General features: G+C 53.1%; 112 protein-coding genes, 1 other RNA gene, 1 pseudogene and 3 other annotated features (2 of these 117 cut by a window edge). Of the genes and pseudogenes, 94 read left to right on the plus strand and 20 right to left on the minus strand.

Annotated features, from left to right (window positions below; translation table 11 throughout):
* The 4 genes in view from EVJ20_RS00565 to mnhG are tightly spaced (at most 7 nt apart) and all read left to right on the plus strand, a layout consistent with a single transcriptional unit that may run on beyond the window.
* Positions 1–117, plus strand: partial view of a Na+/H+ antiporter subunit D gene (locus tag EVJ20_RS00565; RefSeq protein WP_131506799.1) — the end only. The gene continues 1,365 nt to the left of window position 1, outside the view; only the last 117 of its 1,482 coding nucleotides appear in the window; its start codon lies beyond the left edge, outside the window; its stop codon occupies positions 115–117.
* Positions 118–124: 7 nt separating this feature from the next.
* Positions 125–610 carry a Na+/H+ antiporter subunit E gene (locus EVJ20_RS00570; RefSeq protein ID WP_131465514.1) on the plus strand — a complete coding sequence of 162 codons (486 nt, stop codon included), beginning with the start codon at positions 125–127 and terminating at the stop codon, positions 608–610.
* On the plus strand, positions 607–903 hold the full coding sequence (locus EVJ20_RS00575; RefSeq protein ID WP_201738989.1) for a Na(+)/H(+) antiporter subunit F1: 297 nt from the start codon (positions 607–609) through the stop codon (positions 901–903). Before EVJ20_RS00570 ends, EVJ20_RS00575 begins: the two co-directional genes overlap by 4 nt.
* Positions 881–1,240, plus strand: coding sequence for a monovalent cation/H(+) antiporter subunit G (gene mnhG / locus EVJ20_RS00580; RefSeq protein WP_016510023.1), 360 nt, complete (start codon positions 881–883; stop codon positions 1,238–1,240). The genes EVJ20_RS00575 and mnhG overlap by 23 nt, the downstream gene beginning before the upstream one ends.
* Positions 1,241–1,277: 37 nt before the next feature.
* Here mnhG and EVJ20_RS00585 read toward each other — a convergent pair whose 3' ends face one another.
* A complete protein-coding gene (locus tag EVJ20_RS00585) occupies positions 1,278–2,591 on the minus strand; it encodes a dihydrolipoyl dehydrogenase family protein (protein WP_131489909.1) in 1,314 nt (437 codons plus the stop codon).
* Between the two features lie 71 nt (positions 2,592–2,662).
* Between EVJ20_RS00585 and uvrC the strand changes: the two genes are divergently transcribed.
* A complete protein-coding gene (gene uvrC / locus EVJ20_RS00590) occupies positions 2,663–4,447 on the plus strand; it encodes an excinuclease ABC subunit UvrC (protein ID WP_131465512.1) in 1,785 nt (594 codons plus the stop codon).
* Positions 4,448–4,478: 31 nt separating this feature from the next.
* Here the strand turns inward: uvrC and EVJ20_RS00595 are convergent, their stop codons facing one another.
* Positions 4,479–4,871 (minus strand): YslB family protein, encoded by a 393-nt coding sequence (locus tag EVJ20_RS00595; RefSeq protein ID WP_236633419.1) that lies wholly within the window; start codon positions 4,869–4,871, stop codon positions 4,479–4,481.
* Positions 4,872–5,094: 223 nt separating this feature from the next.
* Here EVJ20_RS00595 and EVJ20_RS00600 point away from each other — a divergent pair, with 223 nt between their 5' ends.
* The 21 genes from EVJ20_RS00600 to EVJ20_RS00700 all read left to right on the plus strand — a co-directional run bounded on the left by EVJ20_RS00600 (position 5,095) and on the right by EVJ20_RS00700 (position 28,814).
* Complete coding sequence (locus tag EVJ20_RS00600; protein WP_071399350.1) at positions 5,095–5,712, plus strand: succinate dehydrogenase cytochrome b558 subunit; 618 nt, start codon at positions 5,095–5,097, stop codon at positions 5,710–5,712.
* Positions 5,713–5,727: 15 nt separating this feature from the next.
* On the plus strand, positions 5,728–7,485 hold the full coding sequence (gene sdhA / locus EVJ20_RS00605) for a succinate dehydrogenase flavoprotein subunit (protein WP_070327732.1): 1,758 nt from the start codon (positions 5,728–5,730) through the stop codon (positions 7,483–7,485).
* Between the two features lie 8 nt (positions 7,486–7,493).
* Positions 7,494–8,282 carry a succinate dehydrogenase iron-sulfur subunit gene (sdhB, locus tag EVJ20_RS00610; protein WP_199749316.1) on the plus strand — a complete coding sequence of 263 codons (789 nt, stop codon included), beginning with the start codon at positions 7,494–7,496 and terminating at the stop codon, positions 8,280–8,282.
* A 9-nt stretch (positions 8,283–8,291) separates the two neighbouring features.
* Positions 8,292–8,732, plus strand: a complete 441-nt coding sequence (locus tag EVJ20_RS00615; RefSeq protein ID WP_131465509.1) for an acyl-CoA thioesterase — start codon at positions 8,292–8,294, stop codon at positions 8,730–8,732.
* Between the two features lie 72 nt (positions 8,733–8,804).
* On the plus strand, positions 8,805–9,068 hold the full coding sequence (locus EVJ20_RS00620) for a phosphocarrier protein HPr (protein ID WP_021066838.1): 264 nt from the start codon (positions 8,805–8,807) through the stop codon (positions 9,066–9,068).
* Positions 9,069–9,185: 117 nt separating this feature from the next.
* Entirely contained in the window at positions 9,186–9,992 is an 807-nt protein-coding gene (gene racE / locus EVJ20_RS00625; protein ID WP_070327730.1) for a glutamate racemase, read from the plus strand.
* The gene (rph, locus tag EVJ20_RS00630) at positions 9,985–10,734 is read left to right on the plus strand and encodes a ribonuclease PH (protein WP_070327729.1); all 750 of its coding nucleotides are present in this window, start codon (positions 9,985–9,987) and stop codon (positions 10,732–10,734) included. Before racE ends, rph begins: the two co-directional genes overlap by 8 nt.
* A complete protein-coding gene (locus EVJ20_RS00635; protein ID WP_131506801.1) occupies positions 10,731–11,321 on the plus strand; it encodes an XTP/dITP diphosphatase in 591 nt (196 codons plus the stop codon). The genes rph and EVJ20_RS00635 overlap by 4 nt, the downstream gene beginning before the upstream one ends.
* Before the next feature lie 5 nt (positions 11,322–11,326).
* Positions 11,327–11,839, plus strand: a complete 513-nt coding sequence (locus tag EVJ20_RS00640) for a metallophosphoesterase family protein (protein ID WP_131506803.1) — start codon at positions 11,327–11,329, stop codon at positions 11,837–11,839.
* A 545-nt stretch (positions 11,840–12,384) separates the two neighbouring features.
* A complete protein-coding gene (locus EVJ20_RS00645; protein ID WP_131506805.1) occupies positions 12,385–13,290 on the plus strand; it encodes a hypothetical protein in 906 nt (301 codons plus the stop codon).
* A gap of 98 nt (positions 13,291–13,388) precedes the next feature.
* The gene (tig, locus tag EVJ20_RS00650; RefSeq protein ID WP_070327725.1) at positions 13,389–14,681 is read left to right on the plus strand and encodes a trigger factor; all 1,293 of its coding nucleotides are present in this window, start codon (positions 13,389–13,391) and stop codon (positions 14,679–14,681) included.
* Positions 14,682–14,891: 210 nt separating this feature from the next.
* Entirely contained in the window at positions 14,892–16,160 is a 1,269-nt protein-coding gene (gene clpX, locus EVJ20_RS00655) for an ATP-dependent protease ATP-binding subunit ClpX (RefSeq protein ID WP_016508522.1), read from the plus strand.
* A 72-nt stretch (positions 16,161–16,232) separates the two neighbouring features.
* Positions 16,233–18,536: an endopeptidase La gene (gene lon, locus EVJ20_RS00660; protein WP_070327724.1), complete on the plus strand. Its 2,304-nt coding sequence runs from the start codon at positions 16,233–16,235 to the stop codon at positions 18,534–18,536.
* On the plus strand, positions 18,533–19,129 hold the full coding sequence (gene yihA, locus EVJ20_RS00665; RefSeq protein WP_071399358.1) for a ribosome biogenesis GTP-binding protein YihA/YsxC: 597 nt from the start codon (positions 18,533–18,535) through the stop codon (positions 19,127–19,129). Before lon ends, yihA begins: the two co-directional genes overlap by 4 nt.
* Positions 19,130–19,224: 95 nt before the next feature.
* Positions 19,225–20,397 (plus strand): AI-2E family transporter, encoded by a 1,173-nt coding sequence (locus EVJ20_RS00670; RefSeq protein ID WP_236633418.1) that lies wholly within the window; start codon positions 19,225–19,227, stop codon positions 20,395–20,397.
* 186 nt (positions 20,398–20,583) lie between these two features.
* Positions 20,584–21,927, plus strand: a complete 1,344-nt coding sequence (hemA, locus tag EVJ20_RS00675) for a glutamyl-tRNA reductase (RefSeq protein ID WP_070327719.1) — start codon at positions 20,584–20,586, stop codon at positions 21,925–21,927.
* A 58-nt stretch (positions 21,928–21,985) separates the two neighbouring features.
* Positions 21,986–22,903 carry a hydroxymethylbilane synthase gene (gene hemC, locus EVJ20_RS00680; RefSeq protein WP_131440976.1) on the plus strand — a complete coding sequence of 306 codons (918 nt, stop codon included), beginning with the start codon at positions 21,986–21,988 and terminating at the stop codon, positions 22,901–22,903.
* Entirely contained in the window at positions 22,896–23,561 is a 666-nt protein-coding gene (locus EVJ20_RS00685) for a uroporphyrinogen-III synthase (protein WP_131506808.1), read from the plus strand. Before hemC ends, EVJ20_RS00685 begins: the two co-directional genes overlap by 8 nt.
* Positions 23,558–24,538: a porphobilinogen synthase gene (gene hemB / locus EVJ20_RS00690; protein ID WP_071399362.1), complete on the plus strand. Its 981-nt coding sequence runs from the start codon at positions 23,558–23,560 to the stop codon at positions 24,536–24,538. The genes EVJ20_RS00685 and hemB overlap by 4 nt, the downstream gene beginning before the upstream one ends.
* A complete protein-coding gene (hemL, locus tag EVJ20_RS00695; RefSeq protein WP_131469656.1) occupies positions 24,535–25,839 on the plus strand; it encodes a glutamate-1-semialdehyde 2,1-aminomutase in 1,305 nt (434 codons plus the stop codon). The genes hemB and hemL overlap by 4 nt, the downstream gene beginning before the upstream one ends.
* A gap of 47 nt (positions 25,840–25,886) precedes the next feature.
* Positions 25,887–26,107: a binding site (T-box leader), on the plus strand.
* 55 nt (positions 26,108–26,162) lie between these two features.
* Complete coding sequence (locus tag EVJ20_RS00700) at positions 26,163–28,814, plus strand: valine--tRNA ligase (RefSeq protein WP_131465501.1); 2,652 nt, start codon at positions 26,163–26,165, stop codon at positions 28,812–28,814.
* A gap of 267 nt (positions 28,815–29,081) precedes the next feature.
* On the opposite strand, the gene EVJ20_RS00705 is transcribed toward EVJ20_RS00700, so the two are convergent.
* From EVJ20_RS00705 to EVJ20_RS00710, 3 genes are all read right to left on the minus strand, one after another.
* Positions 29,082–29,276 (minus strand): hypothetical protein, encoded by a 195-nt coding sequence (locus EVJ20_RS00705; RefSeq protein WP_131506815.1) that lies wholly within the window; start codon positions 29,274–29,276, stop codon positions 29,082–29,084.
* Entirely contained in the window at positions 29,273–29,449 is a 177-nt protein-coding gene (locus tag EVJ20_RS15140) for a hypothetical protein (protein ID WP_161568081.1), read from the minus strand. The genes EVJ20_RS00705 and EVJ20_RS15140 overlap by 4 nt, the downstream gene beginning before the upstream one ends.
* Positions 29,450–29,538: 89 nt before the next feature.
* Complete coding sequence (locus EVJ20_RS00710) at positions 29,539–30,981, minus strand: protein adenylyltransferase SelO (protein WP_131506817.1); 1,443 nt, start codon at positions 30,979–30,981, stop codon at positions 29,539–29,541.
* A gap of 114 nt (positions 30,982–31,095) precedes the next feature.
* On the opposite strand from EVJ20_RS00710, the gene EVJ20_RS00715 reads away from it, so the two are divergent.
* The 3 genes from EVJ20_RS00715 to EVJ20_RS00725 all read left to right on the plus strand — a co-directional run bounded on the left by EVJ20_RS00715 (position 31,096) and on the right by EVJ20_RS00725 (position 36,930).
* A complete protein-coding gene (locus EVJ20_RS00715) occupies positions 31,096–32,310 on the plus strand; it encodes a bifunctional folylpolyglutamate synthase/dihydrofolate synthase (protein ID WP_131506819.1) in 1,215 nt (404 codons plus the stop codon).
* A gap of 85 nt (positions 32,311–32,395) precedes the next feature.
* Positions 32,396–36,265, plus strand: coding sequence for a hypothetical protein (locus tag EVJ20_RS00720; protein ID WP_131506821.1), 3,870 nt, complete (start codon positions 32,396–32,398; stop codon positions 36,263–36,265).
* Positions 36,265–36,930, plus strand: coding sequence for a hypothetical protein (locus EVJ20_RS00725; RefSeq protein ID WP_131506823.1), 666 nt, complete (start codon positions 36,265–36,267; stop codon positions 36,928–36,930). The genes EVJ20_RS00720 and EVJ20_RS00725 overlap by 1 nt, the downstream gene beginning before the upstream one ends.
* Positions 36,931–36,952: 22 nt before the next feature.
* On the opposite strand, the gene EVJ20_RS00730 is transcribed toward EVJ20_RS00725, so the two are convergent.
* The 3 genes from EVJ20_RS00730 to EVJ20_RS00740 are packed head-to-tail and all read right to left on the minus strand — an operon-like array spanning position 36,953 to position 39,703.
* Positions 36,953–38,716, minus strand: coding sequence for a hypothetical protein (locus EVJ20_RS00730; RefSeq protein WP_131506825.1), 1,764 nt, complete (start codon positions 38,714–38,716; stop codon positions 36,953–36,955).
* Between the two features lie 20 nt (positions 38,717–38,736).
* Positions 38,737–39,300: a prepilin-type N-terminal cleavage/methylation domain-containing protein gene (locus EVJ20_RS00735; protein ID WP_236635482.1), complete on the minus strand. Its 564-nt coding sequence runs from the start codon at positions 39,298–39,300 to the stop codon at positions 38,737–38,739.
* Positions 39,239–39,703 carry a type II secretion system protein gene (locus EVJ20_RS00740; protein ID WP_131506827.1) on the minus strand — a complete coding sequence of 155 codons (465 nt, stop codon included), beginning with the start codon at positions 39,701–39,703 and terminating at the stop codon, positions 39,239–39,241. Before EVJ20_RS00740 ends, EVJ20_RS00735 begins: the two co-directional genes overlap by 62 nt.
* Positions 39,704–39,860: 157 nt before the next feature.
* Here EVJ20_RS00740 and EVJ20_RS00745 point away from each other — a divergent pair, with 157 nt between their 5' ends.
* The 26 genes and pseudogenes from EVJ20_RS00745 (at position 39,861) to EVJ20_RS00875 (ending at position 63,493) form a co-directional block, all read left to right on the plus strand.
* Entirely contained in the window at positions 39,861–41,087 is a 1,227-nt protein-coding gene (locus tag EVJ20_RS00745) for a G5 domain-containing protein (protein WP_236636139.1), read from the plus strand.
* Positions 41,084–41,365 (plus strand): hypothetical protein, encoded by a 282-nt coding sequence (locus EVJ20_RS00750; RefSeq protein ID WP_070327705.1) that lies wholly within the window; start codon positions 41,084–41,086, stop codon positions 41,363–41,365. The genes EVJ20_RS00745 and EVJ20_RS00750 overlap by 4 nt, the downstream gene beginning before the upstream one ends.
* 1 nt (position 41,366) lies before the next feature.
* On the plus strand, positions 41,367–43,025 hold the full coding sequence (locus EVJ20_RS00755; protein ID WP_131506829.1) for a GspE/PulE family protein: 1,659 nt from the start codon (positions 41,367–41,369) through the stop codon (positions 43,023–43,025).
* A gap of 4 nt (positions 43,026–43,029) precedes the next feature.
* On the plus strand, positions 43,030–44,067 hold the full coding sequence (locus EVJ20_RS00760) for a type IV pilus twitching motility protein PilT (RefSeq protein WP_131506832.1): 1,038 nt from the start codon (positions 43,030–43,032) through the stop codon (positions 44,065–44,067).
* A gap of 4 nt (positions 44,068–44,071) precedes the next feature.
* Entirely contained in the window at positions 44,072–45,289 is a 1,218-nt protein-coding gene (locus EVJ20_RS00765; RefSeq protein ID WP_070327704.1) for a type II secretion system F family protein, read from the plus strand.
* 140 nt (positions 45,290–45,429) lie between these two features.
* The gene (locus EVJ20_RS00770; RefSeq protein WP_131506835.1) at positions 45,430–45,930 is read left to right on the plus strand and encodes a prepilin-type N-terminal cleavage/methylation domain-containing protein; all 501 of its coding nucleotides are present in this window, start codon (positions 45,430–45,432) and stop codon (positions 45,928–45,930) included.
* Positions 45,931–46,016: 86 nt separating this feature from the next.
* Entirely contained in the window at positions 46,017–46,769 is a 753-nt protein-coding gene (locus EVJ20_RS00775; protein ID WP_131489896.1) for a prepilin peptidase, read from the plus strand.
* Positions 46,770–46,781: 12 nt separating this feature from the next.
* Positions 46,782–48,383 (plus strand): pilus assembly protein PilM, encoded by a 1,602-nt coding sequence (gene pilM / locus EVJ20_RS00780; protein WP_131506836.1) that lies wholly within the window; start codon positions 46,782–46,784, stop codon positions 48,381–48,383.
* Positions 48,380–49,087 (plus strand): hypothetical protein, encoded by a 708-nt coding sequence (locus EVJ20_RS00785; RefSeq protein ID WP_131469518.1) that lies wholly within the window; start codon positions 48,380–48,382, stop codon positions 49,085–49,087. The genes pilM and EVJ20_RS00785 overlap by 4 nt, the downstream gene beginning before the upstream one ends.
* Positions 49,088–49,227: 140 nt before the next feature.
* Positions 49,228–49,815 carry a Maf family protein gene (locus tag EVJ20_RS00790; protein WP_236634128.1) on the plus strand — a complete coding sequence of 196 codons (588 nt, stop codon included), beginning with the start codon at positions 49,228–49,230 and terminating at the stop codon, positions 49,813–49,815.
* Between the two features lie 23 nt (positions 49,816–49,838).
* Positions 49,839–50,330 (plus strand): JAB domain-containing protein, encoded by a 492-nt coding sequence (locus EVJ20_RS00795; RefSeq protein WP_236636140.1) that lies wholly within the window; start codon positions 49,839–49,841, stop codon positions 50,328–50,330.
* A gap of 718 nt (positions 50,331–51,048) precedes the next feature.
* Positions 51,049–52,974 (plus strand): group II intron reverse transcriptase/maturase, encoded by a 1,926-nt coding sequence (gene ltrA / locus EVJ20_RS00805; protein WP_442899270.1) that lies wholly within the window; start codon positions 51,049–51,051, stop codon positions 52,972–52,974.
* 133 nt (positions 52,975–53,107) lie between these two features.
* A pseudogene (locus EVJ20_RS00810) lies at positions 53,108–53,260 on the plus strand (JAB domain-containing protein); the annotation flags it as partial.
* 62 nt (positions 53,261–53,322) lie between these two features.
* The gene (locus tag EVJ20_RS00815; protein ID WP_236636141.1) at positions 53,323–53,766 is read left to right on the plus strand and encodes a hypothetical protein; all 444 of its coding nucleotides are present in this window, start codon (positions 53,323–53,325) and stop codon (positions 53,764–53,766) included.
* A gap of 200 nt (positions 53,767–53,966) precedes the next feature.
* On the plus strand, positions 53,967–55,004 hold the full coding sequence (locus tag EVJ20_RS00820; protein ID WP_070327697.1) for a rod shape-determining protein: 1,038 nt from the start codon (positions 53,967–53,969) through the stop codon (positions 55,002–55,004).
* A gap of 13 nt (positions 55,005–55,017) precedes the next feature.
* A complete protein-coding gene (mreC, locus tag EVJ20_RS00825) occupies positions 55,018–55,908 on the plus strand; it encodes a rod shape-determining protein MreC (RefSeq protein ID WP_070327696.1) in 891 nt (296 codons plus the stop codon).
* Between the two features lies 1 nt (position 55,909).
* Positions 55,910–56,404 (plus strand): rod shape-determining protein MreD, encoded by a 495-nt coding sequence (gene mreD, locus EVJ20_RS00830; RefSeq protein ID WP_083274026.1) that lies wholly within the window; start codon positions 55,910–55,912, stop codon positions 56,402–56,404.
* A gap of 5 nt (positions 56,405–56,409) precedes the next feature.
* Positions 56,410–57,078, plus strand: a complete 669-nt coding sequence (locus EVJ20_RS00835) for a septum site-determining protein MinC (RefSeq protein WP_236636142.1) — start codon at positions 56,410–56,412, stop codon at positions 57,076–57,078.
* 5 nt (positions 57,079–57,083) lie between these two features.
* On the plus strand, positions 57,084–57,941 hold the full coding sequence (gene minD, locus EVJ20_RS00840) for a septum site-determining protein MinD (protein WP_131468622.1): 858 nt from the start codon (positions 57,084–57,086) through the stop codon (positions 57,939–57,941).
* Positions 57,942–57,982: 41 nt separating this feature from the next.
* Positions 57,983–59,308, plus strand: coding sequence for a ribonuclease E/G (locus tag EVJ20_RS00845; protein ID WP_131465473.1), 1,326 nt, complete (start codon positions 57,983–57,985; stop codon positions 59,306–59,308).
* 55 nt (positions 59,309–59,363) lie between these two features.
* Positions 59,364–59,435, plus strand: a sequence feature (ribosomal protein L21 leader region).
* 15 nt (positions 59,436–59,450) lie between these two features.
* Entirely contained in the window at positions 59,451–59,759 is a 309-nt protein-coding gene (rplU, locus tag EVJ20_RS00850; protein WP_070327691.1) for a 50S ribosomal protein L21, read from the plus strand.
* Positions 59,760–59,764: 5 nt separating this feature from the next.
* Positions 59,765–60,100: a ribosomal-processing cysteine protease Prp gene (locus tag EVJ20_RS00855; RefSeq protein WP_070327690.1), complete on the plus strand. Its 336-nt coding sequence runs from the start codon at positions 59,765–59,767 to the stop codon at positions 60,098–60,100.
* Positions 60,101–60,112: 12 nt separating this feature from the next.
* Entirely contained in the window at positions 60,113–60,394 is a 282-nt protein-coding gene (rpmA, locus tag EVJ20_RS00860) for a 50S ribosomal protein L27 (RefSeq protein WP_016508537.1), read from the plus strand.
* Positions 60,395–60,460: 66 nt separating this feature from the next.
* The gene (locus tag EVJ20_RS00865; protein WP_070327689.1) at positions 60,461–60,901 is read left to right on the plus strand and encodes a Spo0B domain-containing protein; all 441 of its coding nucleotides are present in this window, start codon (positions 60,461–60,463) and stop codon (positions 60,899–60,901) included.
* Positions 60,902–62,191, plus strand: coding sequence for a GTPase ObgE (obgE, locus tag EVJ20_RS00870; RefSeq protein ID WP_131506841.1), 1,290 nt, complete (start codon positions 60,902–60,904; stop codon positions 62,189–62,191).
* A 15-nt stretch (positions 62,192–62,206) separates the two neighbouring features.
* Positions 62,207–63,493: a hemolysin family protein gene (locus tag EVJ20_RS00875; protein WP_328590997.1), complete on the plus strand. Its 1,287-nt coding sequence runs from the start codon at positions 62,207–62,209 to the stop codon at positions 63,491–63,493.
* 36 nt (positions 63,494–63,529) lie between these two features.
* On the opposite strand, the gene EVJ20_RS00880 is transcribed toward EVJ20_RS00875, so the two are convergent.
* The 4 genes from EVJ20_RS00880 to EVJ20_RS00895 all read right to left on the minus strand — a co-directional run bounded on the left by EVJ20_RS00880 (position 63,530) and on the right by EVJ20_RS00895 (position 66,767).
* Positions 63,530–64,306: an NUDIX domain-containing protein gene (locus EVJ20_RS00880; RefSeq protein WP_070327686.1), complete on the minus strand. Its 777-nt coding sequence runs from the start codon at positions 64,304–64,306 to the stop codon at positions 63,530–63,532.
* Positions 64,307–64,431: 125 nt separating this feature from the next.
* The gene (locus EVJ20_RS00885; RefSeq protein ID WP_131443442.1) at positions 64,432–65,013 is read right to left on the minus strand and encodes a DedA family protein; all 582 of its coding nucleotides are present in this window, start codon (positions 65,011–65,013) and stop codon (positions 64,432–64,434) included.
* A gap of 106 nt (positions 65,014–65,119) precedes the next feature.
* Positions 65,120–65,659 carry a transcription repressor NadR gene (locus EVJ20_RS00890; RefSeq protein ID WP_131465469.1) on the minus strand — a complete coding sequence of 180 codons (540 nt, stop codon included), beginning with the start codon at positions 65,657–65,659 and terminating at the stop codon, positions 65,120–65,122.
* Positions 65,637–66,767 (minus strand): cysteine desulfurase family protein, encoded by a 1,131-nt coding sequence (locus EVJ20_RS00895; RefSeq protein WP_236633411.1) that lies wholly within the window; start codon positions 66,765–66,767, stop codon positions 65,637–65,639. The genes EVJ20_RS00890 and EVJ20_RS00895 overlap by 23 nt, the downstream gene beginning before the upstream one ends.
* A gap of 95 nt (positions 66,768–66,862) precedes the next feature.
* Between EVJ20_RS00895 and EVJ20_RS00900 the strand changes: the two genes are divergently transcribed.
* The 8 genes from EVJ20_RS00900 (at position 66,863) to yajC (ending at position 74,404) form a co-directional block, all read left to right on the plus strand.
* Positions 66,863–68,296: an L-aspartate oxidase gene (locus EVJ20_RS00900; RefSeq protein WP_236636143.1), complete on the plus strand. Its 1,434-nt coding sequence runs from the start codon at positions 66,863–66,865 to the stop codon at positions 68,294–68,296.
* Entirely contained in the window at positions 68,250–69,119 is an 870-nt protein-coding gene (nadC, locus tag EVJ20_RS00905) for a carboxylating nicotinate-nucleotide diphosphorylase (RefSeq protein WP_131465465.1), read from the plus strand. The genes EVJ20_RS00900 and nadC overlap by 47 nt, the downstream gene beginning before the upstream one ends.
* A complete protein-coding gene (gene nadA / locus EVJ20_RS00910; protein WP_131465463.1) occupies positions 69,082–70,161 on the plus strand; it encodes a quinolinate synthase NadA in 1,080 nt (359 codons plus the stop codon). The genes nadC and nadA overlap by 38 nt, the downstream gene beginning before the upstream one ends.
* A gap of 84 nt (positions 70,162–70,245) precedes the next feature.
* On the plus strand, positions 70,246–70,833 hold the full coding sequence (gene ruvA / locus EVJ20_RS00915) for a Holliday junction branch migration protein RuvA (protein ID WP_070327680.1): 588 nt from the start codon (positions 70,246–70,248) through the stop codon (positions 70,831–70,833).
* Between the two features lie 10 nt (positions 70,834–70,843).
* On the plus strand, positions 70,844–71,839 hold the full coding sequence (gene ruvB / locus EVJ20_RS00920; RefSeq protein ID WP_071399448.1) for a Holliday junction branch migration DNA helicase RuvB: 996 nt from the start codon (positions 70,844–70,846) through the stop codon (positions 71,837–71,839).
* Between the two features lie 18 nt (positions 71,840–71,857).
* Entirely contained in the window at positions 71,858–72,901 is a 1,044-nt protein-coding gene (queA, locus tag EVJ20_RS00925) for a tRNA preQ1(34) S-adenosylmethionine ribosyltransferase-isomerase QueA (RefSeq protein ID WP_083274023.1), read from the plus strand.
* Positions 72,898–74,043, plus strand: a complete 1,146-nt coding sequence (tgt, locus tag EVJ20_RS00930; protein ID WP_070327677.1) for a tRNA guanosine(34) transglycosylase Tgt — start codon at positions 72,898–72,900, stop codon at positions 74,041–74,043. Before queA ends, tgt begins: the two co-directional genes overlap by 4 nt.
* 82 nt (positions 74,044–74,125) lie before the next feature.
* Complete coding sequence (yajC, locus tag EVJ20_RS00935) at positions 74,126–74,404, plus strand: preprotein translocase subunit YajC (RefSeq protein ID WP_070327676.1); 279 nt, start codon at positions 74,126–74,128, stop codon at positions 74,402–74,404.
* A 26-nt stretch (positions 74,405–74,430) separates the two neighbouring features.
* Here yajC and EVJ20_RS00940 read toward each other — a convergent pair whose 3' ends face one another.
* Positions 74,431–75,585, minus strand: coding sequence for an FAD-dependent oxidoreductase (locus EVJ20_RS00940; protein WP_131506843.1), 1,155 nt, complete (start codon positions 75,583–75,585; stop codon positions 74,431–74,433).
* Positions 75,586–75,761: 176 nt separating this feature from the next.
* Here EVJ20_RS00940 and EVJ20_RS00945 point away from each other — a divergent pair, with 176 nt between their 5' ends.
* Positions 75,762–77,552, plus strand: coding sequence for a methyl-accepting chemotaxis protein (locus tag EVJ20_RS00945; RefSeq protein WP_131506845.1), 1,791 nt, complete (start codon positions 75,762–75,764; stop codon positions 77,550–77,552).
* A gap of 51 nt (positions 77,553–77,603) precedes the next feature.
* Here EVJ20_RS00945 and zupT read toward each other — a convergent pair whose 3' ends face one another.
* Complete coding sequence (zupT, locus tag EVJ20_RS00950) at positions 77,604–78,464, minus strand: zinc transporter ZupT (RefSeq protein ID WP_131506847.1); 861 nt, start codon at positions 78,462–78,464, stop codon at positions 77,604–77,606.
* 218 nt (positions 78,465–78,682) lie between these two features.
* On the opposite strand from zupT, the gene secD reads away from it, so the two are divergent.
* The 8 genes from secD to aspS all read left to right on the plus strand — a co-directional run bounded on the left by secD (position 78,683) and on the right by aspS (position 90,029).
* Positions 78,683–79,984: a protein translocase subunit SecD gene (secD, locus tag EVJ20_RS00955; RefSeq protein WP_131506849.1), complete on the plus strand. Its 1,302-nt coding sequence runs from the start codon at positions 78,683–78,685 to the stop codon at positions 79,982–79,984.
* Positions 79,974–80,903, plus strand: coding sequence for a protein translocase subunit SecF (gene secF, locus EVJ20_RS00960; protein WP_131465455.1), 930 nt, complete (start codon positions 79,974–79,976; stop codon positions 80,901–80,903). Before secD ends, secF begins: the two co-directional genes overlap by 11 nt.
* A 102-nt stretch (positions 80,904–81,005) precedes the next feature.
* Positions 81,006–83,303, plus strand: a complete 2,298-nt coding sequence (recJ, locus tag EVJ20_RS00965) for a single-stranded-DNA-specific exonuclease RecJ (RefSeq protein ID WP_131465453.1) — start codon at positions 81,006–81,008, stop codon at positions 83,301–83,303.
* Position 83,304: 1 nt separating this feature from the next.
* Positions 83,305–83,823, plus strand: a complete 519-nt coding sequence (locus EVJ20_RS00970) for an adenine phosphoribosyltransferase (protein ID WP_016508814.1) — start codon at positions 83,305–83,307, stop codon at positions 83,821–83,823.
* Between the two features lie 187 nt (positions 83,824–84,010).
* A complete protein-coding gene (locus EVJ20_RS00975) occupies positions 84,011–86,200 on the plus strand; it encodes a RelA/SpoT family protein (RefSeq protein ID WP_131506851.1) in 2,190 nt (729 codons plus the stop codon).
* 17 nt (positions 86,201–86,217) lie between these two features.
* Complete coding sequence (gene dtd, locus EVJ20_RS00980) at positions 86,218–86,661, plus strand: D-aminoacyl-tRNA deacylase (RefSeq protein ID WP_070327669.1); 444 nt, start codon at positions 86,218–86,220, stop codon at positions 86,659–86,661.
* A gap of 38 nt (positions 86,662–86,699) precedes the next feature.
* Positions 86,700–86,934 (plus strand) — a binding site (T-box leader).
* A 39-nt stretch (positions 86,935–86,973) separates the two neighbouring features.
* The gene (hisS, locus tag EVJ20_RS00985; protein ID WP_131506853.1) at positions 86,974–88,254 is read left to right on the plus strand and encodes a histidine--tRNA ligase; all 1,281 of its coding nucleotides are present in this window, start codon (positions 86,974–86,976) and stop codon (positions 88,252–88,254) included.
* The gene (gene aspS, locus EVJ20_RS00990; protein ID WP_131506855.1) at positions 88,251–90,029 is read left to right on the plus strand and encodes an aspartate--tRNA ligase; all 1,779 of its coding nucleotides are present in this window, start codon (positions 88,251–88,253) and stop codon (positions 90,027–90,029) included. Before hisS ends, aspS begins: the two co-directional genes overlap by 4 nt.
* 35 nt (positions 90,030–90,064) lie before the next feature.
* Here aspS and EVJ20_RS00995 read toward each other — a convergent pair whose 3' ends face one another.
* Both EVJ20_RS00995 and EVJ20_RS01000 read right to left on the minus strand, forming a co-directional pair.
* Positions 90,065–90,280 carry a hypothetical protein gene (locus tag EVJ20_RS00995; protein WP_131506857.1) on the minus strand — a complete coding sequence of 72 codons (216 nt, stop codon included), beginning with the start codon at positions 90,278–90,280 and terminating at the stop codon, positions 90,065–90,067.
* The gene (locus EVJ20_RS01000; protein ID WP_131465445.1) at positions 90,253–90,603 is read right to left on the minus strand and encodes an iron-sulfur cluster biosynthesis family protein; all 351 of its coding nucleotides are present in this window, start codon (positions 90,601–90,603) and stop codon (positions 90,253–90,255) included. Before EVJ20_RS01000 ends, EVJ20_RS00995 begins: the two co-directional genes overlap by 28 nt.
* A gap of 118 nt (positions 90,604–90,721) precedes the next feature.
* On the opposite strand from EVJ20_RS01000, the gene EVJ20_RS01005 reads away from it, so the two are divergent.
* Both EVJ20_RS01005 and EVJ20_RS01010 read left to right on the plus strand, forming a co-directional pair.
* Positions 90,722–92,434, plus strand: coding sequence for an ABC transporter ATP-binding protein (locus tag EVJ20_RS01005; RefSeq protein ID WP_131465443.1), 1,713 nt, complete (start codon positions 90,722–90,724; stop codon positions 92,432–92,434).
* A gap of 98 nt (positions 92,435–92,532) precedes the next feature.
* Positions 92,533–93,567 carry a zinc-binding dehydrogenase gene (locus EVJ20_RS01010; protein WP_131457346.1) on the plus strand — a complete coding sequence of 345 codons (1,035 nt, stop codon included), beginning with the start codon at positions 92,533–92,535 and terminating at the stop codon, positions 93,565–93,567.
* A gap of 50 nt (positions 93,568–93,617) precedes the next feature.
* Here EVJ20_RS01010 and EVJ20_RS01015 read toward each other — a convergent pair whose 3' ends face one another.
* The gene (locus tag EVJ20_RS01015; RefSeq protein ID WP_070327662.1) at positions 93,618–94,265 is read right to left on the minus strand and encodes a YczE/YyaS/YitT family protein; all 648 of its coding nucleotides are present in this window, start codon (positions 94,263–94,265) and stop codon (positions 93,618–93,620) included.
* 344 nt (positions 94,266–94,609) lie between these two features.
* Between EVJ20_RS01015 and EVJ20_RS01020 the strand changes: the two genes are divergently transcribed.
* The 3 genes from EVJ20_RS01020 (at position 94,610) to EVJ20_RS01030 (ending at position 96,949) form a co-directional block, all read left to right on the plus strand.
* Positions 94,610–95,824 (plus strand): DASH family cryptochrome, encoded by a 1,215-nt coding sequence (locus EVJ20_RS01020; protein ID WP_131504792.1) that lies wholly within the window; start codon positions 94,610–94,612, stop codon positions 95,822–95,824.
* Positions 95,825–95,899: 75 nt separating this feature from the next.
* Positions 95,900–96,086, plus strand: a non-coding RNA gene (ssrS, locus tag EVJ20_RS01025) — 6S RNA.
* 95 nt (positions 96,087–96,181) lie between these two features.
* Positions 96,182–96,949 (plus strand): tRNA threonylcarbamoyladenosine dehydratase, encoded by a 768-nt coding sequence (locus EVJ20_RS01030; protein ID WP_131465437.1) that lies wholly within the window; start codon positions 96,182–96,184, stop codon positions 96,947–96,949.
* Between the two features lie 25 nt (positions 96,950–96,974).
* On the opposite strand, the gene EVJ20_RS01035 is transcribed toward EVJ20_RS01030, so the two are convergent.
* Complete coding sequence (locus EVJ20_RS01035; RefSeq protein WP_131457337.1) at positions 96,975–98,282, minus strand: replication-associated recombination protein A; 1,308 nt, start codon at positions 98,280–98,282, stop codon at positions 96,975–96,977.
* A 60-nt stretch (positions 98,283–98,342) separates the two neighbouring features.
* Between EVJ20_RS01035 and cymR the strand changes: the two genes are divergently transcribed.
* The 4 genes from cymR to EVJ20_RS01055 are packed head-to-tail and all read left to right on the plus strand — an operon-like array spanning position 98,343 to position 101,696.
* Positions 98,343–98,750 (plus strand): cysteine metabolism transcriptional regulator CymR, encoded by a 408-nt coding sequence (cymR, locus tag EVJ20_RS01040; RefSeq protein WP_131465435.1) that lies wholly within the window; start codon positions 98,343–98,345, stop codon positions 98,748–98,750.
* A gap of 17 nt (positions 98,751–98,767) precedes the next feature.
* Positions 98,768–99,904, plus strand: a complete 1,137-nt coding sequence (locus tag EVJ20_RS01045) for a cysteine desulfurase family protein (protein WP_131506860.1) — start codon at positions 98,768–98,770, stop codon at positions 99,902–99,904.
* Positions 99,905–101,026, plus strand: a complete 1,122-nt coding sequence (mnmA, locus tag EVJ20_RS01050) for a tRNA 2-thiouridine(34) synthase MnmA (protein ID WP_131506862.1) — start codon at positions 99,905–99,907, stop codon at positions 101,024–101,026.
* A gap of 4 nt (positions 101,027–101,030) precedes the next feature.
* Positions 101,031–101,696 carry a tetratricopeptide repeat protein gene (locus tag EVJ20_RS01055; protein WP_201740002.1) on the plus strand — a complete coding sequence of 222 codons (666 nt, stop codon included), beginning with the start codon at positions 101,031–101,033 and terminating at the stop codon, positions 101,694–101,696.
* A gap of 54 nt (positions 101,697–101,750) precedes the next feature.
* Here EVJ20_RS01055 and EVJ20_RS01060 read toward each other — a convergent pair whose 3' ends face one another.
* Together EVJ20_RS01060 and EVJ20_RS01065 are read right to left on the minus strand one after the other, a co-directional pair.
* The gene (locus tag EVJ20_RS01060) at positions 101,751–102,026 is read right to left on the minus strand and encodes a hypothetical protein (RefSeq protein ID WP_071399470.1); all 276 of its coding nucleotides are present in this window, start codon (positions 102,024–102,026) and stop codon (positions 101,751–101,753) included.
* Between the two features lie 63 nt (positions 102,027–102,089).
* Positions 102,090–102,638, minus strand: a complete 549-nt coding sequence (locus EVJ20_RS01065) for a VOC family protein (RefSeq protein WP_236633721.1) — start codon at positions 102,636–102,638, stop codon at positions 102,090–102,092.
* Between the two features lie 118 nt (positions 102,639–102,756).
* Here EVJ20_RS01065 and EVJ20_RS01070 point away from each other — a divergent pair, with 118 nt between their 5' ends.
* From EVJ20_RS01070 to fabF, 13 genes are all read left to right on the plus strand, one after another.
* A complete protein-coding gene (locus tag EVJ20_RS01070) occupies positions 102,757–103,443 on the plus strand; it encodes a hypothetical protein (RefSeq protein ID WP_131465427.1) in 687 nt (228 codons plus the stop codon).
* Between the two features lie 67 nt (positions 103,444–103,510).
* On the plus strand, positions 103,511–105,721 hold the full coding sequence (gene recD2, locus EVJ20_RS01075; RefSeq protein WP_201740003.1) for an SF1B family DNA helicase RecD2: 2,211 nt from the start codon (positions 103,511–103,513) through the stop codon (positions 105,719–105,721).
* Between the two features lie 310 nt (positions 105,722–106,031).
* Positions 106,032–108,674 (plus strand): alanine--tRNA ligase, encoded by a 2,643-nt coding sequence (gene alaS, locus EVJ20_RS01080; RefSeq protein WP_131506868.1) that lies wholly within the window; start codon positions 106,032–106,034, stop codon positions 108,672–108,674.
* A gap of 37 nt (positions 108,675–108,711) precedes the next feature.
* Positions 108,712–108,978, plus strand: coding sequence for an IreB family regulatory phosphoprotein (locus tag EVJ20_RS01085; protein ID WP_035386073.1), 267 nt, complete (start codon positions 108,712–108,714; stop codon positions 108,976–108,978).
* Position 108,979: 1 nt separating this feature from the next.
* Complete coding sequence (gene ruvX / locus EVJ20_RS01090) at positions 108,980–109,402, plus strand: Holliday junction resolvase RuvX (RefSeq protein WP_070327649.1); 423 nt, start codon at positions 108,980–108,982, stop codon at positions 109,400–109,402.
* A gap of 13 nt (positions 109,403–109,415) precedes the next feature.
* Positions 109,416–109,712, plus strand: coding sequence for a DUF1292 domain-containing protein (locus tag EVJ20_RS01095; RefSeq protein WP_131506870.1), 297 nt, complete (start codon positions 109,416–109,418; stop codon positions 109,710–109,712).
* A 69-nt stretch (positions 109,713–109,781) separates the two neighbouring features.
* Positions 109,782–110,921, plus strand: a complete 1,140-nt coding sequence (gene mltG, locus EVJ20_RS01100; protein ID WP_131465423.1) for an endolytic transglycosylase MltG — start codon at positions 109,782–109,784, stop codon at positions 110,919–110,921.
* Between the two features lie 66 nt (positions 110,922–110,987).
* A complete protein-coding gene (locus tag EVJ20_RS01105; RefSeq protein WP_131465421.1) occupies positions 110,988–111,629 on the plus strand; it encodes an O-methyltransferase in 642 nt (213 codons plus the stop codon).
* 16 nt (positions 111,630–111,645) lie between these two features.
* Positions 111,646–112,284, plus strand: a complete 639-nt coding sequence (gene udk / locus EVJ20_RS01110; RefSeq protein WP_070327647.1) for a uridine kinase — start codon at positions 111,646–111,648, stop codon at positions 112,282–112,284.
* Positions 112,285–112,347: 63 nt separating this feature from the next.
* Positions 112,348–112,821 carry a transcription elongation factor GreA gene (gene greA / locus EVJ20_RS01115; RefSeq protein ID WP_070327646.1) on the plus strand — a complete coding sequence of 158 codons (474 nt, stop codon included), beginning with the start codon at positions 112,348–112,350 and terminating at the stop codon, positions 112,819–112,821.
* Between the two features lie 56 nt (positions 112,822–112,877).
* Positions 112,878–113,582 carry a 5'-methylthioadenosine/S-adenosylhomocysteine nucleosidase gene (gene mtnN, locus EVJ20_RS01120; protein WP_131465419.1) on the plus strand — a complete coding sequence of 235 codons (705 nt, stop codon included), beginning with the start codon at positions 112,878–112,880 and terminating at the stop codon, positions 113,580–113,582.
* A gap of 76 nt (positions 113,583–113,658) precedes the next feature.
* Entirely contained in the window at positions 113,659–114,618 is a 960-nt protein-coding gene (locus EVJ20_RS01125) for a beta-ketoacyl-ACP synthase III (RefSeq protein WP_131465417.1), read from the plus strand.
* Positions 114,615–115,343 carry the 5' portion of a beta-ketoacyl-ACP synthase II gene (gene fabF / locus EVJ20_RS01130; protein ID WP_071399481.1) on the plus strand. 504 nt of this gene lie beyond the right edge of the window, so only the first 729 of its 1,233 coding nucleotides appear in the window; its start codon is at positions 114,615–114,617; the stop codon falls past the right edge of the window. Before EVJ20_RS01125 ends, fabF begins: the two co-directional genes overlap by 4 nt.

Consider the following 115,343-nt stretch of genomic DNA (forward strand, 5'->3'; position numbering starts at 1 on the left):
GTCGCAGTGGCCGTCGCGTACGGATTCGGGGCCGAGGCGATGCATCCGTTCATTACCCAGGCAATCGAACCGCTCGTCGACCCGGAAATCTACATCGATGCCGTGATTAAGGAGTGATTTAGACATGGCTTACCAACTACTCATCAACTTTTTCTTGGCGTTCATCTGGATGTTCTTCTCCGGTACGTTCACGACGAGCGGGTTTCTCATCGGTTACTTGCTCGGACTGCTCGTCATCTTCATGATGCGGCGGTTCTTCAAATCTGAAGGTACGGGCTTTTACTTCACACGTGTGATCAAGCTGTTCAAGCTGTTCTTGATTTTTGCACGTGAGCTCGTCATGGCGAACTTCGAGGTGTTACGTCTCGTCTTGAGCCCGAAATTGAAGATTCAACCTGGTATCTTCCGATATGAAACGTCACTGCGCACGGGTTGGAAAATCAGCCTGTTGTCGATGCTGATCTCGCTCACACCAGGGACGCTCGTCGTCCAAGTCTCGAAAGATAATAAAATACTTTATATCCACGCACTCAACATGCCGGATAAAGAGGCGCTCAAACGCGACATCTACAATAACTTTGAATCAACGATTAAGGAGGCGACGGAATGAGCATATTAGATATTTTAATTTACATTGCGCTCGCCATTCTCTTGTTTGCCATGCTCGGCATGCTGTATCGGGTCATCAAAGGGCCGACGACCGCTGACCGTGTCATCGCGCTCGACTCGATCGGGATCGCGTTGATCTCGGTCGTCGCGCTATTGTCGATCTTGCTCGACACGACGATGTTCTTCGAGGTCATTCTTTTGCTCAGTATCCTCGCCTTCATCGGTACGGTGGCGTTCTCGAAATTCTTAGAGAGAGGGGAAATCATTCATCATGACCGCGACAACGATCTTTGATATATTGACCGGCGTTTTCACGATCATCGGGGTGTTCTTCACGGTCGTTGCGGCGATCGGCCTCATCCGTTTGCCAGACGTCTATTCACGGACGCACGCGGCATCGAAGTCGGCGACGCTCGGCGTCATGTTCGTCTTGTTCGCGGCGGTGCTCCACGTCTGGGTCGACCAACGTATCTTCGACGCACGTCTCTTGCTCGGCTTGTTCTTCGTCTTGTTGACCGCACCGGTCGGCGGACACTTGCTCGCTCGGGCGGCTCACGCTAAAGGCGTCCCGCTCTGGGAGAAGTCGTTACAGGACGCGCTCAAAGAAGATAAGGAAAAAGGGATCGAATGACGAAAGGCTCTTCCATACGACATGGAAGAGCCTTTTTTTACATCAAGTGTGTCAAATCAGAGGCGGACGTCGGATAGGCGAACTCTAAGTGCTTAACGTGTTGATGGCTGATATTGTTTTGTATAATAAACGAGAACAAGTTGATGAGCTCGGGCGCGTGTTGCCCGATCAAGTGAGCGCCGATGACGCGGCCGTCTTTGCTGAGTAAGACGCGCGAGAAGGCGGTCGCGTCATTGACCCGTTCATACGTAAGAAAGTGGGACATGTCATTGTCCCTGCATTCATAGTCGATCCCGAGCGATTTCGCCTCGTCGACCGTCAGACCGACTTTGGCGATTGGCGGCGTCGTGAACACGACCGTCGGGGCCGGACGCTCCGGCAATGGACGTGTGTTGTTCCGCAACAGGTTAAGGGCGGCGATCCGTCCTTCTTGCCCGGCAAACGGAGTGAGCGCCGGGTTCGGACTTTTGGCGACGTCGCCGGCCGCATAGACGTTCGCGTTCGTCGTCTGTAAATAGTCGTTGACGGTGATCCCGTCCTTGTCCGCCTCGATGCCGGCCGCATCCAACCGTAGCCGCTCGATGCTCGGGATACGACCCGTGGCGTTAAGGACGAGCCCTTCTAGGGTAGAGTCATCTGATAATGTCAAGATGTTCCCGTCGAGCTTGACGGGCTCAAGCCCGAACCGGACGTCGATGCCGATGTGGACCGTCTCATCGATGAGCCGTTTCACAATTTTTCGGTCGAACTGTTTAAGCGCCCGCGACCGGATGAGGAGTGTGACAGCGCTGCCGAACCGGCGGAGAATGTGCGCGAACTCGAACGCGATGTATCCGGCACCGACGATGGTGATCCGCTCGGGCACGTCCTCGAGGTCGAACACGTCGTCGCTCGTGATGGCGTCTTCACCGCCTGGGATGTCGAGCGGGCGCGGGAGTTGGCCGGTCGCGATCAAAAACTGATGCGCCGAGATCTCATGGCCTTCGATGACGATCGAGTCCTCATCGATAAAGTGGGGCTCGCCCTCGTATAAGTCGATGTCATCTTCTTTCCACTTGTGCATCTTCGTCGTCGGGATGGCGAAGCGGTATTCATCGACACGTCGCTTGAAGGCGTGCCAGTCGAGCGTGATGTCACCTTTGACGCCGAGCGGTTTCATGCGTTCGACTTTGGCGATGAGTTCCGCCCCTTCCGCGAGCATCTTTTTCGGATCGCACCCGCGTTGTGGGCACGTCCCGCCGAACGTCCAATTCTCGACGATGGCAATCCGTTTACCGGCGTCGCGTAAAACGCTCGCGGCTTGACTCGCTGCCGAACCGCTGCCGATGATGATTACGTCATATCGTTTCATCAAAAACCCTCCCTCTGAGACTACACCGATTTTTTCCCGTCTTGGAGGAAGCTAAACTGAGGTGATAAAATTTGAGTCAAACTGACCACATTAAACATAAATTGGCGCTGCTCCCGGACGAACCGGGCTGTTACTTGCATAAGAACGAGTATGGCGAGATCGTCTACGTTGGGAAAGCGAAAAACTTAAAGAATCGCGTCCGCTCTTATTTTACTGGGGCACACGATATTAAAACGATGCGTCTCGTCGCCGAGATCCGTGACTTCGAATATATCGTCACGGCGAGCGAGCTCGAGGCACTCTTGCTCGAGATGACGCTCATTAAAAAACACGACCCGAAATACAACATCCGGTTGAAAGACGACAAATCGTATCCGTATATTAAAGTCACGAACGAGCCGTACCCGCGGCTGCTCACGACACGTAAGTTGAAACGGGACGGCGGCCATTACTTCGGGCCATACCCGAACGCCTACGCCGCCAACGAGACGAAACGGTTGCTCGACAAGCTGTATCCGCTCCGGAAATGTCAGCCGATGCCACGGAAGCTCTGTCTGTACTACCACATCGGCCAATGTCTCGGTCCTTGTGAACTCGCTGTCGACACCGACGAGCAGAAGTCGATCGTCCAAGAGATCCGCCGTTTCTTGAACGGGGAGACGAGCGAGACGCTCGCCAAGCTTCAAGTCGATATGCACCAGGCGGCCGAGGATATGCAGTTCGAGCGGGCGGCCGAGCTCCGCGATCAAATCCGGGCCGTCGAATCGATCATGAACAAACAGAACATGATCACGGCCGACCCGACGGCGCGCGACGTCTTCGGCTATACGCTCGACCGGGGCTGGATGTGCGTCCAAGTGTTCTATATGCGCGGCGGCAAGATGATCGAACGCGACGTCTCGTTGTTCCCGCTCCACGGGGAACCGTCAGAAGAACTCGAGAGCTTCATCGTCCAGTTCTATGAGCAGAACGTGTTGCCGAAAGAAGTGCTCGTCCCAGAGATTGTCCGGATCGACTTGTTAGTCGAGGCGCTCGGGACGAAAGTGATGCAACCGAAACGCGGGGCGAAACGACAGTTGCTCGAGCTCGCGACGAAGAACGCGGGCATCGCCTTGAACGAGAAGTTCGAACTGCTCGCGCGTGATGAAGAGCGGACATTGCTCGCGATGCGTGAGCTCGGTGAGGCGATCGGTATCCCGAACTTGTCGCGCGTCGACATCATCGATAACGCCAACATCCAAGGGGCTGACGCCGTCTCGGCGCTCGTCGTCTTCGAGGACGGCAAGCCGCTCAAGAAAGAATATCGGAAGTACAAGATCCGGACCGTCCAAGGACCAGACGATTACGAGACGATGCGCGAAGTCGTCCGTCGCCGTTTCCGGCGATTGTTGACCGAGGAGAAACGTCTGCCGGATCTTCTATTGATCGATGGGGGACTCGGCCAGTTGAACGCCGCCCTTGACGTGTTGCAGAATGAGTTCGGCCTCGATTTGCCGGTCGGATCGCTGAAGAAGGATGACCGCCACCGGACGAGCCAGCTTCTGTTCGGTGAAGGCGGCGGTGTCGTCGAATTGAACTCGCGGTCAAGCGCGTTCTATCTGTTGCAACGGATGCAAGACGAGGTTCACCGTTTCGCCATCACGTTCCACCGCAGCTTGCGGACGAAGAAGATGACGCAGTCGGTGCTCGACGATATCCCGGGTGTCGGACCGAAGCGGCGTCAGCAACTGATCCGTCATTTCGGGTCGATGAAACAGATCCGTCTCGCCTCGCTCGAACAGTTGAAGGAAGCAGGCCTGCCGGAGAAGTTGGCTGAGACCGTAATCCAATACGTCCATGAGGAGACAGATGAATGAGAAAGAGCCGATGCGACCGCATCGGCTCTTCTTATTCGTACGTATCTTTTTGGTCTAATTGGACGGTGATGTGGACGGCCTGACGCCCCGGGTCGGCATAGCCTTCGGCGACGCATTGGAAACGACCGGCAATCTGTTCGGCCAAAAATCCAGCCTCAAGCTGGTAATACCCGTTCGCTTTCGCTTGGGTCGCAGGCGGAGGAGTGAGTTCGAACACGAACTTGCTCTCTTTTTCTTTCACGAGCGTCAACTCTCCCCAACCGGCTTCCGAAAAGAACGCAGTCAGTTCTTCATTCGGCATCGTCGGGAATTTGCGGGCGACCCGTTTTCCGGACCAATAGATGACTTGGGCGTAATCGTCCCCAAGCAAATCTGTCAACACATAGTCGCGAAGCAGTTCGATCGCGAAAGTGGGTTGGCTCATCGTTTCCATCTTATTCCATCACTCCAATCTTTCTATACTATTATAACGACAAATTTGGATTTGGTCACCGGGTATTTTCTAAAAGAATGTGGGACAAATCGGCTAGGTTATCTTGTCATACAAATTTCACAAGAGTAGAATAGGAGACAGAAAGCTATATTTACATTTGAAAACGCTTTTATTTACAAAACGAGCCAAGGGCTCGTGAAAAGGGGGAACTAGAATGGCAGCGCGTCGTGACTATTTCAGTCGTAAAGTCCATTCGCTACTTGGGGTCATTCCTATCGGCCTGTTTTTGATCGTCCATTTGTCGGTCAACTACTATATCGTCGATGGGGTGGAATCGTTCAACAAGGCAGCAAAATTTATGGAGAGCTTACCGTACTTGTACTTCCTTGAAGTGACAATCATCGCTTTGCCGATGATTTTCCACGGTGTGTACGGCGTGTATTACGCCTTCCTCGGTTCGATCAACACGAACCGATACTCATACGCGCGGAACTGGATGTACATGATCCAACGCTTCACGGGCGTATTCCTCGTCATCTTCATCGCGTGGCACGTTTGGGAAACGCGCTTGGCGAAGTTGCGTGGCGTCGAGGTCAATGCGGAGATGATGCAAAACATCGTCGACAATCCGCTCATGCTCATCTTCTACATAGTCGGGATCCTCTCGGCTACGTTCCACTTCGCGAACGGTCTCTGGTCGTTTGCCATCACGTGGGGAATCACACAGTCGCCGCGTTCACAACACTTCATGAGCTACGTCTCTGGAGCCGTGTTCTTGGCACTATCTTTTGTCGGCATCCGTTCAATCTTGACGTTCGCGGGCATCTTGTAATAGGGGGAAATGTATATGGCAAATCAAAGTTTGATCGTCATCGGTGGCGGTCTAGCTGGACTCATGGCGACAATCAAGTCGGCAGAGATGGGTGTTCCGGTTAAACTATTCTCGCTTGTACCGGTCAAGCGTTCACATTCAGTTTGTGCTCAAGGCGGCATCAACGGAGCCGTCAACACGAAAGGGGAAGGGGATTCTACTTGGCAACACTTCGATGACACGGTTTACGGCGGGGACTTCCTTGCCAACCAACAGCCAGTCCAAAAGATGGCAGAAGCGGCACCGAAGATCATCCACATGTTCGACCGGATGGGCGTCATGTTCAACCGGACGCCAGAAGGTCTGCTCGACTTCCGCCGCTTCGGCGGCACGCTCTATCATCGGACGGCTTACGCCGGCGCGACGACAGGGCAACAGCTCTTGTACGCGCTAGACGAACAAGTCCGTCGCTTCGAGGCACAAGGTCTTGTCGAGAAGTATGAGGGCTGGGAGTTTCTCCGTGCCATCGTCGACGAAACGGGTATTTGCCGCGGTGCGGTCTGTCAGGATTTACGCTCGATGGAAATTAAAGCGTTTCCATCGGATGCGGTCATCCTCGCGACAGGCGGTCCAGGTGTCATCTTCGGCAAATCGACGAACTCGGTCATCAACACAGGGCAAGCGGCTGGAGCGGTTTACCGCCAAGGTGCCGTCTACGCCAACGGGGAGTTCATCCAAATCCACCCGACGGCGATCCCAGGGGACGACAAGCTTCGGCTCATGAGTGAGTCGGCGCGTGGAGAAGGCGGACGTGTTTGGACATACAAAGACGGAAAACCTTGGTACTTCCTTGAAGAGAAGTATCCGGACTACGGAAACCTCGTACCGCGTGATATCGCGACACGTGAGATTTTCGAAGTCTGCGTCAACCAAAAGCTCGGCGTCAACGGCGAGAACATGGTCTATCTCGATTTGTCGCATAAAGATTCGAAAGAACTCGACATCAAGCTCGGCGGTATTCTTGAAATTTATGAGAAGTTCGTCGGCGACGATCCGCGTAAAGTACCGATGAAGATCTTCCCGGCCGTTCACTACTCGATGGGCGGACTATGGGTCGACTACGATCAAATGACGAACATCCCAGGGCTGTTCGCAGCCGGCGAGTGTGACTATTCGATGCACGGGGCGAACCGTCTCGGCGCGAACTCACTCTTGTCTGCCGTTTACGGCGGGATGGAGGCCGGTCCTGCGGCGGTCAACTATATGCGCGGTCTCGACCAAGCGACCGAGAGCGTGCCAGAAGCGCTCTTCAACTTCAACGAACGTGAAGAAATCGAGCGGTTCAATGACATTCTCGCGATGGAAGGTACGGAGAACGCCTACCAGATTCACCGGGAACTCGGCGAACTCATGACCGACAACGTCACGGTCGTTCGTTACAACGATAAGCTCGAAGCGACAGACTTGAAGCTACGCGAGCTACGCGAACGCTTCAACAACATCTCAGCGACCGATACGGCGCGCTGGAGCAACCAAGGTGCCTCGTTCATCCGTCAACTCGACCACATGCTCGACCTCGCGCGCGTCATCACGCTCGGCGCCCTTAAACGCGACGAGAGCCGTGGCGCTCATTACAAACCGGACTTCCCGGAACGGAATGACGAGTTGTTCATGAAGACGACGATGGCACGTTACAACGAAGGGGAAGTCGATATCTCGTTTGAAGAGATCGACGTTTCGTTAATCCCGCCACGTAAACGGGATTACTCGAAGAAAGGGGCGAAGACGAAATGACGACGCCGATGCAGTCTGAGCATAAAGATATTCGTTTTATCATCGAACGCCAGGACGGTCCGGATCAAGCGACCTATACGGAAGAGTTCTCGGTCCCATATCGTCCGAACATGAACGTCATCTCGGCGCTCATGGAGATCCGCCGCAACCCGGTCAACGCTGAAGGCAACAAGACGACACCGATCACCTGGGACATGAACTGTCTTGAGGAAGTGTGCGGCGCTTGTTCGATGATCATCAACGGCAAGCCGCGCCAGTCGTGTACGGCGCTCGTCGATAAACTCGAGCAGCCGATCCGCCTTGCTCCGATGAAGACGTTCCCGGTCATCCGTGATCTTCAAGTCGACCGTCAGCGCATGTTCGACGCTTTGAAAAAAGTGAAGGCGTGGGTACCGATCGATGGCACGTACGACCTCGGTCCAGGACCACGGATGCCAGAGAACAAACGTCAATGGGCGTATGAACTATCGAAATGTATGACGTGCGGTGTCTGCCTTGAGGCTTGCCCGAACGTCAACGACAAGTCGAACTTCATCGGCCCGGCCGCACTCTCACAAGTCCGTCTCTTCAACTCGCATCCGACCGGCGCTTTCCACGCGGAAGAACGTCTCGAAGCGCTAATGGAAGACGGAGGCATCATGCAGTGCGGAAACGCGCAAAACTGTGTCGAGGTTTGTCCGAAAGGCATTCCGCTCACGACGTCAATCGCCGCGATGAACCGTCAGACGACGCTTCACTCGTTCAAACAGTTCTTCGGCAGCGACAAAGGTCGTACCGGTTCTGCGGTCGAGGCGTAACGTTTGCCGATGTCAAAGTATTTTCGGGAACCCGGTTGGGAAACGCGTGTCAGGTCAGGAATCGAGCTCGACGTCAAAGTCCGCTTTTCGGAGTGCGACCCGTACGGCCATATGAATAACACGATCCCGTTCATCTATTTTGAGGATGCGCGGATCGAGCTACTCGAAACGACAGGATTTTCCTTGAAAGACGGTTTCGTCGTCGTGGCGGACGCCCAGTGCGATTACGTCCGACAAGTGATGCCGCGGCAACAGTTGAAGGTATATGCCAATGTCTTGACGGTCGGAAACACTTCATGTGATATTCATTACGGCGCATATGATGGAGATCAACTCATGTTCGCGGGCCGTACGAGCCTCGTGCATTTGTCAAAAACCGGTCGCCCGGCCGAATGGACTCCAGAATATAAAAATCGCTTGCAGAATTTTTGCGAATCCGCTATCATTTGATAATGAGTTCACAAACAAAAATTTCTGCCGGTTCGCCTGCAGAATTCAGATTTGAAGGGAGACTATCACGTCATGGAAAAAACATTCACAGTCGTTGCTGATTCAGGAATCCACGCTCGTCCAGCTACTCAGTTGGTCAACACAGCTTCTAAGTTCCAATCAGATATCAACCTTGAGTACAATGGTAAGACAGTTAACTTGAAGTCGATCATGGGTGTACTTTCACTCGGAATCGCTAAAGATTCAACAATCAAGATCACTGCAGCAGGTGACGATGCAGAAGAAGCGGTTAACACGCTCTCTGACATGCTCACTAGCGAAGGTCTTGCTCAGTAATTCGAGCAACGGACGAGGCGGCCAATCGGCTACCTCGTCTTTTTTGTTTGTCATGACACCGTTTCTTTTTTGGATACGGCTTTTTTGGTAAGATAGATGGGAATGGAAGTGATATTTATGAAACGAGCGATTGGAGTACTCGATTCAGGTGTTGGCGGCTTGACCGTGGTCAAAGAACTGATCCGCCAGCTGCCGAAAGAAGAAATCATCTATATCGGCGACACGGAGCGCTGTCCGTATGGGCCGCGCCCGCACGATGAGATTGAAGCATATACGTGGGAATTGATTGAATTCCTATTAGAAAAAGACGTTAAGATGATCGTCATCGCCTGCAACACGGCGACGGCCGTCGTCTTGAAAGAAGCGCGCAAACGCCTCAACATCCCGGTCATCGGTGTCATCGACCCGGGCGCCCGGGCCGCCGTCAAAGGCACGCGCAACAAACATATCGGTGTCATCGGCACGAAGATGACGGTCGAAAGCAATTCGTACGAGACGGCGCTCCGTCACGTCGCGGGCGAGATTGATGTCTATTCGCTCGCTTGCCCGCCGTTCGTTCCGCTCGTCGAAGCCGGCGAACTGAGCGGCGAACGCGTCCGGTCGATTGTCGCCGAGACGATCCTGCCGCTCCAAGCTTCGGAGATGGACACGCTCATCCTCGGGTGCACCCATTATCCGTTGCTAGCGCCGGTCATCCAAGATGTCGTCGGACCCGATGTCCATTTAATTTCGTCAGGTGATGAGACGGCGCTCGAAGTGGCAGCGATCCTTGATTTTAAAGAACTTGAGAACGATTTGGATACCATCCCGACGCATCAGTTTTATGCGACCGGGGATGTCGCCATCTTCAACCGATTGGCGACAGAATGGCTTGGCCAACCCGTGAAAGCGGAGAAAGTAGAGGTGTCTGGTGTCGATGCGTAACGAAAGACAACATGATGAACTGCGGACCGTTGAGATCATTCCGCACGTGAACAAACATGCCGAAGGCTCGGTCTTGATCTCGATCGGGGACACGAAAGTAATCTGTACGGCGACGGTCGAAGAACGCGTCCCGAACTTCCTGCGCGGGAAGAAGCAAGGCTGGATCAACGCCGAGTATGCGATGCTGCCACGGGCGACGGGCAACCGGACCGTCCGGGAATCCGTTCGCGGTAAGCAGACAGGACGGACGATGGAGATTCAACGGTTGATTTCGCGCTCGCTCCGTTCGGTCGTCGACTTGGAACGGCTCGGTGAACGGACGATCTGGATCGATTGTGACGTCATCCAAGCGGATGGTGGCACACGGACAGCGTCGATCACAGGCGGTTTTTGTGCGCTCGTGCTCGCGGTCGACGCGCTCATCCGTCAAGGCAAACTCGGCGACACGCCAATCAAAGAAGGCGTCGCCGCCATCTCGGTCGGTCGGACGAACGAGCTGTTGCTCGACTTGAACTATGAAGAAGACGCGGCGGCCGAAGTTGACATGAACGTCGTCATGACGGCGAGCGGACGCTTCGTCGAAGTGCAAGGCACGGGTGAAGAAGCGACGTTCACGCTGCAAGAAATGAATGAGATGCTACAGATGGCCCAAGGCGGGATCGAGACGCTGTTCAAAGCAGCAGAAGACGCGCTCGGTGCCTCATGGTGGTACGTCGGGGAACAAATGGAGGAAACGATATGAAACTGATTGTCGCGACACGCAACAAAGGGAAAGTGGTTGAAATCGAAGGGATGCTCACGCCGCTCGGATTTGAAGTCGAGTCGCTCTTGGACTATCCGGATGCACCGGAAACGGATGAGACGGGCACGACGTTCGAAGCGAACGCCGAACTGAAAGCGACCGAGGCGGCCCGTTACTTCGGACACGCCGTCCTCGCCGACGACTCGGGGCTTGAAGTCGATGCGCTCGACGGTGCCCCAGGCGTCCACTCGGCCCGCTTCGCCGGTCCTGAGAAGTCGGACGCGGCGAACAACGCGCTCCTGCTCGAGAAGTTGAACGGGGCGAACGACCGCTCGGCTCGCTTCGTCTGCGCGCTCTGCCTCGCCAAATCGACAGGCGAGACGTTGACCGTGCGCGGGACGATCGAAGGCACGATCGGCTATGCGCCTCACGGGGAAAATGGATTCGGGTACGACCCGCTCTTTATCGTCCCGTCGCTCCATAAGACGGCAGCAGAGCTCGAGCGTGACGAAAAGGCGGCGGTCAGTCACCGCGGTCAGGCGTTAAGAAAACTAGAGGCAGAAATCATTCCATTTATGAAAGGTTGAGGTGTATGCGTTTTCTCGTAGTCAGTGACAGTCACGGATTGACAGACGAACTATCGACTATCTTTACGCGGCATGAAACCGAGATTGAGGACGCGTTTCATTGCGGCGACTCCCAGCTCGCGCTCGTCGACGAGCACTTGCTGCCGTACCGGACCGTCCGCGGCAATTGCGATTTTGGGGGCGACTTGCCGCTCGAACGGATCGAAGAGACACCTGAAGGCACGGTTTTAATCGTCCACGGCCATCACCATGACGTGAAGTTCGATTTGAACCGGTTGCGTTATCGGGCCGAGGAAATCGGGGCGAACGTTGTCTTGTACGGTCACTCGCACGTGGCCGGGGCCGTCATCGAAGACGGGGTGCTCTACGTGAACCCGGGCTCGATCCGGATGCCGCGCGGACGCTCGGACAAGACGTACGCGTTGATCGACCTTGACGCCGGTCAGGCAGCGGTCCGGTTTTACCGGTCTGAGGACGGGACGCCCGTCGAAGATTTGGACTTGTCAGGACAACTTTGAACAAAACAGAAAGAACCAATTGACAGCAAAGCATTTTTCTATTATAGTTTTCTTGTCAATGTCCCAATAGCTCAGCTGGATAGAGCAACGCCCTTCAAGACAAATAGGAGCCTTTATAGGGAAACAGAAACCTATAGAGTGGACGACACTATATCGGTGAAGCCTTAACAGATCATGCTGATGGTAATACCGAGGAAACTTGTATCCTTTCGAGGTCAAGGTGGTTCAAAGGACTAAAGGGTCAGCCTTTAGAGGTAGAACCATTGAAGGAACAATTTGTTCGTGAGGTTCCGTAGAGACTACACGTGTCGCACCTGAAATGGTGAAGATATAGTCCAGACTACAAACAACATGCGTTGGTGGCGAAAGCCATGGTGGTAAGCTAAGGCGTCGGTCGGGGGTTCGAATCCCTCTTGGGACACTTCCATTTAAAATAGAGATAGCCTCCACGGAGGTTGTCTCTTTTTTCGTTTTCCGGGGTATTGATTGACAACGCAGCAATTCCTAAGGAAGATGGAGATGGATGGAAGAAAGGGTGTGTGAAGATGGAAAAAGAGCGGGAGTACCCGTTTCCAGGGAACTGGTCGCGGCTGCAGAAGATGATTCAAGAAGCGGACGCGGCCGGGGAGCGGCAACGGGTCGAGCCGATCCTATGGGATTGGTACGCAGCCGTCAAAGGCGATCAGTTTATTTTCATGGAAATTTTTCAATGTTTGATGGAGCGTCCGGAAGAGCCGGAAACGCTTGAAAAACTCGAAGAACTCGTCACGACGCAGATTCATGAGGCAGAAGAACCGGCAGCCGGCGGGCTTCAAATTGCCCAGTACTACATCATGCGTGACCAACCTTTCGAGGCGGCACACTGGATCCATCAATATTTAGAGTGGCAAGACAAGGCCGATCAAGTGAACACCCAAGCTTACCAAGTGCTCCAAGTACTTAAGATGACCGAGTTTCCGGCGGCCATCGCCAAACTGAAACGGACGGTTCATCGTGGCAGTGTCGGGGAACAGATTGAACTGCTCGAGCACGTCCATTTCAATATCGATGACGTACTCGACAACGTATTGAAGGGACTGCTCCTTGAAGATCGCCCGAAATTGATGAAGCTGATCGTGCTCGAAAAAGCGTTCGAAGAACTGTCCGTCATCGAATGGGTCGACCTCGAAACGCATCATCGGCTGACGCAGGCAGAGGCACAAGTGAAGATGGACGAATGGGAGCATGTGGTCCACGATTTGCAGAAAGCCGTCAAAGGCGACGAAATCGCGACGCAACTGCTCATGAACTACATGTATACGCACTATCCGTTCACACCGGGTGAGGCATCTGAAATCGAAACAGCCGTCGTGAAAGCGAAAGCAGCGATCTTGAACGATGAAGAAACAGACGGGCTCGCGGCTGAAATTTTAGAGGCGGATATCCGGTTCACGCAAGCGTTTCTAGACTAAATCCTTGTGTGCAGTCACCGGATTTATGCTATAATACTGATTGTTGTACATTTTTGTACGGTATAGAAGAATAAACGAATTTGTTGGAGGGACTTAGCATGACAGCAAAATGGGAAAAAACATCAGGTAGCCAAGGCGTACTCACGTACGAAGCACCTGCAGAAGCATTCAATAAAGCAGTCGACGCAGCATTTAAAGATGTCGTCAAAAACTTGAACGTACCTGGCTTCCGTAAAGGGAAATTGCCACGTCCAATGTTCAACAAAATGTACGGAGAAGAAGCACTCTTCCAAGATGCGCTTGATATCCTCTACCGTGACACAATCCAATCTGCAGTCGAAGAAGCTGGTTTCGAACCAATGGCTCTCGAAAACATCGACGTTGATGGCACACTCGAAAAAGGTCAACCGGTTACTTTCAAAGTAACATTCGTGGTTGAACCAGAAGCTGAGCTCGGCGACTACAAAGGTCTCGAGTACGATGCTGTAGAAACGAACGTCACAGACGAAGAAGTCGCAGCAGAACTTGACGCCCTCAAAGAGCAAGGCGCAGAACTTGCTGTTAAAGAAGGCGCAGTCGAAAACGGCGATACAGCTGTCTTTGATTTCGCAGGTTTCGCTGAAGGCGAGCAATTCGAAGGTGGCACGGCTGAAAACTACACACTTGAAATCGGTTCAGGTCAATTCATTCCTGGATTCGAAGAGCAAATGGTAGGCATGACTGCTGGTGAAGAAAAAGACATCGAAGTAACATTCCCTGAAGAGTACCACGCTGACAACTTGGCGGGTAAACCAGCGACGTTCAAAGTCAAACTTCACGAAGTAAAAGCGAAGCAAGTTCCTGAGCTCGACGACGAGTTCGCAAAAGACATCGACGAGTCAGTAGCATCACTCGACGAGTTGAAAGCGAAAATTCGTGAGCGCTTAGAAGCTGCGAAGCAACAAGAAGCTGATGGCACGATGCGCGACCAACTCGTTGAGCAAGCAACTGCTAACGCGACAATCGACGTACCTGCAATCCTCATCGACCAAGAAGTAGACCGCATGGTTCAAGAGTTCGGTACTCGTGTATCTTCACAAGGCATCGACCTCAACATGTACTTCGAACTCACTGGCACAACAGAAGAAGCTATGCGTGAAGAGATGAAAGAGCAAGCTGAAGAGCGCGTTAAAGCTCGTCTCGTCTTGAAAGCAATCGCTGAAAAAGAAGCGATCGAAGTAACTGATGAAGATGCTGAGAAAGAACTCGAAGAAATGTCTAAACTCTACAACATCGCACCGGACCAACTCCGTACGATGCTCGCACCGCAAGGCGGAATCGAGACACTTAAAGGTGACCTCAAATTCCGTAAGGCGATCGACATCCTCGTTGAAACTGGTAAAGCGAAGTAATTAGATGAGATGAGGGCGACTGCCACGCAGTCGTCCTTTTTTCTGTAATGACACTTTGTATGTGTTAATCTTTGATGTCGCTATATGTTCATGCTACAATTATTGCAACGCAGAGATGTAAATGTTTTTTCGTGAGTGCTTTGCACCTGAAAATACAAATAGGCGATTTATCGCACTTACATCCATTTTCATTCAGAAGGGGTGTACCGAATGTTCAAATTTAACGAGGAAAAGGGACAACTTAAATGCTCGTTTTGCGGGAAATCGCAAGAACAAGTCCGTAAACTAGTCGCCGGTCCTGGCGTATACATTTGTGACGAATGTATTGAACTTTGCAATGAAATCGTTGAGGAAGAGCTCGGTGTCGAAGAAGAAGTCGAATTCAAAGACATTCCAAAACCACAAGAGATCCGTAACGTCCTTGACGAGTATGTCATCGGCCAAGACCGGGCGAAACGTGCGCTTTCGGTAGCTGTCTATAACCACTATAAACGCATCAACGCCGGTGGCCGTTCTGATGATGTCGAACTTTCGAAGTCGAACATCGTCATGATCGGACCAACTGGTAGCGGTAAAACGCTTCTCGCTCAGACGATGGCTCGCGTCTTGAACGTCCCGTTCGCAATCGCGGATGCGACGAGCTTGACGGAAGCCGGTTACGTCGGGGAAGACGTCGAGAACATCTTGCTCAAGCTGATCCAATCGGCTGACTACGATGTCGAGAAGGCTGAAAAAGGGATTATCTATATCGATGAAATCGATAAGATTGCCCGCAAGTCGGAAAACCCATCGATCACGCGTGACGTGTCTGGTGAAGGGGTCCAACAAGCCTTGCTCAAGATTCTTGAAGGGACGACTGCAAGCGTACCGCCACAAGGTGGACGGAAGCATCCGCATCAAGAGTTCATCCAAATCGATACGACGAACATTCTCTTCATCGTCGGCGGCGCATTCGCCGGCATCGAAGCGGTCGTCAAACGCCGCATCGGGAAGAAAGTCATCGGTTTCGGGAACGAACAAGAAAATCGCGAGATGACGCAAGAAGACTTGCTCGCCCGCGCATTGCCGGAAGACCTTCAAAAATTCGGCTTGATCCCTGAATTTATCGGACGTCTACCGGTCATGGCGACGCTCATGACACTCGACGAGTCAGCGCTCGTCGAAATCTTGACGAAGCCGAAAAACGCGCTCGTCCGTCAGTACGTGAAGATGCTCGAACTCGACGACGTCGAACTCACGTTCACAGACGAGTCGTTGATTGAAATTGCCAAACTTGCGATCAAACGTAAGACAGGTGCACGTGGTCTCCGCTCGATTATCGAAGAAATGATGCTCGATGTGATGTTCACCGTCCCATCGCGTGACGATATCGAGAAAGTCATCATTACAGACGAAACGATTACGGGTCTTGCCGGTCCGAAATATGTTCTCCGTGATGGTACTGTCGAACAGACAGGGGACAACCAAGAAACAGCTTAAAGTTCTTAACGAAAAAGGCTCAAACACTCGGCACAACCGAGTTTTGGGCCTTTTTGCACAGGAGGCGTTGTAATGGAACAATTACCAATTCTTCCTTTGCGTGGAGTTGTCGTTTATCCGCTGATCGGAGTGACGATCGACGTCGGGCGACCGCTCTCATTACGAGCACTCCTTGCCGCAAAGGAACACGAGACAGATTTGATTGTCGTCACACAAAAAGAGACAGGCAAAGAATCACCTGAACCGGAAGACCTTTACGCGATCGGGACGCGGGTCCACATCGCCAAGATGAGCGAACTGTCGAACGATACGGTACGGGTCCGCCTCGTCGGGAAAGAACGCGTCAAAATCAACGCCGTCGAAGCGACGAAAGACGGCTGGTTTGCTGACGTCGACTCGCTCGAACTCGTTGAAGGGGAAGAAGTCGAGCGGACGGCACTCGTGCGGCTCTTGAAAGAACAGTTCGGCAAACTCGTCGGGACGATCAAAGGCTTGTCACCGGACGAGCGTCGTCGGTTTGAGATGTATGAGCGGCTCGAATCGCTCACTGACTACATCTCATCGAAACTCGATGTCGATGTCGACATTCGCCAAGCGATGCTTGAAGAACCAGACGCGGTCAAACGCGGGCTCGAACTTCTCGAGATCATGACGCACGAAGTCGAGATCATCGAGCTCGAACAAGAGTTGCGTGAACGGACGAAGAAGACGATTGAACAAGCGCAAAAAGAGTACTACTTACGTGAACAGATGAAGACGATTCAACAAGAACTCGGAGACCAGTCGCAAGAGTCGGAACCGAACCGTCTTCTCGAGAAGCTCGAGGCGCTCGACTTGCCGGAAACGACACGGAAGAACGTCATGCGGGAAGCGGAACGGTTGAACGTCGTCCCGGCGACGTCACCTGAGTACGCCGTCATCCGCAACTACCTCGATTGGATTGTCTCGCTGCCGTGGGGAATTGAAACCGAAGATAAATTGGACGTCAAACATGCGGCCGGTGTCCTCGACGATGACCATTACGGGCTCGAATCGGTCAAAGACCGGATCCTCGAATACTTGGCGGTCCGTCAATTGACGAACTCGCTGCGGGGACCGATCCTTTGTCTCGCCGGACCTCCTGGGGTCGGGAAGACGTCGCTCGCCCGCTCGATCGCTTCGGCGCTCGAACGTAACTTCGTCCGCGTCTCGCTCGGTGGGGTGCGTGACGAGGCTGAGATTCGCGGTCACCGCCGGACGTATATCGGCGCGATGCCAGGCCGGATCATCCGTGGCTTGAAGCAAGCTGAAAGTAAGAACCCGGTGTTCTTGCTCGATGAGATCGACAAGATGGCGTCGGACTTCCGGGGCGACCCGGCTTCGGCCATGCTCGAAGTGCTCGACCCGGAACAGAACGTCTCGTTCTCGGACCATTACATCGAGGAGCCGTTCGACTTGTCGAACGTGCTGTTCATCGCGACGGCGAACGACGTCTCGCAAATTCCGGCCCCGCTCCTCGACCGGATGGAACTCATTCAAATCGGCGGCTACACGGAGCTCGAAAAAGTCGAGATCGCGAAACGTCACTTGATTCCAAAACAATATAAAGAACACGGCTTGAAAAAGAGCCAGCTCACGATTAAAGAAGACGCGCTCTATGAAGTCGTCCGCCGCTACACACGCGAGGCCGGCGTCCGCAACCTTGAGCGTGTCATCGGATCGCTTTGCCGGAAAGCGGCGAAACAGATCGCGATCGGCGAGAAGAAACGTGTCACCGTGTCGCTCAAAGTCCTAAGCGACTACCTCGGGAAACCGAAGTATCGTTACGGCAAAGGCGAGACGGAAGACTCGATCGGAGCGGTCACAGGCCTCGCTTACACGGCGTTCGGCGGCGATACGCTCACGATCGAAGTCGCGCTCGCACCGGGCAAAGGCAAGCTGCAGTTGACGGGGAAACTCGGCGACGTCATGCAGGAGTCGGCGCAGACGGCGTACAGTTACGTCCGCTCGAACGCGGAACGGTTCGGGATCGACCCGACGTTCTACGAGCGGCAAGACGTGCACATCCACGTCCCGGAAGGTGCCGTCCCGAAAGACGGGCCATCCGCCGGGATCACGATCGCGACGGCGCTTATCTCGGCCTTGACCGGGAAGAAAGTCCGACGTGACATCGGGATGACCGGAGAGATCACGCTCCGTGGCCGTGTCCTGCCGATCGGCGGCTTGAAAGAAAAAGCGCTCGCCGCGCATCGGGCCGGACTCACGACCATCATCATCCCGAAAGACAATGAACGTGACATCGATGACATTCAAGACACCGTCCGTGAAAAACTGACGTTCGTCCCGGTCACGATGCTCGATCAAGTATTAGAAGTAGCATTTGGAGGAAAACAATGAAAATCAATAAAGCAGAATTTATTACGAGTGCCGTGGCGCCGGACCATTATCCGGTCCACGAGTTGCCAGAAGTCGCACTCGCCGGCCGTTCGAACGTCGGGAAATCGTCATTCATCAACAAGATCTGTCAGCGTAAAGCACTCGCCCGGACATCATCAAAACCGGGGAAGACGCAGACGCTGAACTTCTTCAACATCAATGACGAGATCATGTTCGTCGACGTCCCGGGCTACGGGTATGCCAAAGTTTCGAAGACCGAGCGTGAGAAGTGGGGCGTCATGATGGAGCAATACTTGACGTCGCAAAGCGCGCTCAAAGGTGTCGTCCTCTTGGTCGATATCCGACACGAGCCGTCGGGTGATGACGTGACGATGTACAATTTCTTGAAACATTATGAGATTCCGGTCATCGTCGTCGCGACGAAACTCGATAAGATCAAGAAAGCGCAGCGCCAGAAACATGAGGCGGCCGTGAAGCGGAAGCTTCAATTCGAATCGACTGACCGATTCGTCTCTTTCTCGGCCGAAACGGCAGAAGGAAAAGACGAAGCGTGGAAAGCCATCTACGATTTGTTGACGGACGACGAGGGATAACCCCCTCGTCTTTTTGTTTTTAGGGTTACGTGAACGGGTAAGTATCGTATAATTGTCATATTGTATAGCAATACATTAATAAACGAGGTGGAAAGATGCAGAGAATGTTTGAAAGCAAATGGTATCGCTTCTTATTTTGGACGTTGACGATTTTCTTAGTGATCTTGGTCGGGACAGAGATTTCATTCGTGTTCGAACCGATCCAAGTCATATTGGCGCTCGTCACGGTACCGCTTATTATTTCAGGACTTTTCTTTTATTTTCTCGTTGGAGTCGTCGATTATTTAGAACGACGGTCCGGGAAACGTGGCATGTCAGTCGCAATCACGCTAACATCGCTTATCCTGATCATCACGCTCGTTTTCAGTATTCTCGGGCCCGTGCTCGTCGAACAAGTGACCGATCTCGTCAACGCGATGCCGAGCATCGCCAAAGAGTTGCAGCAACAAGCGTTCTCAGTGCGTGACTCGCTTATGCAAAACGAGTTCCTGTCGCGCTTCATGGCGGAAAACGATGACATGTTCACCGACTTGACCAATAATGTCACCACATACCTCGGTGATATTTTTGGCAATATTGCTTCTTCATTCGGCCAAGTCATCGGATTCATTACATCAGCTGTCATCACGATCGTCGTCATTCCGTTCATGTTGCTCTATATGCTGCTTGACGGGAAGCATTTGCCGGACTCGATCGTCAAGCTGTTGCCATCGAGCTATGAGAAAGAGACACGTAAAATTTTGAACGACATGCACACGACCGTTAAGAACTACGTGCACGCCCAACTGATCGTCGCGTTCTTCGTCGGGATCACGTCGCTCATCGGTCTTTGGATCGTCGGTGTCGACTACGCCATCTTGCTCGCACTCTTCATGATGGTGACGAACATCATCCCGTACGTCGGACCGTTCCTCGGGGCGGCACCGGCCGTCGTCGTCGCCTTCATCCAAGATCCGATCAAAGTGCTCTGGGTCATCCTCGTCATCATCATCGTCCAACAGATCGAGGCGAACGTCATCTCCCCGCTCATTCAAGGGAAAACGCTCAAAGTGCATCCGCTCACGATCATCATCGTCTTGCTCGTGGCCGGTAACCTGGCTGGGATCATCGGGATGTTGGTTGCGGTTCCGACGTATGCAGTGGCGAAAGTCGTCGTCAAAAACATCGTCCGCATCTATAAATTGAAAGAGCGACAACATTACCTCGAGTCGGAGGAAGAAGACAAGCCGGAAAGTACGATTATCACAGATTCATCGTCACTTAAATGACAAAACAAGTAGAAATGGCCAATTTGACCGTTTCTACTTTTTTTTGTCACAAAAAGTTCTTAAATTATTTCACGAAAATCGAACAGAAGATTATAGTTCCTAAATAAAAATTGTTATACTGTACGGTAGAGACGTAAAAAAGAAATGACAACCGCCACTGTGATTTTAGATGAGGGGAAGAGGTACATGCATATTGTCGTCGTTGGACTAAATAACAAGACAGCCCCTGTCGCGATTCGGGAGCAGTTCTCGTTTGGGGAGCAAGAAATCGTGGATGCGATGATTGCGCTCCGCGAAGAGAAAAGCATTTTTGAATCGGTTATTTTGTCGACCTGTAACCGTACCGAGCTATACGTCGTCACAGACCAGCTCCATACGGGTCGTTATTATACAAAACGTTTTTTAGCGAACTGGTTCGATCTTGAGATGGATCAGTTCACACCATACTTGTCGATCCGTGAAGGGGAGGAAGCGATTCGTCACTTGTTCCGTGTCACGTCGGGTCTCGACTCGATGATCATCGGGGAAACGCAGATTTTAGGACAAGTGAAGTCAAGCTTCTTCCGCGCCCAAGAGAACGGGACGACGGGGACAGTGTTTAATAAATTGTTCAAAGAAGCCGTGACGCTCGCCAAACGGGCCCATACTGACACGCAAATTGGGGAAATGTCTGTATCGGTCAGCTCGGCTGCGGTCGCGCTCGCCCAAGAGATGTACACGCGCCTCGATGACAAACAAGTTGTCGTCGTCGGTGCAGGTGAGACGGGTGAGCTGACAACGCTCAACTTGTTCGAAGCCGGCGCCAAACAAATTGCCGTCTTCAACCGGACTGAAAGTAAAGCGAAAGCGGTCGCTGCCAAGTTCAAAGGCCGAGCCCACTCGATCCGCGAGATCGCCTGTGGACTGCTCGATGCCGATATTTTGATCAGCTCGACCGGGGCCAAAGAAGCCGTTATCGCGTATGACGACGTCGCCGCAGCGCAATTGTTGCGTCGGGAACGTCCACTTCTTCTCATTGACATTGCCGTGCCGCGAGATATCGATCCAGCGGTCCGGTCGCTTCCGGGCGTCCGTTTGTTTGATGTCGATGACTTGAACGGGATCGTCAATAAAAACTTGGCAGCCCGTCTCGTCGAGGCAGAAAAGATTGAAGTGAAGATTGATGAGGCGATTCAAGAGTTCCAAGCATGGCTCGTCACGCTCGGTGTCGTGCCGATCATGAACGAGTTGCGCGAACGAGCGCTCCGCGTCCAAGAAGAGACGATGGAAAGTCTTGAGCGCAAGCTCGACCATCTGTCGGACCGGGACAAGAAAGTCATCGGCAAGCACATGAAGTCGATCATCAACCACATGCTGCGTGAACCGATCGACTACATTAAAGACGCGGCCGCTCAACCGGACGCGAACACGCGCATCGCCCAGTTCGTCGAAGCGTTCGCGCTAGACGTCGACGTTCCGACTGCGGACACAGAACCGGAAGAGCTAGAAGCGATGGCGGCTAAAGCACCACTTCGCGCGTTGATGCGCTAATACAAACCAAAAAGGCGGCGGATCTCGTCGCCTTTTTCTATGAAGGGGACTAAACATTATGCGTAAAATTATCGTCGGCTCACGCCGCTCACAACTCGCGATGACACAAACGAAATGGGTCATCGAACAATTGAAGCAAGCCGGGGCCCAGAACGAGTTCGAGATCAAAGAAATCGTGACGAAAGGTGACCAAATCGTCGACGTCCAACTGTCGAAAGTCGGCGGGAAAGGCTTGTTCGTCAAAGAGATCCAACAACAGATGCTCGCCGGTGACATCGATTTTGCCGTCCACAGCATGAAAGACGTCCCGGCCGAACTGCCGGAAGACCTCTTTATCAGCTGTATGCCAAAACGTGTCGACGCGCGTGACGTACTAATTTGCGAGAACGGCTACACGCTCGAGACGTTGCCGCAAGGCGCGGTCATCGGGACGAGCTCGCTCCGTCGCGGTGCACAGATGCTCGCAGCCCGTCCGGACTTCGAGATCCAATGGATTCGCGGCAACATCGACACGCGCTTGAAAAAACTCGATACCGAGAACTTCAACGCCATCTTGCTCGCGAAAGCGGGACTTGAGCGCATGGGTTGGACCGACCGCGTCAAGTTCGAAGCGCTCGACGCCGACATGATGGTACCGGCCGTCGGACAAGGTGTACTCGCGATCGAGAGCCGGAAAGACGACGCCGAAGTGACGCAGATTTTACAGCTCCTTCACGATGACGTGACGGCGAAAGCTGCGACGGCGGAGCGGACGTTCTTGAAGGCGATCGAAGGCAGCTGCCACGTACCGGTCGGCGGCTACGCGACGGTTGACGGGGACACGGTCACGCTCACCGGCTTGATCGCCTCGGTCGACGGCAAAGACGTGCTCCGTGTGACGAAAACGTCAACGGACGAAGTCGCGCTCGGTCAAGACGTCGCTGACGACTTGCTCGGACGTGGCGGACGCGAGATCCTCGCCTCGGTCAATGTGTGACGTCTGGTACACAGGGACAAAACGACTGACCGCTTCGCAACGGGCCTTGCTCGACGCGAGCGGTCTTTCCGTTCATCACGTCCCGATGATCGAGACACGGCTGACCGGGAAACCAACGCCAACTGATTCGTTCGACTGGCTCGTCGTCACGAGTCAAACCGCTGTCCCAGCGCTTCAAGACGTTCCTCGGGACGTTCAAGTCGCTGCCGTCGGCGAGAAGACGCGGGACGCGCTCGAGGCAGAAGGGTTCACCGTTTCGCTCATGCCGGAGACGTATACGGGCGAGGCGTTGTTCCGCGAGTTGGCGAACGTCGTCGGTGAGGATGACGTCGTCTTGTTCGCCCGTGGGGATTTGGCGAACACCGAGCACATGCAGCAATTGCCGCATGTGTACGATTGGGTCGTCTATGAGACGGTCGAGAAAGCACTCACGGCCGATCAAGCGGCCGCGCTCGAACACGTCGAGGCGCTACTCGTGCTCAGCCCATCCGCCGTCCACGCGCTCACGCCTTACCTCGAACGGTTCCACGGCACGTGGTATGCCATCGGCGAAGTGACCGAGCGGGCCGTCCGAGAAGTGTCGACGTTACCGGTCCGAGTGCCTGAGTGTTATACTATGGATGCATTAATACAGTGTGTAGGGGGAGATTTTTCATGAACCAATTCGATCGTCACCGTCGTCTGCGCTCGTCGAAGTCGATGCGTGCACTCGTACGTGAAAACCATGTTCGGAAAGAAGATTTGATTTATCCGCTCTTCGTCGTCGAAGGGACAAATATTAAACGCGAAGTCAGCTCGATGCCTGGCGTCTTCAACTTCTCGCTCGATCGTCTCGAAGACGAGATCCGTGAGCTCGTCGACCTCGGGCTCGAGTCCGTTCTCTTGTTCGGTGTACCTGAGCATAAAGACCCGGAAGGCACGGAAGCGTACCACGACCACGGCATCGTCCAAGAAGCGATCCGCAAAGTGAAAGAGTGGGCACCACAGCTCACGGTCATCGCCGACACGTGCCTCTGTGAATATACGTCGACGGGCCACTGTGGCATCGTGAAGAACGGTGACGTCGATAACGACGCGTCACTGCCGCTTCACGTCCAGACGGCGATCACGCAAGCGCAAGCGGGCGCAGACATCATCGCGCCGAGCTCGATGATGGACGGCTTCGTCGCCGCCATCCGCGAAGGGCTCGACCAAAACGGCTTCAGCCACATCCCGATCATGAGCTACGGCGTCAAATACGCATCGGCGTACTACGGACCGTTCCGTGACGCGGCGCAGTCGGCGCCTGGTGAAGGCGACCGCAAAGGCTATCAGATGGACCCGGCTAACCGCCGCGAGGCGTTCCGGGAATCACAGTCGGACGTCGAGCAAGGTGCCGACTTCATGATCGTCAAACCGGCGCTCGCGTTCATGGACATCATCCGCGACATGCGCGACTCGCTCGATATGCCGATCGTGGCGTATAACGTGAGCGGGGAGTATGCGATGATTAAAGCGGCGTCGATGAACGACTGGATCGATGAACAACGTATCGTCATGGAGACGATGGTCGGTTTCAAACGAGCCGGTGCCGATTTGATCGTCACGTATTTCGCAAAAGACGTCTGTCGCTATTTGGAAGGAGAATTCGCATGACATACAAACAAACTCGCTCAGAAGCAGCGTTCAAACAAGCACTCCCACTCATGCCGGGCGGGGTCAACAGCCCGGTCCGTGCCTATAAATCGGTCGGGATGACGCCGATCTTCGCCGAACGCGGTGAAGGTTCACGCGTCTACGACATCGACGGCAACGAGTACATCGACTACGTCCTCTCATGGGGACCACTCATTCTCGGTCACCGCGACCCGGTCGTCATGAAAGCGATTCAAGATCAGGCTGAAAAAGGCTGGACGTTCGGGACACCGACGGAGCTCGAGACGAAGATGGCCGAGCTCGTCATCGACCGCGTCCCATCGATCGAGATGGTCCGCATGGTCAACTCCGGTACGGAAGCGACGATGGCGGCTCTCCGCCTCGCACGCGGCTATACGGGCAAGACGAAGATCTTGAAGTTTGAAGGCTGCTACCACGGCCACGGGGACTCGCTCCTCATCAAGGCCGGATCAGGTGTCGCGACACTCGGTCTCCCGGACTCACCAGGCGTCCCGAAAGACTTGGCGAGCCACACGCTCACCGTCCCATACAACGACCTCGACGCGCTTCGCATCGCGTTCGAGAAGCACGGCGACGACATCGCCGGCGTCATCGTCGAGCCGGCTGCCGGCAACATGGGCTTCGTCCCGCCGCAGCCAGGATTCCTCGAAGGACTGCGTGAGATCACGGAACAAAACGGCGCACTCCTCATCTTTGACGAGGTCATGACCGGCTTCCGCGTCGGCTACAATTGCGCCCAAGGTTACTTTGGCGTGACGCCTGATCTTACGTGCCTCGGCAAAGTCATCGGCGGCGGCCTTCCGGTCGGCGCTTACGGCGGCAAACGGGAGATCATGGAACACATCGCACCGCAAGGGCCAATCTACCAAGCAGGGACGCTTTCAGGCAACCCGCTCGCGATGATCGCCGGCTACACGACGCTGTCGCAACTCAAGCCTGAGCACTACGAGGAGTTCGAGCGCAAAGCCGACCGCCTCGCGGCAGGTTTCACGGCAGCGGCCGAGAAATATAACATCCCGCACGACACGAACCGGGCCGGCTCGATGTTCGGCTTCTTCTTCACGAACGAGAAAGTGACGAACTTCGAGAAGGCGAAAACGTCGAACCTCGACATGTTCCGCTCGTACTATCAGAAGATGGCGGCGCGTGGCGTGTTCTTGCCACCGTCACAGTTCGAAGGCTTGTTCTTGTCGACTGTGCATACAGACGAAGATATCGATCAGACGCTCGCGGCGGTCGAAGCGACGTTCAAAGAGCTACAACAAGAGTTTTCACTGTAATCTTGACTGAAACGTCTTCAATCGCTACAATTGTTTAACAGATACGTTTAAAAGCTATGATGAGGAATAGTACGCAACAACACTCCTTTCTAGAGACGCGGCCGCTTGGTGCAAGGTCGCGAGGGAAGTGTGCGGAAGTCGCCTCGGAGCTGACCTTGTGAATCAAGTAGGAAGGTCCGGTCCATCGACCGTTATTCGATTTTGAGGGCGCCACGTGTTGGCGAACTAAGGTGGTACCGCGGAAGATACGGCTTCTTTCGTCCTTAGCGTTAAGGACGAGAGTAGCCGTTTTTTGTGTAGACAGATAGAGGAGGATTGGCACAATGACCAACGAAACAAACGAAATCAGCATGCCGACGAAGTACGACCCAAGTGCGACGGAAGCGAAATGGTACGACTATTGGATGGAGAACAACGTGTTCAAGGCGGACGAGGACGACTCGAAACAGCCGTACACGATCGTCATCCCGCCACCGAACGTCACAGGGAAACTTCACCTCGGACACGCGTGGGATACGACGCTCCAAGATCTACTCACGCGCTTGAAGCGCATGCAAGGCTATGACGTCCTCTGGCTCCCAGGGATGGACCACGCGGGTATCGCGACACAGGCAAAAGTTGAACAGAAGCTCCGTGAGGACGGCATCATGCGTTACGACCTCGGACGCGAGAAGTTCCTCGAGAAGACGTGGGAATGGAAAGACGAGTACGCCGACACGATCCGTGCCCAGTGGTCAAAACTCGGCCTCGGCCTCGACTACTCGCGTGAACGTTTCACACTCGACGCGGGACTCTCTAAAGCGGTCCAGGAAGTCTTCGTCCGCTTGTATGAAAAAGGTTTGATCTACCGTGGCGAGTACATCGTCAACTGGGACCCGGCACAAAAGACGGCCGTCTCCGACATCGAAGTCATCTATCAAGAAGTCGAAGGCGCGTTCTACCATATGAAATATCCGCTCGCTGACGGCTCAGGCCACATCGAGATCGCAACGACACGCCCAGAGACGATGCTCGGCGATACGGCCGTCGCCGTCAACCCGAAAGACGAGCGCTACGCGCACCTCGTCGGTAAGACGATCATGCTCCCGGTCATGAACCGTGAGATCCCGATCGTCGCGGACGATTACGTCGACGTCGAGTTCGGTACCGGTTGCGTGAAGATCACGCCGGCGCACGACCCTAACGACTTTGAGATCGGTAACCGTCACGAGCTTCCGCGTATCCTCGTCATGGACGAGTCGGGGACGATGAACGAGAATGCTGGCAAGTACGAAGGACTCGACCGCTTCGACTGCCGCAAGCAGCTCGTCAAAGACTTAGAAGCAGATGGCACGCTCGTCAAAATCGAGCCGCATACGCACTCGGTCGGTCACTCGGAACGTTCAGGCGCGGTCATCGAGCCGTACTTGTCGAAGCAATGGTTCGTCGATATGGAGCCACTCGCCAAAGCGGCGCTCGCAGCGCAAGGCAACGACGAGACGAAAGTCAACTTCGTCCCAGAGCGGTTCGAAGGCACGTACCTCCGCTGGATGGAAAACATCCGTGACTGGTGCATCAGCCGTCAACTTTGGTGGGGCCACCGCATCCCGGCTTGGTACCATAACGAGACAGGCGAAGTGTATGTAGGCAAAGAAGCGCCGGCTGACATTGAGAACTGGCATCAAGACGAAGACGTGCTCGACACGTGGTTCTCGTCAGCGCTCTGGCCGTTCTCGACGATGGGCTGGCCGGACACGGATTCAGCAGACTTCAAACGCTACTTCCCGACGAGCGCGCTCGTCACGGGTTACGACATCATCTTCTTCTGGGTATCGCGGATGATCTTCCAATCGCTCGAATTCACGGGCAAGCAGCCGTTCAACGACGTGCTCATCCACGGTCTGATCCGTGACTCGGAAGGCCGCAAGATGTCGAAGTCGCTCGGTAACGGCGTCGACCCGATGGAAGTCATCGACCAGTACGGTGCCGACTCGCTCCGCTGGTTCCTGCTCACGGGCTCGACACCAGGGAACGACCTGCGCTTCTACTGGGAGAAGATCGAATCGACATGGAACTTCGCGAACAAGATTTGGAACGCGAGCCGCTTCGCCCTCATGAACATGGACGGGATGAAGTTTGAAGACATCGACCTCTCAGGTGAGAAGACGCTCGCCGACAAGTGGATCTTGACGCGCTTGAACGACACGGTCGACCAAGTGACACGCCTCGTCGACAAGTACGAGTTCGGTGAAGCCGGTCGTTACTTGTACAACTTCATCTGGGAAGAGTTCTGTAACTGGTACATCGAGATGGCGAAACTCACGCTCTACGGTGAGGACGAAGCGGCGAAAGCGACGACACGTTCGGTGCTCGCGCATACACTCGACTCGATCATGCGTCTCATGCATCCGTTCATGCCGTTCTTGACAGAGGAAATTTGGCAGCACTTGCCGCACGAAGGCGACTCGATCGTCCGTGCGAGCTATCCAACGCGTCGTGACGACCTCCACTATGCGGAGTCGGTACCGGCGTTCGAAGCGGTCATGAACGTCATCCGTTCAGTCCGTAACATCCGTTCGGAAGTGAACGCACCGATGTCGAAACCGATCCAACTGTTCATCGCGACGAGTGACGACACGACACAAGGATACTTGAGCGAGAACGAAGCGACGATCGGCAAGTTCACGAACGCGACCGAGCTCGAAATCGGTCGTGGCTTGACGGCCCCTGACAAGTCGATGTCAGCGATCATGACGGGCGCGGAGCTGTTCATCCCGCTCGCCGACTTGATCAACTTCGAAGAAGAGATCGCCCGTCTTGAAAAAGAAGTGGCGAAGTACGAGAAAGAAGTCGAACGCGTGCAGAAGAAACTCGGTAACCCAGGTTTCACCGGCAAAGCACCGGCTCACGTCATCGACGAAGAGAAAGCGAAAGAAAAAGACTACCTCGACAAGCGTGACGCCGTGCGTGCGCGTCTTGAAGAGTTACGCAAGTAAGGCATCAACCTTCTTTGGAGACTTTGTTCTCCGGAGAAGGTTTTTTTTGTCGTTTGGGAGAATTCTGGCATCTAAACGAGAAGAACCCCCGACGTCACGAACGACGTTTGGGGGTTCTTCGACGTAGCCATAAAACATAAAGTCCGATTCCCGTGATCCACAGGAAGTGCATGTAGAGCGAATCAGTCAGCCCGACTCGATATAAATGGACGAGATACACGGCATATAGGAATCCGGCGATGAGCATGATAGTGAAGTAGACGAGCCTCATTCGTGATCGCCTTCGTTCCATCTAGGCAGTTGCTTCGTCACTAAAAAATAAGACGATGTGAACAAGGCGCCAATCGCAAGTCCGGTCCATTGCGGGTGAAGCGGTTGTCCAATGAGGGATAGGTAGAGACTATACACCATATAAGCAGCCGAAAGGATGAGGCAGACAAGTACGGTAAGCATGACCTTCATTTCGTCTCGCTCCATTCAAGCTCATTCAAATGTTTCATGAACTGGAAAAACGAGACGATTAAGAAAAAGGCAGGCATAGACCAAATCCAACCACCATAAAACGGACCTTGCCATAGCTCGAGCGAGATCAGGCAAGCGAAACCTAGCGAGATGAGTGAAGCAAGTAGTCGCATAGTAAACCTCCAGAGTGTCGTTTGTCTATAGTACGCATCCAAACGATAAAAGGTTCCCAAAAAAATCCATCCCGCGAAAGCGAGATGGTTCATGTGCCACAAAACGTCTGATACGGATACGTCCGCTCTGGTCCCGGCGAGACGTAACGCCCGTAATCGGCTTCATAGTCATACGGTTTCCGCAACACGTCGAGCAAGGCGGTTGTTGGACCGAAGTCACCTCGTTCAGCTGACGTGATCGCTGATTCGACGTGATGGTTGCGCGGGATGACGGCCGGGTTGTGTTGGCGCATGAGTCGCGTCACATCTTCGTCTGGGAGAGCTTGTTCAGCGAGACGTTTGCGCCATGCCGAAAGCCAGGCCTTTCCATCGTCACGCGACGCGAACGGAAGTGACTCCGTTTCTCCTAGCGTGAGCGCGCGGAACGTGTTCGTGAAGTCGGCCTCGGTCTCCATCATGAGTCGGAGCAGTTCGTCCGTCAGCGCGTCATCGTCGTCTTTTCGGACGTAGAGACCGATCTTATGGGCGAGTCCGGTGAAGTACGCTTGTTTATAAATCTCCGTATAATCGTTCAACAAACGATTGGCGATGTCGACGGCAGCTTCTTGCGTGTCGGCGAGCAGCGGCAACAGCGTCTCGGCGAGTCGGGCCAAGTTCCAAGATCCGATATACGGCTGGTTCGCGTAGGCGTAACGGCCCTCGCGGTCGATCGAGCTGAAGACGGTGTGCGGATGGTACGAGTCCATGAAGGCGCACGGACCGTAGTCGAGCCCTTCGCCGCTGATGAACGTGTTATCCGTGTTCATGACACCGTGGATGAAGCCGACGAGTTGCCAGTCGGCGATCAGTTTCGCCTGACGTTCGATGACGCGTCCGAGGAACGCCTCGTAGCGGTCGGGACGACCTTCAAGGTCCGGGTCGTGACGATGGATCGCATAGTCGGCGAGGGCGATAACGTCATCGATCGACCCGGCAGCAGCCGCATATTGGAACGTGCCGACGCGAAGATGGCTCGAGGCGACACGCGTCAGGACGGCACCGTGCTTCGGTCCTTGACGCATGACCGGCTCGTTTGTCGCAACGACGGCGAGGGCGCGGTTTGTCGGGATGCCGAGCGCGTGCATCGCTTCGCTGATGAGGTATTCACGTACCATCGGCCCGATGGCGGCCCGTCCGTCACCGCCACGCGAATACTCCGTCGGTCCTGAGCCTTTCAATTGCACGTCGACCCGTTTACCGTTCGCTGTGACGTGTTCCCCTAAGAAGAGGGCGCGTCCGTCACCGAGCATCGTGAAGTTGCCGAACTGATGCCCGGCGTACGCTTGCGAGAACGACGTGTCGGTCTGCCGGTTTCCGGACAGGAGTGCCACGTCTTCTTTCAATGCATCAATATCGAGTCCGAGTGTCTCGGCGAGGGGTTCATTCAATAAGACGAGTTCTGGTTTGTCGACCGGGTTGATCGGCCCACGGTCGTAAAACATGTCACGAAGTTCGACGTATGTCGCTTCAAAGTTCCAACCTGTGTCTTTCATCTGAATTCCTCCTATCTCTGTTCGCTTCGAGTATAGCACAGCCGATTCTCTGCGTAGGCCTTCGTGAATTTTGGTAAGATGGGAGTGAAGTGTTAGAACAGGGGTGGGTTAAAGATGGAGACAAGACAAGACGTATTTGAATGGCTGAACGGACAACTGCGGTTCGGGATCAAGCCTGGATTGAATCGAGTCGAGTGGATGCTCGAGACGTTACAAATTGACGAATTGCCGTCGATTCACGTGGCCGGGACGAACGGGAAGGGATCGACCGTCGCGTTTTTGCGGGCGATGGCGATCGCTGAAGGGTTGAACATCGGGACTTTCATCTCGCCGTACATCATCCAGTTCGAGGAGCGGATCATGTTGAACGGCGAACCGATTCACGAGATTGATCTCGTCCGCATCGCGAACCGTGTCCGTGACCGTGCCGATGAGTCACCGGAGACGTTGACCGAGTTTGAACTGCTGACGGTCATGGCGTGGCTGTACTTCCATGAACAGCAACCGGACCTCGTCATTTGGGAAGTCGGTCTCGGGGGACGGCTCGATTCGACGAACGTGTTGAAGCGACCGCTCGCGACGGTCGTGACGTCGATCGGGCACGACCATCAAGGTATACTCGGCGATACGCTCGCAGAGATCGCCATGGAGAAGTTCGGCATCATGAAACGAGGTGTCCCGATGTTCCATAGTTTGGACGATGCGCAGTTGATCACGTTGCTCGAAGAACAAGGTCGGACGATGGAAGCACCGGTGCATGCGGTCACGCCGCTCATCGAGTCGATCGAAGACGGGACCGACACAACTGTTACATATGAAGGACTGCCTGCTGCGGCTCTCGGCTTGACGGGTCATCATCAAGCCTACAACGGAGCGTGCGCCGTCGCGGTCGCCCGTCATCTCGGATGGAAGACCGAGGCGATATTGATAGGGCTTGAGACAGCACAACATCCGGGGCGCTATGAGCTCATCTCAAAAGAGCCGCGGATCATTTTAGACGGGGCGCATAACGCGGAAGGCGTAGCGGCACTCTGTGAGCAACTTCGTCTAGAAGAAGATGTCACCGTGCTTGTCGCGACTCTTGCCGACAAGGACCGTGAAGCGATAATCAAATCGTTAGGGACGATCGCGACCGTTTATGAGACGACGTTCGACTTTCCGCGGGCACGGACGCAAGCGAGTCTAGTTGAAGCCGGAGCGAACTATGTGGAGTGGACAGGCTGGTTGGCGGAATGGATGCGTTCGCCACAAACGAAAACACTCGTCGTGACGGGATCGCTTTACTTTATTAGTGAAGTGAGAACGTATTTCCAAAGTTTTCAAAAATGACCTTGCGTTATGGATAAATACGGGGTATGAATGAGTATGAGAACGTATGTCATCATCACTTCATCATCCAAGGAGGAAATGCAGCATGGTCAGTCAACAAAGATTGAAACGACCCGTATCAGCGCTTGTCGCGATCGTCTTTTTAACATCACTCCTTACTACAACTTTTTTTGAAATTTATTCGACCGTATCGGCAAGTACGCCGATTAAACCGGTGATTTTAGAAGTGACGGATATTCCGAAACAAGTGAACGGGAAAGTCGATGGAATTAGTGTGGGAGATGATTTCGACGTTCAAAAAATGTCGATAAAGCAATTCAATGCATTACGTTATGATCTACTTGGGCGTTATGACGCGATCGTATTTTCTCCTTCAGGTGCTGAAAATGGGAAAAAATATAATCCTGAGCAAGTCATATATAACTATCAGAAACCTGTAGGGGATAAGGGTACGCCTTATAATGAAGCGGATAATAAATACAAAGCATATATTGAGTCTTTATATGCTACAAAGGAAAAAGATAACGACTTAACTACTTTACGTGTAATTGATTTATCGAGAATGATGAAAGCAGGAATTTCGGTATGGGTACACGAGGATGCTTTCTCAACTCTAACTAATCAGTCTATCGTGAGAAACTTTGAGTCACTCAAAAATGAATCGGATTTAAAAATATTCAACCGAACAGCGGACGCTTCTAACGAAATCAAGCAAGTGTTCCAACAAAGAAAAATGACAAAACTTGAGGAAGTCACAGTCAAACAGAATGGGGAACTTTTAACGAATCAGGTGTCAATCGCCAACGCTGGTAATTTTGCAGTTCGCGGAAAAGCGATTGATTTTTCATATTCGTTGAATTCAACCCCATCTAACGGAGCAACGGTCGAGCTCTATATTGATTTCGACAGTAACGACCGATTCTCTTTAGAAGAAAAAGTTATGACTGTGCCGGCGAAGTTGAGCGATACACTTTCCTATACGATTGATGCACCAAGTTACACAAGCCCACGTTATTGGAAAGTCGTCGTAAAGGATGAATCCAATCAAACATATCATTATCGAACGGGACGGTTTTTATTAAAAGATGAGTTTGCAAAAGCGAAGATTTTACAAGTAACAGTCTCTAAAAATGATGGCAGTAGTTTGTTTCAAACGTTTAATGACAGCTTAGACGAAAATGTAGGTGAAACTAGCAAAAATATGCTGAATGAAAGTGGACTCTATGATTTTGATTTGGAAATCACAGACCTAGAGAGCTTTGAAAACAAAATAAAAAAAGCCGATAAAAATTCTCCGGACTATGATCCTGCTATTGAAAAATGGTTTTATGAGAAAGACTTAATCATTTTTGGATTCAAAGATTCGTTTGGTCGTTTAGATTATAATGGAAAGTTACAGAATTATTCGGAGTATGCTGCTGCAATTCCAAATACAACGAAAGCCCTCCAGGAATTTATTAAACGTGGACAAGGTGTGATGTTCTCACATGACATGCTTTATCGTTTGCCAGGTAAAAACGGCTATAAAGAGGATTCAACTAGCCAGCGTGAATGGGAAACAGCATTTGGGCAAGACTTTGCCATTAAAAATTTAATCAACTTCGGTAAACGAGGCGTATATACAACTACAAAAGTCGAGCAGGTTGCAACTGGGTTATTCACGGAATACCCTTACGCTTTGCCAACTAAGCCGACAAATAATATGGTTTCAGAAACGCATAGTCAATATTTCTCGCTTAACATGGCCAACGAGGATTTGACGGTTTGGTATAACCTTTCGAGTGACAAGCATACGCCCGGAGATGCGGCGCATCATTATTACATGTATACCGTCAATAATCTGACGTATACTGGAGCCGGTCATAAGATGACTTTCCCTCAAACACCAGAAAAACAGATTTTTGTAAACACGATGTTCCGCGCATTCATCGGATCCAACCATGCACCTAAAATTGAGGTGCTTTCTCCACCACTCGAGAATAACGTACGGTCCATCTATGATGTAGAACCTCTTTATTTAGCCTGGAACTCAATCGATTACGATTTTAAAGACCAAAGCTTACAAACCCGGGTCGTCATTGACGGCAAACAGATTTTCCCTAAACCAACTTCATCTAAACCAACCTATCAAAATGTGAAAAATAATGAAGTGCAAAGTCTCTTCCATCAACATGATATCAAGGGAGACGGAACACTTCGTGTAGAGATTGAAACGAAAGATAGCGGTGGGGCTGTGGCCACGGAAAAATTTGATGTGAAGGTGAAACCTTCTAAAGAAGCAGTTCACGTATCGCGAACAGTCTCTCCTACGATTGTGGAGGTTGATCAAAGGGCTACACTGACATACGACGTATCGACAAAAATGCCTGATATTTCTCGACCGAACGAAAACTCATATAAGAAAGAGACTTGGGAAATTCAAGTGAATGAAGTCGTCCCTAAAGGTTATTCTCTATCAGAAACTCAACCAAAAGGATGGTCGATTGATGCTGAGAAGAATATAGTTTCAGCGAAACTTCGTAAAATTGACAATAACCCGATTGAAATTTATGATGCACTCCAAAAGGCTTGGATTCCATTCAAAGGGAATGAAGAGATTCAACTAATAGCCAAAACGATTGGAGACTATGAGTTTACACAAGGGACCTACACGTATAAATTTGTCGGAGACCATGCCTCGAACAATAACGCCAACGGTAAAGATATTGTTCAAGAAGGGGATGGGAAGTTAACTGAACTACGTACCTCGATCACAGAAAAACAAATCAGTTCTATCCAATTGAATGGACCGATTGAACTCGAAGTGGGCGATACTTTTCAGCTTGTCCCAAACATTCAACCGGATTCAGGTAAAAAGTTGAACTTGATTTGGAATAGTTCAGTAAAAGATGTAGCAACCGTCGCGTCAAGTTATGTAGACAACAGCGGGATTTTGACGGGGATTACACCGGGAAGTACGAAAGTGAAAGTAAGTTATACAAAAGGGAATCAAACCATTGTTTCAAATGAAATTGACGTAATCGTTATTGATCCCGTGAAGAACTTTAAAGTGAATTCTCTTGAGCTATTAGTCGGACAAAGTGGTACATTAAAACCGACTGTTGAATCAAAAACGGAAAAATATCAAAACTATGTCTTTGAATTTGTGGAAGGCAACGACTTAGTGACACAACAGTCGGATTCAAAACAAGTTAATGTAGTTGCCAAAAAACCTGGGACGGCAAAAGTGAAAGTATCACTCGTCAATCAACCGATTGGTCGAACGATTGCACCGATTTTGGCAACTGTGAAGATTTCACTTCCAACGATGACGTTGACTCCAAAAACGGACGACCTTTGGGTTTACCAAAAAACGAAGGAAGTGGATGGAGAACTCATCTCAGAAATGGTCAGGGAAAGTGTGACCTTGAATTTGAATCAAAATACGGACAAGCCGCTTCCGATTGTTTGGTCGATTGCAAATCGAGACCCAGCGCTTCAAATCGTTGGCAGTTCAACCTCGGAGCGAGTCGAAGTGCAAGCTATTCAAGGCACATATCCGATTGTAGGACCGATTATCGTCACCGGTGCCTTCCGTGATTTTAGTGATCAATTCGTCAGTTCACAGATTACTGTGAAAGAATATCCACAACGTATTGTCTCTCCGAATATAGAGCTATATGTTGAAAATTCGCCGTTCGTCTACGCACCACAGTTTTACCCTGCGACTTCAACCGTACGTGGCTATGGTATGCGAGTCGTGCAAGGGAATGATGTTGTAGAAGTGATTGACAATACGAAGTTAAAGTTAAAAAGACCAGGACTTGCAAAAGTTCAAGTAGCGACAGAGGATGTTAGTCGTTACTTTGGATCTGGTGAAGGCCCGGAAGTTGTTTACTCTGAATTCTATGTGCGAGTAAAAGAAGGTTCAGATCCTAATCCAGAATCTCCAAATGATGCAGGTGACTATTACTGATGACTTCGAAGAAACAGAAATGGATTGGTGTAGGAGTTACAGTGATGCTTTTAAGCATCACTGTAACGTTCGTTTATATTCATCTTCAAAAACAAGCGTTAGAAGAAGCGATTGTATCATTTGATCAGCAGCAAGTAGAACAGATTCTCGACAGACCATTCATCGAAGCGGAAGAGCAGTGGATGGATCTTGCTTACTATTACCACAATACCGCTTCTGTCATTTCCTTGTATGAAGCAGGTCTACCATTAGAATCTGAAGAATGGATTAAAATAGCTGACACGTCTTCTGTAGATGAGTTTCAAAAGATGATTGAGTTAGGTGCGCCTCTCGATGTGAAACAGAACGATCGTTTATTGATCGAGGGTTTATATGGAATGAATGATGACCCCGAAAAGTGGCTAATTGCACACGAACAATTGCCTTATTCTTATTGGGTCAAATATCCACAGTTGCTACAGATAATGGTGACAGAAGGAAATACGAACGCATTTGAAGACATGATTCGTCGGATGAAGCCAGAAGACATTCCATATGACGAAGTTGTTCCATTGATTCTGCGTGCGTATCAACCTCAAATGTTAACGGTTCTGCGTGAAAAGGGCTATACTTTAACCACTCAAGACATCGCATATGCAAAAGAATTGAACGTACAAATTAAATAAGCGAGAGGCCGCGGCCTCTCGCTTATTTAATTTGTACAGGATGACTGACAAAGAACTGGAGTTGGTTCGTGACCGGTAACGTTTCGAGCTGATTGAATACGGCATCGTTATACGTCAATTTCAATCGAGATTGACTGGCCGCATGCGCCGGTACTTGGCGGTCGAAATATTCGAGAGGGGTCAAACCGTCACCTTGTTCAAAAGAACCGCGGAAAACGTTCACGACAAGCGGTCCTCTGCTATAAAGTCCTCCATTCACTTCGAGGATGGAACCTACCGCATATACTTTCGTTTCTTCTCCGGAGTCGCTATACATGAACGCCTGAAGTGTTGTCGGCGTGTCATCGAACTCGTTAATCCGGTTCAACAAAATCTTGCCTTTTGACAAGAGGATAAGGGAGTTCCCACTCTCTGCATCGATTGGAAGGATATTGGCACGATCGATGAACGTGTCCTTGAGTGTATATACGGTCGAATTAAAGGATACGTTCCCCCTAATCGTCAAGTTTCCTCGTACGATCAATGGTCGAGCAATCGTTAGTTTGTCGAGCGATTCAATCACGACGTCCCCATCTAATAAAAGAGGAGCACTTGACTCGGTGATGGACTCGGTGACATACATGGCGCGATCTGACAGGGTTGAAGGTAGTGTCAAAATGGTCGGAGCGTTTAAAGCGTTATAAGCATCCGCCCGTAAGTATGAAGTCGGTCGCTCGATAATTGATGAACCATCTTCCGATAAAACCCGTTCGAGCTCGAAGACTTGATCGGTCGAAGCAACCAATCCCTCTTCAAAAATTTTAGAGTCGACGTTGCTCGTGTAAGCGAGCGGGGTATCGAGACGACGATTCAAAAATTCGATGATTGAATAGTCATATTGGAATGGGGAAAAGCTACTTGGTGAGACTCCCGCATCTGCCATTTCGCCAGCCCGTTCTGTTCCAGCAGTGAAATAGTTTTTTTGTTGGCAACTCGCGCATGTTCCTTGATCCGACAAATCGATTCGGCCATCCAAATGCAACAGACTTGAATCAACGTTTTTAATAGTGAATCGATCGGGACCAAGTTGATAATTGGCATCTCTCATGAATGTAAGCGGCCCATTTGAATACATATTTCCTTTAACGGTCGGCATTCCGTTCACCGTCAACTGCTCGTCCGACCCGAGTACGTAATACAAAAACGCGGGCAGAGCCGTCAAATAAAGGTCTTGTGTGTATTCGACCGACAGGAGCGGTTGCTCAGGATTCGTCTGTCGGCTCGCGACGACGTTTACTTGTAAAATCTTCGTGAACGGTGCAGTATCGAGCAGGTTCGCGTCCGCATTCTCTTTTAATTGAATTGAATAGCTGATCTCGCTGTCGCTCTCGCTGTCGCTCTCGCTGTCGCTCTCGCTGTCGCTCTCGCTGTCGCTCTCGCTGTCGCTCTCGCTGTCGCTCTCGCTGTCGCTCTCGCTGTCGCTCTCGCTGTCGCTCTCGCTCGGGAGATTAAGGAACGGTTCGTTTGAGACGAGTGCGCCTTGAATCGCGTCATTAAAAGCGGACTCCGATTCCATATGAGCCGGTACATCATTTGCGTCATGAAGTGGGAAACGATTTCGAACATCCGCCGCAATCAGATTGAGCGCACTTTTTGCGTCTTCGTTCAGCTGCGTATCTTCCGTGCGGATGACCGTCAGCTTATTCGTGACCAAGTTCACTTGCATGGCAGCGAGCGATAAGACGGCGAGCGCGGCCATCGTCACGAGTACGAGTACGAGCACATAGCCTTCTTCTCGTTTATGCATAAGTGGTGCCTCCTTTCTTCTCAAAATGGGATCGAGCTTTTAAACGTTTTAATGGAATCGGGATTTGCCTTCAACGATAGGTTCATCTCGATTTCAATCAAGCCGCTCGTTATATAGTCCGGACGCCGTGGATCATAGACGGGCTCGATCAGTTGAATTGAAATATCATCTAACAAGACGTTCGGGTTGCTCGGCACGTATGAATCTGCTGATAAGTTCAAGCTGATCGGTTCGTATCCGGCTTCCCGATAAATCATCCCAGTCGATGAGATGCGAGGTTCGGATAGTTGGTGGAATTGGTAGGTGTCATTTATTTCGGTGACGGCATCAAATTCACTCCGGTTGACTTCGGATAGGATGGACGTGACCAAATAATCGGCCTCACTGCGCAGTTCGCTCGTTTCGTTCGTCAATTGAAAACCGAGCGTACCTGAAATGAAGGCAGTGATGATGACACCGCTTAAAATCGCGGCGACAACGACAGTCACGAGAAGCTCGACGAGCGTAAAACCTTCGGATGCTTTACTGAATGAGTTCACTTTCTGGGACAGCCGTTTCAGGGAACGGCTCGCGTAACGTTGCATTCGAAATCACTCCTTTCAACGTGACAGGTGTTCGGAGTCGATCGGTCGTCACGGAAATCTCGACTTCGATTGTATTTGGCGGCAGCGTTGACAATTGGGAGATGGTAGCGACGTACGTCTCACCATGAATCCGATAATCAGAACAAAAATCACATTCTGAACTCACGCCGTTTCGATTCAACAGTTTATTCAAGTCAAGCGTTTCTTGAACAGCTGAGGCTCGTCGATCTAATGTATGCAGTGCGTTTTGAGCGACTTGGTTGGCGATGGTCGTACTAAGACTATCATTCGTCGTCTTCAGACTTTGGCTGAATATGTTTAATAAGGAGAACGAAACAATCGATAAAATGACGATTGACACGAGTACTTCGACGAGCGTAAAACCTTTTTCGGAACGGGCCAACGCATTGACCTCCTTTTCAAATATAATAAAATACTAGGAAAAAAGCGTATGATTACCTAAATAAATGTTAATTTATGTCCAATGCATATTATACTAAAGTTAGAGTACGAACGGATAGTAAATCGAAAGTCTCAGTTTTTACATAGGGGGAATTGGAATGAAGCAATATGGGATGCACTTTTTCATCCTGACATGTCTTGTGTTGCTCGTGTCGTTACCGACGATCGGGCTCGTCAACTATCTCGACGCGTCAGCGAAGACAAGCGCTACATATAAAGACACACGTGTCGCCGGAATCGACATATCGGGGATGACGAAAGAAGAGGCGGTCGTCCGTCTCGACAATGCCGTCAAAGACTTCGCAAACGCACCGTTCACGGTCACGCTCGTCGACGGGACGGCGCTCGAAGTCGGTAAAGACGTCGTGACATTTAACGTGAATGATACGCTTGAAGCCATATCCGAACCAGGGGACTATCCGCTCATCACAACAATCGATGAAGAGCGGATCGCTCCGTATTTAGAGAATCAACCCGTCACGATGACGATGGTGACCCCACCGCTCGTCGCCTCAGCGTCTAAGCTCGATTCGAACGTCGCCCTTGAGATGGTCGCAGAAGAGAACGAGGTCGTCGCGTCGATGACGATTAGTCCGACGCCGGCAATGCGCTCGGTGTTAGAGCGGATGAACGGATTTGAAATGGATGCAGGCGACATGTTCAGCTTGAAGTCGTTCGGGGAAGATTTTGAAGCACTCACGCCGCTCGGTTCGTCTCTCTATAAATTGTTTGCGGCGACTCCGTTCAAAGTGCTCGAGCGCGTCCCGCATGAAGTGCTTCCGAGCGGTATCGAGCTCGGCTACGACGTCAAAATCGATGCCGGCTCGAACTTCGCCGTCCAAAATACGGAACAATCGCCTTACGCCATCATCGTCCTAGATGAAGGGAACGTGATGACGGTGCAACTGCTCGGGAAAGCGTTCGTCGGCGCGTACGAATCGCGGGTCGAAGAAGTCGTAAGCGTGCCGTACCAGAACGTGATCCGCTTCTCCCCATCACTCCCGGCCGGAAGTTCTTCGGTGACGCAATCCGGTCAAACTGGAGAGTCAGGGAAGTTGTATCGCATCCGTGTCACCGAGGCAGGCGAGACGCGTGAACTGTTAGGCCATGACTTTTATGAGCCGGTACCGGAGATCGTGACGAAAAGTTCAGTCCCGCTACCGCCGCCTGAACCGGTTGAACCGATCATTCCGACGTTCCCGGATGAAACACTGGACGACGATCCGTTTAATGACGATATAGAAGATGATGGATTGAATGAATTTGAAGAGCAACCGCCGGTGGACGAGGATGTCCCGGCGTCTAGCGAGGAGGCAGTCGGATGATCGGATATGTAATACTGCTCGCCTTTTGGGTGCTGGCCACGTTGACGCTGTTTGCCTTGTCGATCCCATACGTACGGAAGCGCGAGACGAAACTCGTCGTGTCGGTACTTGTGGCCGTGTTATCGCTCGGTATGTATATGCTGTATGCGGAATCGCTTGAACGGACGTGGTGGGCTTGGCTCCTCATCGTCATCGGTTTAGCGGGCGGCGCAGCGTTGAGCGTCTTCATTGAACAGCGAGACGTCGAGCAGGAGGTACCTCAGAGGATGGTGAAGTAAGGTGAGACGAACGAAAAAACGATTGGGCGAGATGTTGATCGAGGCTGGATTGATTACGAACGAGCAACTCGACGAGGCGCTCGCCCAAAAGCGGCGAGGCGAAAAACTCGGCGATGCACTCATGCGGTTGCACTATTTGACCGAGACACAATTGATTCAAGTACTTCATGAACAACTGGACGTACCAATCATCGCATTATATTCGCAAGACATTAACGTGACCGTCACAAAACTCGTGCCAAAAGCGATTGCCCAAAAGCACGACATCATGCCGATTGAATTACAGGGGAACACGCTATTCGTTGCGACGGCGGATCCCCTTGATTTGATTGCGATCGATGACGTCCGGTTACAGACCGGGATGAATATTGAGGTTGGCATTGCGACGCGGGAACAAATTCGGAAGACGATCAGCCGGTATTACGAAATGGACGCCTCGCTCATCGAGATTTTAAAAGATGAGGCGCCGGAATTCGAACGGCAAGAGACGGCGTCACGTGACGACGCCCCGGTCATTCGGCTCGTCAACCAGTTGTTTTTGAGCGCGATCGATCAACGAGCATCGGATATCCATTTCGATCCACATGAGAAGCAACTACACGTCCGCTTTCGTGTCGACGGTGATTTACGGACAGAAGCGGTTTATCCAAAGAAAATTCAAAGCGTCATGCTGACGCGACTAAAAGTGATGAGTAATCTAGACATCACGGAAAGCCGGCTGCCCCAAGATGGACGGATCAAGTATACGCTGCGCGACCGCCCGTACGATTTCCGCGTCTCGACGCTCCCGACGATGTACGGCGAAAAGATCGTCATCCGGGTGCTCGATTCCTCACAAGGGTTGACCGACTTGACGAAACTCGGGTTCGGCGACCATAACGAGATGTTGTATCGCGACATGTTGAAGCGGCCGAACGGCATTATTTTGATCACAGGGCCGACCGGTTCGGGTAAATCGTCGACACTGTACGCATCGCTCAAAGAACTGAATGACGAGTCGAAGAACATCATCACGGTCGAAGATCCGGTCGAGTATCAACTTGACGGCATCAACCAAGTCCAAGTCAATGCGAAAGTGGGCCTCACGTTCGCCTCCGGTCTTCGCTCGATCCTCCGCCAAGACCCGAACATCGTCATGGTCGGGGAGATCCGGGATACCGAGACGGCCGAGATTGCGATCCGGGCCTCACTCACCGGACACTTGGTCTTATCGACGCTCCATACGAACTCGGCGATCAGCTCGATCACCCGCCTCGTCGATATGGGGGTCGAACCGTTCCTCGTCGCGGCTTCAACGTCCGGCCTCGTCGCCCAGCGCCTCGTCCGCCGCGTCTGTCGCGACTGTGGTCATGAGCAACCGGTCTCGAAACGGGAGCAAGAACTGTTCGATGCTGAACGTGTGGCGATCACGCGCGTCATTCGCGGAAACGGGTGCGCGTCGTGTAACTTTACAGGCTATCGTGGGCGACTCGCCATCCATGAAGTCGTACCGATTGATGAAGAGTTGCGGCGTTTGATCATGAACCAAGCGACCGAGGCCGAGATGGTCGAGCAAGCGAAACGAGCCGGTGCCCGGTTCTTGCTCGCCGACGGTCTCGAGAAAGTCGCGCAAGGTTTGACGACGACCGAGGAAATACTGAGAACAGTCATAACGGAGTGAACCTATGATCCATCAATCAATCGAAGCGATTTTAACGAAAGCGGTCGAACAACGTGCCTCAGACATTCATCTGACCGCCGGTTCGCCGCCGATTTTCCGGATTGACGGCAGTCTGATTACGATGGGCGAGGAGAAAGTGCTCCCCATCCATATCGAAGGCTACTTAAAAGAGATCATGACCGACGAGATGCGAGGCCGCCTCGAGATTCAGCGCGACCTTGACTTTTCGTTCGGTGTGCCCCGCGTGTCGCGCTTCCGTGTCAACGCTTACTATCAACGTGGCACAATCGCCATCGCGTTTCGTTCTATTTCCGGGGAAATCCCGACGTTGAACGAACTCAATTTACCGCCGGTGCTCAAGCGCCTCATCGAGAAACCACACGGGTTGATCCTTGTGACCGGGCCGACGGGGTCTGGGAAATCGACGACGCTCGCGGCGATGATTCATGAGATCAACCGGACGCAGCGAAAGCGCATCATCACGCTCGAAGACCCGATCGAATATTTACACTCGCACGATCAGAGCATCGTCGACCAGCGGGAGATCGGATCGGACGTCATGAAGTTCGTGAACGGTCTCCGGGCGGCGCTCCGTCAAGATCCGGACGTCATCTTGCTCGGGGAGATGCGCGACTTAGAGACGATCTCGACGGCGATGACCGCCGCTGAGACCGGTCATCTCGTTATGGCGACGCTCCATACGTCGAGTGCGATGTCGACCGTCAGCAGGATCATCGACGCTTTTCCGGCCGAACAACAAGACCAAATCCGGACCCAACTCGCCAACGTATTGCTTGGGGTCGTCAGTCAGCGCCTGTTCCCGCGTGTCGACGTGCCGAAGGGTCGGGTCGCGGCGATGGAGATCATGATCGGGAACGCAGCCGTCGCCAACTTGATCCGGAACGAGAAGGAGTTTCAGCTCCCGACCGTCATCCAGACGAACCGGCAGAACGGGATGCAATCGATGGAAATGTCGATCGAACAGCTGATTCGTCAAGGGGTCATCAATCCAAGCGCCGTGCCAAGCGAAGAAATGAGGTGAGACTATGGCCATCTTTCAATACGAAGGAAAATTGCTGAACGGGAAGCGCAAGAAAGGGCGGATCACCGCCGTGTCGCTCCGGGAAGCCAAAGATAAACTTCGGCAAGAGTCGATTCTCGTCACTGACTTGTCCGAACTCGAGTCGACCGGACTGAACACGGAAGTCAACTTATTGCCGGAACGCGTCAAGATCGAACATTTGATCATGTACGTCCGTCAGTTCGCCACGCTCATCCGGGCCGGCGTCCCGATCGTCCGGGCGACGTCGATTTTGCGCGTCCAGACGGAGTCGAAGCTGTTGAAGAAGACGCTCAGCCAAGTCGAGGACGACCTTCGAGAAGGGATCGCCTTCTCGGAAGCGATCAAAAAACATCCGCGTGTGTTCTCGAACTTCTTTAGCTCGATGGCGCTCGCGGGTGAGGCGAGCGGTAACTTAGAAGAAGCACTCGACCAAATCGGGCTGCAACTTCAGAAACAGTACGATATTAAACGTAAAGTCATCTCGGCACTCACGTATCCGCTCGTCGTCTCGATTGTCGCGATCGGCGTCGTCGCTTTCCTGATGGTGAACGTCGTCCCGACTTTCGCGAGCATTTTCGGACAGCTCGGCGGTGAGCTCCCGCTCATCACCCGGATCGTCGTCGCCGTCTCGGACTTCGTCGCCGCCTATTGGTGGTTGCTGTTCGGTGGCGCGCTGCTCGGCGTTCTCCTGTTCTCGTGGATGTTAAAGCGCGACAAAGAACGGTTCTTGATCGACGGGTTGTTGCTGAAGATGCCAATTTTCGGTCCGATCGTCCTCAAGTCCCAGATCGCGCTCTTGACGCGAAGTTTGGCCGTCTTACTGCAAGCGGCCGTGCCGATTTTGTCAGCGATTGAGATCACGGAGAAGATCGTCTCGAACCGGGTCATCCGAAAAGGGCTCGGGCAGGCGCGCAATATGATGGCGCAAGGGATCCCGCTCCATGAACCGCTCGAACGGAACCCAAACTTCCCGCCGCTCATGACACAAATGATTGCCGTCGGCGAGGAGAGCGGGGATTTAGATTCGATGTTGAACGAAGTCGCCGAGTTTTATGAGACCGAGGTCGAGACGACGACAGACCGGTTGAAGTCGATCATCGAACCGCTGTTGATCGTCGTATTGGCCAGTATCGTCGGAGTCATCGTCATCGCCATCGTCGTCCCGATGTTCCAAATTTACGGCGACATCCAAAATCAGTAGGAAATTTTTAGTTTATGCATATAAACTACTTTTCAACTCCATATTTTGAATGTATAGTAAAATTGTTCTACTAGTTCTAGTACTTATGTAATGAATCCAGCACAAAATACAGCAAAACACACAAAAGGGGAGAATCAATCATGTTAGAAAAAATGAAAATGATTTGGCAAGACGCGAAACAATTGAAAGATGAGCGCGGACTCACACTCGTCGAGTTGCTCGTCGTCGTCGTTATTTTAGGAATTATCGCAGCCATCGCCGTTGTAGCGATCGGTGGGATTATCGAGAACTCGAAGAAGGATGCGATGGTTGCTGATGCGAAGCAGATGGTGAGTGCGGCTAAACTTCATACGGCGTCAAACCCTGAAGCTACGAGCTTAACTTTTATTACTACAACTGTTAGTGGTGAAGATACAGATACAACACAAGGGGACGGATATGACTACATCTCTAGTCTTAAAGATCCGTTCGGTGACAATGAATATACGAATGCAATTGTTAAAATTACACCGGAATCCGGGAAATATTCTTATTCAGTAACTTTAAAAGGAGCAGCAGTATCTGAAAAACTCTATTTTGAAAACACTCCAGAAGATAAAATCACAAAAGCAACTCTTGAAAATCAAACTAGCAAGAATTAATTTCTTCCGGCTGGCGCTGGGCTCTCGCTCAGCCTAGCCGGTTTTCTATTTTTGGCATATACTTACAAGTAAGGAAGTGACCAGTTTTGGTTGACCTCATTGGACTCATTTACAGCATCGTGCTCGGGATGATCATCACCTCGTTCACAAACGTCGTCGGGCTCCGCGTGCCACGCAAGCAGTCGATCGTGACGCCGCGGTCGCATTGTCCGTCGTGTGGACACGTCTTGTCCGCTTGGGAACTCATCCCGGTGTTCGGTTACATATTGTTACGCGGCAAGTGCCGCGGCTGTGGCGGACGGATCGCGCCGACGTATCCGCTGTTCGAACTGCTCGGGGCGGTCGGTTACGGCTATAGCTTTTGGCTGTACGGATTCTCCGGGACGACATTGCTTGCGTTCGTCTTCTTATCGACGCTACTCGCACTGGCGATGTCTGATTTGTCGACGATGCTCGTGCCGAACGTGATTCTTATGTTTGCGGCACCACTGCTGCTCGTCCTCGCTTATGCGTCCGGAGCCACGTGGTGGAGCCCGCTCGTCGGGGCCGCGCTCGGATTTTCTGTCCTCGCCACCGTTTTTTTCGTCTCAAAAGGGGGACTTGGGGCCGGCGATGTCAAACTGTTTACAGTGATCGGGCTCGTGCTCGGACCACGTGACGTATTGGTCGCCTTATTTTTAGCGAGCTTGATCGGAGCAGTCGTTGGACTGTTGCTCATCGGACTGAAACGGATCGGCCGCAAGCAACCGATCCCGTTCGTCCCGTCAATCGCACTCGGTACGATGCTGACGTTTTGGTTCAGCGAACGTTTTTTTGATTGGTATTTTGATTTGATGTAGGGGGAAACAAGCATGAGCCGGGCTATAGAGAAAGGAACGGTCGCGTACTTCTCGTTCGATGCGCTCAGCATCCACGGGGCCGTGATTAAACAAGGCGTCTTTAAACGAAGCGCTTCCGTCCAATTGGCGAAAGGTGCCTATGCGGAAGGATTGATTCAAGACGAGAACGCGTTCGGACTCGCCTTTGACGAGTTGTGCCGTAAAATAAAAGTAAGAAAAGGGATGGTGTGCGCCGTCGATATGGCGGAGACGGAAGTCCTGTCCCGCAAAGTCGAGATTCCATCGAACATCCCGAAAGATGAGATCCGTGGCTATTTGTTCATGGAAATCGGCAGCTCGATTATACTGCCGTTCGACGACGTCGCCTTCGACTACGAAGTGCTCGGCGAGACGGACATGAAGACCGAGGTCATGTTGCATGCCGTCTCGGTCGATTTGACGAAAGCAATCCGCGCCTACATGAAGAAACGCGGCTTCGCCTTGAAAAAAATCGTCCCGCGTCCGATCGCGATCGCGAACGGGGTGTCTCGACTCGAGACGCTCGACCCGCTCAAGTCGACGCTATTGTGGCACGTGACACCGTTCGCGCACCAACTGCTCGTCCTCGAGGAAGGACAGGTCCGCTTCATCCGTGCCATCGAGAATGACTTATCGTATCGTGCCGACACGACAGACGGCATCGTTACATATACGTTCAACGGCTCAAACGAGGCGTTAGCGAATCGGACCGATGAATGGTTGAACGAACTCGCCCGTTTCCTCGATTTCTACCGTTACTCGCTCCGTACGGACGGACGGCCAATCGACGAACTGATCATCTCCGGGACGGTCCCTGAACTCGATGACCTCGTCCGGACGATCGAACTGGAATCGATGGTCCCGATCAAACGCATCGATGACCCGTTGCCATTGTCGCACGCGACGCCGCTAACCCATCAGATGTTGCCGCTTCTCGGGATGGCGACGCTCGACCGCGACCATGACGCCAACTTCATCAATGCGACCGACGTGACGCTGCGTTGGCCGATCGTCGCGAGTCTGGCCGCTTTATTGATCGGCGGCGGACTGACCGGCTATCTTTATTACGAAGTGAACGGGATCGAACAGGACAAAGCACAAGTCAACGAACAGTTACAGCTCGTCCGCATCTACCAGACCGAACAAGTGAACTCGAAAGGGCAGCAAGTCATCTCGCTCGAGCAGACGGTGACCGCGCTGACGACTGAAGAGAAGCAGGCGGTCCCGGCGCTCCGTGCGCTGACCGAACAGCTGCCGCCGACAGGTTACGTCTTGACGTACAACTACGCCGACGGTTCGCTCATGAGCGTCCGGACCCAGTTTGAGACGTTACCTGACTTGAACGCGTTCCAACGAGCGTTGTTGAACGATCCACGGTTCGATAACGTCAAACTGCTCGGCGTGACGACCGAGACGAAAGCAGAAGCGGACCAAGACGCGGAAACGGATACGGGAACACCGGTTCTCAATGCGTCAGATGAGCCGCTCCCACGCTATATCGGAGAGTTTACGTTCACGTTCATCGATGCCGAACCTGAGACGCCTGAAAGCGAGACGGAACAACCCGAGGAAGATGAGGAGGTGGTGAGCGAATGAAACGTTCAACGATTTATTTGATCTTTACAATTTGTTTGTTCGCAGCCATCGCCGTCCCGTCATACTTCGGCTACCAGTACTTTATCAACCAAGGTGAATTGAAGGCGCTCGAGCGCGAGCTGTCACTCGAACAGACGAAGCTCGAACTGTTGCGCCAAGAAGGCGAAGTCGTCGACGTCGCCGACTCGCAGCGCTTGCAGACACGCGTCCCGACGGAGCCGGCGCTCGATACGGTCGTCGAGACGTTATCGCAAGCGAGCCAGCTGTCTGACGTGCGCGTGACGAGCATCGCTTTCGCGGACGGGCTCATCGCCGAATCGGAAGTGCCGGAACCGATCGCCGAACCGGAACCGAACGATGTGAGCGCGACGGCCGAACCGGCTGAACCGGTCGAAATCACACCGGTCAACGCCTCGTCCGTCCGCTCGACGGTTTCGCTCCAAGCGGAGACGTATGAGGCGCTCGTCCTCTTCCTCGAGTCGGTCGAGTCGATGAACCGGATCCACATTTTGCGGACCGTCCAGTTCACGGGACCTGCCGAAACGGGTCCGAACACGACCGAACCGGCCGCACCGCTCGACTTCACGGTCGAACTCGATGCGTTTTACCGGCCCGACCTCGATCAACTCGTCCCGGACCGCTACGTGCCGACGCAGACGTTCCCACGAAAAGATATCCCGGTGTACGATTACACGACACCGTAAACGAGCGTCCCTTCGAAAAAGAAGGGGCGTTTTTTTTTTGGCGGCTTGGATTGTGTTCGGGTGACGCTTTGCCTACAATCAACAGAGAAGCGTGAAACGGCAAGGAAGCCCGTTTCGAAAGTATGGAAGGAGTCGATACAATGAACACAACACAGAAACGTGTCATCCTCGCCTCGATGTCACCGCGGCGGACCGAGTTGTTGAAACAAGCCGGCATTTTGCACGAGGTGATCCCGTCAAACGTCATCGAAGGAACTGACGGACGTGAGCATCCGGATGAGTACGTCGGACGTCTCGCCCGTGAGAAAGCGATGGACGTCGCCCGGGACAACCGCGACGCGATTGTGATCGGGTCGGACACGGTCGTCGTCCTAGACGGAACGATTTTAGAGAAACCGAACGATCGCGATGATGCACGCCGGATGCTCGAGCACTTGTCAGGGGCGACCCATGAAGTGCTCACTGGCGTCAGCATCATCGGACCAGACCGGCATGACTTGTTCGTCACGACGACGCACGTCACGTTCATCGACATCCCGGAGTCTTGGCTCGACGGCTACCTCGATTCGTCGGAGCCGTATGACAAGGCCGGTGCCTACGGGATCCAAGGGTCGGGCGGTTTGTTCGTCGAACGGCTCGAAGGGGATTACTATAACGTCGTCGGCCTCCCGCTCCGGCCGCTCGTCGAGACGCTCGAGCGTCACGGGGTATCGCCGCGCTTTCTGTGAATGATGCGAGAGTAGGTGAAGGAATGACTATGGTGCTCGACCGAAGTGTTGAATCCGCTATTGCCAGACTGCTTCAAATCGGTGGACGGGGCGGGGACCCGCAGGCGACGGCCCGGCGGTTGTCAGATGTGTATCCGACGCTTCGGGCGCTGTCACAGGCGTCCGTGCACGACCTCTGTCAAATTGAAGGGATGACGAAGAAGAAAGCCGAGCAGTTGCTCGCGGCGTTCACGATCGGCATCCGTTACGTCGAGGAGCCGAAAGTGGAGTCGCCGACGATCCGGTCGCCGCAGGACGCGTACGAGCTGCTGCGTGATGAGCTCCGGCTACTTAATCAAGAACATTTCGTCTGTTTGTACTTAAACACGAAAAATCAATTGATCGCGCGCAAGACGTTGTTCGTCGGCGGGTTGAATTCGTCGATTGTTCATCCGCGCGACGTCTTCCGCGAAGCGCTCAAGCTGTCGGCAGCGTGTTTTATTGCTGTGCATAACCATCGTGCGACACGTTCGTAACTGAAAAGGTTACGCACGCTGTCTGAAAGTCAAAAGACTGGAAGAGAGTCGTGAACTCTTCACTCGATAGGTAAAATGATAGGGTAACGCCTTGAAGTGCCTACTCTAATACTCCGACATGCAATATTCAAATGTGTATACGGATATTGTGTGAAGCTCGGTAAAGTCGGCTGAAAGTTGTCGTAGTGCTAATTTTAGTAACCGAAAGCTAACCAGAGGTGGTTGGTACAACTGATAGGTCGGGAGTCGTAAAAAGCTTAATATGGTGAGAATGTGGTAAAACACTGACGAACTAGCGAATGAAATGTCTGTAAGTGGAGAACTCAGAAATGAGTGGGCTTGATGAAAGAATCAAGTACGTTCCGTGGGCGAGTACCTATGGTGGTTTCGAAAGCTCCATGCACCGTTATAGGCGGTGGAGAGGACGTCAGGCAAGAGCTAGCACCTAAGTTAAGATATGGATAGAGTGAAGGGAACGTGGAAAGCTACCGACATGGAGAGTACACACTCGATGAAGTGGTAGGAAGGAAAGGATTCGTCCATAACTTCCTTTAACGGTAGTGAGAGTAGTGGCATGAGCGTTGAAGTTCTTGTAATGAGAGCCGAGCAATAGCCACTAGTCGAATGTATATTAATATTTATTTATTTCAACTCAATCACCTCAAGGATTCTCGTATGACTAAAAAGGTCACGAGTCCAGTTTGGAGCGTGATAAACCTTGAAAGAAAATTATAAGAAAATCCCAAGAATGAAGAACACACGGTTACGCCATGCTGAATATTATGGAATGACCGAAACGTTAGATAAGCTTTTTGCAGAAAGTAAAGAAAGCAAACAATTTACGAATCTAATGTCGATTATTACTTCAGACGATAACATTCTACTCGCTTACCGTAATATTAAGCGAAATAACGGAAGTGCTACGGCAGGTGAAGACAAAGTTACAATCAATGATATCGAAAAACTGAGTACTAACGAGTTCATTGCCATTGTAAAGAAACGATTCGTACATTATAATCCTCGAAAAGTTAAACGGGTGGAAATTCCAAAACCTAATGGAAAAATCAGACCGTTAGGAATACCTTCTATGTGGGATAGAATAGCACAACAATGTATCTTACAAGTTTTAGAACCGATATGTGAAGCTAAATTCTATAAATACAGTTTCGGTTTCCGACCAACCAAATCTGCCGAGAATGCAATTTCTGCTTGTGCAGGACGGATTAACAATAACAAAATGCAATATGTTGTGGATGTTGATCTTCAAGGTTTCTTTGATGAAGTAAAACATTCAAAACTAATGCAACAAATATGGACTATGGGCATCCGAGATAAGCAGTTACTAGTTATTATTCGGAAGATGCTTAAAGCTCCAGTTGTCCTACCAGACGGTAAAATTGTTTATCCGAAAAAGGGAACCCTGCAAGGTGGCATACTTTCTCCGTTATTAGCTAATATCAACCTAAATGAATTTGACTGGTGGATTGCGAATCAATGGGAAAGTAAGAAATGTCGAAACATTAATGACCACCTTGTAAAGAAAACGGGACTGTATAGTCATCAATATAGATATGAGCAATTGCGTAAAACTTCTAAACTGAAAGAAATGTACATTGTACGCTATGCTGACGACTTTAAAATTTTTACGACAACACGCTCCAACGCCAATAAAATATTTATGGCTAGTAGAATGTGGTTGGAAGAACGGCTAAATCTTCCGATTTCCGAAGAGAAATCTCAAATCACAAACCTGAAAAAGAAAAGCAGTGAATTTCTTGGGTTTGAATTGAAGATGGAACGTAAAGGAACCGACCGTTTTGGACGTAAAAAGTTTGTCTGTCAGTCCCATATAGCAGAAAAAGCACGAACGAGGATTAAAAAGCAACTCAAAGACCAAATCAAACTTATGCAAAAAGCTCCAAGTGGAACTGACCTAATCAAAAACGCTCAGATCTACAATAGTATGGTTATTGGCATTCATAACTATTACCAAATCGCAACACAGGTAAATGAAAGTCTGATGCCAATACAATACCAACTGACGTTAGTTGAACGTAATAGGTTGAAACAATTTTCGCTTAAGAAAACATCTAACTATCCAATCAAAGACAAAGGAATTAAGCCTTATTTAAAATCAAAAATGACCAGATATATTAATGGGTATCCCATCATACCAATTGGATTTGTCAAAACAAAAAATGCGTTAATGCCTAAAAATGGTGTAAATAAATTCACCAAAGAAGGACGGGAATTGATGCATCAGGAACAAAAAGCTGTCCCGGACTGGAAAGTGCAATGGATTAGGAAACACCCAGTCGCAAACGGACGAGCATCAGTAGAGTTTAATGACAATCGAATTTCACTTTTCATTGCTCAAAATGGTATGTGTGCGGTAACTGGGGAAGAATTAATTCTGACTGAAATGGACTGCCATCATAAGACGTTATGGAATGTCACAAAAGACGACAGCTACTCCAACCTAGTGCTAATAACTAGGGATGTCCATCGGCTAGTACATTCAACAGAAAGCGAAATTATCCAGAAATATATCAGGCCACTCAACTTAAATAAGGAACAGTTGGTTAAGATAAACAAACTGCGTCTACTGATTGGGAACAAAGCAATTACAAATGGGGATTACTAATAATTGAAACAAGATTGAGGAAAATGAAATAAATAGACATTCGATGGAACGCCGTGTGCGATGAAAGTTGCACGCACGGTGTGAAGCGGGGGAAAAGGCGGAGGTAACTTCAAAGCCCTACCTATCGCTATCGAGCGGGGACGCGACGCCGAGCCGGGAAGACATCGAAGTGTCGGAGCGCTTGGTCGAAGCGGGCAACATCGTCGGGATCGCTTGCCTCGACCACGTCATTATCGGTGAGGATCATTATGTCAGTATGAAGCAACGTGGGTATATGAACGGGTGAAATTAGGAGACGTTTCCCATATCCCTCTTGAAGTTTGGTATACTAACGGACGAGGTGTTCGTATGGAGAAACTAGTTTGGATTGTTATGATTGGAATCGCGCTAGCCGCGAGTTTTGTTCCGCTCGAGCCGTTCGCGTTGTCGCTCGTCGTTTTCGCGTTGTTCGTCTTTGTGAGTATGGCGCTATTTCAACAGTTTTCAAAAGACGGGCATTGGCTTGACCGCTACCCGCCGCTCGTCGGCGTCGGTGTCGGAATTGTGTCGCTCATCGTCTACATCGGTCTGTTCATCGCCTGGGTAAATGCGTCAGGAGACAGTCAAGTGTGGCGTGTCATCCCGCAACTCATCTTCGTTTACGTCGGGATTTATTTGTTCACCGCGACGATGGCGAGCTTTTTGGCGGGTGCGACGCGCGAGCGACCGTCCCGTTTCTTTCGGCCGATCCTCATCTTTTCGGTCGTCTTTTACGCGGCAATGCTGTTGCTGCCGCTCCAACCCGGTCTTTAAATGATCGGTTCATCTAAGCAGACGCCTTCAGACGTCTGCTTTTTGATTTGCGTTTTTTTTGAAAAGCAGGCACACTAATATACGGTGGAACAGGACTGAGATGAAGGGGATTGTAAATAACCTGTAATCGATTGAACGTTTTCAAACATGATTTTTCCGTTATAATAATAATTAGTGTAATCAGGAGAGGGGCAGTACGTATGTTTCGTAGTTTTAACCGAGAAATCGGAATCGACCTTGGAACGGCAAATACGCTCGTTTATGTAAAAGGTCAAGGAATCGTTGTTCGTGAACCGTCCGTAGTGGCGTTCCGTACAGATACAGGTAGAATTGAGGCCGTAGGTAATCAGGCCAAAGATATGATTGGACGTACGCCGGGGAACGTCACGGCACGCCGTCCGATGAAAGATGGGGTTATCGCTGACTTCGAAACGACTGCAACGATGATCAAATATTTCATGGAGCAAGCACAAAAATCGAAGAGCGGGTTGTTCTCATCGAAGACGAACGTCATGATCTGTGTGCCAAGTGGCATCACGTCAGTTGAAAAACGTGCGGTTGAAGATGCGGCCAAGCAAGCAGGCGCTCGCGAAGCGTACACGATTGAAGAACCGTTCGCGGCAGCAATCGGCGCCGGTCTCCCAGTTTGGGAACCAACAGGCTCGATGGTCGTCGATATCGGTGGCGGTACGACCGAAGTCGCAGTGATCTCACTCGGCGGCATCGTGACAAGCCAGTCGATCCGTGTCGGTGGTGACGAAATGGACGACGCCATTATTCGTTACATTAAAAACAAATACAACCTCATGATCGGGGAACGTACGTCAGAAGCGCTCAAGATGGAAATCGGTTCGGCCCGCATCGACGAGTCGAACGAAAACGAAACGATGGAGATCCGCGGACGCGACCTCGTGACCGGTCTTCCGAAACAGATCGAAGTAGGGGCAGTTGAAGTGTGCGAGGCGCTTTCAGACACGGTAGACGCGATTCTAGCCGGTGTGAAACAAACGCTCGAACAAACACCTCCAGAACTCGCAGCCGACGTCATGGACCGCGGCATCGTCCTGACAGGCGGCGGCGCGCTCCTTAAAAACTTGGACGGTGTTATCTCTGATGAGACGCACATCCCGACACTCATTGCGGATGAACCGCTCGATTGCGTTGCGATCGGGACTGGAAAATCTCTTGAAATGATGGACGTCCTCCGTTCAAAATCAGGCATCTCGTCACGCCGATGAAAGGTGTTAAACGATGAGCCGGTTTGTACGCAATAAAAAGCTCATCATCACGCTGATCGGTATCATCTTATTTCTCGTCATTTTAGGGGTTTCGATTCGAGGACGGTCGGAATCTGCCTGGTACCAAGACGTCACGCGTGATGTGGTCGGAACGTTCCAACGGGTGTTCACGGTGCCGATCGGCTGGATGGATAGTACCGTGTCCTCGATTTCGAACGTCCGTGAAATTTATGAAGAGAACCGTGAATTGAAGCAACATTTGACGAAATACGCCGAAGTGTCCGTCGAAGCTGACGACCTGCGCCGTGAGAACGAGGAGTTGCGTCAAATGGTCGAGGCGGGCGAAAGCTCGCTCCGTGACTTTGATTTGATTCCGGCCGAGGTCATCGGGCGCACGCCGAACGACTGGCAGCGCTATGTGACGATCAACGTCGGGCAAGAACGCGGCGTTGAAAAAGGCATGGCCGTGACGGCCGCTGGCGGCATGGTCGGACGCGTCATTCAAACGAGCGCCTATACGTCACAAGTTCAGCTCCTGAGCGACAACAACCGGACGAACAACGTCTCGGCGGTCGTCAAAGATGCGGACGGTAAGGCGGCGTACGGAACGATCGACGGCTTCGACAGCGAGACGAACGAACTCTTTTTCACAAAGGTTTCGAACAGCGTCAAGTTGAAAGAAGGCGAGATCGTCTCGACGTCAGGGCTCGGCGGACGTTATCCGGCCGGTCTCGTCATCGGTAAGGTGAAGTCGATCGAGACCGATGAATATGGTGTGTCTCAAGTTGCCCGCATCACGCCAGAGGCGGACTTCAACGAGTTCTCGCAAATGTTTGTCATCGATCGAACGCTAGACGAACCGTTTTTGACGGGTCCCGAGGAAGGAGGAGCAGCGGGTGAGTAACATGAAAGTGTTCATCGCCCTGTTCCTCCTCTTTCTTATTGAAGGGACATGGGCTGCCATCTTTTCATGGCACTACGCGACGCCGTTCGTGTATTTGACGTTGATTGGGTTAATGTACGTCGGTTTGTATGGCCGGTTTGAGTCGGCACTCGGATTCGGTCTCGTATTCGGGTTGTTGTATGACATCGTCTACACCGACTTGCTCGGAATTTACTTATTTACTTTTTCACTCATTCCTCTCTTAGTCAGCTTCGTGTTAAAATATATAGGTGAGAACTTCTTCTCGGTCGTCATCACGTTCACGTTCATGATCCTCGTCTTCTCCTTCGGGATATACGGTATCATGGCAGCGGTCGGTGGGACGACCATGACCATACAAACACTATTAGTTGAACAGATTCCAGGGACGCTCGTCGTCAATGTGATCGCCATCGCGATTCTTTATTATCCGATGACGCGATACGTGGCGGTGCGCCCTGTAGCGAAAAGAGGGTAGCCATGATGGAGCGTAAACGACACATTACGATAAAAGGACATCGCAACGGTATTGCAATCCACTTCAATCCACGGAGTGGCGTCGATGAGGTGCTCGGAGAGCTTGAGGCCACGTTACAAGAAATGGAGCCGCCCTCTGGGGAGATTGCACTCAAGTTGCACGCGGGTACTCGTTATTTGGACGAGGAGCTGTCACGTCAAATTCGTGAAGTCGTTGCTCGTCATGGCGTTTTTTATATCGAGGAGCTGTCGAGCGAGGTCATGTTGACCGAAGAGGCGAAAGCGACTTACGGGAAAAAGACGTTCCATTATCATAGCGGGACGATCCGCAGCGGGCAAGTGCTCTCATTTGAGGGTTCGGTGCTCATTATCGGCGACGTCAATCCGGGGTCTGAAGTTCGGGCGACAGGAAGTATCTATTGTTTAGGCACGATACGAGGAAATGTCCGGGCCGGTGTCGAAGGATGGGAGGACGCAGTCATTACCGCAAGTCTGTTGCATCCGCTGTTTCTAGCGATCGGTGAGCACGTGCTCACGCCAGACGACGATACCGAGATGCCAGAGATCGAGATGGGCTGCGCGTATCAGACGAATCATGGCATTGAAATGACGCGTCTCCGCCAAGTCATGTCAGGGCTTAAAGACGCATATGCAATGGAATTACAGAGAGGGTGAGTTTGATGGAGCAAGTAGTAGAGCCTGTACATACAGCAAAAGAAGTGAAGAAAGGTCGGGCCATCGTCGTGACGTCGGGGAAAGGTGGCGTCGGCAAGACGACGACGACCGCTAACCTCGGGACGGGTCTCGCATTGTCCGGACACTCGGTCTGTCTCGTCGATACGGACATCGGTCTACGGAACTTGGATATCATCCTAGGACTCGACAACCGGAGCATCTATAACCTCGTCGACGTCATCAACGGGCAGTGCAAGTTGCCCCAAGCGCTCGTCCGTGACAAACGGTTTGAAGAGATGTATCTGCTGCCGGCGGCCCAGTCAAAAGACAAGACGTCGGTCCAACCGGAGCAAGTCAAAGAGATCATCGACCAGTTGAAGACGGAATATGATTTCGTCTTGATCGACTGCCCGGCCGGTATCGAGCAAGGGTTCATGAACGCCATCGCCGGCGCCGACGAGGCTATCGTCGTGACGACGCCTGAGAAGGCGGCCGTCCAAGACGCGGACCGCATCATCGGTATGCTCGAACAAGCGGAACACGTCGCGCCGCCTAAACTCATCGTCAACCGCGTGAAGAATCATCTCGTCGCATCGGGCGACATGCTCGACATCGATGACATCATGCGCATCCTGTCGATCGACCTGCTCGGCGTCGTCGTCGATGATGAAGAAGTCATCGCCGCGGCAAACCGAGGTGTCCCGGTGACGATGAACCCGGACAATAACGCCGGACAAGCGTATCGCAACATCACGCGCCGTATTCTCGGTGAGTCGGTGCCGCTCATGTCCATCCAGACGGACCAACAACCGACCGGATTTTGGGCACGATTGCTATTGAAGTTTGGAATGAAAAAAGCCTAAGGCAACGAAAGTTGCCTTTTTGTGTCGAAAGGAGTGCTCGTATGAAACTCATCTATGAACGGACCCCGTCGATCGAGCGGGCCATGCTCGTCGACGGCGAGCGTCTGCTTGAAGTCGAGGAGCGCTTTGTCGACCAGCTCTCGGTCGGGACGATCCTTGAAGCTGCGATCGAGCGGATCCATCCGTCACTCGGCGCCGCCTTCCTCGTCAACGGCGAGACGACGTTTTTCTTGCCGATCGCCGAGACGCTCCGGGCGCTCGCTGTCTACCCGGAAGTACTGGGCATCGGTCAGGCGGCCGTCGTCGGGGAGAAACGTCTCGTCCAAGTGACGAAAGAGGGCATCGGGGGCAAGCACCACAAAGTGACCGAGAACATTCGGTTCGGAGGGCGCTATCTCGTCTACTTCCCGTATGGACGGCGCCAGTTGTTCAGCCGTAAGCTCGACCTCGCTACGCAGGACCGGTTATCGAAAGTGTTCACGCTCAATGAGGCGGAAGGTGTGTTGTTCCGGACCGAATCAGGACAAGCCAGTCCCGAGGCGCTTCGCGAGGAGCTGGCCTTGTTGCGGGCCCGGGCTACTGACGTCGAGACGGCGCGCCGCGGTCAAGACGAACTGCTCTGTGAGCAGTTCGTCCGGCGCCATTCGGTCGAGTCGGTACTGTTGAACGATAAAGAGGCGCAAGAACGTTTGAAGCGGCTCGACGTCCCGGTCGAACGCCACGTCGGCAAAGGCCGGATGAAAGAAGCCGCGCGTTTAGACACAGCGATCGAGAAGCTCGAGAACCGTGTCGTCTGGCTCGAAGGCGGGTCTTACGTCTTGGTCGAACAAGTCGAGACGATGACCGTCATCGACGTCAACAGCGGCAAGAACGTCGCCGTCAAAGATAAAGGGCGCGCCGCCGACACGATCAATGAGGCGGCACTGTATGCGGTTATGGAACAGCTCCGCCTACGCAATATCGGCGGCATGGTCGTCATCGACTTTTTACGCGGGTCAAAAGATGGACAAGACCGACTTTTGAAACGAATGAAAGAACTCGGGGCCCGTGACCCACGTCGTGTCGAAGTGTACGGCTTCACACGGATGGGACTGTTCGAACTATCGCGCGAGCGGACCGGACGTTCGATTCAAGACCGGATGACGTATAACGGTGCACCGTCGAAGCTGGCCGTGTTCTCACGGCTTGAGCGCACGCTCATGGAGCTAGACGGAAAACAGGAGGCGGTCGTACTGTCGCTTCCTTCGAAGTGGCAAGACGGGGCCTGGGACGCGTCAGGTCTTCATGTGTTCTTTATAGAAGGAGAGCCCGACGTCGCTTTTCATGGTACACTCGAGGAATGTGAGAACTTCGTATCTCGTCATTGACAAGCTTCGCGCGAGAGTGGTAATATCTATAACGTTAGTTCGTTTGGAAGCACCCAAATGGCTACAACCGCACAGAACGGGTTGAAACGGTTTCGCCCTGCCCTGGATGGCGAGTCTGAGTTTAATAAGGAGGTGCACGTATATGTACGCAATCATCAAAACTGGTGGTAAGCAAATCAAAGTTGAAGCAGGTCAAGAGATCTACATCGAAAAACTCGATGCTGATGTCGAGGGTACTGTAGAATTCGGTGAAGTTCTTTTCGTTGGTGGTGACGATGTTAAAGTCGGAGCTCCATTCGTAGAGGGCGCTAAAGTAGTAGCAACTGTCGTTAAACACGGTCGCGCGAAAAAGATCACTGTCTTCAAAATGAAAGCTAAGAAAAACTACCGTCGTAAGCAAGGTCACCGTCAGCCTTACACGAAAGTTCGCATCGAGAAAATCGAAGCGTAATTTCTATGATTCAAGTAACGGTCAGACGAGACGAGACGAAGTCGATTCGTTCCGTCGAAGTGACAGGTCACGCCAACTTTGCTGAACCCGGTTCTGACTTAGTGTGTGCCGGCGTTTCCGCTATCATTTTTGGGGCGTATAACGCTGTTGAGGTACTCGCAGGCCAGTCGCTTCTTGTAGAAATGGCAGACAAAACAGAGGGTGGTTACTTTTATGTCGAGACATATCCTGAACTATCACCGCAGGATATGACTCGCACCCAGCTGTTATTAGAAGGGATGCTCGTGCAACTAGACACGATCGCCCAAAGTTACGGTGATTATATCCAAATTGAACAATAGGAGGTGGACCTCATGTTACAATTGAACCTTCAGTTCTTCGCATCGAAAAAAGGAGTTGGATCGACTAAAAACGGTCGTGACTCGATTTCGAAACGCCTCGGCGCTAAACGCGCTGACGGACAGACAGTTTCAGCTGGATCGATTCTCTACCGTCAACGCGGTACGAAAATTCACCCAGGTGAAAACGTCGGCCGTGGTGGCGACGACACATTGTTTGCTAAAGTTGACGGCGTAGTACGCTTCGAGCGTCTTGGTCGCGACAAGAAACAAGTGAGCGTTTACCCAGTTGCGTAAGTAGAACCACGCAAAAGACTCTAGCCACTTATTTGGTTAGAGTCTTTTTTACTAGGAGAGGATCAAATGGACTCACAGGCAACGCTGAAATTATTATCGACCGTCCGTCACGAATGGATGAATCGGCTTCAGATGATCTCCTTGTATGCGGCGCTCGAGCCTGATAGACTCGAGGAGCTGTACGAACGTTATCGTCAGCACGCCGACGAGGAGAGTGCGCTCGTTCGCTTAAATATGCCGGCGACTAGTCTCGTCATCATACAGGCGAATTGGGAAGGGCGGTTGACCTATAAGGTATCGACCGACCGTGCGTCGTTGGACGACGCACGCGTGGCGGATAAACTTGTCCGTCTTCTGTCAGGAACGGATGGACCGATTCATGTGACGTTCACGGACGGACTGGCGGTTCGCGTCTTCGGCAACGTGCCGGGAGATGTGTTCACGTCAGACGAAGTGCACGAACAGACTGTAGAATGTTCTACGTTTCGTTTAAAAGGAGGGAATTAAATGTTTGTCGATCAGGTGAATATTTTTGTAAAAGCTGGAGACGGTGGTAAAGGAATGGTCGCGTTCCGTCGCGAGAAGTATGTTCCAGACGGTGGACCAGCAGGTGGTGACGGTGGTCACGGTGGCGACGTCGTCTTTGAAGTAGAAGAAGGATTACGGACGCTCGTTGATTTCCGCTTCTCGAAGAAGTTCATCGCCTATAACGGTGAAAAAGGAATGTCGAAAGGGATGCACGGACGTAAAGCGAAGCCGCTCGTCGTCAAAGTCCCGCCAGGCACAATCGTCTTCGATTCAGTGACGGATACTGTCATTGCCGACCTTACCGAGCACGGCCAACGGGCCACGATCGCTAAAGGCGGCCGCGGTGGACGCGGAAACTGTCGATTTGCGACACCGTCGAACCCGGCACCAGAAATCGCTGAAAACGGGGAACCGGGCCAAGAGCGCGAGTTGCGTCTTGAACTGAAACTCCTCGCCGACGTCGGTCTCGTCGGATTCCCGTCAGTCGGGAAATCGACGCTCTTGTCGGTCGTCTCATCGGCACGTCCGAAAATCGGAGCGTACCACTTCACGACGATCACACCGAACCTCGGTGTCGTTAAAACAGCTGACGACCGTGACTTCGTCATGGCCGACCTTCCTGGACTTATCGAAGGTGCGAGCCAAGGCATCGGTCTCGGTCACCAGTTCTTGCGTCATATCGAACGGACGAAAGTCATCGTCCATATGATCGATATGAGTGGGATCGAAGGACGTGACCCGTTTGAAGACTACACGACGATCAACCGTGAGCTCGAGTCGTACAATTTACGTCTCCTCGAGCGTCCACAGATTGTCGTCGCCAACAAGATGGATATGCCGGATGCGCCAGAACTTCTTAAAGAGTTCCAACAGAAAGTCGGCGATGACGTCAAAGTCTTCCCGATCTCGGCACTCGCGAAAGAAGGACTTCGCAACTTGCTCATCGAAGTAGCTAATCTCGTCGACGCGACACCTGAATTCCCACTCGAAGAGCTCGAAGCGAAAACAGCCACACCACGTGTCGTCTATCGTTACGAGAAGGAAGAGAAAGGGTATCAGATTCATGTCGATGAGTACCAACGCTTCGTGATCACGGGGCCACGCATCGAGAAGCTATTCAAGATGACGAACTTCGATCACGATGACTCGATCAAACGATTCGCCCGTCAGATGCGTCAAATGGGCGTCGATGAGGACCTTCGTAAGCTAGGTGCTCAAGATGGCGACGTCGTTGCGATCTCTGACTTTGAATTCGAATTTGTCGAATAATCTTTTAAATAGGAAATGGAGTGTGAAGTAAACGTGGACCCTGTGCCCTCGTCTAGTTTAATTCTTTATGCAGTTCTAGTATTTTTGTCAGCTTTCTTCTCTTCAGCAGAGACCGCGCTCTCGAGCGTGAACCGCGTCCGGATGATCCGGATGAGTGAAGACGGGGACAAGGGCGCCAAACGCGTCCTCCACCTCGTCGACCGGTTTGACGATACGCTCTCGACGATCCTCGTCGGGAACAACATCGTCAACATTGGTGCCGCGACCGTTTCGACGGCGATCGCCACGAGTATCTTCTCGGGTGGAACCGGCTTGATTGTCTCGACGTTCGCGACGACCGTTGTCATCTTGATCTTCGGTGAGATCTTGCCGAAATCACTCGCCAAAGAATTCGCTGAAAAGTATTCACTTTTGATCAGCGGAATCTTGTTGTTCCTTGTTAAAATCCTGAAGCCGGTCACGATGATCTTTACAGGTCTCAAGCGCTTGACGCTTCGCATGATCGGGATGGCCGACAAAGAACCGTCGGTGACGGAAGAAGAGTTGAAAGTGCTCGTCGATATGGGTGAAGAAGAAGGAGTCCTCGGTGAGAAAGAAGCCGAACTGGTGCATAGCGCCTTCTCTTTCAACGACATCACCGTCGATGACGTGTTGACGCCGCGGATCGACATCCTCGCCGTCGATATCGACGATACGCTCGAAGAGGTCAAAGACACGATCTTTAGCGGGGGGCATTCTCGTCTCCCGGTGTATAAAGACTCGATCGACAACGTCATCGGGGTGTTGTCGGAACGTGACTTCCTTCGCTCGATGATGCGAGATGAAGTGACGGATATCCGTTCACTCATCCGTCCGCTCACGTACGTGTCACCACAGACAAAATTGATCGAACTGCTTCCAATTCTGCAGCAAAAACAATCACACATGGCTGTCGTCCTCGATGAGTTTGGTGGGACGGCTGGTCTCATCACGCTCGAGGATATGCTTGAAGAGCTCGTCGGCGATATTTGGGACGAGCACGACGAATCGATCGTCTACTTGAGACGGCTTCGAGACGGCGTATACGAGTGTATGGCCGACATGGACGTCGATCAGTTCGCTGACGAGATGGGGATTAAAGAACCTGAAGTAGATGCCAACACAATGGGTGGTTGGATCGTCGAGCTGCTCGGCGACATCCCAGAGAAAGGTGCGCGTGTCACGTATGACGACATGACGTTCACCGTTCTCCACGTCGAAAAACGACGCATTCGCAAACTGTTAGTCGAAACGAGTCAATCCGAATCGGCTGAACAGGCATAAGAAAAGGAGATCGCCACGTGGCGATCTCCTTTTTGTTTAGACGGTATGGTGGCGCTCGACGCGCTCGAGCAACTCGTAAGGACGAACCTTATAGATTGCGTGCGGGATGTACGTCGGGTCGATCGCATCAATGAGACGCATCTGGAAGTGGTCACGTTTGATGTAGTCCGACACGTTCGACGCATCGATCGGGAAGAAGCCTACCTCGTGTGTCTCGCCTGCTTGCGGACGAAGGTCGCCCGAGACGTAACGCCCATGGAACGAGACGCAGAGGACGCGTGACGACACGTTTTGATAGATCCCGATGATGCCGTCGATCTCGATGTCGGCCCCGGTCTCTTCTTTCACTTCACGATGGATCGCATCGATGATCGATTCGTGTTCTTCGACCTGTCCGCCCGGCATCTCGTACGTGTCGCTCCGGTGCGTGTTTTTGACGAGCAGCACCTCGCCGTCATCGTTCGTGATGTAGGCGGTCACGGAGACGATCGTGCGCGGCGGGGTGTAGTGCCCGGTCGGCATCATGAACTCTTCGCTCGACTTGATGTACAAGTCTTTCCCGAGACGGGCCCGCTTCTTCATCGCCTCGCGACGGAGTGCGCTCGAGCGGTAATCGCGTTCGACTTGTTCATAGTGCTCACGGTCGCGGTATTCCCAAAGTGCCATGACCTCGGTTTGGTCCTCGGTCACCCAACGGCCGACGAGCCGTGCGCCGTGCGATACCTGAATCGGATACAGGTATGTATGGAAAAACTCAGTGAATTCTTGCAAGCGTTCGGGACGGATCGTATACGTTTTTCGACGATGGAACATGAAAATTCCTCCTTTGACGGTTGCTGTCTCTGTGCTTTAGAAATAGATTGATTTCCTCACTATGACGTATTCGCCATACGTATCAGTTTACCCTCTATTTAAAAAAAGTCAGCCCGAACTTTTGTTCAGGCTGACTTTTTCATGAAGTTCGGATGTGAGCGGATATAGCGGGCGACAAAGAAGATGCCGATGCCGAGCCCGATATAAGGAAACAGGCCGTGTGTGTATTCGCCGATATATCGCCAATTACTGCCGAGCATCATGCCGACTTTGACGAAGACGAACGACCAGATCGCGAAGACGATCGTTGTCATCGTCAGGAATTTACGGAACGACAACCGCATCACGCCGGCGCTGATGGCGAACAATTGACGCCAAATCACGCTGAGGCAGACGATCCACGCCCCGTACTTCTCAAACCACGACTCGGCTTGAAGCTGTTTCTCCTGCTTGATCCGAAACGAGCGATACAATCGCAGGGCGACCGGTCGTCCGCCGTAGCGGCCAATCCCATACAATGCGACCTGGGTCACGACGAAAGCCGACCAAGCGAGCAAAAAGATGAACAGGAATGACGCGTCAAGGGAACCGACGAGATAACCGCCGTATGCGAGGACGAGCTCGTTTGGGATGACTTGGATGAAGATGCCGAGCGGGATACTGAAGACGCCGCATCCGGCCAAGAGTTGCTCGAGGAAGTGCCACATGACAGATCACTCCTTTCAATACGTAGTAGGGAATTTGTTCCATCCATCAGTATAACGGACAAACTAGGAAAGCAAAAGAAAAGATGTCACAAAGGCGTGACATCTTTTAGTCGAGTTCGGAAACGAGCACGCCGAGGCGCTCAAGTTCAGAGACGGCGGCATCGATCGCTTCCGCACTGTCGGCTTCGAGCGTGTGAATGTGCAGCCCACCCGTCAAATGGGACAGTGGGGCAGCCTGGTTGGCCTCGACGCGTTCGAGGAAGGCCCGGACGTCGCGCCGGCTCTTCACCATCAACTGACCAGTCAGCGACCCGTAGACGGGGTGATCGATGATGACGTCACGAATCGTGACACCTTCGTCGACGATGGCGTTCATCTCGGCTTCCATGTCCTCGGCTTCGTGCCGACAGACGATTTTTCGTGTGTAGGCGGACGGTGATGCCTCGCCGGGTAGATAGACATAGCCGCGGGCGGTCGCGACGATTTGGTGGCCTTTCGCCTTCAAGAGCGACAAGTCTTGGACGATGACTTGGCGGCTGACCGCGACGCGGCGGGCGAGCTCGGAACCGGTGATCGGTTCCGTACTCGCTTCAATCAATTCCAATAAAGTGCGCCGGCGTTCTTCACCGGCTAAACGTTTGTTCATGGTGTTCAACTCTCCTTGCTAAAGTGACGATGGCATCGGCGAGTGCCGCCGTGGCTTCGGCGGTTGTCTGTTCGCCGAAGGAAATCCGGACGAGCCCGTGGCAGGCGCTCGTCTCATAGCCGAGTGATTCGAGCATGCGGTTCGGTCCGTTTTGACCGGCCCGGCAAGCCGAGCCGGCCGACACTTGGAAGCCGAGTGCGTCGAGTTCGGTCATCCACCATTGGCCGTCCCGTTTGTCCGAGACGAATGAGAGGATGGCCGGACTTTGGTCGTCGAACTCGAGCCAGTCAACATGTGACGATGTCTTCTCTTTCAAGATAGCACGAAACGCTAAGAAATTTCTTTCGTGACGTGTCCGATTCTCGTGCCGATTGGTGAACGCCTTGACGAACGCAGAGATGCCGGGCACGTCAATCGTCCCGGGACGGATGCCGTACTGATGGTGACCCGGGTAGTAGGGTGGAGGCAATAGACGTTCCATATAGAGACCGCCGACTCCTTTCGGCCCGCCGACTTTATGGGCGCTGAACGAGTAAGCGTCGATCCCGTCGACCGAGACCGGTATTTTTCCGAGCGCTTGTACTCCGTCGATATGGAGCAGTACTTTCTTATATTTAAGTTTACAGAGGATGTTATGGAGCGGCAAAATCCAGCCGGTGTCCGAGTTGACGTGCTGAAACGTGACGAGTCCGATATCACGATCGAGCAAGTGGAGGAACTTGTCGTGGTCGAACTGGCCGTCTTTCAGCTTGAGGCGATGGACGATCACACCTTCAGCTTCCCACTCGTCGAGGAGGAGCGAGACCGAGTCGTGCTCTTGCCAGGACGTGATGACCTCGCTGCCTTTCATGCGTTTGCGCAGACTCGTCAGCGCGATGTAATTGCTTTCCGAGCCGCTCCCGGTAAACAACAGCTTCCCTCTCAGCATATCGAGACCGAGCGCCTGCTTGACGAGCCGGCGCGCCTCTGTCAAATAGTCCTCGGCTATGAACCCATGCGTATGAAGCGACGAGGGATTGCCGGGGACGCCTTTGGCCATGGCGACGTAATGGTCAAGGGCGGCTTGGGTCATCGGGTGTGTCGCCGCGTAGTCAAAGTAACCGTTCATCGAAGTATCCCCTTTTCTCATGTTGTCTTCTTCACAAAATTATGCGAAACTAGTTTACAAGTCAACATTACATATGAAATACAGGTGATATACAGATGTCTTTACAGTTAAAACAAGTCGATGTTTTGATTATCGGGGCGGGGTTGGCCGGGGTCACGGTGGCACTCCATTTGCCGGAGACGTACCGCATCCTCCTCGTCTCAAAACGTGACGTGACCGCCTCGAACTCTGACCTCGCCCAAGGCGGGATTGCGAGTTCATATTTGGAGCCGTCGAGTCTCGATCACGCACACGATACGCTCGTCGCTTCCAAGATGACGGCGCAAGCGGACCGGGTCATCACGCTCGTCGAGGACGGCCGTGGTGTCGTTTCAGAGATGGAGCGGTTCGGTGTCGTGTTCGACCGGGACGAGTCCGGGTATAAGATCGGCCGAGAAGGTGCCCACGGGAAACATCGGATCTACCACGTCGGTGGTGACGAGACGGGACGTCATGTGATGACCGCGTTACGAGAACGGCTCCCGCAAAACGTTGAAGTGATGGAACACGTCTTGATCGACGGACTGACAAAAACGGGCGGCCGAGTCGTCGGTGCGACCGGTTTCCAAGGTGACGAACGAATCCATATTCAAGCGGGCGCGGTCGTCTTGGCGACAGGTGGCATCGGCGGGCTCGTCGATTGGACGTCGAACTGTCGGGCCGTGACGGGGGATGGACTCGTCTTGGCGAGCGCTGCCGGTGCCGAACTTTCCAACTTGACCGAGATCCAGTTTCATCCGACACTGCTAGCGGTCGAGACGCCGCACCTCGTGACCGAGGCGCTGCGAGGTGAGGGCGCGGAACTCGTCGATGAGGACGGGTGTCACGTGATGCGGCACCATCCGCTAGGCAGTCTGGCGCCCCGTGATGAAGTGGCGGCCGTGCTCACGCGTCACTGCGGCCCGGTCTATCTCGATACGAGTCGCGTCAAAGACATTGCGGCAAGGTTCCCGAAATTGTGGGCGACGTGTCAGGCCGAACGGATCGACGTCGCTCGCATCCCGGTCCGGCCGGGTCTGCATTTTCATATGGGCGGGGTGCGGGTCGATGAAACCGGGTCGACGGGTGTGGCCGGGCTTTACGCGGTCGGTGAAGTCGCCGACACGGGTGTTCACGGGATGAACCGGTTGGCTTCTAATTCACTACTTGAATGCTGGGTGTTCGGAAAACGGGTCGCCGCATCGGTGCGACTTGAAGAAGGGCCGTTCACGGTGACTGAAGTGACCGCTTATGAGTTATCGAAGGAGGCGTTTCAAGCGTATCGTCGGCGATTAGGCAACTGGCTGACAATCTCGCCTGAGTTTGGAGAAATGAGAAGTTTCTTAGAAAATACCCAACAACTGGCACGGACGAAACACGTGACAAGACAATTGGCAGAACGAACATTACAACTTGAGGCGGGCCGGATTTTAGCACGCGCCTTTATGAGAACGGAGGAGTTCCATGAACAGAACGTTACTGCGCGAACAGCTCACACAATTTCTAAATGAGGATATCGGATTTGGAGACGCCTCGAGCGCGCTCATCGACCCGATCGACGTGGCGACAGCCGTCGTCACCGCCAAGGCGGACGGGGTCTTCTCCGGTGTTGACGTCGTGATGGAACTCGCGGCGATGCAACGGCTTGTCGTCGAACAGTGCCGTGACGATGGGACGGATTTGAAAAAAGGGGACGTCATGTTCGCTTTGCGCGGCAAGACGCGGACGATCCTCGAGACGGAACGGATACTGCTCAACCTTGTGCAACATATGTGCGGCATCGCCACGCTGACAAGGCGCTGTGTCGAGGCGCTCGCCGACCCATCGATCCGGGTCACCGACACACGGAAGACGACGCCGGGACTGCGGATGCTTGAAAAATACGCCGTCCGATGTGGTGGGGGATACAACCATCGGCTGCGTCTCGACGACGCCGTCATGATCAAAGACAACCATATTGCGGCACTCGGGGGCATCACGCGGGCCATCGAAACGGCGAGAACTCAAAACGGGCATACGACACCGATCGAAGTCGAGGTCGAGACGATCGAGCAGTTGCGTGAGGCGATCGCGGCAAGTCCTGACATCATCATGCTCGATAACCGGTCACCGGAAGAGTTGAAGGCGTGGGTTGCGCTCGTGCCGTCCCACATCACGACGGAAGCGTCGGGTGGGATCACTGTCGACACAATCGCCGCCTACCGCGGTACGGGCGTCGACGTCATCTCGGTCGGACAGTTGACGAATTCGGTGACGGCTCTCGATTGCAGCTTAAATCTTAAAGGAGGGGTCAAATATGCAGTTACTCGGAACGATGCCAGCACAATACGCTAATATGACGATCGAACAGATGGAAGCGCGGATCGAAGCCATTAAAGCACGGCTCGGCAGCCGGCTGTTTCTACCGGCACATCACTATCAAAAGGATGAGGTCGTCCAGTTCGCGGACGCGACCGGAGATTCGCTCCAGCTCGCACGACTCGCCGAACAAATGAATGGGGCCGAGTTTATTGTCTTTTGCGGCGTCCATTTCATGGCCGAGACGGCCGACATGCTGACACGCGACGACCAACTCGTCATCTTGCCGGACATGCGGGCCGGTTGTTCGATGGCGGATATGGCCGATATCGACCAGACCGAGATTGCTTGGGAGGAATTGACCGACTTGTTCGGTGACGACATCATCCCGATCACGTATGTCAATTCGACGGCAGCCATCAAGGCGTTCGTCGGAAAGAACGGCGGTGCGACCGTCACGTCGTCAAACGCACACGACATCGTCCGTTGGGCACTCGAGACTGGCGAACGGATTATGTTCTTGCCAGATCAACACCTAGGGCGCAACACGGCGTTTGATCTCGGTGTGCCGCTGGCGGCGATGGCCGTCTGGGACCCGCTTCGTGAGCGTCTCGACTACAAGGGCGACATCGAAGACGTACGGGTCATCCTCTGGAAAGGGCATTGTTCGGTCCACGAGAAGTTCAATGTCGCCCAAATCGAGGCGTTGCGGAAGCATGACCCGGAACGACGCATCATCGTCCATCCCGAGTGTACGTTTGACGTCGTGCAGGCGGCGGACGAGGCCGGGTCGACATCCTACATCATCGACCAGATCGAGGCGAGCGCTCCGGGGACGAAGTGGGCCGTCGGGACGGAGATGAACTTGGTCAATCGACTAGCAATGACGCATCCCGAGCAAGACATCGTCTCCCTCAACCCGTACATGTGTCCGTGTCTGACGATGAACCGCATCGATTTGCCGCATCTGTTGTGGGCGCTCGAGTCGCTCGAGACGGATCCGGTCAACATCATTCGTGTCGATGAGGAAACGACGAAATGGGCAACGCTCGCCCTCGAGCGGATGTTAGCGAGATAACGGACAGGCAATCGCCTGTCCTTTTTTCACGGCGTTTTCTATGGTACAATGAATGCAGTTTTCCTATGAAGAGGAGATAACAAAGTGATTGAATTCGTAAAAGGATCCGTCGCCTACGTGTGTGCGGAATATATAACGTTGGATGTTTCGGGCGTCGGCTACAAAGTACATGTGCCTAACCCGTTTTTTTATCGTGAACAAGACGAACATGTAATCGTGTTTACGCACCATTACGTCAGAGAAGATCAACAGACGCTGTACGGTTTCCGGTCACGCCGGGAGCGCGAACTGTTCAATAAACTGCTCGGCGTCAACGGCATCGGACCGAAAGGCGCGCTCGCCATCGTCGCCTCGGGCGACATGGACGCGTTGATTGACGCGATCGAGACCGAGAACGAGAAGTACTTGATGAAGTTCCCGGGCGTCGGCAAGAAGACGGCCAAACAAATGGCGCTCGATTTAAAAGGGAAGTTGTCAGAGCTCGCACCGGACTATGTGCCGAACACAGGCCTGTTCGCACAAGGCTCGTCAGAACTTGACGAAGCGTGTGAAGCGCTCGCCGCCCTCGGTTATTCGGAACGTGAGATCACACGTGTCCGCAAAGAACTGAATTCAGAAATATTGACGACAGACGCTTACATAAAGCGCGCCCTGCAATTGTTGTTGAAATAAGGAGGAACCTATGGACGAACGATTGTTGTCACAATCCCACCAACAGTATGAAGACTCTGAAGAGTGGAGCCTGCGTCCGCAACGGTTCGAGCAGTATATCGGACAAGAGAAGGCGAAAGGGAACTTATCCGTCTTTATCCAAGCGGCAAAAATGCGAAGCGAGACGCTAGACCACGTCCTCCTTTACGGGCCACCTGGTCTAGGGAAGACGACGCTCGCGCAAATTATCGCCAACGAGATGGGTGTCGGCATCAAGACGACAGCCGGTCCCGCCATCGAACGACCAGGTGACTTAGCAGCGATCCTGTCGACGCTCGAGCCGGGGGACGTCCTGTTTATTGACGAGATCCATCGGCTCAGCCGGACGATTGAAGAGATCCTGTATCCGGCGATGGAAGACTACTGCCTTGATATCGTCTACGGACAAGGCGAGATGGCGCGCAGCGTCCGCATCGACTTGCCACCGTTCACGCTCGTCGGCGCGACGACACGGGCCGGCATGTTGTCGGCCCCGCTCCGTGACCGTTTCGGGGTGACGCTCAAGCTCGAGTATTACGAAGCGCACGAACTCGCGGCCATCGTCAGCCGGACGGCCCAGCTGTTCCGTCTGTCGATCTCACCGGAAGCGAGCGGCGCGATCGCCAAACGCGCACGCGGGACGCCACGGATCGCCAATCGGCTGTTGCGTCGGGTTCGCGACTTCGCGCAAGTGGAAGGGACGAAAGAAATCGACCCAGCCATGGCATCGAGTGCGCTCGATCGCCTGCACGTCGACGCTCTCGGGCTCGACGAGGTCGACCATCGGCTCTTGCGGGCCATGGTCGAACGGTTCGGCGGCGGTCCGGTCGGGCTCGAAACGCTCGCCGCGACAATCGGTGAAGACGCCCAGACGATCGAGGACGTCTACGAACCATACTTGTTACAACAAGGCTTCCTCCAGCGGACACCGCGAGGACGCATGATCACACAATACGCTAAGACGCATTTTGGATACGAAGAGGAGTAAATGATGCAAGATATTCAATTGAACGTAAACGACTATGATTTTGACTTGCCAGAAGAACTGATCGCCCAAGTCCCGCTCCTTGATCGGACGAGCTCACGTTTGCTCGTCCTCGACCGGGACACAGGTGACATCGAGCACCGCCACTTCCGTGACGTGCTCGACTATTTACAAGCAGGCGACGCGCTCGTCGTCAACGATTCACGTGTCTTGCCGGCCCGTCTGTTCGGGGCGAAGCAAGAGACGGGCGGCAAAGTCGAGCTGCTGCTCTTGAAGCAGACCGAAGATGACGTCTGGGAAGCGCTCGTCAAACCGGCGAAGAAAGTCCGCGTCGGCGCCATCGTCGAATTCGGGAACGGATTGCTCCGGGCCGAATGCGTCGAAGAGCTCCCGGAAGGCGGACGCCGCTTCAAGTTCGAGTATGACGGGATCTTCTATGAGATTTTAGACGAGCTCGGCACGATGCCGCTCCCGCCTTACATCCGCGAACAGCTTGACGACCAAGACCGCTACCAGACCGTCTACGCCCGCGAACGCGGCAGTGCGGCCGCACCGACGGCAGGTCTTCATTTCACAGAAGAATTGCTCGAGGCTGCCCAGGCGAAAGGGGTCAACTTGATTCCACTCACGCTTCACGTCGGGCTCGGGACGTTCCGCCCGGTCACGGCCGATACGATCGAAGAGCATACGATGCATAGCGAGTACTTTGAACTGTCCGAGCAATCGGCACGGGCGCTCCGTGACGTCCGCGCGAGCGGCGGCCGCGTCTTCGCGGTCGGAACGACGTCGACACGGACGCTCGAGACAATCATGCGCGATCACGGGGATTTCGTCGAGTCATCGGGCTGGACGGACATCTTTATTTACCCTGGCGTCGAGTTGAAGGCGATCGATGGACTGATCACGAACTTCCATCTGCCGAAGTCAACGCTCGTCATGCTCGTCTCGGCGTTCGCGTCACGCGACATCATCTTACACGCCTACCGAACCGCGGTGGAAAACGAATACCGCTTCTTCAGCTTTGGAGACGCGATGCTCATTACGAGGAAGGAAGAAAACAAATGACCAAACATGCAGTCACATACGAACACATCCACACGTGTAAACAATCAGGAGCGCGGCACGGGATCGTCCATACGCCGCACGGCTCGTTCGAGACGCCTGTCTTCATGCCGGTCGGCACGCAGGCGAGCGTCAAGACGATGGCACCTGAACAAGTGAAAGCGATGGGTGCGAACATCATCTTATCGAACACGTACCACCTATGGATTCGTCCCGGACACGAGGTCGTCAAGCAAGCGGGCGGACTTCACAAGTTCATGAACTGGGACGGCGCGATCTTGACGGACTCAGGCGGCTTCCAAGTGTTCTCACTCGCTGACCTGCGTAACATTCAAGAAGAAGGCGTCCATTTCCGTAACCATTTGAACGGGGACAAGTTGTTCTTGTCACCAGAAAAGGCGATGGAAATCCAAAACGCGCTTGGTGCGGACATCATGATGGCGTTCGATGAGTGCCCGCCGTTCCCGGCGACGCATGAATACATGAAGAAGTCAGTCGAGCGGACAAGCCGTTGGGCCGAACGTTGCCTCGCGGCGCACGAACGTCCGGAGGACCAAGCGCTGTTCGGCATCATCCAAGGTGGCGAGTACGAAGACCTTCGCCGTCAAAGCGCCGAAGACCTCGTCTCACTCGATTTCCCGGGTTATGCGGTCGGCGGTTTGTCGGTCGGCGAACCGAAGGACGTCATGTATCGGGCGCTCGAGTTCACGACACCGTTCATGCCGGAAGATAAGCCGCGCTACTTGATGGGCGTCGGATCACCGGATGCGTTGATCGAAGGTTCGATTCGCGGGATCGACATGTTCGACTGCGTCTTGCCGACACGGATCGCCCGTAACGGCACGCTCATGACGTCTAAAGGTCGCGTGACGATCAAACACGCCAAACATAAGACGGACTTTGGCCCAATCGATGAGAAGTGCGATTGCTATACGTGTAAGAACTATTCACGGGCATACGTGCACCATTTGATCCGTGCCGATGAGATGTTCGGTCTCCACCTTTGCTCGACGCATAACCTTCATTTCCTCGTGAATTTGATGGAACAAGTCCGTCAAGCGATCCGCGAAGACCGTCTGCTCGATTTCAAAGAAGAGTACTTCGAAGAATATGGATATAACAAACCGAACGCCAAGAATTTCTAATTCTCTGACAGCGATTATGTGACAACGAATCGGTTTCACGGTATAATGAACCTGATATTGAAGGAAAGGGTGAATTCTACAAATGGAAACTCTCGTAGCACTATTACCGATGATCCTTATTTTCGTCGTGTTCTACTTCTTGTTGATCCGTCCACAGACGAAGCGACAAAAGCAAGTACAAACGATGCAAAATGCGCTTGAGCGTGGCGATCATGTCGTGACGATTGGCGGCCTTCACGGTGTCGTCCATCAGATCGAAGACACAGAAGTCACATTGAAATGCGACCAAGCACTTCTCAAGTTCAATCGCAGTGCGATTGCTGAAGTGACGAAAAAAGGAAACTCTTCATTCGCTGAGTAAGCAAATGACGCCTGACCAGTATATGGTCAGGCGTTTTTTCGTGCGGGTAATAGGCGAGGAATGATACGACGAGCTCCTTCTTGACCGCCGTAGATGGCACGAGCGAACGGGCCGACGATCAAGTCGGCGTAAGCGCCAGTCATGTAGAAGTTGTCCGTCCAAGCAAGTGAGGCGTCGAGTACCGGTGTGCCGCATGGGGTGAGCGGTAAGTCGAGCTGCTCCATGAGCGGCCGTAAAAACGTCTCTTTCGGATGGAGCGGGCGGATCCCCGTGCAGCAGACGATCTCGTCAGACGGCAACGCAATCCCGTCGACAAATAACTGGTCACCGTCACGGACCGCTTCTCCAATGATGTGTCGAATTTCACCAAGTTGCACGAGCCGCTTCACTTTCAAGACGAGGTCGTTCGGGGACGTCCCAGGCTTTCGTTCTTGCTTGACGAAGTCACGTTTCTCGATCCAGTTGTCTTCCAACTGATGGAAAGCGCGTAACCCTTTTGGACCCATGAAACTGCGGTCGGCGTCGAACTGGCTCACCTCGAGCGGGCGCTTCGTGACGAGCGTGACGTCATGGCCTTTACTATGACGCGATACCGTATAATGTAACGCCGTGATCCCGCCGCCGACGACGGTAACGTTCGATTGTTCCGGCTGATTGTTAGCTGAAAAGACGTGTCGGCATGTCGGGATGTCCGCAAAGCCCGGTAGATGCATCGAGCTCGATTGACCGGTCGAAACGATGACCGTCTCGGCGGTAATCCGTCGAGTCGATGTCGTCACTTCGTAGACGTTGCCGGACCGTTTAATCGAGGAGACGGGTTGATTGCCTAAAAAACGAGAATGAAGATTAAAGTCCGCAATCACTTGATCACAGTGATCGTTGAACAACGCTAAAGACGGCCGGCCGAACGTATCCTTGAAATGATAAGAGCCATAGTCGTTCGCCGCCGCGAACTGTTTCAACGCGTATGGATTAGACGATATATGATGGACGCGCGTCGAGCGCAAATGTGACATTTCAATATGAGCGGTTTGGGACTTCCAGTTCTTGAGTAGTTGATCGTGAGCGTCAATTAGCAGAAGCTCTTCTAACGCACCGCCTTGTTCTAAATAAGATACAGCGAGGGTCATACCGTGAACGCCGGCGCCGATGATTAATACCCGTGTTGACAGATCAGTCATGCTTCCACCTCTTAAATAGTAATAGTTACGATTTGTATCATAGGGTAAGTGTCTGCTTTTTGTCAAACTTCATCAATCCGTCGAATCATCGACCTCATTTCCAAAAATCAAATTGATTAGTGAAAACGTTTGCATTAATGTCAAGTTGAGAAGAAATTGGAAATGAGGAAACGGACATGGACGTTAAACGATTATTACAACCGATTAAAAAATGGCAAGGTTGGGCTCGCGTCAAACGACTGAAAGGACGTTCGTCGATCAAACGAACGAAAGGTCGTTCATCGATGCGACGGAAGATGGCGATCGCGCTCGTGCCGACAATCATTGCCTTGCTCCTCGTCGGTGCGCTCGGTTCTTATCAATTAAAAAATGCCACTGCTGAGTACGATCGGGTGTTGAACGAAGGTCTCCGTGACATGTTGATCGCCGAAGATTTGGCGTTGACCGTCACGGATGCCGAGCGCTACTTGAATTATTATTTACTCGTCTCGAACCCGAAGACGCTGATCAGTTTAGAAGCGTCGCAACAAAAGCGCGACGAATTGATGGATGCACTTAAAAAGTCTTCATCTGACGACAAAGTGCTCAGCTGGCTCGGGGATCTAGAGAAGTTTAATCAACATCTCGACACCGAGATGGCACGTGCCATCGAGCTGCGCCAACAACAAGATGAGATCGGGTACAAGACGGTACTCAACACGAGCGTGACCCCGACGACCGATCGGGTCCGGATGACGGTCACCGATCTCGTCGCCCATCAAGCAGAGATGCTAGACGATGAGACGGCGGCGGTACAAGCAAACGCCGGCACCTCGATCGTCTGGATGATCATCATCAGTATCATCGGTGTCGCCATCGGGCTGTTGTCGCTCTATGCGCTCCAAAAATTGTTCTTAACACCGATCAACCGTCTCGTCCGTGAAGCACGAGTCGTCGCGGAAGGGGACTTGACCGGGGAGGACATCGCCGTCGAATCGAATGATGAGCTCGGTGATCTCGTGACGGCCTTTAACGAGATGAAACACAACCTCGTCGGGTTGATCCGCCAGGTCGGCGCGGCCTCGGATAAAGTGACGGCGTATTCGGAAGAGCTCTACGCGAGCACGGATCACGTCGCGACGACGACTCAAGGCGTGGCTGGACTGTTCGAAGACATGAATATCGCGGCCCAAGTGTCGGCCAAACGCGCCGAGGAAGGGACGTCTGGCGTCAATCAGGCCGTCACCGGTTTGAATCAAATCGCTGCCGCCTCACAAGGTGTGAATGAACAGACGATTCATACACTTGAGGCTGCGAGCGGCGGACTTGAGACGATTCAGTTGGCCGAGAGTCAGATGCAAGAGATTCAACGGGCCAACGACCTGACCCAACAGATGGTCGAACGTCTTTCGAACCAATCGCTTGAGATTGAAAAGATCACCCGGTCGATCACGGCCATCACCGAACAGACGAACTTGCTCGCTTTGAACGCCGCCATCGAGGCAGCGCGGGCTGGCGAGCATGGAAAAGGGTTCGCGGTCGTCGCCGCCGAAGTCCGAAAACTCGCCGAAGAGTCGAAACAATCGGCTAAGAAGATTCAAGCGGTCGTCGTCGATATCCAACGGGACACGAAACAAGTTGAGGCGGCGTTTGACGTGACGAGCGGGCATGTGACGAACGGCGTCGCCCAAATGGGTGAAGTCGCCGGGGCGTTCCGTGAAATCGTGTCGGTCATTCAAGAGACGTCGCGTCAGATGGGTGAAATTGCCGCAGCGACAGAGGAAGTCAGTGCGAATACGACCGAAGTCGCGGTCTCGGTCGAGGACATGTCGACGAACGCGGTCTCGACGCAACGCAGTGTCGAAGAAGCGGGGGCGAACGTGGAAGAACAGCTCGCCGCGATTCAAGAAATCAATGGCATCGCCGAGACGATGAGCCATATGTCGGTCGAGTTGAAAGATCTCGTCCACTTGTTCAAAACAACATGAACGACAAAAACGTCCCCCCGACTTGTGTCGAGAGGACGTTTTTAAATACAGTCACATTAAAAGGACGAGGCTCGCTGCCATGACCATCATTCCGGCGACCATGCCGTAAATCGAGTGATGGGCCCGGCCGTATTCACGGGCGGCCGGTAACAGTTCGTCGAGCGAGATGAATACCATGATTCCGCCGACTGATGCGAACAACAAACCGAAGATCGTATCGTTTAGGAATGGCATCAAAATCAAGAAGCCGACGATGGCACCGACCGGTTCCGCTAGACCTGACAGGAACGAGAGTTTTAACGCTTTCTTCCGTGAGCCGGTCGCGTAGTAAATCGGCACCGACACGGCAATCCCTTCCGGAATATTGTGCAAGGCGATGGCAATCGCGATGGCGATACCGACGGCCGGATCATCGAGCGCGGAGATGAATGTGGCCAGTCCTTCAGGGAAGTTATGAATCGTGATGGCGAGCGCCATGAACAGACCCATTTTGTGAAGCCGTTGCTTCGTCTCCTGATTTAGCGGAGCGGGCTCATCCTTAGTTGCGGTCGTGGCCAGTTCTTGAGACGATGGGTCGTTTTGCATCGTCTCGACGAACTTGACTTCATGCGGGTTTTCAGGGGAAGGGATCAACTTATCGATTAACGCGATCAAGAGCATCCCTCCAAAAAATGCGAGCACGGTATAAATTGTGCCGGCCTTTTCCCCGTGGGCACCGACGAGTTCGACAAGCGCTTTCGGGAAGATTTCAATGAACGAGACGTAAATCATGACCCCAGCCGAGAAGCCGAGCGAGATTGACAGAAAGGCTGTGTTCGTCCGCTTCGCGAAGAAGGCAATCATGCTTCCGATCCCGGTCGCGAGCCCAGCGAATAGTGTCAACAAAAAGGCGAAAATAATTGTACTATCCATTGTAGAGGACTCCTTTGCAAACGTAATATATTTTCGATAATCATAGCATAACGCAAGTTTTGCCCTAATGCAACTTTTAGTCGTTCGGGCAAAAAATCCAGAAAATCTCGAGGTTGATGTTACAATTTTAGGAAAACGATTGATAAATGTTTAGAATATTTGTAATGTTAACGGGAGAAGTTTTATATAGAACACGTATCTAGAAAGGAAATAGCCGTATGTACAAAAAAGGGAATATCGCGATTTTTGCGGTCATCATGATCGCAACGATCTTGCTCGCCGTGTTCACGACGCCATGGGTCGTCAAGAACACGAGCCTTGGACTCGACTTAAAAGGCGGGTTTGAAGTGCTGTACGAAGTCCAGCCACTCGAAGATGGTGATGTCATCGACCAATCGGCGATGAATGCAACCGTTCGCGCTATCAACAACCGTGTCAACGTCTTGGGTGTCTCTGAACCGGATATCCGGATTGAAGACGAGAATCGCATCCGCGTCCAACTCGCGGGCGTATCGAACCAGAACGATGCGCGGGAAGTGCTGTCATCGACGGCCCAGCTCACGTTCCGTGACATCGATGATAACGTCCTCCTTGATGGGAAAGACCTCGCACCGCGAGGCGCTGCTATCAGTTATGACCAACAAGGGAACCCAGTCGTCGAGTTGACGCTTCAGTCAGCGGAACAGTTCGGCGAAGTGACGTCGCAAATCGCAGAGCGTCCGGCCCCAGAAAACCGTCTCGTCATCTGGTTAGACTTTGAAGAAGGCGATTCATATGAAGAAGAGATTCAAAAGGAAAACTCGAAAATCGTCTCAGATGCTTCGGTCAACGGACCAATTCTATCTGACAAAGCGATCATTTCGGGCGGCGATATCGATGCTGAAAGCGGACAACGCTTAGCCGACATTTTGAACGCCGGCGCGCTTCCAGTCAAGCTTGAGGAGATTTACTCGACGTCAGTATCAGCCCAGTTCGGACAAGACGCGCTCGATAAGACCGTCTTCGCTTCGCTCATCGGGATTGCAGCTGTCTTCTTGTTCATGTTGTTCTTCTATCGTTTACCTGGACTCGTCTCGATCATCACGCTCGTCTTGTATATCAATTTGATCATGTTGTTCTTCAACGGTATCAACGCCGTCTTGACGCTGCCAGGGATTGCCGCTCTCGTCCTCGGGGTCGGGATGGCAGTTGACGCGAACATCATCACGGCCGAGCGGATTAAAGACGAGCTTCGTTCAGGCAAGTCGGTACTGTCGGCGTTCCGCGCCGGTAACCGCCGTTCGCTCAGTACGATCATCGATGCCAACTTGACGACGCTCATCTCAGCCGCTGTGTTGTTCTACTTCGGGACAAGCTCGGTTCGAGGGTTCGCCATCATGCTCATGATCTCAATTGCGATGACGTTCATCTCGAACGTCTTCATCTCACGTTATTTGATGCACCTCCTCGTCGCTAGTCGCTTGTTCGACAAACGTAAAGGTTGGTTTGGTGTGAAGGAGAGTGAAATCCGTGAACTTTAAGCTCACTGAATTAAACTATGTGAAACATATGCGCACGCTGTTCATCATCTCGTGTGCCGTCGTTATCATCGGTCTCGGTATTCTATTCTTCCGAGGGTTAAACCTTGGAATCGACTTCGCGTCTGGGACGCGTGTCGAAGTGCAGACGGAGACACAAGTGTCACAACAAGAACTTGAAGCCGCCTTTACAGAAGCAGGCGTCAACGAGTCGATTTCTTCGATTCAATACGCCGATGGCGGGTCGCTCGCGAACGTGACGTTCGTCGGTCAGCTCGGCCAGGATGAAGTCGCTTCAGTTAAGACTGTATTCACGGAAACGTTTGGAAGTGATCCGAATATTAGTACCGTATCAGCCGAAGTCGGTCGCGACATCGCCCGTAATGCCGTCTATGCGGTCGCCCTTGCGTCGCTCGGGATCATTCTCTACATCACGTTCCGGTTCCAATTCTCGTATGCGGTCGCGACCGTCGTCGCTATGTTGCACGATGCGTTCTTCATGATCGTCGCGTTCTCGATTTTTGGGATCGAAGTCAACTTGTACTTCGTCGCCGCGATCTTGACGATCATCGGGTACTCGGTCAACGATACGATCGTCACGTTCGACCGGGTGCGCGAGAATATTCAAGCGTATGAAAAAGAGCGGAAGATCAAGTCGATGGACGTCTACCGCGACATCGTCAACACGTCGATTCAAGAGACGATCGTCCGTTCGGTCAACACGGTCATCACCGTACTCGTGACGGCGCTCGCTTTGTACATCTTCGGAGCCGAGTCGATTCGCGGCTTCGCGGTCGCGCTTCTCATCGGACTTGTCATGGGGATGTATTCATCGATCTTCATCGCGTCATACCTCTGGCTCATGCTCAAAAAATTAACAATCAATAAAAAGAAACAAGCCACACCCGCCCCTGAGGCGTGATGACAAGGTCTTCCGATTCGTTCGGAGGACCTTTTTCATATGTCAAGACGGCAAAACACGTCCCCGTTCTGATATAATCAACAGTTGATTGGAGTGAAGGATATGTATCATGCAAAGAAACGGTGGGTGTATCCGGAGACGGATGCGGCCGCGATCGAACAACTACAGACAGAACTAAATATATCGGAACAACTCGCGACGTTGCTCACGCAACGGGGCCATCGAGAGCCTGACGCAGCGAAGGCGTTCCTCCAGATCGAGGACGAACTCGAGTTTCACGACCCGAACTTGTTCGAGCAGATGCCGAAAGTCGTCGAGCGCTTGAAGCGAGCGGCTGACGAAGGCGAGATGGTGCTCATCTACGGGGATTACGACGTCGATGGGGTCAGTGCCTCGGCCGTCATGTGGCATGCGTTGACTGAGATCGGGGTCATGGCCGAGTGCTATATCCCGAACCGGTTCACGGAAGGCTACGGGCCGAACAAAGAAGCGTTCAGTTGGGCGGCAAGTGAAGGGTTCACGCTCGTCATCACGGTCGACTGCGGGATCTCGGGGATCGAAGAAGCGGCGCTGTTGAAAGAACTGAACGTCGACTTGATCATCACCGACCACCACGAGCCGAAAGCGACGCTACCTGACGCGTTTGCGATCATTCATCCACACATCGATCCGTCGTATCCATACGACAAGCTCGCCGGAGCCGGAGTCGCCCTTAAAGTGGCACACGCCGTGCTCGGGCGGATGCCTGACGAGCTGCTCGACTTGGCTGTCCTCGGGACGATCGCCGATCTCGTCCCGCTCGACGGAGAAAACCGTCTGCTCGCGAAGCTGGGTCTCAAGGCGCTCGATGAATCGAAGCGGCCCGGGATTTTAGCGCTGCGCGAAGTGTGTGCCTTGACGGACAGCATGCTCAACGAAGAGTCGGTCGGGTTCGCGTTCGGTCCCCGCATCAATGCGGCCGGACGACTTGACTCGGCGATGCCAGCCCTCCAGATGCTGCTCGCCGAAAGTGTCGAAGAAGCACTCGTCTTAGCGAATCAACTCGATAAACAAAACAAAGAGCGTCAAGACATCGTCAAGACGATCGCAAAAGAAGCGACTGAACTCGTCGAAGCATCGATGACAGACGACCGTGTCCTCGTCGTCGCGAGCGAACGTTGGAATCCGGGTGTCGTCGGAATCGTCGCCTCACGTCTCGTCGAGGCGTACTATCGACCGGTCATCCTGCTCTGCCACGATCCGAAGACGGGGAAAGCAAAGGGTTCGGGCCGCTCAATCGATGGTTTTGACTTATTTAAAGAGCTTTCTAAAAACGAAGATATTCTCCCGCACTTCGGGGGACACCCGGCAGCGGCCGGGATGACGCTCATGTCAGAGAATGTGGCGGAGCTGAGACGACGCTTGAACGAGCAAGCGGAATCGATTCCGGACGAGACGTTCGTCGCCCGCGTGAACGTCGATTTGAAGCTCGACGTCAGCGACGTATCGCTCGACTTGATTGCGGAGATTGGCAAGCTCGCCCCGTTTGGGATGGGCAACCCGTCACCGCGGGTCGTCGTCGCGGACGCGAAACTGCGCGATATTCGTCAAATCGGGCGCGACAACACGCACCTTAAAGTCCAACTTGCTGGAGACAAGCGCGAACTCGACGGCATCGGCTTCGGGTTCGGTCACGTCGTCTCGGAAATCTCGAAGATGGCACTCGTTTCGGTCATGGGGAGTCTCCAAGTGAACGAATGGAACGGGATGCGCAAGCCGCAACTCATGATTCAAGACATCCGTGTCGATGGGTTCCAAGTGTTCGATTATCGAGGCAAGAAAAACTCGATTGATGAATTGAGACAGCTTCCGAGTGACGCGACATCGTACGTGTCGTTCAGAGGCGAGTCGAACGAGTTTTCACTCCACGATTTTAAAACGCCGGTCAAACGGTTCGTCGTCTTGCTCGATTTACCGGACGACGAGACGGCGCTGTCCGACCTGCTCAACGAAGACGTCGAGCGCGTCTATTGCGCGTTCGGCCAAGCGGGAAATTCGTTTTTCGAGAAATTGCCGAGCCGGGAAGATTTCCGAACGTATTACGTCCATATGGCCACGTGCGAACGGAAACACCTGCGTGAAAACTTGATTCGTTTGTCAATTGAACGAAAATGGACAAAAAATACGATTCAATTTATGCATCAAGTATTCTCTGAACTCGAATTTCTTGTTACAATGGAAGACGGACTGCCTGGAGTGAATCCAGAAGCACCGAAACGTGATTTGACCGAAGCGCCTTGTTACAAACGTCGCGTCGGACGAGAACAACTCGAAGAACGTTTCGTCTATGCGTCGTTGGCAGAGCTGAAAGAGCGGTTACAATCATTGCGATCGAACAAGATGCAGGAGGCTTACACATAAAATGGATTTCAAACAGCATATTAAAGAAGTAGCGGATTACCCGAAAGAAGGGATCAGCTTTAAAGACATCACGTCGCTCATGCAAGACGGACCTGCCTATAAGAAAGCGGTCGACGAATTGATCGTCTACGCGCAGGAACGTGGCGCTGAACTCATCGCCGGACCAGAAGCACGCGGATTCGTCGTCGGATGCCCGGCGGCTTACGCCCTCGAACTCGGCTTCGTCCCGGTACGTAAAGAAGGCAAGTTGCCGCGCGAGACGGTTCGCGTATCGTACGGTCTTGAATACGGCACGGACATTTTGACGATGCACAAAGATTCAATCAAGCCAGGTCAGCAAGTCGTCATCCTCGACGATTTACTGGCGACGGGTGGCACAATCGAAGCGACGATCAAAATGATCGAACAACTCGGTGGTGTCGTTGCTGGAATCGGGTTCTTGATCGAACTCGACGGCCTCGGTGGACGCGAACGTCTCGAAGGATACGACGTGTTCTCACTCATCCGCTACGAAGACTGAGGAAACGGGAAGCTCATGCTTCCCGTTTTTTGAATAGTTTTTGAGGAAAACAACCTACAACCTTTGACAGTTCGTCAGATTTTTTTGATAATGGTAATAAAAAATAGAACAACTTGTACGCAAACTACTACCATGCTGCGACGAATCCGAGACGTTGGGAGCGGTAAGAAAAAGGGTGTCGAATGTTATGACCAAAAAACAAATCGTAAGTATTGAGGATCTTCTCGACGCGCTCGGGAAGTATATGGATGAGCATGATGTTGCCGAAGTGAAACGCGCTTACGAATACGCAAAACTTCATCATACCGGTCAGTTCAGACGTTCAGGTGAACCCTACATCCTGCACCCGGTGCAAGTGGCCGGTATTCTCGTCGACATCGGCTTAGATGCGACGACGATTGTCGGTGCCTTGTTGCACGACGTTGTCGAGGACACGGATGTCACGCTCAAAGATCTAACTGACGAATTTGGGGTTGAAGTCGCCATGCTTGTCGATGGTGTGACGAAGCTTGGGAAGATCAAGTATAAGTCGAAGAAAGAAGAACTCGCGGAGAATCACCGTAAGATGATCATCGCGATGGCTGAAGACGTGCGCGTCATCTTGATCAAACTCGCCGACCGCTTGCACAACATGCGGACGTTGCAGCATATGCCGAAAGAGAAGCAAGTCCAAAAAGCCGAGGAGACGCTTGAAATCTTTGCGCCGCTCGCGCACCGGATGGGGATCTCGACGATCAAGTGGGAGCTTGAAGATATTTCGTTACGCTATATCAACCCGCAGCAATACTATAAGATTGTCTCAATGATGAAACAGAAACGGACAGAGCGTGAAGCGCTCGTCTCGTCGGTCATCACCGAAGTGAACGCCGTGCTCGATGAAGTGAGTATCGAAGCCGATGTCAACGGTCGACCGAAACATATATACTCGATTTACAATAAGATCGTGAAGCATAATAAAGAGTTCAATGAAATTTACGACTTGATGGCGGTCCGGATCATCGTTGATTCGATCCGTGATTGCTACGCTGTCCTCGGGATCATTCATACGCAGTACAAGCCGATGCCGGGTCGTTTCAAGGACTATATCGCCATGCCGAAACCGAACATGTATCAATCGCTTCACACGACGGTGATCGGACCGAAGGGTGAGCCGCTCGAGGTGCAGATCCGGACGAAGGACATGCACTTCATCGCCGAGTTCGGGATTGCCGCGCACTGGGCTTATAAAGAAGGCAAAAATGTCGCGACGAACGGGTTCGATGAAAAGATTGCCCATCTTCGTGAAATTTTAGAGTTGCAAAAAGATACGACCGACGCCGAAGAGTTCATGGAGTCGCTCAAAGTCGACTTCTTCAGCGACATGTTGTACGTCTTCACGCCAAAAGGTGACGTGTTCGAGTTGCCGAAAGGCTCGGTCCCGATCGACTATGCGTACCGCATCCATACCGAGATCGGTCATCGGATGACCGGTGCGAAAGTGAACGGACGCATGGTGCCGCTCGACCATAAACTTGAGACGGGTGACATCATTGAGATCATCACGTCGAAACATAGTTATGGACCGAGCAAGGACTGGCTCAAACTCGCCGTCTCGAGTCAGGCGAAGAATAAGATCCGCCAATGGTTCAAACGCCAGCAACGCGAAGAGAACGTCGAGAAAGGCAAAGAACTCGTCGACGTCGAGATCAAGAAGCTCGGCTTCGAACCGAAAGAAGTCATCGATGACCAGTCGATCAGCATCGTCGTCGAGAAGTTCAACTTCGGGAACGAAGAAGAGATGTACGCCGCCGTCGGCTATCACGGCATCACCGCGGCCCAAGTCGCGCACAAGTTGACGGAGAAGCAACGGAAAGAGCCGAAACTCGAACTGTCTGACGCGATCAACGAACTAAAAGTCAGCCAGTCACCGAAGAAGAAGACGGCCGAGGCCGGCGTCTCGGTCAAAGGGATCGACAATATGCTCATCCGGATGAGCCGGTGCTGTAACCCGGTGCCGGGCGACGAAATCGTCGGATATATCACCCGCGGTCGCGGCGTCTCGATCCACCGGAAAGACTGCTTAAACATCATCAACGAGCAACACCCGGAACGCCTCTTGACCGTCGAGTGGGAAGCGGGCCAGGCGAAAGAGAAGAACTACAACGTCGATATCGAGATCACCGGTTATGACCGGTCGGGACTGTTGAACGACGTGCTCCAAGCCGTCTCAGCGACGAACACGAACATCATCGCCGTCAGCGGACGTGGGGACCAAAACAAACAAGCCCGCATCTCGATGACGATCTCGATTCCGAACGTGAACCATTTGCAAAAAGTCGTCGACCGGATCAAACAGATCTCGGACGTATACTCGGTCAGCCGAGTCATGATGACGTAACGAAAGGAAGATTTTAAGTGCGTGTATTGTTGCAACGAGTGAAGGAAGCATCTGTCAAAGTCGATGAACAGACGGTCGGACAAATCGACGCCGGCTATCTGCTCCTCGTCGGGGTGACCCATGAGGATACCGAGCAGGAAGTGAACTGGCTCGCCGATAAAGTGGCGGGGCTCCGTGTGTTCGAAGACGCGGAAGAGAAGATGAACTTGTCGATTCAAGACGTCGCCGGCAAAGTGTTGTCAGTGTCGCAGTTCACGCTGTACGGCGATACGTCGAAAGGCCGCCGTCCCGCGTTCACGCAGGCTGCGAAACCCGACATCGCCGAACGTCTTTACGAACAGTTCAATGACCGCCTGCGGACGCACGGACTCGTCGTCGAGACCGGAAAGTTCGGGGCGATGATGGACGTCGGGCTCGTCAATGACGGTCCGGTCACGCTCATGCTTGAAAAAAACGCTTGACAGAAGGCGCCAAAATTCGGCATCATGAACCATATAACCTAACACCTACGATAAAGAGAAGTACGGTCACCCCACCAGCAAAGAGAGCGATGCCTTGGCTGAAAGCATCGACTGGATGATGACCCGAACGACACTTTGGAGGTGCTTCCTTGAACGTTTAGTAGGGGAAGCCGTTTCATCGGGCGTTAACCGATTTCGAGTGGCAGAGTATCGATTTTGGCTCTGCAACGAGGGTGGTACCACGGGAAACTTTAACAGGCTCTCGTCCCTTTGCGGACGAGGGCCTTTTTGTATTCTAAGGAGGGAATTTTGATGAAAGCACCACGCGGTACACAAGACCTGCTCCCGGGCACGGTCGAGACGTGGCAGTATGTCGAAGACAAGTTACGCGACATTAGTGCCCGCTACAACTATAAAGAGATTCGCACACCGATTTTTGAAACGACGGACCTGTTCACACGCAGCGTCGGCGAAACGACGGACATCGTCCAAAAAGAGATGTTCACGCTCGTCAAAAAAGGCAAGGACGAGTACACGCTCCGTCCGGAAGGAACGGCCTCAGTCGTTCGCGCTTTCGTCACGAACAAACTGTTCGGCAGTCCCGATCAACCGACAAAGCTGTACTATATGGGACCGATGTTCCGTTACGAGCGTCCGCAAAAAGGCCGTTTCCGCCAGTTGCACCAGTACGGTGTCGAGGCGATCGGCAGCAGTGACCCGGCCGTCGACGCCGAAGTGATCAGCCTCGCCTACACGATCTACAAATCGTTCGGCTTACAAAAAATCAAAGTCGTCGTCAACTCGCTCGGTGACGCGGAAAGCCGCAACGCCCACCGCGAAGCGCTCATCCGTCACTTCGAGCCGGTCGCACACGAATTGTGCCAGGACTGTCAGACGCGCTTGCACCAAAACCCGCTCCGCGTCCTCGACTGTAAAGTCGATCGCGATCACCCGGCGATGAAGTCGGCACCGTCGATCCTCGACTTTTTGAACGAAGAGTCGAAAGCGTACTTCGACAAAGTGCTCGAGCACTTGGACGCGCTCGGTGTCGCCTACGAGGTCGACCCGACACTCGTCCGTGGCCTCGATTACTACACGCACACGGCGTTTGAGATCATGTCGGAAGCAGAAGGTTTCGGCGCGATCACGACGCTTTGCGGCGGTGGACGCTATAACGGCCTCGTCCAAGATATCGGTGGACCGGATATGCCAGGTATCGGCTTCGGGATCGGGCTTGAACGGCTCATCCTCGCGCTCGAGAACGAGAACGTGCTCCCTGAGCTTGCGACCGGACTTGATGTCTTTGTCGTCGCCCAAGGCGGAAAAGACGTCGAGACGACGGCGACGCGCCTGTTGCAACTCCTCCGCATGGAAGGGTTCAAAGCCGACCGCGATTACCTCGGACGTAAGTTCAAAGGTCAATTCAAACAAGCCGACCGCTTAAATGCGGCATTCACCGTCATCCTTGGAGACGATGAAGTCGAACGCGGCTCGGCCTCGCTCAAAGTCATGGCAACTGGAGAACAAGTCGACGTGCCACTCTCGGCCGTCGCAGACAAAATTCGTGAACTATCGAAAGGAGCAGGACAATGATCGGACGCACACATATGAACGGCCGCGTGACAGAGTCACTGATCGGCCAAGAAGTACAATTGAAAGGTTGGGTTCAAAAACGACGCGACCTCGGAGGCCTCATCTTCATCGACCTTCGTGACCGCACAGGCATCGTCCAAGTCGTCGTGCGCCCTGAGAACGAAGCGGTGCACAAGCTCGCGGAATCAATCCGTAGCGAGTACGTCTTAGACATCAAAGGGACCGTCCTCGAACGTGAAAACAAAAACCCGAACATGCCGACAGGGAACATCGAAGTCATCGCTTCAGAGATCAACATCTTGAACGCGGCGAAGATGACACCGATCCCAATCGGCGACGAAGCGGAAAATGTCTCAGAAGACCTTCGCCTCAAATACCGTTACCTCGACCTGCGTCGTCCGGCACTCCAAGAGACGTTCCGTCTCCGCTCGAAGGCGTCGAACACGATCCGTAACTTCTTGACAGAAGAAGAGTTCCTCGAAGTCGAGACGCCGATCTTGACGAAGTCGACACCGGAAGGCGCCCGTGACTATCTCGTCCCGAGCCGTGTCCACGGTGGCGAGTTCTACGCGCTCCCACAATCACCGCAGCTGTTCAAACAGTTGCTCATGGTCGCTGGGTTCGACCGTTACTTCCAAATCGCCCGCTGTTTCCGTGACGAAGACCTCCGGGCCGACCGTCAACCGGAATTCACACAAGTCGACATCGAGACGAGCTTCATGGACGTCGAAGACTTGATGGCGATGATGGAAGCGATGATGGGGCAAGTGATGGAAGCGACGCTCGGTCGCACCGACACACCGTCCAAGTTCGAGCGGATGACGCACGAGGAAGCGATGCGTCGCTTCGGTTCGGATAAGCCGGACACACGTTTCGGTCTCGAACTCATCGACGTCGCCGACGCCGTCACAGGCGCAGGCTTCAAAGTGTTCGATATGGCGCTCGAGTCGAACGGACACGTCAAAGCGATCAACGTCAAAGGCGAGGCCGACAAGTTCTCGCGTAAAGACATCGACAAACTTCAAGAGTTCACGGCCGTCTACGGCGCGAAAGGCCTCGCTTGGCTTAAAGTGACGGCTGAAGGCTTGAACGGACCGATCGCGAAGTTCTTCGACGAGACGTACGCACAGAAGTTGATTGAAGCGACGAACGCGGAAGCGGGCGATCTGCTCTTGTTCGTGGCGGCAAAACCAACTGTCGTCGCCGACAGCCTCGGCGCCCTTCGTGTCAAGCTCGGTCATGAGCTCGGACTCATCGACGAGTCGAAGTTCAACTTCCTTTGGGTGACGGACTTCCCGCTCGTCACGTTCGAAGAAGAAGACGGCCGCTTCTACGCCAACCACCACCCGTTCACGATGCCAAACCGTGACGACCTCCACTTGCTCGAGACGGACCCAGCAAGCGTGCGCGCGCTCGCGTATGACCTCGTCTTGAACGGCTATGAGCTCGGTGGCGGATCGCAGCGGATTTATGAGCGTGACATTCAAGAGCGCATGTTCAAACTGCTCGGCTTCACGGTCGAAGAGTCGGTTGCCCAGTTCGGCTTCTTGCTCGAAGCGTTCGAATACGGCACACCGCCACACGCGGGTATCGCGCTCGGTCTCGACCGCCTCGTCATGATCCTCGCGGGTCGTTCGAACCTTCGTGACACGATCGCCTTCCCGAAAACGGCGTCGGCGAGCTGTCTATTGACGCAAGCACCAAGCTCGGTCGCGGACGCGCAACTCGAAGAGTTGTCAATCCGGACAGCGGTGAAAGAGAAGAAACAAGGATAAACAAAAAAGGAGGTTCGCCGCGGCGAACCTCCTTTTTAGTCATTCTGCTGTTCCATCTTCTTTGCAGTAAGTTGAAGCGCGAACCCGAACGCGAACAGCGATGCGATCACGGCCGTCATCGTATAGACGGAGTCCGTGAAAGCGAGATAGATGCCGAACAAACCGAGGCCGAAGCTGAGGAGGAACCAAAGCATCAACTTCGGGTGCTCCTGGAGCGCTTGTTTCATGCGCTCGGCACGTTCAGCTGGCAACCGGTCCCGTCGGTCACAAGTAGGTTCGAGTTGAACACTTGACCGTTGCTCTTCAAGACGAGCGACCGTTTATCGTCGCGGTAGTCGATGATCATGTCTTCATCTAGGAAGACTTTCGTCCAGTTCTTGATGAGGATTGGCCCGACGTTCGAGTCGATCTCGACGTCTTCTGGCGTCGTCTCGGTCACGTAGCGGATCTCGAAGATGCCGCTATTGCCGCAACCGCAGCCTTCCGTCTCATAAAACAAATGCATCTGTCCGTCACGGTCGCCTTTTAAGGCGTTGATGCGCTCTCTCGCGCGGTCTGTAATCTGTACGTTCATTGTTATCACTCCTTACGTCCATTATACATCGTCTGAAAAAAGATTGAAAAAGACGTGCTTCCCATTTTCCACTTCCTGCAAAAAAGCGTAAACTATTTGTTTAGAAGGGGGAAAGGAAATGATCTCACGTTTTTTTAGTTATTACCGTCCACATAAGAAGTTATTCATCCTTGATTTCACGTTCGCCATCCTTGTCGGCCTGCTCGAGCTCGGCTTCCCGCTCGCTGTGAAATGGTTCATCGACGTTCTGTTACCAGGCGGCGAGTGGAATTGGATCATTATCATCAGTATCGGCCTGCTTATTCTGTACATACTCGCCATGATGATGCAGTACGTCGTCAACTATTGGGGGCACAAGCTCGGGATCAATATCGAGACCGACATGCGCGAAGAACTGTTCACGCACATCCATAAGCAATCGTTCCGCTTCTTCGACAACCATAAGACCGGTCACTTGATGAGCCGGGTCACGAACGACTTGTTCGACATCGGCGAAGTGGCACACCACGGCCCGGAAGACTTCTTCATCGCCATCATGACATTGCTCGGCGCGTTCGGGATCATGTTCTCGATCAATCCGCAACTTGCGCTCGTGACGGTCATCGCCGTGCCATTCCTCGTCATCATGATCACGTACGCCAATAAAAACATGAACAAGGCGTGGCAAAAGATGTACGGCAACATCAGTGAAGTGAACGCCCGCGTCGAAGATAGCGTCTCTGGCGCGCGTGTCGTCCAGTCGTTCACGAACGAGACGTTCGAGATCAACCGGTTCCAACAAGACAACAACTTCTATCGCGGTTCGAAGATCGAAGCGTATCGGGTCATGAGTAAGTCGCTCGCCGGGATCTATATCACGACACGGCTCATGACATTACTCGTCCTCGTCTACGGGGCGTACTTGACGTATGAAAACGAATTGACATACGGTGAGCTCGTCGGTTTCATCTTGTATATGAACTTGCTCATCAAACCGGTCGAGAAGATCACGGCGCTCCTCGAGATGTATCCGAAAGGGATGGCCGGCTTCAAACGGTTCACAGAACTGATCGATGAGGCACCGGACATCGAGAACCGTCCGGACGCGGTCGAGGTCAGTTCACTGAAAGGGAACATCGCTTTCCACGATGTCTCGTTCGGCTACTCGGACTACCGAGAAGTGTTGACGCATATCGACCTCGACATCACGACCGGGTCGACGGTCGCCCTCGTCGGGACGAGCGGTGCCGGCAAGACGACGATCTGTTCGCTCATCCCACGCTTTTATGACGTGACGGGTGGGGCCATCACGATCGACGGGATCGACATCCGTGACATGACGAAAGAGAGTCTGCGTCGCCAGATCGGGATCGTGCAGCAGGACGTGTTCTTGTTCGCCGGGACGCTCCGCGAGAACATCGCCTACGGTAAGCTCGAGGCGAGCGACGCGGAAGTCATGCACGCGGTCGAGAAGGCACATTTGAACTCGCTCGTCGACGAACTCGAGCACGGGCTCGACACACAGATCGGAGAGCGGGGACTGAAACTGTCGGGCGGACAGAAACAACGGATCGCCATCGCCCGCATGTTCTTAAAGAACCCGCCGATCTTAATATTAGATGAAGCGACGTCCGCCCTCGACACCGAGACGGAAGCGATTATCCAAGAGTCGCTTACGGAACTCGCGGCCGACCGGACGACGCTCATCATCGCTCACCGTCTTGCGACCGTGAAGAATGCCGACCGCATCCTCGTCGTCACCGCCGACGGCATCGTCGAGGACGGCACGCACGACGAGTTGAGTGCCAAAGGCGGCGTCTTCGCCGGGCTGCTCAGACGGCAGCAGCTATAACTAGTCGGGCAGCCACCAGTGATTCAAGTCTTGGTGGCTGTTTTGCGTAAAATGGGTATAAACAAGCATCAGTGTGTGTGTGAGGAGGAAACGAATTGATGAAAGCAGTTCAAGTTATCGGATACGGTGACGTCGATCAATTACAGGTCGTCGACGTCCCGGTCCCGACACCGAAAGACGATGAGGTGCTCGTCCGCGTACAGGCGTGCGGCATCAACAATACGGAGATATGGATGCGAGAAGGGGCGTACGGGACGGATCAGGAGTCGGGCTGGCGTCCGGAGGGAGTCCAGTTTCCCCGGATTCCAGGATCAGATATTACCGGAGAAATTGTCGGGGTCGGGAATCAAGTGGATGAAGGGATGATCGGCCGGCGTGTCGTCTTGTTTCCGTTCACGTCGAGTGGGGCTGACGGTGCGGAGCATATCGCTCCCGACATGTCGTTCATCGGCTCGGAATATGACGGCGGTTATGCGGAATATGTCGTCTGGCCGGCCGAGCTTTGTTATGACATGCCGCTCGACAGTTTCGTCGACAGCGCCGTCTTCTCGGTGAGCGGGTTGACGGCTTGGCACATGAACGAGCAAATTCAAATCCGTCCTGGTGAGACGGTCGTCGTCACCGGTGCGAGCGGCGGTGTCGGCTCGTTGAACGTGCAGATTGCAGCGCACGTGTTCGGAGCGAACGTCATCGCCATCATCGGCGATTTGAAAGACGCACCGAAACTGAAAGCGCTCGGGGCGAGCCACGTCGTTTCCTATCGGTCGAAGACGCTCGCGGACGAGATTTTAGCAGCGAACGGTGGACCGGTCGATGCCGTGCTCGACGTCGTCGGGGATGCGTTGTTCGCAACGTCGCTCGATGTATTGAAGAACGGCGGTAAGTTTTGCATATCCGGATCGGCCGGGGGACAACGGACCGATCTCGATTTCCGTACGCTCTATTTGAAGCACATTACGATGTATGGATCGGTGCTCGGGACACGAGCGGAATTCAAAGCGATGCTCCAAGCGATTTCGAGCGGTCAAATCAAGCCGGTCGTCGACCGCACATTCCCGTTAGAAGAGGCCCGGGCGGCGCAAACGTATTTCAAACAGCAAGGCAAGGTCGGTAAGATCGTCCTCGTCCCGTAACAGCAAAGAGAGGAAATCGGACCCCTTGAGTCCGATTTCCTCTCTTAAATTCAGGCGATATCGGCTTTCGCCCGGTCGATGACCGAGACGAGCCGGCGGAACTGTTCGAGCCAAAACTGGAAGAACGGACCGATCAAGAAAATCGACAGCACCGTCCCGAAAAAAACGGGACCGCCGAGCACCCAGCCGATCAAGCAAGCGGAAAGCTCCATCCACGTCCGCATCATGCGGACCGATGTATTGAAACGGTCGGCCAAGGCGAGCGTCAGTCCGTCACGCGGGCCGGCGCCGTAACCGATGGCGACATACAGCCCGGCGCCCATGCCAATGACGAAGATGCCGAGAACGAGCCAGGCGATATTGAGTGCGGTTCCGTCGAGCGTCGGCAACAAGTGGTGGTCAAGGATCAAGTTCATGAACACACCGACGAAGACGGCGTTGACGAGCGTCCCGAACTGGGGTCGGATGCGGTCCAATATGTATTTGCATAAGACGAGCAACAGGCCGACGAGGAGAATGATCGTCCCGACCGAGATCGGCGTGTGCCGGGCGAGCCCGAGATGGAGCACGTCCCACGTCGAGACGCCGAGGTCGGCCGTGATCATCATCGACGACCCGAGGGCGAGCAGGAACAAACCGCCCATGAACAACGCCCACTTCAAACTAATTCGTAAAGACTGTATCCATACCGCCTGCATACTGGTCGCCTCGATTCCCAAAAATGTTCCATCATCATATCATAATTGGTTTCAAGGCAAGAAAAAAACGCCTCAGCTTGGCTGAGACGTCATTGATTATTTTTTAGGTGTTTCTGCTTTTTTTGCTTTGTTCTTTTTATAATAATTGTAGACGAACGGAGCGACCGCCGTCGCGACTTTGATGAGTGTACCAAATTTTCCTTTTCTAGCCATGTTGTTGCACCCCTTTCTCTTCTCTAAAGAGTTATATTCCACACGTTGCGGAAATGAAAACATATTTCGAACAGGTTCGACACGATTGATGGCACATGCATCACGCATAATAGAGCCAGGAGGCGAAGAATATGAAGACGATTATTTGGTATCAGAACGATTTACGGATCGATGACCATCGGCCGCTCGAAGAGGCGCAGAAACATGATGAAGCGATCGAGGGGCATTACTTTATAAGGGAAGACGAGCTGAACGAAAATCAGTTCGGCGTCATCCCGCTCGGGGACAGACGGCTTCAATTTTTAAAAGAGTCGCTAGAAGACTTGGCCGGATCGCTCGATGCGCTCGGGATTCCGCTCTACGTGCATGTCGGTCACCCGCTTGACATCCTCGACCCGACAGACCGGCTGTTGTTTCAACGCTCGATCGGATTGAACGAACGCTTGCTTGAAAAAGACGTCATCGCACGTTGGCAAGGGGAGTGGCAATCGTTCGACGGATTCACGCTGTACCCACGCACCGAAATCCCGTTTAAAAAAATGCCGTTTTTGTTCACCGAGTTCCGAAAAGCGGTCGAGGACGATGCCCGTCCTGAACAGCTGATCGAGCGGACGAGCTCAGGTCAGTCGCGTCCGCTCCCGTTTCCTGTCCCGTTCGAGCGTCCGACGCTTGACGCCCGGTCCGCTTTTCCGTTTCAAGGCGGCGAGACGTCGGGGCGGAAACGTCTGAGCGAGTATTTGGCAGGCCCCGTCCGCACGTATAAAGAGACGCGGAACGGCTTTGGGGTCGACGACTCATCCAAGTTGTCGGCTTTTCTTGCCAACGGGTCGCTCTCGCCGCGGCGTGTGCTCCATGAACTAGAGCTTCATGAACGACAGCACGGGGCGAACGAGTCGACATATTGGCTCTATTTTGAACTGTTGTGGCGCGAGTTTTTCCAATGGGTCGCGCTCGAGCAAGGGAAGCGGTTGTTCCGTCGCCAAGGGATACGTTCGAAGGACAAGGCGTGGAAAGTGGACGAGGATGTGATTCATCGGTGGCAGCAAGGCGAGACGGGCGTCGCGTTCGTCGATGCGTTCATGCACGAGTTGAACGCGACGGGATGGATGTCGAACCGGGGCCGGCAAATCGTCGCGAGCTATTTCGCCAAAGAGCTCGGACAAGATTGGCGCTATGGTGCGGCCTACTTCGAAGCGATGCTCATCGACTACGACGTCGCCAGCAATTATGGCAATTGGGCGTATCAGGCCGGTGTCGGCAACGATTCACGCGACCGGCGTTTCAACGTCTCACGCCAACAAGATACGTATGACCCGACGCGTGCGTTTCGTGACACGTGGATGTGACGAAACCGTCACCGGAAATCGAGGTTTCTGATTGACTTCTTTTTACATGGGATGCTATAGTAAGGGCATCAGATGGGATACCTGAGGTGTTCGAGAGCCGCCTTCGTTATTTTGAGCCAACACTTTGAATACGGGAGATCGAACTGCTAGCCGGATCAACTGCCTCATCACGTGCAGGAGGACTTGTGAAGGGGACGCTAGATCACCCACCTGCTTAAGCAGGTTCAAAAGCAGGGCATCGTCACGGCACTCCGGGCCCCATCGATTTTATTGTAAAAACGTCGCTAGACGTCTTTTTTTTGATTATAATTCCGAGTAAAATAGTGTGAAAAAATAGTATTAATTTGGAGGAAGATTATGTTACACCAGTTTTCACGTAATGAGTTGGCCATCGGTCAAGAAGGTATTGAAACGTTGAAAGGGAAGACGGTCGCCATTCTTGGTGTCGGCGGTGTCGGCTCGTTCGCAGCCGAAGCACTTGCCCGAAGCGGTGTCGGTCGGATTGTGCTCGTCGATAAAGACGATATCGACATCACGAACGTCAATCGTCAAATCCACGCGCTCTTGTCGACAGTCGGACAACCGAAAGTCGAGGCGATGGGGGCACGTCTGCTCGACATCAACCCGGACGTCGAACTCGTCCAGTTGAAGATGTTTTATACCGAAGAGACGTTCGAAGAGTTTTTCGCTCAAAACATCGATTTCGTCATCGACGCGTCAGATACGATCATCTACAAGATTCATTTGATCGTCGAGTGTAAACGTCGTGGTATCCCGGTCATTTCAAGCATGGGGATGGCCAATAAGATGGACCCGACCCGGATTCAAGTCATCGACATTAAAGACACGTCATACGATCCGATTGCGAAGATGGTGCGGACGCGTCTGCGTAAACATAACATCTATAAAGGCGTGCCGGTCGTGTTCTCGGACGAGTCACCGATCGTGACGCGCGAGGACGTGAACGAGGTCGTCGGTAAGAAAGACGCCCCGATCCGTAAAGCGAAGATGCCACCGAGCTCGAACGCGTTCGTGCCGTCGGTCGCAGGACTCGTCGCCGCCGGGTACGTCGTCAATCAAATGCTCGAGACGGCTGGTGTCGAGATCAATCGCATCCAGAACTAAGAAAACGACGCCGACTCTGGAAGAGTCAGCGTCGTTTTTCCCAATAGTCGAGCCGTTTTTGGAGTTGTTGCTCGAAGCCACGGCTCGTCGGTGTATAATATTTAGGACGTTTCCGGGCCAAATTTTCCGGCCAGTAGTTTTGCGGGACGTACCCGTCTTTCTCGTCGTGTGGATATTTGTAGCCGGCGCCATTACCGAGCTCGCGTGCCCCAGGGCTATGCGCGTCGCGGAGATGGACCGGGACGGGACCACCTTCGACCGTCCGGACGTGATGGATCGCCTTGTCGATTGCGGTGATGACGGCGTTCGACTTCGGTGCCGTCGCAAGATAGAGGACGGCCTCGGCCATCGGGATGCGCGCTTCCGGGAACCCGATATGTTCGCTCGCCCGTGCGGCTGCGTCGACGATGACGAGCGCGTTCGGGTCACTCAGACCGATATCTTCGGCCGCGTGAACGTACAGCCGGCGCATGATAAAGCGCGGCGATTCGCCCGCCTCGATCATGACGGCGAGCCAGTACAGGGCGGCGTCCGGGTCCGAGCCGCGGATCGACTTGATGAACGCCGAGATGACGTCATAGTGTCGGTCGCCCGTCTTATCGTATTTGATGGCTTTTTGTTGGATCGACTCTTCGGCGACGTCGAGCGTGATTTGAATCTTGCCGTCGACTTCCGGCGTCGTCAAGACGGCCAGTTCGAGCGCGTTCAATAAGACACGGTAGTCACCGTCCGCCATTTTGATATAATGGTCAACAGCCGCGTCTTCGATTTCAACCGGGTAGTTGCCGAGCCCTTTCTTGTCGGCGAGCGCACGCTCAAGCACGACCCGGAGCTCGTCTTGTCCAGGCGGCTCGAGCCGAAACACGGTCGCGCGCGACAATAGCGCCGCATTGACCTCGAAACTTGGATTTTCGGTCGTCGCCCCGATCAAGACGAGCTTGCCGGCCTCTAGCGCCGGGAGCAACGCATCTTGTTGCAGTTTATTGAAACGATGGATCTCGTCTAAAAATAAAATCGTCCGCTCTTGCTCGAAATCAAACCGAGATTCGGCTGCACGGATGACGCTCCGAAGCTCATCTAGTTTTGCCGTGACGGCGTTCAATTGAACAAACGTCGCTTTCGTATAGTTTGAAATGACGCGAGCGAGCGTCGTCTTGCCAGTGCCGGGCGGACCATAAAGAATAATGGTGCCGAGCCGGTCGGCTTCGATGGCGCGGCGCAACAGCTTGCCTTCACCGATGATGTGGCGTTGACCGATGACTTCGTCTAACGTCTCCGGGCGCATCCGGTTGGCGAGCGGCCCGCTATTCGATTGTTGAAATAAATCACTCATACGTACACGTTCCTTTCGACAAACGTTTGTTCGAACAGTATAACAGAAGGAGAAACCAATATGAAAATATCTACTAAAGGCCGTTATGGTTTAACGATTATGATCGCGCTTGCCCGTGAGACAGACAACAAACCGCTCAGTTTGAAGAAAATCGCGGCGCGCCATGAACTGCCAGAACATTACTTGGAACAATTGATCGGCCCGCTCCGTAACGGCGGTCTCGTCAAAAGTGTCCGCGGTGCCTACGGCGGTTATCAGCTCGTCAAATCACCGCGCGATATCACGGCCGGTGAGATCATTCGATTGCTCGAAGGTCCGCTGACGATCGTCGAAGACTCGGAGACGGACGACGCCGTGAAGCGAAAACTTTGGGACAAGATCAAAGCGGCGATCGAGACGGTGTTAGAAGAAACAACACTCGCCGATCTCGCGGAAGAAGATTCAGAAGGCTACATGTTCTATATTTAACGATGAGGTGAACGGATATGAACTATTTTGACCACGCGGCCACGACGCCGATGCGTCCCGAGGTGCTCGAGGCGATGACTCCCTATTTTTTAGAGCAGTACGGCAATCCGTCGAGCATACATGGTGTCGGCCGGAAAGCTCGGGCGGCGCTCGACGCGTCACGACGGACGCTCGCGACATGGATCGGTGCGACGCCAAACGAGATCGTCTTCACGTCGGGTGGGACCGAGTCAGACAATTACGCCTTGATCGGCGCGGCTTATGCGAACCGACATAAAGGGAAGCATGTGATCACGACGAAAGTCGAGCACCACGCCGTCTTGCATGCGATGGGGCAACTCGAGCGTGAAGGGTTCGACGTGACGTACTTAGACGTCGACGAGTCCGGTGCCATATCGGTCGCTGCGCTTAAAGACGCGCTCCGTGACGATACGATTCTCGTCTCGGTCATGTACGGCAACAACGAGGTCGGGACAATCCAACCGATTGCTGATATCGGGACGTTGCTAGCCGACCGTGATACGTTGTTCCATACCGACGCGGTCCAGGCGCTCGGCACAGAAGCGATCGACGTGCACGCGCTCGGCGTCGACTTGTTGTCGGCGTCGGCGCATAAAGTGAACGGTCCGAAAGGTATCGGTTTTCTTTTTATAAAAACAGGTGTAAAATTAGCGACGCGTTCTTTTGGAGGACAACAAGAACGGAAACGTCGAGCCGGCACGGAAAACGTTCCGGGTGCCGTCGGGTTTAGCCGAGCGGCTGAACTGGTCATAGCCGAACGGAACGAGCGGGTGACAGCTTACCGAGAGATGGCTGACACGTTGCTACACACGCTTGATGAACTTGGCGTCGAGTACGAAGTGAGCGGGGCGAACCGCTTGCCGCACATCGTCAACTTGTACCTACCGGGCATCGAGCTTGAGCCGTTCCTGATCATGATGGACATGCGTGGTTATGCCATTTCGAGCGGCAGTGCCTGCACGGCTGGAACGATTGAGCCGTCGCACGTGCTGACGGCCATGTACGGTCAATCTGACCGGACGAAACAATCGGTCCGCATCAGTTTTGGACTGGGCAACACGGTCGATGACGTGACACGGCTCGCCGAACGACTACATGAGGTCGTCTCGACATTTATGAACGGAGTGAGATAGATGAACTTACGAACAAAAGCCCCTGAAGACACGACGGTCGTCGTCGGGATGTCAGGCGGCGTCGATTCTTCGGTGACGGCCCATCTGTTAAAAGAGCAAGGGTATAACGTCATCGGGATCTTTATGAAAAACTGGGACGATACGGATGAGTCTGGATTCTGCACGGCGACAGAAGACTATGAGGACGTCATCGCGGTCGCCAACCAAATCGGGATCCCGTACTACGCGGTCAACTTCGAGAAAGAATATTGGGACCGCGTCTTTGAGTATTTCTTGGCCGAGTATCGCCTCGGGCGGACGCCGAACCCGGACGTCATGTGTAACAAAGAGATCAAGTTCAAGGCGTTCCTTGATCATGCACTCCGCCTCGGGGCCGACTTCGTCGCGACAGGGCATTACGCCCGCGTCGAGTTCGTCGACGGCGAGCACCGCCTGTTGCGTGGGAAAGATGACAACAAGGATCAAACGTACTTCTTGAACCAATTGTCGCAAGACCAACTCGAGCGGACGATGTTCCCAATCGGGCACATGGACAAAAAAGACGTCCGTGTCATCGCCGAGACTGCTGGACTCGCGACGGCGAAGAAGAAAGATTCGACCGGCATCTGCTTCATCGGAGAGCGGAACTTCAAAGAGTTCCTCGGTCAATACTTGCCGTCGCAACCAGGTGAGATGCAGACGCTCGACGGGATTGTGAAAGGACGCCACGACGGGCTCATGTATTACACGCTCGGTCAGCGGCACGGTCTAGGCATCGGCGGAGACGGAGAGCCGTGGTTCGTCGTCGGAAAAGACGTCGAAAAGAACATCCTCTACGTCGGCCAAGGCTTCCATCACGACGCGCTCTATTCAGACGCGCTCTTTGCGTCACAATTGTCGTGGACCGGCTCGGCTCCTGAGGCGGAGTTCCGGGCGACGGCGAAGTTCCGCTATCGTCAACAAGACGTGCCGGTAACGATCGCGCCGCTCGATGGTGGCGAAGTACTCGTCAAATTTGATGAGCCACAACGTGCCATCACGCCAGGACAAGCCGTTGTCTTTTATGACGGCGATATCTGTCTAGGCGGAGCGACGATCGACAAAGCGTATATTAACGGGAAACAACTCGACTATATCGGATGAGGTGATGACAGTGAACGCAAACGAACAAGGCATCCAAGCGATGCAGCAAGGTGAATTTGAACAAGCGGCCAAACATTTCAACGACGCCATCGAGGCGAACCCGACGGACCCGACCGGTTACGTCAACATGGGCACACTGCTTCAAGCGATCGGTGACCATGAACGGGCGGTCGTCTTTTACGACAAGGCGCTCGAACTCGACAGTGCGTTCGGTGCGGCCCATTACGCGAAAGGCGCGCTCGCCTATGAACTCGAACAAGTCGACTTGGCCGAGGCGTCGCTTCGACAAGCGCTTCTTTCCGGTATGAATGATGCAGACCTGCACTTCATGCTCGGCTTGACGTACAAGGCGATGGGTGACTTCGTCCGCGCGTTGCCGCGACTTCGTGAAGCGAAAACGCAAGCGCCGGAAGACGTCGAGATCACGTTCCAATACGGTCTCGCGCTCGCGCAAAACGAGCAGCTCGACTTGGCGGTCGACGCACTCGAGGACACGCTCGACTTGGATGCGTCGCATACGGACGCCCGCTACAACTTGGCCATCGCCTATGCGTTCCTCGGTGAGCAGGACAAGACGTACGCCGAACTCGAGCGCGTACTCGAACTACAACCGGACCATGAGCTCGCGCGTGACGCGAAAGCGAAAATGGATGAATTGCTCGGAAACTGATTACGAAAAGCGCCTCTCGCTATTTTTTTGCGAGAGGCGCTTTTCGTCCCGTTGTCAGTTCACAAGTTCTCCGGCGAACCAGACGAACAAGTTCAACGTCGTCAACAAAAGCGTGCAAGCGAGCACAATGTAGCTCCACACGACGCGTTTCCCTGATTTAGCCCGGCGTATACCATCCGTCAAAATGAGGAAGGTCACACCGAATGAGACGAATGTTAATGCGGCAAAAGAAGTCGGGCGATCGAGCGTCGGAAAAGCATCAATCATGAAATACAATACAAACGTGAGCATTCCGAGACCAATCATGAGCAGAAGAGGGAAGAATCGCATCTGGCACAACCTTTTCCATTTTCTCTCATCTTATCATGAAGAGAGAACAGTCGAAAACAGCCGTCATAGCTGTTTCGTCGTGATCTTCACCGGCTCGCCGGCAAACTCGCCGTACGCCTCGTCCATATTTTTCGTATACAGTTCGATGACGTTCTTGCTCGGGTCCTTAAAATAGACCGAGCGCTCTTTGCCGTTGACCGTCTCATCCTCGTCCCACGTCCGCAACTTCGTCGGGATCGTTGACGCCTCGAGCACTTCTAACGCTTGATCGAACGATTCCATCGGCACGAAAAAGGCACAATGGACGTGGGCGCCGCCTTCGTCATACAGCGTGTCCCATGCGGTCACTTGTTGCTGACGGTTTTCTTCCTCGTCTGGAGTGAAGTCACGCTTCAGCCAAAGACCGAGGCGTGTGTTGCCGCCGACGTACAGCCATGTCGCCCAAGGTTCGTTCGCTTGTTCTTGCGACGCGCTCGGTTCGGCGTCATCCCCGACCCATTGCTCGACGACCGGCAGACCGAGCTTGCCGTGCCAAAAATCGACGGCCTCCGTCATATCGGTCACTTCTAATACGAGTTCACATAGTCCACTGATTGGTAGCCGCTTCGTCATAATTGTTTCCTCCTTCATGGTTTCACTTCGACAGTTCCCGCTTTGATTCAACGAAAAACGTGCATAGCTTGTTTCAGGTTCGGGGAAAAGAAGGGGAACGCTAGAAAGGGGAGACATCATGCGCATACTTAGTCTATTCAGTGTCGTCGTATTCTTCATTGTCGAATGGTTCATGCTCGGACGTTTATTTACAGCGGTCGATGACCGGCTTGCCAGCGGGGAGTGGACGAACAACGTGCTGTACCGGGTCGTCATCGAGTCCGAGCGGGCGACATCGACGCTTTTGTTATTGTTTGTGACGTTCCTCGTCGTCGGGATCCTCATGCATTGGCTATTGTCATCAAACCGGTCGTGGACCAAGACGCTCGGGACGGTCGGGGTAGCGTGGGTCGTCCCAGCACTGCTCGCGCTCACCGCTTGGTTCATCCCGAACCCGTACGTTCAACTCGTCATCATCGTCTTGCAGCTCTCGTTCATCCCGCTCATCCCGTTCGTCGGACAGACGGTACGGCTCGGTCACGTCGTTCTCAACTGGGGTGTCCACGTAGCGGCCGCCGGGCTCGTCTTCTTCATTCAACGACCGTCACTCGAGCAGCTGTTCCGCATCGAGCGGACCGAGCTATTTGACCGGCTCGAAGGATACGTCAACTCAGGTGAACTCGAACGGTTCGAGCGGTTGCTGGAGACCGTCGACTTGGAACAACTCGAACGCATCTTAAATCGGGTCGATATCGACCAATTGATTCGGCTGCTCGAGCGGCTTAACCTCGATCAACTCGAGCAAATCTTGAATCTATTCAGTTAGTCCATTTGTTCTACCGTTCGAACTCGGGCTATAATGGGGAATGGAAAACTAGCTGGAGGTGGCTCGAATGATAGCAGCACCTTACGAGTTGACAGGAAAAGTCATCCGCGTCCTGTTTCAATCGGAAGAAGAAGCGCATACCATTGCGCTCGTACGTATAAAAGAGAAAAATTTTGAGACAGACGAGACCGAAATGGTCATCGCCGGCGTCGGTGTCGGCATTGAGAAAGGCGAGACGTACAAAGCGCACGGCCGTCTCGTCGACCATCCACGGTTTGGCAAACAGATGAAAGCGGATTGGATCCGTCGCGTTGTCCCGATGACGAAGCGGGCCGCTGTCCGTTTTTTGACGAACGGATCGTTCCCAGGGATCGGCCAAAAGACGGCACAAAAAATCGCGGACACGCTCGGTGACGATTGTATCGACCAGATCGTCAAGCATCCCGATGTCTTATCGAAAATCGAAGGGTTGAAAGAAAAACAAGCCCGCGTCATCACCGAGCGGTTGAACGTCTTATACGGGGTCGACCAGCTGTTGCTGTTTTTAGCCCCGTTCGACGTGACCCCGCGACTCGCCTCGAAGATTCATAAAGAGTATGAAGGCCGCGCCATGGAGACGATTGAAAAGAATCCATACGCGCTCATGTATGACGTGCAAGGTATCGGCTTCAAGACGGCCGACGCCATCGCCGCTCACTTCGGGATTCAAGGCATCCATCCGGAGCGGATCGCGGCGGCGGTATTGTATGTGCTCGAACTCGAGCAAGGGAACGGACACTTGTTCGTCACGGCCGATCAACTCGCGAGCGAGATGCCGCGCATCATCGGCGGCGACCCGGGCGAGGCACTCAACGGCGCGCTCGAGACGCTCGTCAAGGATGAACGGATCATCGTCGAGGACGGTGTCGTCTATCATCCACGCATCTACCGGGCTGAACGAAAAGCAGCCGAAGAACTGGCCCGGATCATGTCGACATCGACGACGGAAGACGTCGATATGACGACGATCTTCGACGCGGTCGGCCGGGTCGAGGAGATGTTCTCGATCGAGTACGCCAAACAACAGCGCGAAGCGATCGAGCTCGCTTTGAAGTCCCCGCTCATGGTGCTCACCGGCGGACCGGGAACAGGGAAGACGACTGTCGTCCGCGGCATCATCCACGCCCTCAGCGACGTGTTCGATTGGAAACTCGAGCCGGTACCGAACCAACCGTTCCCGTTCGTCCTCGCCGCACCGACCGGCCGCGCCGCCAAGCGGCTCAGTGAATCGACCGGGCTACCGGCCTCGACGATTCACCGGTTGCTCAAGTTCGACGGCAGCTCGTTCCAAGTCGATGACACGAACCCGCTCGTCGGCAAAGTGTTAATCGTTGACGAGGCCTCGATGATCGATATCTTCTTGTTCCGCAGCCTGCTGCGGGCCGTGCCGAACGGGATGAAGATCTTGTTCGTCGGTGACCGTGATCAACTCCCGTCGGTCGGACCGGGCCAAGTGCTCGCCGACTTGATGGCGACCGGCGCCATCCCTGTCGTCCGGCTCGACGTCGTCCACCGGCAGGCGTCCGAGTCGAGCATCCTGCGTTTGGCGCACGCGCTCAACGCGAAACAAATGCCAGACGACTTGCTCGCGGCGTTGCCGGACCGCCGGTTTTATACGGCGAACCAAGAGACGGCGCTGCAGGCGATCTGTCAGATGGCCGGCGCCGCACTGCGAAAAGGCTATTCGCCGTTCGATATCCAAGTGCTCGCCCCGACGTATCGCGGGGTATGCGGCATCGATGGGTTGAACGAGGCGCTCCAAAACGTGTTCAATCCGAAGTCGGCAGCAAGGGAAGTAAAACACGGCAATCGGACGTACCGGAGCGGCGACAAAGTGCTCCAACTCGTCAACAACGCCGAAGAGAACGTCTATAACGGTGATATCGGCGAGATCACGAACATCTTCTTCGCCAAAGAAAACGTCGACAAAGTCGATAAGATCTACATCCGCTTCGACCAGACCGAGGTCGAATACAACCGCAGCGAATGGGACCAGTTCACCCACGCCTATGCGATCACGATCCATAAGTCGCAAGGCTCCGAGTTTCCGATCGTACTCATGCCCGTCTTCTTCAACGGCGGGTTCCGCTCGTCGCGCAACTTGATCTATACGGCCGTCACGCGGGCGAAGAAGAGTTTGCTCTTGTTCGGCGACGTCCGGGCGCTCGAGGCGGCGACGCGGGAAGAAGAGCCGGTGCGGCGGACAAAACTCGTCGAACGGCTTGGCGGCAAGTCTTGACGTCTGGTTTCTGACATGTGATAATGACCAATAGAAAACTGAAACGATTAAAGACGATGAAGGAAATGAGTACGTCGTAACCGCCTCACCAGAGACATCTTCCTAGGCTGTGAGAAGATGGGGGTCGGTCGACCGAAGCTAGTCTGGAGTCCCCACTCACCCTGGGCGTCTCATCCGCGTTATCGGATGTTTCGAGGCACGGTAAATCCGTGCGAACGAGGGTGGTACCACGAAGCGATGCTTTCGTCCCTTTCCACAGGGACGGGCATCGCTTTTTTTTCGTTTCGTTCAGAATAAGGAGGAATTGTTGATGAAACCGCTCAAACCATTAACCGGCGCCGAGATTCGCCAAATGTATTTAGATTTCTTTAAGTCAAAAGGACACGCGGTCGAGCCGAGTGCCTCACTCGTACCGGTCGAGGACCCGACACTTCTTTGGATCAACTCAGGCGTCGCGACGCTTAAAAAATATTTTGACGGCCGCGTCATTCCGGCAAACCCGCGTATCGTCAACGCCCAGAAGTCGATTCGGACGAACGATATCGAGAACGTCGGGAAGACAGCGCGTCACCATACGTTCTTCGAGATGCTCGGGAACTTCTCGGTCGGTGAATATTTCCGCGAAGACGCCATCAAATGGGGTTGGGAATTACTCACGAGCGACGACTGGTACGGGCTTGACCCGGACTTTTTGTCGGTAACGATTCACCCGGACGACGAGGAAGCGAAACAAATTTGGCTCGAGTTAGGTGTTCCTGCTGACCGGATCATCCCGCTCAAAGAAAACTTCTGGGAGATCGGCGAAGGCCCGTCTGGCCCGAATACGGAGATCTTCTTCGATCGCGGCCCGGCGTTCGGTGACGACCCGACCGACCCGGAACTTTATCCAGGCGGCGAAAACGAGCGTTACCTTGAAATTTGGAACATCGTCTTCAGCCAGTTCAACCATGACGGTCACGGCAACTACACCGAGCTCCCGCGTAAAAACATTGATACAGGGATGGGACTCGAGCGAATGGCGAGTGTGCTTCAAGACGTGCCGACGAACTTCGACACCGACTTGTTCATGCCGATCATTCGCGAGACAGAAAAAATCAGCGGTGAGACGTATCGGGCTAACAACAGTAAAGACGTTGCGTTCAAAGTCATCGCCGACCACATCCGGACCGTATCGTTCGCGATCGGGGACGGGGCACTCCCGTCAAACGAAGGCCGCGGCTACGTGTTGCGCCGTCTGCTCCGTCGTGCCGTCCGTTACGCGAAGATGCTTGGGATCGAGCGCCCGTTCATGTTTGAACTCGTCGACGTCGTCGGCGACATCATGGTCGACTTCTATCCAGAAGTGAGTGAGAAAAAGGACTTCATCAAAAAAGTCATCAAGAACGAAGAGGAGCGCTTCCACGAGACGCTTCACGACGGCCTTGCGATCTTGAACGAAGTCGCGAAAGCACAAAAAGCAACTGGATCGAACGTGATCAGCGGAGAAGACGCGTTCCGTCTATATGACACGTACGGTTTCCCGCTCGAGTTGACGATCGAATACGCAGAAGACCACAAGTTGACGGTCGATGAGGATGGATTCAAGCAAGCGATGAACGCACAACGTGAACGGGCCCGTACGGCACGTGCTGACGTCGAGTCGATGCAAATTCAATCCGGTGTCCTCGCTGACATCACGCTCCCGTCATCATTCGTCGGGTACACGAACCTTGAGTCTGAAGCGAAAATCGTCAGCTTGATTCATAACGGCGAGCTTGCGGACGTTGTCGCGGCAGGAGAAGAGGCGCAAGTCATCCTTGACCACACGCCGTTCTACGCCGAGAGTGGCGGTCAGGTCGGCGACAAAGGCCGAATCGTCGGAACGGACTTCGTCTTGCGCGTCACGGGTGTATCGAAAGCACCGAACGGTCAAAACTTGCATACGGTCGTCGTCGATTCAGGGATCGCCAAGGCTGAGGTCGCGGTGACGGCTACGGTCGATAAAGACGAGCGCCAAGCGATCATCAAGAACCATACGGCGACGCACTTGTTGCACCGCGCTTTGAAAGATACGCTCGGTGAGCACGTCAATCAAGCCGGATCCCTCGTGACACCGGACCGTCTCCGCTTCGACTTCTCGCACTTCGGTCAAGTGACAGCGGAAGAACTCCAGTCGATCGAACGTCAAGTGAACGAGAAGATTTGGGCATCAATCGGTGTCGATATCGAAGAGATGAACATCGCCGACGCGAAAGCGAAGGGAGCGATGGCGCTGTTCGGAGAGAAGTACGGGGACGTCGTCCGCGTCGTCGCGGCCGGTAATTACTCGGTCGAGCTATGCGGAGGTTGCCACGTCGCCAACACGGCTGAAATCGGTTTGTTCAAAATTTTGTCTGAGTCAGGTATCGGGGCCGGGACTCGCCGGATCGAGGCAGTCACAGGCGCTGGCGCGTATGAAGTCATGAACCAACATATCGAGACGCTTGAAGCGGCTGCGAAACTGTTGAAGACGAAACCGTTCGAAGTGCCTACTCGCGTCCAAGCGCTTCAAGTTGAAATGAAAGAGACGGAACGCGCGACCGAGTCGTTGAAAGCCAAACTTGCGAACATCGAGGCGTCAACGCTCACGGATTCGATCGAGACGTACGGCGACGTCCAATTGATCGCCAAACGTGTCGACGGACAGGATATGGATGCGCTCCGGGGCATGGTCGACGAGTTGAAAGGAAAACTTGGATCAGCCGTCATCATTCTCGGATCAGCGAACGGTGACAAGGTCAACCTCGTCGCAGGTGTGACGAAAGACTTGAACGACCGCGGTTTCCACGCCGGGAAATTGATTAAAGAAGTCGCGACTCGTTGCGGTGGAGGCGGCGGCGGCCGTCCTGATATGGCGCAAGCCGGAGGTCGTGATGCGACAAAACTGGACGAAGCATTGAAGTTTGCTTCACATTACGTTCAATCACTGGCATAATAGAATGTGAAGTGCAAACGGAAAGAGGTGGATTCTTGTGAGCCAAATGGATCGCACGATGCAATTCAATTTTCCAGAAGATGATAATCGAGCCAATACTCGAGAGACACTGATCACGGTGTATCAAGCACTCGAGGAAAAAGGCTACCAACCGATCAATCAAATCGTCGGATACTTGTTGTCAGGTGACCCTGCCTACATTCCGCGTCATAACGATGCGCGAAACTTGATTCGCAAAATTGAGCGAGATGAACTGCTCGAAGAGTTGGTCAAATCGTATTTGAACGATCGGAAAGAGGACTAATATGAAGCGAGTTATGGGGCTTGATGTCGGCTCGAAGACGATTGGGGTCGCAGTGAGCGATCTCATGGGTTGGACGGCGCAAGGTGTGGAGACGGTCTATTGGACGGAACCCGACTTTGAACAGGCTGTTCGTTTGCTTCGACCGATTATCGAGCAGTACGATGTGAAAGAAGTCGTCGTTGGTCTTCCGAAGAACATGAACGCAACGATCGGTCCTCGGGGTGAGGCGTCACAGGCGTTTGCCGCTGCCCTCACCGAGGCGACCGGTTTGCCGACGGTTCTTGTCGACGAACGTTTAACGACGATGCAAGCGGAGCGGATGCTCATTTCAGCAGACGTCAGCCGTAAAAAGAGAAAGGCCGTCATCGATAAGATGGCAGCCGTCATGATTTTACAAAATTACCTGGATCGTCCAGGGAAATAAGGAGGAACTACGCATGGCAGAAATCCGTCGTGAAGAAGAAATGTACCGTATTCCAGATGAAAATGGAGACGAGCATTTATTTGCAGAAATTTTCCGTATGACGAGCGACCGTTCGAAAAAGACGTTTGTTGTCCTCGAACCAGTCGGTAACCCGGAAACAGAAGATGAAGATACAATCGAAGTTTACGCGTTTGAAATCGAAGAACTTGAAGATGGTGAGTTCATCTTGAAACTCGTCGAAGATGATGACGACTTTGATGAAGTGATGGAAGCGTTCGACATCGTCAACGACGAAGTCGGATTAGACTAATAAATGGACGGGCGGCTAGGGTAAACCCTCGTCGCCCATCTTCATACAGAAGAACAGGGGAGAACACGCATGAACCATCCATCGATGCCTGATGAGAAGCGTGCGCGTAGCCGGATCGTTCGACGCATCACGGTTATTATCCTTGCTGTCTTTCTTCTTGTCATCGCCACGGGCGCCGCTGTCTCGTATGCATTCGTAAAGCGGTCACTTGAGCCGATCGACCCCGCTTCGTCCGAAACGGTCGAAGTCGAGGTTCCGCTCGGTGCAGGCTCAGGTTATATTGGCGAACTACTCGAAGAGAATGGACTTGTGAGGAATAGCACGATTTTCCGTTTATACACACGGTTTAAAAATGAGTCATCGTTCCAAGCGGGGACGTATACGCTGTCGCCGTCACAGTCACTTGACGAGTTGATCGCCACGCTGAAGACGGGTAAAGTGATCGTCGTACCTGACATCAAACTCGTCATTCCAGAAGGATTCACAATCGATCAAGTCATCGCGCGGCTCGCCAACGTGGCTGAAATTCCAAAAGAAGAGATTTCGGCACAGCTGAGCGATCAGGAATATATCCGTTCACTCGTTGCCGAACACGAGATGTTGACCGAAGAAGTGTTAGCAGAAGGGATTTATCATCCGCTCGAGGGCTACTTGTTCCCGGCCACGTATGAGTTCGACAAAGGTGTCACGCTCACACAAATCATCGATGAGATGCTTAAGCCGACCGAACAGCTTTATCTCGAGTATGCTGATACTGTCGAGGCGTCAGGACGTACGTTCCACGAGACGCTCGCCCTCGCTTCCGTCATCGAAAAAGAAGCGGTATCGACAGAAGACCGTCAAGAGATTGCCGGCGTGTTTGAGAACCGGCTTGCGGACGGGATGAAGTTGCAGTCCGACCCGACCGTTTGGTACGGAACGGGTGAGACGTCAATTTTCACGTCGTTCAATGATTTGCAAAACGATTCACTGTATAACACATACCGTTACGCAGGGATCCCGATTGGTCCGATTGCCTCGGTCAGTCGTGATGCGTTCGTAGCGACGCTCAACCCGAACGATACAGACAACGTTTATTTCTACGCACGGCCGCCTCGCGAAGGTTTCCCGAGCGGAGAAGTTCTGTTTGAAGTGACATATGAGGCACATCAACAGAACGTCAACAAATATCGCCCCGAATGGGAAGCGTTCGAAGAAGCGAACAACTGATAGATATGCGACCGGAGGCCTTGGCTTCCGGTCGTTTGAATGAATAGAGAGTAAGAGGTGTAAGACGTGGAACATTCATCCTATGAAGGATACGTGGAGGACTTGATTTTAAACCGGTCACCGCTCTTAGCGGAGATGGAAGAGTTTGCGCGCGTTCATCACGTGCCGATCATGGACTTGACCGGCTCAGAGGTGTTATTATCGTTACTCGCGATGCAACGGCCGCAGCGTATACTTGAAGTCGGGACGGCGATCGGATACAGTGCGATCCGCATGGCTGAGCTGTTGCCAGAGGCCGAGATCGTCACAATCGAACGCAACGCACGTCGTTACGAGGAAGCGCTCGGCTTTATCGGACGGTCGGACGTCTCGGACCGGATCACCGTCATTCACGGCGATGCGGTCGAACTGATTGGGTCGATCGAAGGACCGTTTGATGCGGTTTTCATCGATGCAGCCAAAGGCCAATATCAAAAATTCTTTGATGGGTATGGCGCTTTAGTACCAATTGGTGGTACTATTTACAGCGATAATTTGTTTTTGAGAGGAGACGTCCTGCTCGAAGACGTGTCAGTTCTTGACCGTCGGAGACGCCGGCTCGTCCGTCTCGTAAAACAGTTTACTGAGCAATTGATGGCACGGACCGATTATCACACCGCGATTTTGCCTCTCGGTGATGGCCTAGCAATCAGTCGTAAATTACGATGAGGAGGATTTAACTTTGATGCAACATAAACCCGTCATTATCGGCGTGGCCGGTGGGACTGGATCTGGAAAGACGACCGTCGCCCGTGCACTCGTGGATGCGTTCAAAGGACAATCGGTCGTCATGATCGAGCAAGATGCCTACTATAAAGACCAGTCAGAAATGACGATGGAAGAGCGATATAAGACGAACTATGACCACCCGTTCGCATTCGACAACGATTTGTTGATCGAACAGATCAAGCAGTTGCAAAATCATCAGGCGATCGAGAAGCCGGTTTACGATTATGCGGCCCATACACGTTCGGACGAGACGATTTTGATCCAACCGGTCGACGTCGTCATCGTCGAAGGGATTTTAGCACTCGAGGACGACCGTCTTCGTGAGTTGATGGATATTAAAGTGTTCGTCGACACAGACGCCGACGTCCGGATTTTACGCCGGATGCAACGCGATCTTAACGAGCGGGGACGCTCGATCGATTCGGTCGTCGCCCAATATACGAACGTCGTCCGTCCGATGCACTTGCAATTTTGCGAGCCGACGAAGCGTTACGCGGACATCATCGTCCCTGAAGGCGGCGAGAATTTTGTCGCCATCGATCTGCTCGTGACGAAGATCCGCTGGGTGCTCACGGAACGCAATCGGGCCTACTAAAATAAATCGTTTTCAATTCTGATTTGCTGTAATATACTAGGAGACAATGAAGGAGTGACGGATATGGCTGAAAAGCAACATTACATGACGTTAGAAGGACAAGACAAGATTGAACATGAATTGAATGAACTGAAGACAGTGCGCCGTAAAGAAGTCGTTGAAAGTATTAAGATTGCCCGTGACTTCGGAGACTTGTCTGAGAACGCTGAGTACGATGCAGCGAAAGAAGAGCAGGCTATGGTCGAAGGACGCATCGCACAACTTGAAGAGATGCTTCGTAACGCCGTCATCATCAAAGACGACGGTGCGGACAATTCAATGGTCGCAATCGGGAAAACGGTGACGTTCTTCATTCAAGCAGACAATGAAGACGAAACATATACAATCGTCGGCAGTGCCGAGGCTGACCCGTTCACCGGGAAAATCTCGAACGAATCACCGATCGCGAAAGCGCTTCTCGGTCGTACCGTCGGAGACGTCGTGAACGTGCAGACACCTGGTGGCGACATGGTCGTCGAAATTAAAGAAATCAAATAATGACAAAAAGAGCGGCATCCAATTGGAGGTCGCTCTCTTTCTGAGGAGGCTATCACATGAAAATCGGAATCATCGGGGCGATGGAAGAAGAAGTGAACTTGCTTCGTAACGAATTGACAGAACGGACGGATACTGAGATTGCGAACTATCACTTCTATGAAGGATACCTTGGCAACGTCAAGGTCGTCATTTTAAAGTCAGGGATCGGAAAAGTGAACGCGGCCATCGGGACGACGCTCTTGCTCGACAAGTTCAAACCAGACGTCGTCATCAACACCGGTTCTGCCGGGGGCTTCAAGAAAGGGATGAAAGTCGGAGACGTCGTCGTCTCGACGGAAGTCCGCCACCACGATGTCGACGTGACAGCGTTCGGCTATGAGTACGGCCAAGTCCCGGGCATGCCTGCTGCGTATAAAGCGGACGCGCACTTGGTGGATGTCTGTAAGGAAGTCATTGAGAGCTTGCACGATGTGAACGTCCACACCGGGCTGATCGTCACAGGGGACTCGTTCATCAACGATTCAAAACGAGTCGCGGAAATTTTAGGACACTTTGATGGTGTCGCAGCCGTTGAAATGGAAGCGGCCCCGATCGCCCAGACGTGCCACCAGTTCGGAGTGCCGTTCGTCGTCACACGTTCAATCTCAGACAGCGCCGACGAAGAGGCGAACTTGTCGTTCGATGAATTTTTAGAGACGGCATCGATCAACTCGGCGAAAATGGTCATGGCGGTCACGAAACGGCTCGGACAAAGTGAATAATTCGAGAGGGATGCGTTGACATCCCTTTTTCATTCCCTTATATTAGTACCAGATACTAAGAATAGGGGTTATAGCTATGAACATTGGAATCATCGGCATCGGTTCGTTCCTTCCGGATAACCGGGTCACGAACGTCGATTTGGAAAAACGTATGGATACGAGCGACGAATGGATTCGGACCCGGACCGGGATCGAGGCGCGTCATTTGGCCGATGCGGACATGTCGGTAGCGGACATGGCGACTCGGGCCGCTAAACGGGCGCTTGCGAGCGCAGGGGTTGTGATCGAGGACATCGACGCGATCGTCTGCGCGACGGCGACGGCACCATCATTCCCGGCGACAGCTTGTCTCGTCCAAGCGAACTTAGGCGCGAAACGCGCCGTCGCATTTGACGTCAGCGCCGCCTGTAGCGGCTTCATCTTCGCGATGGATACGGCGAAGAGCTTGATGCAGTCGAAAGGCTTTAAACGTACACTCGTCATCGGAGCCGAAAAGATGGGCAATTTGATCGATTGGGACGACCGCTCGACTGCCGTCTTGTTCGGTGATGGCGCAGGTGCTGTCGTATTAGGGGAAGATGACGTCGCGGCAATCGATTCGATCGTTCTTGGGAGCGATGGTACGGGTGGGAAGTTCTTATATGAGAATGCAGATGGTAAAATCGTCATGAACGGGCGCGAAGTGTTCAAGTTCGCGGTCCGGAAAATGCCGGACATCGTGTTAGAGGCGCTTCATCAAGCCGGTAAAGACATTGCCGACATGGACGTCTTAGTCCCGCATCAAGCGAACCGCCGCATCATTGACGCGGCGATAGAGCGGTTAGGGCTCGCTGAAGACAAAGTAGTCGTCACGATTCAAGACCATGCGAACACATCGGCCGCCTCGATTCCGCTCGCGCTTGCTGAAGCGGTTAAAATCGGGAAGGTCACGGCCGGACAAACGGTCGTCATTGCCGGCTTTGGTGCCGGGCTCACTTGGGGAGCGAGCTGTCTCACATGGAATAACGCTAAAATCACGGAGGAGATTTGTTCATGAAACGAGTAGTCATTACAGGGTTAGGTGTCGTATCACCGTTAGGCAATGATGTCACAGAAATGTGGGGTCGGCTATTGAACGGGGACAATGCGGTCGATACGTTGACGAAGATTGATATTAGCCAGTACCCGGCAAAAGTCGGCGCTGAAGTCAAAGAATGGAATATCGAGCATTTGGTTGAGCCAAAAGAAGCTCGGAAGATGGACTCGTTCATCCAATACTCAATTTTAGCAGCGGACGCCGCACATCGGGATAGCGGTCTAGATGTGACAGCGATGGCGGACAAAGTCGGGACGTGGATCGGGAGCGGCATCGGCGGCGTCGAGACGATCGATAAACAAGCGAGCATCTTGCATGAACGCGGACCACGCCGAATCAGCCCGTTCTTCATTCCGATGATGATCCCGAACATGGCGAGCGGCCAAGTCTCGATCTACCTCGGGGCGAAAGGACCGAGCAACTGCTCGGTGACGGCTTGTGCTTCAGGCACGAACTCGATCGGTGAAGCGTTCCGGGTCATTCAACGCGGCGATGCGCTCGCGATGTTCGCAGGCGGGGCCGAAGCACCAATCACTCCGTTGTCGTTTTCAGGGTTCTGTGCCAATAAGGCGCTATCGACGAACCCAGATCCGGCGACGGCATGCCGTCCGTTCGATGCAAATCGTGACGGGTTCATTATGGGCGAAGGCGCAGGCGTCCTCGTTCTCGAAGAATATGAGCACGCG

The sequence above is a fragment of the Exiguobacterium sp. SH0S1 genome, assembly GCF_004337165.1.
Classification (GTDB): Bacteria; Bacillota; Bacilli; order Exiguobacteriales; family Exiguobacteriaceae; genus Exiguobacterium; species Exiguobacterium aurantiacum_A.

Bases quoted from the DNA above. Each gene is read 5' to 3' on its own strand.
- EVJ20_RS00570 (WP_131465514.1), top strand. From the start codon at position 125: ATGGCTTACCAACTACTCATCAACTTTTTCTTGGCGTTCATCTGGATG.
- EVJ20_RS00575 (WP_201738989.1), top strand. From the start codon at position 607: ATGAGCATATTAGATATTTTAATTTACATTGCGCTCGCCATTCTCTTG.
- mnhG (WP_016510023.1), top strand. From the start codon at position 881: ATGACCGCGACAACGATCTTTGATATATTGACCGGCGTTTTCACGATC.
- EVJ20_RS00585 (WP_131489909.1), bottom strand. From the start codon at position 2,591: ATGAAACGATATGACGTAATCATCATCGGCAGCGGTTCGGCAGCGAGT.
- EVJ20_RS00595 (WP_236633419.1), bottom strand. From the start codon at position 4,871: ATGAGCCAACCCACTTTCGCGATCGAACTGCTTCGCGACTATGTGTTG.
- EVJ20_RS00600 (WP_071399350.1), top strand. From the start codon at position 5,095: ATGGCAGCGCGTCGTGACTATTTCAGTCGTAAAGTCCATTCGCTACTT.
- sdhA (WP_070327732.1), top strand. From the start codon at position 5,728: ATGGCAAATCAAAGTTTGATCGTCATCGGTGGCGGTCTAGCTGGACTC.
- sdhB (WP_199749316.1), top strand. From the start codon at position 7,494: ATGCAGTCTGAGCATAAAGATATTCGTTTTATCATCGAACGCCAGGAC.
- EVJ20_RS00615 (WP_131465509.1), top strand. From the start codon at position 8,292: ATGTCAAAGTATTTTCGGGAACCCGGTTGGGAAACGCGTGTCAGGTCA.
- EVJ20_RS00620 (WP_021066838.1), top strand. From the start codon at position 8,805: ATGGAAAAAACATTCACAGTCGTTGCTGATTCAGGAATCCACGCTCGT.
- racE (WP_070327730.1), top strand. From the start codon at position 9,186: ATGAAACGAGCGATTGGAGTACTCGATTCAGGTGTTGGCGGCTTGACC.
- rph (WP_070327729.1), top strand. From the start codon at position 9,985: ATGCGTAACGAAAGACAACATGATGAACTGCGGACCGTTGAGATCATT.
- EVJ20_RS00635 (WP_131506801.1), top strand. From the start codon at position 10,731: ATGAAACTGATTGTCGCGACACGCAACAAAGGGAAAGTGGTTGAAATC.
- EVJ20_RS00640 (WP_131506803.1), top strand. From the start codon at position 11,327: ATGCGTTTTCTCGTAGTCAGTGACAGTCACGGATTGACAGACGAACTA.
- EVJ20_RS00645 (WP_131506805.1), top strand. From the start codon at position 12,385: ATGGAAAAAGAGCGGGAGTACCCGTTTCCAGGGAACTGGTCGCGGCTG.
- tig (WP_070327725.1), top strand. From the start codon at position 13,389: ATGACAGCAAAATGGGAAAAAACATCAGGTAGCCAAGGCGTACTCACG.
- clpX (WP_016508522.1), top strand. From the start codon at position 14,892: ATGTTCAAATTTAACGAGGAAAAGGGACAACTTAAATGCTCGTTTTGC.
- lon (WP_070327724.1), top strand. From the start codon at position 16,233: ATGGAACAATTACCAATTCTTCCTTTGCGTGGAGTTGTCGTTTATCCG.
- yihA (WP_071399358.1), top strand. From the start codon at position 18,533: ATGAAAATCAATAAAGCAGAATTTATTACGAGTGCCGTGGCGCCGGAC.
- EVJ20_RS00670 (WP_236633418.1), top strand. From the start codon at position 19,225: ATGCAGAGAATGTTTGAAAGCAAATGGTATCGCTTCTTATTTTGGACG.
- hemA (WP_070327719.1), top strand. From the start codon at position 20,584: ATGCATATTGTCGTCGTTGGACTAAATAACAAGACAGCCCCTGTCGCG.
- hemC (WP_131440976.1), top strand. From the start codon at position 21,986: ATGCGTAAAATTATCGTCGGCTCACGCCGCTCACAACTCGCGATGACA.
- EVJ20_RS00685 (WP_131506808.1), top strand. From the start codon at position 22,896: ATGTGTGACGTCTGGTACACAGGGACAAAACGACTGACCGCTTCGCAA.
- hemB (WP_071399362.1), top strand. From the start codon at position 23,558: ATGAACCAATTCGATCGTCACCGTCGTCTGCGCTCGTCGAAGTCGATG.
- hemL (WP_131469656.1), top strand. From the start codon at position 24,535: ATGACATACAAACAAACTCGCTCAGAAGCAGCGTTCAAACAAGCACTC.
- EVJ20_RS00700 (WP_131465501.1), top strand. From the start codon at position 26,163: ATGACCAACGAAACAAACGAAATCAGCATGCCGACGAAGTACGACCCA.
- EVJ20_RS00705 (WP_131506815.1), bottom strand. From the start codon at position 29,276: ATGAAGGTCATGCTTACCGTACTTGTCTGCCTCATCCTTTCGGCTGCT.
- EVJ20_RS15140 (WP_161568081.1), bottom strand. From the start codon at position 29,449: ATGCGACTACTTGCTTCACTCATCTCGCTAGGTTTCGCTTGCCTGATC.
- EVJ20_RS00710 (WP_131506817.1), bottom strand. From the start codon at position 30,981: ATGAAAGACACAGGTTGGAACTTTGAAGCGACATACGTCGAACTTCGT.
- EVJ20_RS00715 (WP_131506819.1), top strand. From the start codon at position 31,096: ATGGAGACAAGACAAGACGTATTTGAATGGCTGAACGGACAACTGCGG.
- EVJ20_RS00720 (WP_131506821.1), top strand. From the start codon at position 32,396: ATGGTCAGTCAACAAAGATTGAAACGACCCGTATCAGCGCTTGTCGCG.
- EVJ20_RS00725 (WP_131506823.1), top strand. From the start codon at position 36,265: ATGACTTCGAAGAAACAGAAATGGATTGGTGTAGGAGTTACAGTGATG.
- EVJ20_RS00730 (WP_131506825.1), bottom strand. From the start codon at position 38,716: ATGCATAAACGAGAAGAAGGCTATGTGCTCGTACTCGTACTCGTGACG.
- EVJ20_RS00735 (WP_236635482.1), bottom strand. From the start codon at position 39,300: ATGCAACGTTACGCGAGCCGTTCCCTGAAACGGCTGTCCCAGAAAGTG.
- EVJ20_RS00745 (WP_236636139.1), top strand. From the start codon at position 39,861: ATGAAGCAATATGGGATGCACTTTTTCATCCTGACATGTCTTGTGTTG.
- EVJ20_RS00750 (WP_070327705.1), top strand. From the start codon at position 41,084: ATGATCGGATATGTAATACTGCTCGCCTTTTGGGTGCTGGCCACGTTG.
- EVJ20_RS00760 (WP_131506832.1), top strand. From the start codon at position 43,030: ATGATCCATCAATCAATCGAAGCGATTTTAACGAAAGCGGTCGAACAA.
- EVJ20_RS00765 (WP_070327704.1), top strand. From the start codon at position 44,072: ATGGCCATCTTTCAATACGAAGGAAAATTGCTGAACGGGAAGCGCAAG.
- EVJ20_RS00770 (WP_131506835.1), top strand. From the start codon at position 45,430: ATGTTAGAAAAAATGAAAATGATTTGGCAAGACGCGAAACAATTGAAA.
- pilM (WP_131506836.1), top strand. From the start codon at position 46,782: ATGAGCCGGGCTATAGAGAAAGGAACGGTCGCGTACTTCTCGTTCGAT.
- EVJ20_RS00785 (WP_131469518.1), top strand. From the start codon at position 48,380: ATGAAACGTTCAACGATTTATTTGATCTTTACAATTTGTTTGTTCGCA.
- EVJ20_RS00790 (WP_236634128.1), top strand. From the start codon at position 49,228: ATGAACACAACACAGAAACGTGTCATCCTCGCCTCGATGTCACCGCGG.
- EVJ20_RS00795 (WP_236636140.1), top strand. From the start codon at position 49,839: ATGACTATGGTGCTCGACCGAAGTGTTGAATCCGCTATTGCCAGACTG.
- EVJ20_RS00815 (WP_236636141.1), top strand. From the start codon at position 53,323: ATGGAGAAACTAGTTTGGATTGTTATGATTGGAATCGCGCTAGCCGCG.
- EVJ20_RS00820 (WP_070327697.1), top strand. From the start codon at position 53,967: ATGTTTCGTAGTTTTAACCGAGAAATCGGAATCGACCTTGGAACGGCA.
- mreC (WP_070327696.1), top strand. From the start codon at position 55,018: ATGAGCCGGTTTGTACGCAATAAAAAGCTCATCATCACGCTGATCGGT.
- mreD (WP_083274026.1), top strand. From the start codon at position 55,910: ATGAAAGTGTTCATCGCCCTGTTCCTCCTCTTTCTTATTGAAGGGACA.
- EVJ20_RS00835 (WP_236636142.1), top strand. From the start codon at position 56,410: ATGGAGCGTAAACGACACATTACGATAAAAGGACATCGCAACGGTATT.
- minD (WP_131468622.1), top strand. From the start codon at position 57,084: ATGGAGCAAGTAGTAGAGCCTGTACATACAGCAAAAGAAGTGAAGAAA.
- EVJ20_RS00845 (WP_131465473.1), top strand. From the start codon at position 57,983: ATGAAACTCATCTATGAACGGACCCCGTCGATCGAGCGGGCCATGCTC.
- rplU (WP_070327691.1), top strand. From the start codon at position 59,451: ATGTACGCAATCATCAAAACTGGTGGTAAGCAAATCAAAGTTGAAGCA.
- EVJ20_RS00855 (WP_070327690.1), top strand. From the start codon at position 59,765: ATGATTCAAGTAACGGTCAGACGAGACGAGACGAAGTCGATTCGTTCC.
- rpmA (WP_016508537.1), top strand. From the start codon at position 60,113: ATGTTACAATTGAACCTTCAGTTCTTCGCATCGAAAAAAGGAGTTGGA.
- EVJ20_RS00865 (WP_070327689.1), top strand. From the start codon at position 60,461: ATGGACTCACAGGCAACGCTGAAATTATTATCGACCGTCCGTCACGAA.
- obgE (WP_131506841.1), top strand. From the start codon at position 60,902: ATGTTTGTCGATCAGGTGAATATTTTTGTAAAAGCTGGAGACGGTGGT.
- EVJ20_RS00875 (WP_328590997.1), top strand. From the start codon at position 62,207: ATGGAGTGTGAAGTAAACGTGGACCCTGTGCCCTCGTCTAGTTTAATT.
- EVJ20_RS00880 (WP_070327686.1), bottom strand. From the start codon at position 64,306: ATGTTCCATCGTCGAAAAACGTATACGATCCGTCCCGAACGCTTGCAA.
- EVJ20_RS00885 (WP_131443442.1), bottom strand. From the start codon at position 65,013: ATGTGGCACTTCCTCGAGCAACTCTTGGCCGGATGCGGCGTCTTCAGT.
- EVJ20_RS00890 (WP_131465469.1), bottom strand. From the start codon at position 65,659: ATGAACAAACGTTTAGCCGGTGAAGAACGCCGGCGCACTTTATTGGAA.
- EVJ20_RS00895 (WP_236633411.1), bottom strand. From the start codon at position 66,767: ATGAACGGTTACTTTGACTACGCGGCGACACACCCGATGACCCAAGCC.
- EVJ20_RS00900 (WP_236636143.1), top strand. From the start codon at position 66,863: ATGTCTTTACAGTTAAAACAAGTCGATGTTTTGATTATCGGGGCGGGG.
- nadC (WP_131465465.1), top strand. From the start codon at position 68,250: ATGAACAGAACGTTACTGCGCGAACAGCTCACACAATTTCTAAATGAG.
- nadA (WP_131465463.1), top strand. From the start codon at position 69,082: ATGCAGTTACTCGGAACGATGCCAGCACAATACGCTAATATGACGATC.
- ruvB (WP_071399448.1), top strand. From the start codon at position 70,844: ATGGACGAACGATTGTTGTCACAATCCCACCAACAGTATGAAGACTCT.
- tgt (WP_070327677.1), top strand. From the start codon at position 72,898: ATGACCAAACATGCAGTCACATACGAACACATCCACACGTGTAAACAA.
- yajC (WP_070327676.1), top strand. From the start codon at position 74,126: ATGGAAACTCTCGTAGCACTATTACCGATGATCCTTATTTTCGTCGTG.
- EVJ20_RS00940 (WP_131506843.1), bottom strand. From the start codon at position 75,585: ATGACTGATCTGTCAACACGGGTATTAATCATCGGCGCCGGCGTTCAC.
- EVJ20_RS00945 (WP_131506845.1), top strand. From the start codon at position 75,762: ATGGACGTTAAACGATTATTACAACCGATTAAAAAATGGCAAGGTTGG.
- zupT (WP_131506847.1), bottom strand. From the start codon at position 78,464: ATGGATAGTACAATTATTTTCGCCTTTTTGTTGACACTATTCGCTGGG.
- secD (WP_131506849.1), top strand. From the start codon at position 78,683: ATGTACAAAAAAGGGAATATCGCGATTTTTGCGGTCATCATGATCGCA.
- recJ (WP_131465453.1), top strand. From the start codon at position 81,006: ATGTATCATGCAAAGAAACGGTGGGTGTATCCGGAGACGGATGCGGCC.
- EVJ20_RS00970 (WP_016508814.1), top strand. From the start codon at position 83,305: ATGGATTTCAAACAGCATATTAAAGAAGTAGCGGATTACCCGAAAGAA.
- EVJ20_RS00975 (WP_131506851.1), top strand. From the start codon at position 84,011: ATGACCAAAAAACAAATCGTAAGTATTGAGGATCTTCTCGACGCGCTC.
- hisS (WP_131506853.1), top strand. From the start codon at position 86,974: ATGAAAGCACCACGCGGTACACAAGACCTGCTCCCGGGCACGGTCGAG.
- aspS (WP_131506855.1), top strand. From the start codon at position 88,251: ATGATCGGACGCACACATATGAACGGCCGCGTGACAGAGTCACTGATC.
- EVJ20_RS01000 (WP_131465445.1), bottom strand. From the start codon at position 90,603: ATGAACGTACAGATTACAGACCGCGCGAGAGAGCGCATCAACGCCTTA.
- EVJ20_RS01005 (WP_131465443.1), top strand. From the start codon at position 90,722: ATGATCTCACGTTTTTTTAGTTATTACCGTCCACATAAGAAGTTATTC.
- EVJ20_RS01010 (WP_131457346.1), top strand. From the start codon at position 92,533: ATGAAAGCAGTTCAAGTTATCGGATACGGTGACGTCGATCAATTACAG.
- EVJ20_RS01015 (WP_070327662.1), bottom strand. From the start codon at position 94,265: ATGCAGGCGGTATGGATACAGTCTTTACGAATTAGTTTGAAGTGGGCG.
- EVJ20_RS01020 (WP_131504792.1), top strand. From the start codon at position 94,610: ATGAAGACGATTATTTGGTATCAGAACGATTTACGGATCGATGACCAT.
- EVJ20_RS01030 (WP_131465437.1), top strand. From the start codon at position 96,182: ATGTTACACCAGTTTTCACGTAATGAGTTGGCCATCGGTCAAGAAGGT.
- EVJ20_RS01035 (WP_131457337.1), bottom strand. From the start codon at position 98,282: ATGAGTGATTTATTTCAACAATCGAATAGCGGGCCGCTCGCCAACCGG.
- cymR (WP_131465435.1), top strand. From the start codon at position 98,343: ATGAAAATATCTACTAAAGGCCGTTATGGTTTAACGATTATGATCGCG.
- EVJ20_RS01045 (WP_131506860.1), top strand. From the start codon at position 98,768: ATGAACTATTTTGACCACGCGGCCACGACGCCGATGCGTCCCGAGGTG.
- mnmA (WP_131506862.1), top strand. From the start codon at position 99,905: ATGAACTTACGAACAAAAGCCCCTGAAGACACGACGGTCGTCGTCGGG.
- EVJ20_RS01055 (WP_201740002.1), top strand. From the start codon at position 101,031: ATGACAGTGAACGCAAACGAACAAGGCATCCAAGCGATGCAGCAAGGT.
- EVJ20_RS01060 (WP_071399470.1), bottom strand. From the start codon at position 102,026: ATGCGATTCTTCCCTCTTCTGCTCATGATTGGTCTCGGAATGCTCACG.
- EVJ20_RS01065 (WP_236633721.1), bottom strand. From the start codon at position 102,638: ATGACGAAGCGGCTACCAATCAGTGGACTATGTGAACTCGTATTAGAA.
- EVJ20_RS01070 (WP_131465427.1), top strand. From the start codon at position 102,757: ATGCGCATACTTAGTCTATTCAGTGTCGTCGTATTCTTCATTGTCGAA.
- recD2 (WP_201740003.1), top strand. From the start codon at position 103,511: ATGATAGCAGCACCTTACGAGTTGACAGGAAAAGTCATCCGCGTCCTG.
- alaS (WP_131506868.1), top strand. From the start codon at position 106,032: ATGAAACCGCTCAAACCATTAACCGGCGCCGAGATTCGCCAAATGTAT.
- ruvX (WP_070327649.1), top strand. From the start codon at position 108,980: ATGAAGCGAGTTATGGGGCTTGATGTCGGCTCGAAGACGATTGGGGTC.
- EVJ20_RS01095 (WP_131506870.1), top strand. From the start codon at position 109,416: ATGGCAGAAATCCGTCGTGAAGAAGAAATGTACCGTATTCCAGATGAA.
- mltG (WP_131465423.1), top strand. From the start codon at position 109,782: ATGAACCATCCATCGATGCCTGATGAGAAGCGTGCGCGTAGCCGGATC.
- udk (WP_070327647.1), top strand. From the start codon at position 111,646: ATGCAACATAAACCCGTCATTATCGGCGTGGCCGGTGGGACTGGATCT.
- greA (WP_070327646.1), top strand. From the start codon at position 112,348: ATGGCTGAAAAGCAACATTACATGACGTTAGAAGGACAAGACAAGATT.
- mtnN (WP_131465419.1), top strand. From the start codon at position 112,878: ATGAAAATCGGAATCATCGGGGCGATGGAAGAAGAAGTGAACTTGCTT.
- EVJ20_RS01125 (WP_131465417.1), top strand. From the start codon at position 113,659: ATGAACATTGGAATCATCGGCATCGGTTCGTTCCTTCCGGATAACCGG.